Annotated in this window: 100 protein-coding genes and 1 pseudogene (2 of these 101 running past the window's edge); 41 read left to right on the forward strand and 60 right to left on the reverse strand. The window is 65.9% G+C overall.

Annotation, left to right across the window (positions count from 1 at the left end):
* Positions 1–22, reverse strand: the 5' end (the start) of a protein-coding gene (locus PKE80_RS13730) for a class I SAM-dependent methyltransferase (protein ID WP_271182955.1). It extends 1094 nt beyond the left edge of the window; 22 of the gene's 1116 nt are visible here — the first part of the coding sequence; it begins with the start codon at positions 20–22; the stop codon falls past the left edge of the window.
* A 233-nt stretch (positions 23–255) separates the two neighbouring features.
* Here PKE80_RS13730 and PKE80_RS13735 point away from each other — a divergent pair, with 233 nt between their 5' ends.
* Entirely contained in the window at positions 256–723 is a 468-nt protein-coding gene (locus PKE80_RS13735; RefSeq protein ID WP_271182956.1) for a nuclear transport factor 2 family protein, read from the forward strand.
* On the opposite strand, the gene PKE80_RS13740 is transcribed toward PKE80_RS13735, so the two are convergent.
* From PKE80_RS13740 to PKE80_RS13760, 5 genes are all read right to left on the reverse strand, one after another.
* Entirely contained in the window at positions 698–2302 is a 1605-nt protein-coding gene (locus PKE80_RS13740; protein ID WP_271182957.1) for a GMC family oxidoreductase, read from the reverse strand. The two genes, PKE80_RS13735 and PKE80_RS13740, sit on opposite strands and share 26 nt — an antisense overlap.
* Positions 2303–2363: 61 nt before the next feature.
* Entirely contained in the window at positions 2364–4892 is a 2529-nt protein-coding gene (locus tag PKE80_RS13745) for a TonB-dependent receptor (protein WP_271182958.1), read from the reverse strand.
* Positions 4893–5231: 339 nt separating this feature from the next.
* A complete protein-coding gene (locus PKE80_RS13750) occupies positions 5232–5717 on the reverse strand; it encodes a nuclear transport factor 2 family protein (RefSeq protein ID WP_271182959.1) in 486 nt (161 codons plus the stop codon).
* Positions 5701–7050, reverse strand: a complete 1350-nt coding sequence (locus PKE80_RS13755; RefSeq protein ID WP_271182960.1) for an MFS transporter — start codon at positions 7048–7050, stop codon at positions 5701–5703. The genes PKE80_RS13750 and PKE80_RS13755 overlap by 17 nt, the downstream gene beginning before the upstream one ends.
* Entirely contained in the window at positions 7047–8363 is a 1317-nt protein-coding gene (locus tag PKE80_RS13760) for a M24 family metallopeptidase (protein ID WP_271182961.1), read from the reverse strand. Before PKE80_RS13760 ends, PKE80_RS13755 begins: the two co-directional genes overlap by 4 nt.
* A gap of 354 nt (positions 8364–8717) precedes the next feature.
* Here PKE80_RS13760 and PKE80_RS13765 point away from each other — a divergent pair, with 354 nt between their 5' ends.
* Positions 8718–9473: an IclR family transcriptional regulator domain-containing protein gene (locus tag PKE80_RS13765; RefSeq protein ID WP_271183153.1), complete on the forward strand. Its 756-nt coding sequence runs from the start codon at positions 8718–8720 to the stop codon at positions 9471–9473.
* Positions 9474–9477: 4 nt separating this feature from the next.
* On the opposite strand, the gene PKE80_RS13770 is transcribed toward PKE80_RS13765, so the two are convergent.
* On the reverse strand, positions 9478–10242 hold the full coding sequence (locus tag PKE80_RS13770; RefSeq protein WP_271182962.1) for an IclR family transcriptional regulator domain-containing protein: 765 nt from the start codon (positions 10240–10242) through the stop codon (positions 9478–9480).
* A 131-nt stretch (positions 10243–10373) separates the two neighbouring features.
* On the opposite strand from PKE80_RS13770, the gene PKE80_RS13775 reads away from it, so the two are divergent.
* Genes PKE80_RS13775 through pcaF form a run of 3 tightly spaced genes read left to right on the forward strand, consistent with a single transcriptional unit; the run spans position 10374 to position 12988 of the window.
* On the forward strand, positions 10374–11060 hold the full coding sequence (locus tag PKE80_RS13775; RefSeq protein WP_271182963.1) for a 3-oxoacid CoA-transferase subunit A: 687 nt from the start codon (positions 10374–10376) through the stop codon (positions 11058–11060).
* 14 nt (positions 11061–11074) lie between these two features.
* Positions 11075–11731: a 3-oxoacid CoA-transferase subunit B gene (locus PKE80_RS13780; protein ID WP_271182964.1), complete on the forward strand. Its 657-nt coding sequence runs from the start codon at positions 11075–11077 to the stop codon at positions 11729–11731.
* Positions 11732–11779: 48 nt separating this feature from the next.
* Positions 11780–12988 carry a 3-oxoadipyl-CoA thiolase gene (gene pcaF / locus PKE80_RS13785; RefSeq protein ID WP_271182965.1) on the forward strand — a complete coding sequence of 403 codons (1209 nt, stop codon included), beginning with the start codon at positions 11780–11782 and terminating at the stop codon, positions 12986–12988.
* Between the two features lie 18 nt (positions 12989–13006).
* Here the strand turns inward: pcaF and PKE80_RS13790 are convergent, their stop codons facing one another.
* The 3 genes from PKE80_RS13790 to PKE80_RS13800 all read right to left on the reverse strand — a co-directional run bounded on the left by PKE80_RS13790 (position 13007) and on the right by PKE80_RS13800 (position 16497).
* Positions 13007–13306, reverse strand: a complete 300-nt coding sequence (locus tag PKE80_RS13790; protein WP_271182966.1) for a hypothetical protein — start codon at positions 13304–13306, stop codon at positions 13007–13009.
* Positions 13307–13465: 159 nt separating this feature from the next.
* Positions 13466–15544, reverse strand: coding sequence for an amidohydrolase family protein (locus PKE80_RS13795; RefSeq protein WP_271182967.1), 2079 nt, complete (start codon positions 15542–15544; stop codon positions 13466–13468).
* Positions 15544–16497 carry an ornithine cyclodeaminase family protein gene (locus PKE80_RS13800; protein WP_271182968.1) on the reverse strand — a complete coding sequence of 318 codons (954 nt, stop codon included), beginning with the start codon at positions 16495–16497 and terminating at the stop codon, positions 15544–15546. Before PKE80_RS13800 ends, PKE80_RS13795 begins: the two co-directional genes overlap by 1 nt.
* A gap of 130 nt (positions 16498–16627) precedes the next feature.
* On the opposite strand from PKE80_RS13800, the gene PKE80_RS13805 reads away from it, so the two are divergent.
* Positions 16628–17104, forward strand: a complete 477-nt coding sequence (locus tag PKE80_RS13805; protein ID WP_271182969.1) for an Lrp/AsnC family transcriptional regulator — start codon at positions 16628–16630, stop codon at positions 17102–17104.
* 217 nt (positions 17105–17321) lie between these two features.
* Complete coding sequence (locus tag PKE80_RS13810) at positions 17322–19016, forward strand: M61 family metallopeptidase (protein ID WP_271182970.1); 1695 nt, start codon at positions 17322–17324, stop codon at positions 19014–19016.
* Positions 19017–19065: 49 nt separating this feature from the next.
* Here PKE80_RS13810 and PKE80_RS13815 read toward each other — a convergent pair whose 3' ends face one another.
* On the reverse strand, positions 19066–20640 hold the full coding sequence (locus PKE80_RS13815) for an amidase (RefSeq protein ID WP_271182971.1): 1575 nt from the start codon (positions 20638–20640) through the stop codon (positions 19066–19068).
* A 135-nt stretch (positions 20641–20775) separates the two neighbouring features.
* A complete protein-coding gene (gene ocd, locus PKE80_RS13820) occupies positions 20776–21822 on the reverse strand; it encodes an ornithine cyclodeaminase (RefSeq protein WP_271182972.1) in 1047 nt (348 codons plus the stop codon).
* A gap of 148 nt (positions 21823–21970) precedes the next feature.
* On the opposite strand from ocd, the gene PKE80_RS13825 reads away from it, so the two are divergent.
* Both PKE80_RS13825 and PKE80_RS13830 read left to right on the forward strand, forming a co-directional pair.
* Positions 21971–22411 carry an Lrp/AsnC family transcriptional regulator gene (locus PKE80_RS13825; protein WP_271182973.1) on the forward strand — a complete coding sequence of 147 codons (441 nt, stop codon included), beginning with the start codon at positions 21971–21973 and terminating at the stop codon, positions 22409–22411.
* Positions 22412–22529: 118 nt separating this feature from the next.
* On the forward strand, positions 22530–25811 hold the full coding sequence (locus tag PKE80_RS13830) for an amidohydrolase family protein (RefSeq protein WP_271182974.1): 3282 nt from the start codon (positions 22530–22532) through the stop codon (positions 25809–25811).
* Between the two features lie 198 nt (positions 25812–26009).
* Here the strand turns inward: PKE80_RS13830 and PKE80_RS13835 are convergent, their stop codons facing one another.
* Positions 26010–28700 carry a TonB-dependent receptor domain-containing protein gene (locus PKE80_RS13835; RefSeq protein WP_271182975.1) on the reverse strand — a complete coding sequence of 897 codons (2691 nt, stop codon included), beginning with the start codon at positions 28698–28700 and terminating at the stop codon, positions 26010–26012.
* Between the two features lie 285 nt (positions 28701–28985).
* Between PKE80_RS13835 and PKE80_RS13840 the strand changes: the two genes are divergently transcribed.
* Together PKE80_RS13840 and PKE80_RS13845 are read left to right on the forward strand one after the other, a co-directional pair.
* Positions 28986–30677 carry an amidohydrolase gene (locus PKE80_RS13840; RefSeq protein ID WP_271182976.1) on the forward strand — a complete coding sequence of 564 codons (1692 nt, stop codon included), beginning with the start codon at positions 28986–28988 and terminating at the stop codon, positions 30675–30677.
* On the forward strand, positions 30674–31267 hold the full coding sequence (locus PKE80_RS13845) for an FMN-binding negative transcriptional regulator (protein ID WP_271182977.1): 594 nt from the start codon (positions 30674–30676) through the stop codon (positions 31265–31267). Before PKE80_RS13840 ends, PKE80_RS13845 begins: the two co-directional genes overlap by 4 nt.
* Positions 31268–31277: 10 nt before the next feature.
* Here the strand turns inward: PKE80_RS13845 and pdxR are convergent, their stop codons facing one another.
* The 13 genes from pdxR to PKE80_RS13910 all read right to left on the reverse strand — a co-directional run bounded on the left by pdxR (position 31278) and on the right by PKE80_RS13910 (position 44044).
* Positions 31278–32738, reverse strand: coding sequence for a MocR-like pyridoxine biosynthesis transcription factor PdxR (pdxR, locus tag PKE80_RS13850; RefSeq protein ID WP_271182978.1), 1461 nt, complete (start codon positions 32736–32738; stop codon positions 31278–31280).
* A gap of 211 nt (positions 32739–32949) precedes the next feature.
* Positions 32950–33132: a hypothetical protein gene (locus PKE80_RS13855; RefSeq protein ID WP_271182979.1), complete on the reverse strand. Its 183-nt coding sequence runs from the start codon at positions 33130–33132 to the stop codon at positions 32950–32952.
* Positions 33129–34295, reverse strand: a complete 1167-nt coding sequence (locus PKE80_RS13860) for a PepSY-associated TM helix domain-containing protein (protein ID WP_271182980.1) — start codon at positions 34293–34295, stop codon at positions 33129–33131. Before PKE80_RS13860 ends, PKE80_RS13855 begins: the two co-directional genes overlap by 4 nt.
* 94 nt (positions 34296–34389) lie before the next feature.
* Positions 34390–34782, reverse strand: coding sequence for a hypothetical protein (locus PKE80_RS13865; protein ID WP_271182981.1), 393 nt, complete (start codon positions 34780–34782; stop codon positions 34390–34392).
* 6 nt (positions 34783–34788) lie between these two features.
* Complete coding sequence (locus PKE80_RS13870) at positions 34789–36708, reverse strand: linalool dehydratase/isomerase domain-containing protein (protein WP_271182982.1); 1920 nt, start codon at positions 36706–36708, stop codon at positions 34789–34791.
* 97 nt (positions 36709–36805) lie between these two features.
* Positions 36806–37258: a TonB-dependent receptor domain-containing protein gene (locus tag PKE80_RS13875; protein WP_271182983.1), complete on the reverse strand. Its 453-nt coding sequence runs from the start codon at positions 37256–37258 to the stop codon at positions 36806–36808.
* Positions 37259–37319: 61 nt separating this feature from the next.
* Positions 37320–38093, reverse strand: a complete 774-nt coding sequence (locus tag PKE80_RS13880) for an enoyl-CoA hydratase-related protein (protein WP_271182984.1) — start codon at positions 38091–38093, stop codon at positions 37320–37322.
* The gene (locus PKE80_RS13885; RefSeq protein ID WP_271182985.1) at positions 38090–39082 is read right to left on the reverse strand and encodes an NAD(P)H-dependent flavin oxidoreductase; all 993 of its coding nucleotides are present in this window, start codon (positions 39080–39082) and stop codon (positions 38090–38092) included. Before PKE80_RS13885 ends, PKE80_RS13880 begins: the two co-directional genes overlap by 4 nt.
* Positions 39082–40242, reverse strand: a complete 1161-nt coding sequence (locus PKE80_RS13890) for an acetyl-CoA C-acetyltransferase (RefSeq protein ID WP_271182986.1) — start codon at positions 40240–40242, stop codon at positions 39082–39084. The genes PKE80_RS13885 and PKE80_RS13890 overlap by 1 nt, the downstream gene beginning before the upstream one ends.
* A gap of 2 nt (positions 40243–40244) precedes the next feature.
* Entirely contained in the window at positions 40245–41036 is a 792-nt protein-coding gene (locus PKE80_RS13895; RefSeq protein WP_271182987.1) for an enoyl-CoA hydratase/isomerase family protein, read from the reverse strand.
* Entirely contained in the window at positions 41033–42106 is a 1074-nt protein-coding gene (locus PKE80_RS13900) for a phosphotransferase (protein ID WP_271182988.1), read from the reverse strand. Before PKE80_RS13900 ends, PKE80_RS13895 begins: the two co-directional genes overlap by 4 nt.
* Positions 42093–43286, reverse strand: a complete 1194-nt coding sequence (locus tag PKE80_RS13905; protein WP_271182989.1) for an acyl-CoA dehydrogenase family protein — start codon at positions 43284–43286, stop codon at positions 42093–42095. The genes PKE80_RS13900 and PKE80_RS13905 overlap by 14 nt, the downstream gene beginning before the upstream one ends.
* Positions 43283–44044, reverse strand: coding sequence for an SDR family NAD(P)-dependent oxidoreductase (locus tag PKE80_RS13910; RefSeq protein WP_271182990.1), 762 nt, complete (start codon positions 44042–44044; stop codon positions 43283–43285). Before PKE80_RS13910 ends, PKE80_RS13905 begins: the two co-directional genes overlap by 4 nt.
* Positions 44045–44188: 144 nt before the next feature.
* On the opposite strand from PKE80_RS13910, the gene PKE80_RS13915 reads away from it, so the two are divergent.
* Positions 44189–44824 carry a TetR/AcrR family transcriptional regulator gene (locus PKE80_RS13915; protein ID WP_271182991.1) on the forward strand — a complete coding sequence of 212 codons (636 nt, stop codon included), beginning with the start codon at positions 44189–44191 and terminating at the stop codon, positions 44822–44824.
* Positions 44825–44948: 124 nt separating this feature from the next.
* Here the strand turns inward: PKE80_RS13915 and PKE80_RS13920 are convergent, their stop codons facing one another.
* From PKE80_RS13920 to PKE80_RS13945, 6 genes are read right to left on the reverse strand one after another with little or no spacing between them, the layout of a single operon-like run.
* Positions 44949–46052: an NAD(P)-dependent alcohol dehydrogenase gene (locus tag PKE80_RS13920; RefSeq protein ID WP_271182992.1), complete on the reverse strand. Its 1104-nt coding sequence runs from the start codon at positions 46050–46052 to the stop codon at positions 44949–44951.
* A gap of 11 nt (positions 46053–46063) precedes the next feature.
* Complete coding sequence (locus tag PKE80_RS13925) at positions 46064–46867, reverse strand: SDR family NAD(P)-dependent oxidoreductase (RefSeq protein ID WP_271182993.1); 804 nt, start codon at positions 46865–46867, stop codon at positions 46064–46066.
* On the reverse strand, positions 46864–47280 hold the full coding sequence (locus tag PKE80_RS13930) for a GFA family protein (protein ID WP_271182994.1): 417 nt from the start codon (positions 47278–47280) through the stop codon (positions 46864–46866). Before PKE80_RS13930 ends, PKE80_RS13925 begins: the two co-directional genes overlap by 4 nt.
* The gene (locus PKE80_RS13935; RefSeq protein WP_271182995.1) at positions 47277–48734 is read right to left on the reverse strand and encodes an aldehyde dehydrogenase family protein; all 1458 of its coding nucleotides are present in this window, start codon (positions 48732–48734) and stop codon (positions 47277–47279) included. Before PKE80_RS13935 ends, PKE80_RS13930 begins: the two co-directional genes overlap by 4 nt.
* Positions 48735–48748: 14 nt before the next feature.
* Complete coding sequence (locus tag PKE80_RS13940; RefSeq protein WP_271182996.1) at positions 48749–49981, reverse strand: cytochrome P450; 1233 nt, start codon at positions 49979–49981, stop codon at positions 48749–48751.
* 14 nt (positions 49982–49995) lie between these two features.
* Positions 49996–52239 carry a TonB-dependent receptor gene (locus PKE80_RS13945; RefSeq protein WP_271182997.1) on the reverse strand — a complete coding sequence of 748 codons (2244 nt, stop codon included), beginning with the start codon at positions 52237–52239 and terminating at the stop codon, positions 49996–49998.
* A 218-nt stretch (positions 52240–52457) separates the two neighbouring features.
* Here PKE80_RS13945 and PKE80_RS13950 point away from each other — a divergent pair, with 218 nt between their 5' ends.
* Both PKE80_RS13950 and PKE80_RS13955 read left to right on the forward strand, forming a co-directional pair.
* On the forward strand, positions 52458–53957 hold the full coding sequence (locus tag PKE80_RS13950; protein WP_271182998.1) for an acyl-CoA synthetase: 1500 nt from the start codon (positions 52458–52460) through the stop codon (positions 53955–53957).
* Positions 53958–53959: 2 nt separating this feature from the next.
* Entirely contained in the window at positions 53960–55108 is a 1149-nt protein-coding gene (locus tag PKE80_RS13955) for an acyl-CoA dehydrogenase family protein (RefSeq protein ID WP_271182999.1), read from the forward strand.
* Positions 55109–55117: 9 nt separating this feature from the next.
* Here PKE80_RS13955 and PKE80_RS13960 read toward each other — a convergent pair whose 3' ends face one another.
* A complete protein-coding gene (locus tag PKE80_RS13960; RefSeq protein WP_271183000.1) occupies positions 55118–55258 on the reverse strand; it encodes a hypothetical protein in 141 nt (46 codons plus the stop codon).
* A 36-nt stretch (positions 55259–55294) separates the two neighbouring features.
* On the opposite strand from PKE80_RS13960, the gene PKE80_RS13965 reads away from it, so the two are divergent.
* Entirely contained in the window at positions 55295–56197 is a 903-nt protein-coding gene (locus PKE80_RS13965) for a helix-turn-helix domain-containing protein (protein WP_271183001.1), read from the forward strand.
* 161 nt (positions 56198–56358) lie between these two features.
* Here the strand turns inward: PKE80_RS13965 and PKE80_RS13970 are convergent, their stop codons facing one another.
* Complete coding sequence (locus PKE80_RS13970) at positions 56359–57474, reverse strand: helix-turn-helix transcriptional regulator (protein WP_271183002.1); 1116 nt, start codon at positions 57472–57474, stop codon at positions 56359–56361.
* Positions 57475–57607: 133 nt separating this feature from the next.
* Between PKE80_RS13970 and PKE80_RS13975 the strand changes: the two genes are divergently transcribed.
* The 4 genes from PKE80_RS13975 (at position 57608) to PKE80_RS13990 (ending at position 61936) form a co-directional block, all read left to right on the forward strand.
* Positions 57608–58726 carry an LLM class flavin-dependent oxidoreductase gene (locus PKE80_RS13975; RefSeq protein ID WP_271183003.1) on the forward strand — a complete coding sequence of 373 codons (1119 nt, stop codon included), beginning with the start codon at positions 57608–57610 and terminating at the stop codon, positions 58724–58726.
* A 3-nt stretch (positions 58727–58729) separates the two neighbouring features.
* Complete coding sequence (locus PKE80_RS13980) at positions 58730–59896, forward strand: sulfotransferase family protein (protein ID WP_271183004.1); 1167 nt, start codon at positions 58730–58732, stop codon at positions 59894–59896.
* Positions 59897–60057: 161 nt separating this feature from the next.
* A complete protein-coding gene (locus tag PKE80_RS13985; RefSeq protein WP_271183005.1) occupies positions 60058–60699 on the forward strand; it encodes a sugar phosphate isomerase/epimerase family protein in 642 nt (213 codons plus the stop codon).
* Positions 60647–61936: a hypothetical protein gene (locus tag PKE80_RS13990; RefSeq protein WP_271183006.1), complete on the forward strand. Its 1290-nt coding sequence runs from the start codon at positions 60647–60649 to the stop codon at positions 61934–61936. Before PKE80_RS13985 ends, PKE80_RS13990 begins: the two co-directional genes overlap by 53 nt.
* A gap of 91 nt (positions 61937–62027) precedes the next feature.
* On the opposite strand, the gene PKE80_RS13995 is transcribed toward PKE80_RS13990, so the two are convergent.
* The 12 genes from PKE80_RS13995 to PKE80_RS14050 all read right to left on the reverse strand — a co-directional run bounded on the left by PKE80_RS13995 (position 62028) and on the right by PKE80_RS14050 (position 76586).
* Positions 62028–63158: an SMP-30/gluconolactonase/LRE family protein gene (locus tag PKE80_RS13995; protein WP_430099199.1), complete on the reverse strand. Its 1131-nt coding sequence runs from the start codon at positions 63156–63158 to the stop codon at positions 62028–62030.
* Between the two features lie 104 nt (positions 63159–63262).
* Positions 63263–64627, reverse strand: a complete 1365-nt coding sequence (locus PKE80_RS14000; RefSeq protein WP_271183008.1) for an LLM class flavin-dependent oxidoreductase — start codon at positions 64625–64627, stop codon at positions 63263–63265.
* A gap of 117 nt (positions 64628–64744) precedes the next feature.
* Positions 64745–65944 (reverse strand): thiolase family protein, encoded by a 1200-nt coding sequence (locus PKE80_RS14005; protein WP_271183009.1) that lies wholly within the window; start codon positions 65942–65944, stop codon positions 64745–64747.
* Positions 65945–65948: 4 nt separating this feature from the next.
* The gene (locus tag PKE80_RS14010; RefSeq protein WP_271183010.1) at positions 65949–66389 is read right to left on the reverse strand and encodes a Zn-ribbon domain-containing OB-fold protein; all 441 of its coding nucleotides are present in this window, start codon (positions 66387–66389) and stop codon (positions 65949–65951) included.
* Positions 66376–66804 carry a Zn-ribbon domain-containing OB-fold protein gene (locus PKE80_RS14015; RefSeq protein WP_271183011.1) on the reverse strand — a complete coding sequence of 143 codons (429 nt, stop codon included), beginning with the start codon at positions 66802–66804 and terminating at the stop codon, positions 66376–66378. Before PKE80_RS14015 ends, PKE80_RS14010 begins: the two co-directional genes overlap by 14 nt.
* On the reverse strand, positions 66801–67967 hold the full coding sequence (locus PKE80_RS14020; RefSeq protein ID WP_271183012.1) for a thiolase C-terminal domain-containing protein: 1167 nt from the start codon (positions 67965–67967) through the stop codon (positions 66801–66803). Before PKE80_RS14020 ends, PKE80_RS14015 begins: the two co-directional genes overlap by 4 nt.
* 1 nt (position 67968) lies before the next feature.
* Positions 67969–69243: an MFS transporter gene (locus PKE80_RS14025; RefSeq protein ID WP_271183013.1), complete on the reverse strand. Its 1275-nt coding sequence runs from the start codon at positions 69241–69243 to the stop codon at positions 67969–67971.
* The gene (locus tag PKE80_RS14030) at positions 69243–71612 is read right to left on the reverse strand and encodes a TonB-dependent receptor (protein ID WP_271183014.1); all 2370 of its coding nucleotides are present in this window, start codon (positions 71610–71612) and stop codon (positions 69243–69245) included. The genes PKE80_RS14025 and PKE80_RS14030 overlap by 1 nt, the downstream gene beginning before the upstream one ends.
* Before the next feature lie 34 nt (positions 71613–71646).
* Positions 71647–73305, reverse strand: coding sequence for a class I adenylate-forming enzyme family protein (locus PKE80_RS14035; protein ID WP_271183015.1), 1659 nt, complete (start codon positions 73303–73305; stop codon positions 71647–71649).
* 35 nt (positions 73306–73340) lie between these two features.
* Positions 73341–74459, reverse strand: a complete 1119-nt coding sequence (locus PKE80_RS14040) for an amidohydrolase family protein (protein WP_271183016.1) — start codon at positions 74457–74459, stop codon at positions 73341–73343.
* 228 nt (positions 74460–74687) lie between these two features.
* Positions 74688–75617 carry a LysR family transcriptional regulator gene (locus PKE80_RS14045; RefSeq protein ID WP_271183017.1) on the reverse strand — a complete coding sequence of 310 codons (930 nt, stop codon included), beginning with the start codon at positions 75615–75617 and terminating at the stop codon, positions 74688–74690.
* 87 nt (positions 75618–75704) lie between these two features.
* The gene (locus tag PKE80_RS14050) at positions 75705–76586 is read right to left on the reverse strand and encodes a helix-turn-helix domain-containing protein (protein ID WP_271183018.1); all 882 of its coding nucleotides are present in this window, start codon (positions 76584–76586) and stop codon (positions 75705–75707) included.
* Between the two features lie 123 nt (positions 76587–76709).
* On the opposite strand from PKE80_RS14050, the gene pobA reads away from it, so the two are divergent.
* Positions 76710–77879 (forward strand): 4-hydroxybenzoate 3-monooxygenase, encoded by a 1170-nt coding sequence (gene pobA, locus PKE80_RS14055; protein WP_271183019.1) that lies wholly within the window; start codon positions 76710–76712, stop codon positions 77877–77879.
* A gap of 50 nt (positions 77880–77929) precedes the next feature.
* Here the strand turns inward: pobA and aroD are convergent, their stop codons facing one another.
* Positions 77930–78679 (reverse strand): type I 3-dehydroquinate dehydratase, encoded by a 750-nt coding sequence (gene aroD, locus PKE80_RS14060; RefSeq protein ID WP_271183020.1) that lies wholly within the window; start codon positions 78677–78679, stop codon positions 77930–77932.
* Positions 78680–78999: 320 nt separating this feature from the next.
* Between aroD and PKE80_RS14065 the strand changes: the two genes are divergently transcribed.
* Together PKE80_RS14065 and PKE80_RS14070 are read left to right on the forward strand one after the other, a co-directional pair.
* Positions 79000–79914, forward strand: a complete 915-nt coding sequence (locus PKE80_RS14065; protein ID WP_271183021.1) for a LysR family transcriptional regulator — start codon at positions 79000–79002, stop codon at positions 79912–79914.
* Between the two features lie 153 nt (positions 79915–80067).
* Positions 80068–81432 carry an MFS transporter gene (locus PKE80_RS14070; RefSeq protein ID WP_271183022.1) on the forward strand — a complete coding sequence of 455 codons (1365 nt, stop codon included), beginning with the start codon at positions 80068–80070 and terminating at the stop codon, positions 81430–81432.
* 52 nt (positions 81433–81484) lie between these two features.
* Here PKE80_RS14070 and PKE80_RS14075 read toward each other — a convergent pair whose 3' ends face one another.
* The 4 genes from PKE80_RS14075 to ligK all read right to left on the reverse strand — a co-directional run bounded on the left by PKE80_RS14075 (position 81485) and on the right by ligK (position 86086).
* A complete protein-coding gene (locus PKE80_RS14075; protein ID WP_271183023.1) occupies positions 81485–83362 on the reverse strand; it encodes a bifunctional sugar phosphate isomerase/epimerase/4-hydroxyphenylpyruvate dioxygenase family protein in 1878 nt (625 codons plus the stop codon).
* 124 nt (positions 83363–83486) lie between these two features.
* The gene (locus tag PKE80_RS14080; protein ID WP_370424302.1) at positions 83487–84362 is read right to left on the reverse strand and encodes an amidohydrolase family protein; all 876 of its coding nucleotides are present in this window, start codon (positions 84360–84362) and stop codon (positions 83487–83489) included.
* Positions 84355–85419 (reverse strand): 4-oxalomesaconate tautomerase, encoded by a 1065-nt coding sequence (locus tag PKE80_RS14085; RefSeq protein ID WP_271183025.1) that lies wholly within the window; start codon positions 85417–85419, stop codon positions 84355–84357. The genes PKE80_RS14080 and PKE80_RS14085 overlap by 8 nt, the downstream gene beginning before the upstream one ends.
* A complete protein-coding gene (gene ligK, locus PKE80_RS14090) occupies positions 85412–86086 on the reverse strand; it encodes a 4-carboxy-4-hydroxy-2-oxoadipate aldolase/oxaloacetate decarboxylase (protein WP_271183026.1) in 675 nt (224 codons plus the stop codon). The genes PKE80_RS14085 and ligK overlap by 8 nt, the downstream gene beginning before the upstream one ends.
* Positions 86087–86184: 98 nt before the next feature.
* Here ligK and PKE80_RS14095 point away from each other — a divergent pair, with 98 nt between their 5' ends.
* The 6 genes from PKE80_RS14095 (at position 86185) to PKE80_RS14120 (ending at position 91648) form a co-directional block, all read left to right on the forward strand.
* Positions 86185–87348, forward strand: a complete 1164-nt coding sequence (locus PKE80_RS14095; RefSeq protein WP_271183027.1) for a LysR substrate-binding domain-containing protein — start codon at positions 86185–86187, stop codon at positions 87346–87348.
* Positions 87349–87416: 68 nt separating this feature from the next.
* Positions 87417–88286 (forward strand): NAD(P)-dependent oxidoreductase, encoded by an 870-nt coding sequence (locus PKE80_RS14100; RefSeq protein ID WP_271183028.1) that lies wholly within the window; start codon positions 87417–87419, stop codon positions 88284–88286.
* 3 nt (positions 88287–88289) lie between these two features.
* Positions 88290–89315, forward strand: coding sequence for an amidohydrolase family protein (locus tag PKE80_RS14105; protein ID WP_271183029.1), 1026 nt, complete (start codon positions 88290–88292; stop codon positions 89313–89315).
* 11 nt (positions 89316–89326) lie between these two features.
* The gene (gene ligA / locus PKE80_RS14110) at positions 89327–89737 is read left to right on the forward strand and encodes a protocatechuate 4,5-dioxygenase subunit alpha (RefSeq protein ID WP_271183154.1); all 411 of its coding nucleotides are present in this window, start codon (positions 89327–89329) and stop codon (positions 89735–89737) included.
* 1 nt (position 89738) lies between these two features.
* Positions 89739–90650 (forward strand): class III extradiol dioxygenase subunit beta, encoded by a 912-nt coding sequence (locus PKE80_RS14115; RefSeq protein WP_271183030.1) that lies wholly within the window; start codon positions 89739–89741, stop codon positions 90648–90650.
* A 41-nt stretch (positions 90651–90691) separates the two neighbouring features.
* The gene (locus tag PKE80_RS14120; protein WP_271183031.1) at positions 90692–91648 is read left to right on the forward strand and encodes a Gfo/Idh/MocA family oxidoreductase; all 957 of its coding nucleotides are present in this window, start codon (positions 90692–90694) and stop codon (positions 91646–91648) included.
* 191 nt (positions 91649–91839) lie between these two features.
* Here the strand turns inward: PKE80_RS14120 and PKE80_RS14125 are convergent.
* Positions 91840–92213: pseudogene (locus PKE80_RS14125) on the reverse strand (copper resistance protein CopC).
* 182 nt (positions 92214–92395) lie between these two features.
* On the opposite strand from PKE80_RS14125, the gene PKE80_RS14130 reads away from it, so the two are divergent.
* Genes PKE80_RS14130 through PKE80_RS14140 form a run of 3 tightly spaced genes read left to right on the forward strand, consistent with a single transcriptional unit; the run spans position 92396 to position 93722 of the window.
* Positions 92396–92680 (forward strand): BRCT domain-containing protein, encoded by a 285-nt coding sequence (locus PKE80_RS14130; RefSeq protein WP_271183032.1) that lies wholly within the window; start codon positions 92396–92398, stop codon positions 92678–92680.
* Between the two features lie 3 nt (positions 92681–92683).
* Positions 92684–93124, forward strand: coding sequence for a periplasmic heavy metal sensor (locus PKE80_RS14135; protein WP_271183033.1), 441 nt, complete (start codon positions 92684–92686; stop codon positions 93122–93124).
* Positions 93125–93131: 7 nt separating this feature from the next.
* Positions 93132–93722, forward strand: a complete 591-nt coding sequence (locus PKE80_RS14140; RefSeq protein WP_271183034.1) for an RNA polymerase sigma factor — start codon at positions 93132–93134, stop codon at positions 93720–93722.
* Positions 93723–93913: 191 nt separating this feature from the next.
* On the opposite strand, the gene PKE80_RS14145 is transcribed toward PKE80_RS14140, so the two are convergent.
* Together PKE80_RS14145 and PKE80_RS14150 are read right to left on the reverse strand one after the other, a co-directional pair.
* Positions 93914–95206, reverse strand: coding sequence for a sugar isomerase (locus PKE80_RS14145; RefSeq protein ID WP_008832079.1), 1293 nt, complete (start codon positions 95204–95206; stop codon positions 93914–93916).
* A gap of 26 nt (positions 95207–95232) precedes the next feature.
* Complete coding sequence (locus tag PKE80_RS14150; RefSeq protein ID WP_271183035.1) at positions 95233–97359, reverse strand: bifunctional rhamnulose-1-phosphate aldolase/short-chain dehydrogenase; 2127 nt, start codon at positions 97357–97359, stop codon at positions 95233–95235.
* A gap of 122 nt (positions 97360–97481) precedes the next feature.
* Here PKE80_RS14150 and PKE80_RS14155 point away from each other — a divergent pair, with 122 nt between their 5' ends.
* From PKE80_RS14155 to PKE80_RS14170, 4 genes are all read left to right on the forward strand, one after another.
* The gene (locus PKE80_RS14155) at positions 97482–98912 is read left to right on the forward strand and encodes an FGGY-family carbohydrate kinase (protein WP_271183036.1); all 1431 of its coding nucleotides are present in this window, start codon (positions 97482–97484) and stop codon (positions 98910–98912) included.
* Positions 98909–100057 carry an FMN-dependent L-lactate dehydrogenase LldD gene (gene lldD / locus PKE80_RS14160; protein WP_211150810.1) on the forward strand — a complete coding sequence of 383 codons (1149 nt, stop codon included), beginning with the start codon at positions 98909–98911 and terminating at the stop codon, positions 100055–100057. The genes PKE80_RS14155 and lldD overlap by 4 nt, the downstream gene beginning before the upstream one ends.
* Before the next feature lie 28 nt (positions 100058–100085).
* Complete coding sequence (rhaT, locus tag PKE80_RS14165; protein WP_271183037.1) at positions 100086–101153, forward strand: L-rhamnose/proton symporter RhaT; 1068 nt, start codon at positions 100086–100088, stop codon at positions 101151–101153.
* A 78-nt stretch (positions 101154–101231) separates the two neighbouring features.
* On the forward strand, positions 101232–102008 hold the full coding sequence (locus tag PKE80_RS14170) for a DeoR/GlpR family DNA-binding transcription regulator (protein WP_271183038.1): 777 nt from the start codon (positions 101232–101234) through the stop codon (positions 102006–102008).
* A gap of 144 nt (positions 102009–102152) precedes the next feature.
* Here PKE80_RS14170 and PKE80_RS14175 read toward each other — a convergent pair whose 3' ends face one another.
* From PKE80_RS14175 to PKE80_RS14195, 5 genes are all read right to left on the reverse strand, one after another.
* Positions 102153–102815: a DsbA family oxidoreductase gene (locus tag PKE80_RS14175; RefSeq protein WP_271183039.1), complete on the reverse strand. Its 663-nt coding sequence runs from the start codon at positions 102813–102815 to the stop codon at positions 102153–102155.
* A 93-nt stretch (positions 102816–102908) separates the two neighbouring features.
* Complete coding sequence (locus PKE80_RS14180) at positions 102909–104315, reverse strand: DUF1593 domain-containing protein (RefSeq protein WP_271183040.1); 1407 nt, start codon at positions 104313–104315, stop codon at positions 102909–102911.
* Positions 104316–104381: 66 nt separating this feature from the next.
* Positions 104382–107123, reverse strand: coding sequence for a TonB-dependent receptor (locus tag PKE80_RS14185; protein WP_271183041.1), 2742 nt, complete (start codon positions 107121–107123; stop codon positions 104382–104384).
* An 81-nt stretch (positions 107124–107204) separates the two neighbouring features.
* The gene (locus tag PKE80_RS14190; RefSeq protein ID WP_271183042.1) at positions 107205–108392 is read right to left on the reverse strand and encodes an MFS transporter; all 1188 of its coding nucleotides are present in this window, start codon (positions 108390–108392) and stop codon (positions 107205–107207) included.
* Positions 108393–108460: 68 nt separating this feature from the next.
* Entirely contained in the window at positions 108461–109615 is a 1155-nt protein-coding gene (locus PKE80_RS14195; protein WP_271183043.1) for a mandelate racemase/muconate lactonizing enzyme family protein, read from the reverse strand.
* A gap of 152 nt (positions 109616–109767) precedes the next feature.
* Here PKE80_RS14195 and PKE80_RS14200 point away from each other — a divergent pair, with 152 nt between their 5' ends.
* Positions 109768–110508 carry a FadR/GntR family transcriptional regulator gene (locus tag PKE80_RS14200; RefSeq protein ID WP_271183044.1) on the forward strand — a complete coding sequence of 247 codons (741 nt, stop codon included), beginning with the start codon at positions 109768–109770 and terminating at the stop codon, positions 110506–110508.
* A gap of 39 nt (positions 110509–110547) precedes the next feature.
* Here the strand turns inward: PKE80_RS14200 and PKE80_RS14205 are convergent, their stop codons facing one another.
* On the reverse strand, positions 110548–110907 hold the full coding sequence (locus PKE80_RS14205; RefSeq protein WP_271183045.1) for an L-rhamnose mutarotase: 360 nt from the start codon (positions 110905–110907) through the stop codon (positions 110548–110550).
* A 73-nt stretch (positions 110908–110980) separates the two neighbouring features.
* Here PKE80_RS14205 and PKE80_RS14210 point away from each other — a divergent pair, with 73 nt between their 5' ends.
* The 5 genes in view from PKE80_RS14210 to PKE80_RS14230 are tightly spaced (at most 14 nt apart) and all read left to right on the forward strand, a layout consistent with a single transcriptional unit that may run on beyond the window.
* Complete coding sequence (locus PKE80_RS14210) at positions 110981–112159, forward strand: aldose 1-epimerase family protein (RefSeq protein WP_271183046.1); 1179 nt, start codon at positions 110981–110983, stop codon at positions 112157–112159.
* Positions 112156–112902 carry an SDR family NAD(P)-dependent oxidoreductase gene (locus PKE80_RS14215; protein WP_271183047.1) on the forward strand — a complete coding sequence of 249 codons (747 nt, stop codon included), beginning with the start codon at positions 112156–112158 and terminating at the stop codon, positions 112900–112902. The genes PKE80_RS14210 and PKE80_RS14215 overlap by 4 nt, the downstream gene beginning before the upstream one ends.
* 14 nt (positions 112903–112916) lie before the next feature.
* Positions 112917–114107: a CaiB/BaiF CoA transferase family protein gene (locus PKE80_RS14220; protein WP_271183048.1), complete on the forward strand. Its 1191-nt coding sequence runs from the start codon at positions 112917–112919 to the stop codon at positions 114105–114107.
* Positions 114104–115225: an extracellular solute-binding protein gene (locus PKE80_RS14225; protein ID WP_271183049.1), complete on the forward strand. Its 1122-nt coding sequence runs from the start codon at positions 114104–114106 to the stop codon at positions 115223–115225. The genes PKE80_RS14220 and PKE80_RS14225 overlap by 4 nt, the downstream gene beginning before the upstream one ends.
* Positions 115222–115343, forward strand: partial view of an enoyl-CoA hydratase/isomerase family protein gene (locus PKE80_RS14230; protein ID WP_271183050.1) — the 5' portion only. The gene runs 649 nt beyond the window's last position; 122 of the gene's 771 nt are visible here — the first part of the coding sequence; its start codon is at positions 115222–115224; its stop codon lies off the right edge, out of view. The genes PKE80_RS14225 and PKE80_RS14230 overlap by 4 nt, the downstream gene beginning before the upstream one ends.

Raw genomic sequence — 115343 nt, forward strand, 5'->3', positions numbered from 1 at the left:
CGGTGTTCGTCGGCGTATTCATCGCCCCGGCTCCGTCATTGGTGAAACAGGATCGGCCGATACTATCCCCCCGCTCCAAACCCGTCGCTTGCGACCGTGTCCGGTTTTCGTCAGGCGAAAGTCCACCTCTGCAGTCTCGCCGCTCTTTCGGCTGGTGAAAAGGCCGCCAATACGGCGTTTCTCCGGGGCGGGCCGTGCACCATGTTCATGGCAAGGCCGACTGGCCCATTCCCATCAGAACGAGGTCCACCGTCCATGAAGCGTATGATGATCGCACTCACTTTTGCGGCCGCTTTTGCTCCCTGCGCCCTGCACGCCCAGAGCGTCGCCGAGATCGCTAAGGCCAAGGATGAGATCTGGGCATTGGAACGCTCGATCTATGCCGGTCGCGCAAAGGGCGACCTCAGCAGCTATGCCGACAATCTGGCGAAGGGCTACCTCGCATGGCCGCCGGTCTCCGCGAAGCCGCTGGGCACGACGACACTGAAGGCCAGCGCAGCGGCGACCCACACATCGCAGGAGAAGCTGGAAATGACATTCGTAGACTTCTCGATGAATGGGAACACGGCGGTCATCTACTACAACACCCACCGTACGCGCCGCGCGGACGGCACGCCGTGCGACGAACACTTCGACACGACGCACACCTGGCTGCGCGAGGACGGCAAGTGGCACGTCTTCGCCGGAATGGCGCGGATCACGCCGGGGTCGGCTGCCCCCTGAGGCCACGAATACTATCTGAGGCCCGCTCGGCCAGAGCCAGCACCGCCGCATTGGTCATGGCCTGCGGGATCGAGGGCATGATCGAGGCATCGACGATCCGCAGCCCCTCCATGCCACGTACCCGGCATTGCGGATCGGTAACCGCAAGGTCGTCGCGACCCATGCGGCAGGTCGAGACGGGATGGAAGAACGGCGACGCGGTGCGGCGAATGTGCTCCGCCAGCGCCTTGCGATCCCGTATGCCGGGGCCGGGATGGACTTCCGCCGCGACCCATTCGCGCAGCGCCGGTTGCGACAGGATCTCGCGGCTGATTTCGAAGGCATCGACCAGAGCCTCGACGTCCTGCGCCTCGGCCAGATAGTTTGGGTCGATCCGCAGCGCCTTTCCGTCTCCCAGCGTCAACGACCCGACCGAAATCGGCGCCATCAGCGCGGGCACGAAGGAAAAGCTGTCCGGTGGCGGTGCGCCCAGCTCAGGGCTGAGGAACGGCACCGTCAGCCCCATGATCTGCAGGTCGGGCACTTCGTCCATGAAGCGACTGCCTGCGATGATCAGCGACTCACAGTGGTTGAAGCGGGATGCCGGAACGGGGTGGCGCGCGCGCAAGAGCAGCCCGGGCACCAGCGGATGATCCTGCAGGTTACGGCCGACTTCGGGGCTGTCCAGCACCACCGGAATGTCCTGTGCCGCCAGCATCGAGGGATCACCCAGGCCCGAAAGCATCAGCAGGCGCGGCGTGTCGATCGCCCCTGCACTCAGGATCACTTCGGCGACCTTGCCGATCATAACGGGTCCGGCCGAAGTCAGCGCCTCTATTCCCGTACAGACCCTGCCATCGAACACGATCCGCCGCACGGCAATTCCGGTCGCGATGCACAGATTGGGGCGGTGCCTTACCGGGTCCACAAAGGCACTCACTGCGGTATCACGGCGACCATCGCGGACAGTAAGCTGGGTCCAGACCGTGCCGTCGCACCGCTCCGCGTTCCAATCGGGATTGGCACCATGACCGGCCGAGACGCCCGCCTCATGGATCGCAGTCGAGAGGGGGTTGCGCTCCGCCACGTCGCTTATGCGAAGCACGCTCAGCGGGCCGTCCTGCCCGCGGTATTCAGGATCGCCCGAGGACGCCGCTTCCAATCGGCGGAAGTAGGGCAACAGACCGTCTCCCCCCCACCCCGGATCGCCGGTCGCTTGCGCCCATCGGTCGTAGGCGCGCAAAGGCCCGCGCTGGAAACCCAGCGCATTGATCAGCGTCGAGCCGCCAAGCCCTTTGCCGCGCGGCTGCGCGACGCTTCTGCCCAGAAGACCGGGCTGCGGTGTCGAGGCGTAGTTCCAGTCGTTGGCCCCACCCGCAAGGCCGGGCCAGGCAGGCGGGGACCAGATCGCGGGATCCTCCGCCTCATTCCCTGCCTCCAGCAATAGTACCCGCCGGTCGCCATCCTCGGACAGCCGCCGGGCCAGAACGCAACCGGCCGAGCCGCCTCCAACGATGACATGGTCCCAACTCGCGGTCGCAAGGAAGCCGGGGTCGACCGGCCGGCCGCCGATGGTGACGTGAGTGCTGGAAAGCGCCATGATCTGTCTCGTTCAAGTGCGACACCGGCCCGAGGCAATTCCGGGCCGGTGTCGCCGATACTCAGAAGTTGAACCGGCCGCGCAGGCCGAACTGGCGCTTGTCGGCAGCGAATGCCGCCATCGACAGGCCACCCGACGGCAGCGCCTGCGTATCGCCGCCCGACTGCGCCGACTGGATGGAGCGATTGTCGAACAGGTTGGTCACGAAGAAGATGACCGAGTACCGATCGTTCTCCACGCCCGCCCGCAGATCGACATTGGCATAAGGCGCGTACCAGTAGCTATTGGTATTGTCCTGGTAACGACGGCTGCGATACTGGATGTCGCTCTCCAGCAGCAGGTCGAGATCGCCCGTCAGCGGCGCGCGATAGTTCAGGCTGCCCACGGCCGAGTGACGCGCCGATGCTTCCAGCCGCTTGCCGTCGAGGTTGACGAAGCAACCTTTCAGATTGCCCTCGGTGCGGATGGTGCAGCCGCCCGCCAGCGCGATCGTGATCGGGCTGGTCGAGGGCAGGTCGTAATCGGTGTAGCGCGCATCGAGATACGTATACCCGACAGAGAACGTCAGGCCCGGCGCGATGACGCCCGCCAGTTCCACTTCGGCGCCGTCGATCCGCGCGCCGCCGACGTTCTGCACGAGGCTGACGTTGCCCTGCGGGTTGACGCTGAAATCCACCGGCACCAGCGTCGATTCCTGCTTGTCCTTGTAGTCCATCCGGAAGATCGAGGCGTTGAAACGCAGCCGCCGGTTGAACAGGCTCGACTTGAAGCCGATCTCGTAGTTGTTGAGCTTTTCGGTGCCGAACGCCGCATCGTCCGGGTTCGGCGTCTGCACCTGCGACATGCCCGCCGGCTTGATCCCGCGCGAGAACGAACCGTAGAACATGAGGTCTGGATTGACCTTGTAGGTCAGTCCCACCTTGGGCGCGAAGTAGTTGGTCGAAGTGCTCGCCTCGAACACGCTGCCGGTCAGCGCGAAGGGATAGACCCCGTTCACCGCCGTCGTCGAGATGGCGATGCTGCGCGCGAAGAGATAGTCGTACTTCTCCTTGCCGTAACGGCCTTCGGCGGAGACCGTCAACTGGTCGGTCAGGTCGTATTCGGCGAGGGCGTAGGCGGAATAGTGCTCGGTCGTGCGGCCCTGATCCTGCGCCGGGCCATAGCCTCCCAGCAGCGCGAGGTTGGAATAGATGTTGACCGGCTGCCCGCCCGCACTGAACCCGGCGTTGGAGATGCTGCCCAGCTTCTGCTTCACGTCCTCCCACCAGTAGAGGCCGCCTACGGCCCAGCGGAAGCCGCTGCTGGTCTGGTCGCCGATGCGCACTTCCTGGCTGAACTGCTTGGTCAGTGTCGCGGCGTCGAAGAAGAAGAAGCCGGTCGCGATGCCGCCTTCGGGCACTTCGGCAAGCTGCGTCACGCCGGCCTGCGTATAGGACGTCAAGGGACGGCCGAAGAAGTCCGCATCCTGCCGCTGACGCGACCGCGAGCGGGTGAAACCGGTCCAGGTAGAGACCGTGATGTTGTCGCTTACGGCGAATTCGCCGCGCAGGCTGGAGAGGAACGTCTTGACGTGCGTGCCTGGGAAATCCTCCCCGGTCGCCGGATCGGCGGACAGCATCACCCGCCCGATGCCCTTGCCGATCTTGCCGCGCTGCGCGACATAGGCGGTGGAGCCGATCGTCGTCTGCGGCGCACCGATGATGCCGACCTGCTGCCCGGCCACGTCCGAGGGCAGCGCGATAGCCTCACGCATATTCACCTCGGGCGCACCGCCGATATAGTATTGCGGGCGCACTTCGTAGGTGTCGTCCGAATAGCTCGCGCGGGCGACGAGCTTCACGTCGCTGGACGGCTGAAACTTCGCGGCCACCGCGCCGCCCTTGGACTCGTAGCCGCCGATGCGCTTGCCGGTGACGTCGTTGTCGTAGAACCCGTCGAAGTAGGAATAGGCCCCGTTGAAGCGGAACGACAGTGTACCCGTGGCGGGCAGGTTGATCGCGCCGCGCAACTCGGCCTGACTGTAGGTCGCGACTTCGCCGCTCACGTAGCCTTCGACCCGGTCGCTGGTCGGCTCCTTGCTGATGTAGTTGATCGCGCCGCCGAAAGCCACGCGGCCATAGAGCGCCGACTGCGGCCCCTTCACCACCTCGATCCGCTCCAGATCGACCAGCTTCATGTTCGCGAGGTTGCCGCCACCGGCCGAGGCGATGGACTCCGAGGAAATGTCGATCCCGTCGAGCAGGATTCCCACCGGCGGACGACCGCGCGTGGCGGGAAGGCCGCGGATGTTCGGGCGCACGTCCTGCTGGACGAAACCCTTGTCCATGAAGATGCCGGGCGTCTGCTTCACGACGTCGGCCATGTCGCGGATGCCCTTGTTCTCGATCGCATCGGCGCCGAACGCCTGCACCGTCAGCGGCACCGACTGCAGCGTCTCCTCGCGGCGGCGTGCGGTGACGGTGATCTCGGTCAGCTGGCCGCCCTCCTCGGCTCTCGGCGCGGAACCGCCGTCCTCTGCGAATGCGGTTCCCGTATAGGCATGGGCGAGGGCGATGACGCTCGCCGCGCGCATGATGGCGTACTTCTTCATGGATTCAGCCCCCTTGTAGATATGATTGTTATGGACCGACGTGTCGGTCGTCCCCGGCCAGGGCGACGGCGCCTGCTGCGGGATACGGGAGAGAAGTTCACCCGAGGGGCGCGAACCGCCAACTCGTTCGCATCGAGATATTCTTATCGTGGATACTTGCCGCGCATATCTGCGTCCGCAGCCCGCGAATGCCGAATATGACAAGGCGCCGAGCCGCAGCGCGATGACTTTACCCTCAATCGTCATTGCGAGCGCAGCGAAGCAATGCAGGGCGGTTTACGCGGCCCTGCATTGCTTCGCTACGCTCGCAATGACGAAGGTTGTTCGGGATTGAAAGGATCAGCTCAGCGGGCAGCTGTGCATCGGGCGGGACATGCTCGCCAGCACTTTCCACTCGCCGTCGGTCTTCTGCCAGACGTGGATGTTGTCGTACGTCTGGTCGACCACGGTGCCATCGGGCATCCGCGTGCGGTGGTTCTGGTAATAGATCACCGCGGTGTCGCCCGAGAGGCTGAAATCGCGGAAGGTCGTCTCGATTACTTCCTTGTCGCGCCCGCGCATCGCCTGCTTGCCCGCGCGCAACTTGTCGATGCGGAACGGCGCGGGCGTACCGGCCGTCCAGGCGAGGAAATTGGGCGAGGCATTGTCAACGTAGAAGTCCACCATGCCTTTGCTGCGCCCCTGGTAAATGGCCATTTCCTTGGCCCAGATGATACGCTGGACTTCGGCGGCCTCACTGGCCTTGCTGTAGCCGTGAGCGGCGAACAGCCCGCCCGACGCCGCCAGCGCACCGATCGCGAGCGCCAGTTTACGATGGAAACGCATGGTCGATCCCCTGTCGAGATTGGATGTCGGGCAGCCGCGCACGATAGGCGAAGTAGCCCACGAGGTAGAGCAAGGCCGCGCAGGTCAGCGCGGGCAGGCAGATCTGCGTCAGAGCGAGGCCCAGCGCATGGCCGTCCTCCGCACCGCCCCCCCGTACCGCCGCGACGAGATAAGGCCCGAGCGTCTGCCCGGTGATGGTGTTGAACAGCCCGAACAGCGAGACGCAGATGCCGCGCATGTTGCCCGGCACCAGTTCCTGCACGCCGGTCACCATGCCGGTGCCGATCATCGGCATGAAGAAGCTGACCAGCCCCAGCGTCATGATCGCGGTCGCGGGCGTCGGCATGAACACCATCAGCGTTGCCGGGAACAGCATCGCCGAAACCGCGAAGAGGTAGAGGAACTTGCCGCCCGGGTGTCCGTGGCGCGAAACCCCGTCCACGATCACCCCCGCCAGCAGCGCGCCGAGCGTGCCCAGCACCATGCCGACCGAGCCCTGCCACTGCCCGACCTCGGCCGGGATCATCGCGAAGCGGCGCATAAGGTACGTCGCGCCCCATGCGTTGATGCTGTAGGTCATCATCACCAGCATCGCGAACCCGCCGTAGAACGGCACGAATACCGTCCAGTTGCGCCCGAGATAGGCCAGCACTTCGGGAAACGGCACGCGCGCGACGGCGCTGGCTGTCCCCCGGCGCACCGGCTCACGAAAGGTGAGCAGCAGCAGGATCACCGGAATACCCAGCAGCCCGGAGAACACGAAGGCGACGCGCCACGCACTCATCCCGTCGAGCAGCCCGATCCACGCGAAGCGGCCCGCCGGAACCGCGCTGACGATCGCGCCGGTCAGCATGATCGACAGCCCCCCAGCGAAGGATTGCCCGAGCAGATAGATGCTGATCGGCTTGCCGCGCTGATCCGGCGGAAACATGTCGCCGATCATCGAGACCGCGCAAGGGGCCAGCGCCGCCTCGCCTAGTCCGACGAGCAGGCGCGCCGTGAACAGTTCCCCGAACGAGCCCGCCAGACCGCCGAGGAACGTCGCCGCACTCCACACCGCGATGCCCACGATCAGCAGCCGCCGCCGCGAAAACCTGTCCGCCATCAGCCCTAGCGGAATGCCGGCCACGGCATAGAACAGCCCGAAAGCCAGCCCGAGCAGCAGGCTGATCTGCACGTCCGAGATGCCAAGGTCGCGCCGCACCGGATCGACCACCAAGGTCAGGATACCCCGGTCGATCACCGAGACGATCGACGCCGCGAACATCGCCGCGACGACCCACCAAGCCCTGAACCGGCTCGGATAGGCTTCTTCGGCAGCGTCGATACTCATGCCGGGAGGATGCGCAGCGAGGTGTCACCGGACGACAGCGCTTCCGCGCCGTCAGCGCGCACGACCATCATGTCCTCGACATGCGAAGTGCCGTAGCCGATCTCGTGATAAGGCATGTCCATGGTGAACACGGTGCCTTCCTCGAACACCATGACGTCCTCGAAGTACGCCGGATCGGGCTCGCCGCCGACCGGCCAGGGCTGGTCGGTGTGCTCCAGACCGACCGGGTGCGCCCCGCCCAGCCCGCGTTCGAAGCCGTGCTGCCGCAGTACGTCGCGGATGATCTCCGAGCCGCGCGCATAGGTCATCCCCGGCCGCACTTCCGCATAGAACACCGCAAGCGCGGCGCTGTTCGCCTCCGCCCGGCGCGCGACTTCGTCAGGCGGCGTACCGACCACGATGGTCCGGCCGACGTCGCCCTTGTAGCCCAGATATTCGCCGACGCTGTCGATCTTGGTCGGCTCGTCCTTCTCCACCATGCCCGAATTGAGACCGCGCTGGTTGACGATGAGCCACAGCGACTTGCCGCCAAGCTCGCCCCACTTGCGCTGGTGGCCGATGTCGATGTCCTGCAGCGGCTGGCCGATATGCATGGTCGCGATCGCCGCATCCAGCGCGGCTTCGTTGCGGATCGCCGCCTGACGCAGAATGGCGATCTCGGGCTCGGACTTCACCATGCGGATCTCGCGGAAGATGTTGAGCGCATCGACCGCCTTGCCATGGAAGTCCGCGCCCAGAACGCCGGGTACGCGCATATCGTCGAACCCGAGCGTTCCACGCGTCAACCCGGCCTTCGCCAGCGCATTCGCCAGCGATCCGCCTGCCGAGGCGCCGGTCTTGCCTTCATACTCGGCGTAAAGCGCCATCAGCAGCCGGTCGCGATCGGTCATGCTGTCCTCGCGGATGGCCCTGGCCCACGGGCTCGGCAACGGTTCGGGAATGGCCCGCCCTGCCGCGTCGGTGCCGATCGGGTAGCTGAAGACCTCCACGCTGGGCATCCACGTCGGGCGGTAGTCGAGATGATAGACCATCGACCCGTTGACGATCAGCGAGGCCGGAGCCTCCCGATTGCGCGGCAGCACGGCGAAGCTCGAATAATGGCGGCCCATCATCGCCGAAATGCCGAGATGGCTGGAGAGGTAGTAGATATTGCTGGGCAGCGCGGCGACGAGCCCGTCCAGCCCGTACTTGTCCATGATCCGGTCCGCCCGGTCCCGATGCACCAGCATCTCGCCTTGCCGGGTATGCTCGATCAGTTCGGGCGCCAGCCACTTCGCCAGCGTTCCTTCGCATACGTCCGCAGCATCGATCATCGCGTAAACTCCTGACGGGCGCGGCGCCGAGTGACCGGCAGTCGCCCATTTGTCTTCGCCGGAGATGATTGACGCAGGGTCAGCGCCGGTCACGAAGAACCGAACGAGTTATTCGTTAGCCGAAAACTTCAGAGCAAGTATCTGCATGAAAAGGGTTATCATGGTCGGCAATCGTCATGGCCAACCGCCCCATGCCGGGATCGGCCCTTAAATCTCCGACAGGCGGATAGATTTGAATTCGTCGTCAGTGATTTCAAAAAACTGTCGTGTCATCGCCCGCAGACAGTCACGCCATACCGCCGGCATGAGGGTTATAGCCGGTCGGATGAGCCTGATAAAGGGGCAAGGCAGATGATGGAAAGCGGCGTTCCCATTCGCTCCGTAAGCCGGACTTTGGGTGTACTTCGAACGATCAACGAGTTCGGCAGCGTCTCTATGTCGGAGATCGCGCGGCACGAGAATCTGCCCTATCCCACGGCGTTCCGCATCATGCAGACGCTGCTTCACGAAGGCATGATCGAGCGTGAGGACCGCAGCAAGCGCTACCGTCCGACCGCGCTCGTCCAGTCGCTCGCCAGCGGCTACGAGGGTCAGAAGCTGCGCACCGCCGCGCAGCCGCTGATGAGCGACCTGACGCGCGAAATCGGCTGGCCGGTGTTCCTGTCCGAGCGCGTCGGCCGCCGTTTCGTGATCCGTGCATCGACCCACCATGAAACCACGCTGACCTTCTTCAACTGGAAGCCCGGCAGCACGTTTCCGGTGCTCGGCAGCGTCACCGGCATGGCGTGGCTGGCCTATCAGTCCGAAAACTGCGCCCACGACCTGCTGCGCGGCGAGATGGACCCCGACACCCGCAACGACATGTTCGACGTGGAGGAACTGCTACGTTCGCTGGAACAAGTGCGCAGCAGGGGCTACGCGTGGCGCCCATCTGTCTACGAAAAGAACGGCAAGACCGCTTCGCTCGCGATCCCGATCATGCGCGATGGCGGGGTCGAGAACGTCCTGACGATGACCTATTTCGCCTCGGCCATGAAGGAGACCGTGGCGATCGACCGCTATCTCGATCGTCTGCGCAGTTCGGCGGAAACCATCGCGACCACGCACTGACCCGTCAGACCGGCCGCAAGGCCGCCAGATCGCGCGCCACTCGCCTGAGCGCAGGCAAGTAGCGTGAGTGCAGGTCGGCCATCGACACCCGGTCCGCCTGGGTGCCGATGTTGACGGCGGCGATCACGCGGCCATCGACGATCACCGGAACCGCCACCGAGCGCAGCCCGCGCTCCAGTTCCTGATCCATGATCGCGTAGCCTTCCTGCGCGACGTGATCGAGGATCTCCAGCAATGCCAGGGGTTCCGTCACCGTCCGGTCGGTGCGCGCGGTCAGTTCGGTACGCCGCAGGTACGCCTGCTGTGCGGCCCGGTCGAGACCGGCCAGCATCACCCGCCCCATCGAGGTGCAGTAAAGCGGCAGGCGGCTACCCACCCGCAGCGCGATCGACATGATCCGCGACACTTCCGCGCGCGCTACGTAATAGACCTCATCCTCCTCGATCACGCCGAGGGAGCAGGATTCGTGCAGATCGTCGCGCAACTGGTCGAGCAGGGGCTGCGCCCGCATCGCCAGGCTGCTTGACGAAAGATACGCGAAACCGAGCGCCAGAACCTTGGGGCGCAGCGCATAGAGCGTGCCGTCCTGCACCGCGTAGCCGAGCCTGACGAGCGTATGCAGGCAGCGCTTCACCGCCGGACGACTCAGCCCCGTCAAGCGGGCCGCCTGTGCGATCGTCATCGGCCGTTCGCTGTCCGCAAAACAGCGCAGAACCGCCAGTCCCCGTGCCAGCGAGGTCATGAATTCGGGATCGCCTTTCGCGTCCAATTGCCCGAAATCCTGCATGCGCACACCTAAACAACCGATTACCGGACAATATCACGTTTACCGATTGACGCAACCTACCCAGAGGCAGACACGCGAGGTCAGCATTCAACATAAAGCCTTTGGAGAGTCGGATGATCGACAAGGCCATCGACGGCGCCGCTGCGGCCGTCGCGGATATTCATGACGGCGCATCGGTGATGATCGGCGGTTTCGGCACCGCCGGCATGCCCGACGAACTGATCGACGCGCTGATCGCACGCGGGGTGGGCGACCTCACCATCATCAACAACAATGCCGGCAACGGCGAGCACGGTGTCGCCGCGCTGATCCGCGAAGGGCGGGTGCACAAGATCGTCTGCTCGTTCCCGCGCCAGTCGGATTCGCACCATTTCGACGCCGCCTACCGCGCCGGAAAGATCGAGCTGGAGCTGGTTCCGCAAGGCAATCTGGCCGCGCGTATCCAGGCTGCGGGCTCCGGCCTCGGCGCGATCTTCACGCCCACCGGCTACGGCACGCTGCTGGCCGAAGGCAAGGAAGTGCGCGAGATCGACGGCAAATACTACGTGCTCGAATACCCGATCCAGGCCGACTTCGCGCTGATCAAGGCGCACAAGGGCGACCGCTGGGGGAACCTCGTGTTCCGCAAGACCGCGCGCAATTTCGGGCCGATCATGGCGATGGCGGCGAAGACCACCATCGCGCAGGTCAGTGCGATCGTGCCGCTGGGCGAGATCGATCCCGAAGTGGTGGTGACGCCGGGCATCTTCGTCCAGCGCGTCGTCGCGATCGCGCCCGCGCAAATCGCCGTAGCGGCCTGAAAGGAGAGGATACCATGAACCGCCTCAACCGCGACCAGATGGCCGCCCGCGTCGCCCGCGACATTCCCGAAGGTGCCTACGTCAACCTCGGCATCGGCCTGCCCACCAAGGTCGCCAACTACCTTCCTGCGGAGCGCGAGATTTTCATGCAGAGCGAGAACGGCCTGCTCGGAATGGGGCCTGCGCCCGCTCCGGGGGAGGAAGACTGGGAGCTGATTAATGCTGGAAAACAGGCAGTTACCCTGCTGACCGGCGGCTGCTTCTTCCACCATGCCGACAGCTTCGCGATGATGCGCGGCGGCCATCTGGACATCTGCGTGCTCGGCGCTTTCCAGGTTTCGGTGCACGGCGACCTCGCCAACTGGCACACCGGCGAGCCTGACGCGATTCCCGCGGTCGGCGGTGCGATGGACCTTGCCATCGGTGCCAAGCAAACCTTTGTGATGATGGAACTTCTGACCAAGCAGGGCGAGAGCAAGCTGGTCGAAAACTGCACCTACCCCCTGACCGGCCTCGGCTGCGTGTCGCGGGTCTACACCGACCTTGCGGTGTTCGACCTCGGCCCCTCCGGCGCGCGCGTGGTGGAGATGGTCGAGGGCCTCGACATAGAGGAATTGCGCCGCATCACCGGCCTCGACCTGGCCTTCACGAAAGCCGCCGAGCCCGTCTGACCAAGCGGCACTTAAGACGCCCACAAGGGTGCAAAGGACGACCACACGATGACCGAAGCCTTCATCTGCGATACCATACGCACACCCATCGGCCGCTACGCGGGCGGCCTCTCGAAGATCCGCGCCGACGACCTCGGCGCCGTGCCGATGCGCGCGCTGATCGCGCGCAACCCCTCGCTCGACCCGGCCGCCATTGAGGAGGTCTTCTACGGTTGCGCCAACCAGTCCGGTGAAGACAACCGCAACGTCGCGCGCATGAGCCTGCTGCTGGCGGGCCTGCCGCACACCGTCCCCGGCGTCACCCTCAATCGCCTGTGCGCTTCGGGCCTCGAAGCGGTCGGCACTGCGGCGCGGGCGATCCGTAATGACGAGATGGCGCTCGCCATCGCGGGCGGCGTCGAGAGCATGACGCGCGCGCCCTTCGTCATGGGCAAGTCCGACAGCGCCTTCGGCCGCGCGCAGAAGCTGGAGGACACGACGATGGGCTGGCGCTTCGTCAACCCGGCGCTCGATGCGCTTTACGGCACCGAGACGATGCCGCGCACCGGCGAGAACGTTGCCGAGGACTTCGGCATCAGCCGCGCCGATCAAGACGCCTTCGCCCTGCGCAGCCAGCAGCGCGCCGCCGCTGCACAAGGCGCCGGCTTCTTCGCGGAGGAAATCGTCCCCGTCACCGTGCCGGGGAAGAAGCGCGGCGAGACGCTGGAGGTGTCGATCGACGAACACCCCCGCGCCGACACCACGATCGAGACGCTGACCAAGCTGAAGCCCTTGTTCGGTCCCGAAGGCACCGTCACGGCGGGCAATGCGTCCGGCATCAACGACGGCGCGGCGGCGATGTTCGTCGCAAGCGAGGCGGCGGCCAAGGCACATGGGCTGACGCCGCGCGCGCGCATCCTTGGCATGGCGTCGGTCGGCGTCGAGCCGCGCGTCATGGGGATCGGCCCCCTGCCCGCGACGCTCAAGCTGATGGAGCGGCTTGGCCTGACCATCAGCGACTTCGACGCGATCGAGCTGAACGAAGCCTTCGCCAGTCAGGGCCTTGCCGTCATGCGCGGCCTCGGCCTGCCGGACGATGCGCCGCATGTGAACCCCAACGGCGGCGCCATCGCGCTGGGCCATCCGCTCGGCATGTCGGGCGCGCGCATCGCCATGAGCCTCGTGCACCAGCTGGAGAAGACCGGCGGCAGGCGTGGCCTCGCCACGCTGTGCATCGGTGTCGGCATGGGGCTGGCGCTAGCGGTCGAGCGGGTCTGAGGGCCGCAGCGGCCGCCGTCAGACCGACAGGATCAGCACATCGTCGCTGCGCGGGGGCGAGCCGTCGTAGGACGCCAGCGGCTCGAAATGCTCGTCCATCAGTTCCAGCGCGGAGAGGCCCGCCAGCTTGAACTGGCCGAGGCCGGGCTCCTCGTCACTGCGGCGCGCCTTGCCGGGATTCATGGCGCTGACGACAAGGTCGCCATGCCGCTCGAACAGCAAGTGCGGCGCAAGCGTGATCGTATTGCCGTTGTAGCGCGCAGTGACGAACCGTCGCGTCGCGATCGCTTCCATCAGGGTGAGTCGTGAATCATTCATCCCGACCGCAGATCGCACGGGCTACGCGCAATGAAAAGCGAGGTTGCGTAGTAAAGACCGCGATTTCATTGCGCACTTTGGAGTGGGATGAGATCGGATTGACCCGCCCTTAGTCCCCTCTCCCCTCGCGATGACGATCCAAGGCAACGTCATCCGGCTCTAGAGAAACTCGTCGGCGGCGTCGTGGCTGTCGCCGCCGCTGGTCGTGGCGGGCGCCGGCTTGCCGCTGGGAAGCGCGATTGCGGGCGCTTCTGCGAAAGGCTTCACGCCGAACGCGGGGTAGATCTCGGACGGGAAATAGATCGTCCCGTCCTTCACCACCATGGCGATCCGGTGCAGTTCGCGCAGGTCCGCCAGCGGATTGCCGGGCAGCAGCAGGAAATCCGCCCGCTTGCCCCGCGCGATCGAGCCGAGTTCCTGATCGTTGCCCATGTAGCGCTCCGGCCCAAGCGTGCCGATGCGCAGCACGTCGGCGGCGGGTATGCCCGCCTCGCCGTAGATCTCCAGTTCGCGGTGCACCGACAGGCCGGTGCCGTCGTCGGTGCCGGGCAGCAGCGTGACGCCCCGGTCGTGCAGGCGCTTTACCACGCGCTTCACCGCATCGAAGGCGCCCAGATAGGCGGCATCGTCGCCCGGCTCGCTCAGCGGCGCGATGGCCTGGCGACGGCGGCGCTGGAGGCCGATCGGCAGGTGGTCGATATAGCTCGCTACCGCCGGAGACGGCTTGCCGTCGCGGCTGAGCATCAGCAGTTCCAGCGTCACCGCCGTCGGATCAAGCGCGATGTGCTTCGCGACCATCGTATCCAGCGTCGTCTTCACGCGCGGGGCATCGAGGTCCAGCCCCGCCGTGCGCCGCATTGCGGTGAGGCGCAGCGGGGTGCGGGTGTCCTCCTTGATGTCGAGCACCCAACCCAGCATCAGTTGGTTGACGTGGGTGATCTCGTCATAGCCCGCCGCGATCATCGCATCGGCATTGGTGAAGGCGGGAATGTGCCCGGTCAGCCCCATGCCCAGCCGCTTGGCCTCGCGTGCGATGGCGGGCACCCATGCCGGGTTCATGCTGTTGTAGATCTTGATCTGCCAGTAGCCGCGCGCGGCGTACCAGCGCACCGCATCGAGCGCCGCCGCCTCGCTGTCCACGACGATACCGTGGCGCGCCGAATACGGGCTGCGGCCTTCAAGGAAGCCGTTGGCGGTGATGCGCGGCCCGGCCACCTCGCCCTTGCCGATGCGGTCGATCAGGCCGGGCAGGAAGTCGTTGTGGTTGCCCATGTCGCGCACCGAGGTGACCCCGGCGGCGATGTAGAGCATCGCCGATTCCAGCCCGATATGCGCGTGCATGTCGTGCAGACCCGCCAGCAGCGTGCCGCCCTTGCCGTCGATCAACGCCTCGCCCGGCGTAGCGGGCTCGTCGAGCGGCTGGATGCCGGTGATGCGGCCGTGCGCGAAGACCACCGAGACCGGATCGCCCAGCGTGCCGCTGGCAGGATCGAACACCCGCACGTTGCGGATGCGCACCGGCGCGTCGATGGTATGGGCGAAGCGCTTCTGAAGCGCGGCATAGCGCGCGGCGGTCAGCCGGGTGCCGAGTTCGTTGAGGGCGGCCACTTCGCCCTCATGCCCCTCGCGCACGGTGCCGCCACCGCTGTCGAGCGTGGCGAAGAGTTCGCCCTTGCCGTCAAGCAGGATCATCTCGGGCGAAAGGTCGATGCCGCTGATCGAGTAGGCCTGATACCGGACCTTGCCGATGATGGCCGGGCCGAGCTTCTCGATGGCGAGTTCGCCGCCGGGGAACGCCGCCATGCGCCCGTCCGCATCCTTGAGCAGCGCGCGGGCGTAAAGCCCCAGCGCCCAGGGGCTGGCGTTCTGCCCGACGTAGAGCGCAGGGCCGCTGGCGACCGCCTGCTTCTCGCCCATCGAGTCTGTCCAGCGCACCGTGCTGCCTTCGCGCGCGAAGCGTTCGTGAACGTCGCCGCCGAACGTTGCCTTGCCGTCCAGTTCCCAGCGCGTGGGCAGTTCGTCGCGGCCGAGTTCGACGGTTTCTCGCATGGTCGGGCCGCGGCCGTTGTTCTTGACGTCGTACTCGATGGCGACGCGATTGCCCTGCACGTCGGCGTCTACGAAGCCGACCTTCTCGCCGTTGGAGACGACGCTGTAGCGCAGGTGCTCTGCGTGGGCGGGGACCGTTACCAGCAGGGTCGAGGCGAACAGCGCGGCGCGCAAGGGCATGCGGAACATCAGGCGATCGAACTCCGGTAGAGGTGAGCGGCGGCGGCAAGGTCCTGCACCGCATGGCCGAGCGACTTGTAGACGGTGATATCCCATTCGGAGCGGCGCCCCTCCACGCGGCCGAGCAGCACTTCGCCGATCTCCGCGACGATGTGGGCGTCGTCGATCAGGCCCTTCTCCCGCGCGACGATGAATTCGGCCGCCGCATCGAGCGCGGAAGCGCGGCTGTCGGCGATATAGCGGCTGTTGACGACGAGCGCGCTGTCGACCTCGACCGGGCCGGGACCGCTGGAGCCGACGAGGTTCACATGGACGCCGGGCTTCAGCCACTCGCCGTTCAGCACCGGCTCGGAAGCAGTGGTCAGGGTGCAGATGACGTCCGCCTCGCCCGCCGCCGTGGGCAGGTCGGTCACGGCCTCTGCCCTGAGGTGGGCGTACTGCGCCGCCAGAGCCTCGGCCTTGTCGGGTGTGCGGCCCCAGATCAGCACGCGCTCGAAATCGCGCACCAGCGGCAGGGCCTTGAGATGCGTATGCGCCTGCCCGCCGGTGCCGACGATCAGCAGCGTGCGCGCGTCCGGCCGCGCCAGCGCGTCGGTCGCCACGGCGGTGGCGGCGGCGGTGCGGATATGGGTGATCTCCTCGGCATCGGCCACGCAGACCGGGCGGCCTTCCTCGGGCTCGAACAGCACGACGAGACCCCGGTGACGCCGGAGGCCCGGCGAACGCGGATCGGCGAAGACGCTGATGGTCTTGGTGCCGAACATGTCGCGCTCGCCAAGCGCTCCGGGCATCTGGGCGAAGGTGCGACCCGGGCCCAGCGACAGCATCGTGCGCAGCAGCTGGCGCGTCTCGCCCGAAGACAGCGCCATCATCGCCTCGCGCACGACGCGGATGCAATCGGGATAGGACAGCTTCTCGCGCACCGCCTCGCTGTCGAAGATCGTCAGCTCGTCGCGTTTCATCGGTGCCGTCCTTTCAATTCCCTGTGCGCACACGCTAGCCGCCGTTCCAGCGTAATGCTTGCCCGACTTCGCGCATTTGCCTAGGCTCGATGGCAATTCAATGCACCAATGACAGGGATGGCGCATAATCATGGCGGAAGCACTCGACCGGCTCGACCTCAAGATCCTCGACCGGCTGCAGATCGACGCCTCGGAATCGTCGAGCGAGATCGCCGAGCGCGTCGGCCTGTCGCAATCGCCCTGCTGGCGGCGCATCCAGCGGCTGAAGGAGGAAGGCTACATCAAGGCGCAGGTCGCCGTGCTGGACCGCGAGAAGTTCGGCGAAAGCATGTACATCTTCGCCCAGCTCAAGATGGGCCGCCTCAGCGACGAGGCGCGCGAAAGCTTCATCCGCGCGGTCGAGGACATCCCCGAGATCACTGAGGCCTATACCCTGTTCGGCGAGATGGACGTGATGCTGAAGGTGCTGGCGCCGAGCATGGCGTGGTATCAGAACTTCACCTTTCGCCGCCTGCTGCGCCTGCCGGGGGTAGAGGACATCCGCTCCACCGCGACGCTGTCGGAGATGAAGTGCACCCACCGACTGCCGCTGCCGTCGGCGTCCTGAGATCCGCTCCCTGTCGTCATTGCGAGCGTAGCGAAGCAATCCAGGGCGGCTCAAGACTGCCTTGGATTGCTTCGCTACGCTCGCAATGACGAAGTGGTTTTCGACTTCATGCCCCGACCCTGTGCATAAATGATGTTTCGCGAGGCAATCGGGCGCCCATCTATGCGAAACTTTCGCTGCCGCGGGCCGATAGACTGACCGGCAGAAGGAGCACACCATGCCCGATCGCCGTATCGCCCTACCCCTGCTGGCCGCGCTGGCCTGTGCGCCTGCCGCCGGGGCCGCCGCCGAGCCTGCGCTGCGCGTCACGCTCGCGCCAGCAAAGCCCGACGCCGAGCAGCACGTGCCCTATGTTGACGTGACAGTGGTGGCAGACGGCATGTCCCGCGCCGAGGGTGCACCGTTGCTGCGCCTGCCGCTCGTCGCCAACACCGTGGTCACCAGCGGCGCTGCGATCACCGGCCTCACCGTCCGCGACCGGCGCGGCGCGCTTACCACGCGTGTCGAGGACGTCGAGGAGGACGGCTCCAACCGCACCCGCCTGTGGCGCGCGCCGCGTGCCGTCGAGGGCGCGCTGAAGGTGCATTACCGCGTGCCGATCGACGCCGCCGCGCCGCCGCTTGCCCTGCCGCAGTACGAGATGCGCACCGAACTGGGCGGCTTCTCGGCGGCGGGCAACGCCTTCCTGATCCTGCCCGATGACGAGACGCCGCGCCGTGCCAGTGTGACGTGGAACTTCGCCGCCTACGGCCCGAACGGCAAGGGCGTCTCCAGCCTCGGGGTCGGCAACGCGACGGCGCGCAAGGCGATGCCCGCTTCGGAACTGGCGCACATGTACTACATGGGCGGCCAGCCCGGCGTGTTTCCGCCCGCGAACGACGGCTTCTTCGCCGCATGGCAGGGCATTCCGCCCTTCCCGATGGCGCCGCTGATGACATGGGCCGGCGACCTGCACCGCCATTATGGCGCGTTCTTCGGCTATACCCCGCCCAGCTTCGGCGTGTTCGGCCGGACCAACCAGCGCAACCCGGGCAGCGGCATCGGCCTGAAGGACAGCTTCGCCTTTACCTTCAACCACACCTCCAAACCCGCCGACTTGCGCTCGCTGCTGGCGCACGAGATGCTCCATGCCTGGGTCAATTCGCTCGACGCCTCGATGGATGCGGCGGGCGGGCTCGACCGCTCGTGGTTCGGCGAGGGGCTGGCGGTTCACTACCAGCGCCTGCTGCCCTACCGCGCGGGCCTGATCTCGGCCGAGGATTTCCTCGCCGACCTCAACGAGACGGCGGCGCGCTACTACACCAACATCAAGATCGGTGTGCCCAACGCCGATATCCCGGCGGGCTTCTGGCGCGACACGCGGATCCGCGTGCTGCCCTACGATCGCGGCTCGCTCTACTTCGCCGCCACCGACGCGGCGATCCGCCAGGCGTCGGGGGGCAAACGCTCGCTCGACGATCTGGTGCGCACGATGCTGGCCGAGCGCCGCGCCGGGCGGCCTATGGACGAAGCGCTGTACCGCCGCCTGCTGAAAGCCGACCTCGGCGACACGGGCATCGCCGCGTTCGAGGCGATGCTCAAGGGCGGCGTCGTGCTGCCGCCGTCGGACACCTTCGGCCCGCAGTTCCGCCGCATCGAGAAGCCGCTGCGCCGCTTCGACCTCGGCTTCGACCCGGCCTCGCTGCTGGCACGCCCGAAGATCGTGAAGGGCATCATTCCCGGCTCGAATGCCGAAGCCGCCGGACTGCGCGAAGGCGACGAGATACTCAACACGTTCTCACAGGACGGCTTGCAGGGCGACCAGCAGGCTTTCCTCTCCCTCGACGTGAAGCGCGCCGGGGAGGAACTGCATCTGCGCTACCAACCTCGCGGAGAGACCGTGTCCGCCTACCAGTGGGAAGCGGCGCGCTGAAACGCGCCGCCGACCCGCATGGCGGCACGCGGATCGACGGAATTATCGTTCAGCGCAGTCCCTGCAGGGCGGATGGCAGGCTCGCGGCGATCCACGGCGATGCCTTCTCGTAAGCATGGCCGACTTGCAGCACCGCCAGATCCGCATGGCGCCTGCCGATGATCTGAAGACCGATGGGAAGCTTGCGCGCACCGCCGAAGCCGGCCGGAACCGCCAGAGCAGGCAGGCCCGCCATCGTCGCGGGAAGGGTAACTTCCATCCAGCGGTGATAGCTGTTCATGGCCTTTCCGGCGATCTCGGTCGGCCAGTGCTCGCTGGCATCGAACGGGAAGACCTGCGCGCTGGGCAGCACCAGGAAATCGAATTTCTCGAAGGCTGCGGCGAACGCATTGTAGATGCGGGTGCGGCCTTCCGACGCCTTGGCAAGCTGCGGCCCGGTCAGCTTCATGCCGCCCTCGACTTCCCAGATCGCTTCGGGCTTCATCAGCGCCCGCTTGGCGGGATCGTCGTAGAATCCCTGGAGATCGGCGCCGACCGACCAGTGCCGCAGCGCCACTGCCGTACGCCACATCTCGGAAGCAGGTTCGGCCAGGGTCGCTTCCTCGACGGTCATGCCGATCGCCTCGAATGCCTTGAGCGCTTTCGTGCAGGTTTCCATGATGCCGGCCTCCATCGGCAGCGCACCGCCGAGATCACCCAACCAGCCGACCCTGCCGCCCTTCCAGTCGCGATCGAGCGGACGCGCGAACATCGCCGGATCATCGCCGAGAGAGAACGGTGCGCGCGCATCGCCGCCCGCCTGCACCGAAAACAGCATCGCAAGATCACTCACGGTTCGGCCGAGCGGCCCCGACGTGGCGAAGTTCTGCCAGAACAGGTCGGTGTTGGGCACCGAAGGAACCCGGCCGAACGAGGGACGCAGTCCGAAGACGTTGTTCCAGCCGGGCGGGTTGCGGAGCGACCCGCCGAAGTCGCTGCCGTCCGCCACCGGCACCATCCGCAGCGCCAGCGCGACCGCGCCGCCGCCGGTGCTGCCGCCCGCTGCGCGGCCGTAGGCATAGGCGTTGTGCGTCGTTCCGAACACCGGATTGTAACTGTGCGATCCCAGCGCGAACTCGGGTACGTTGCTCTTGCCGAGGAAGATCGCACCGGCCTTGCGCATGCGCGACACCACGAGGCTGTCGGCTGCAGGAATGTTGTCCCGCAGGATCGGCGAACCCTGCGTGCTGGCAATGCCCTTGACCGGGGCAGTGTCCTTCACCGCATGGGGAAAGCCATGGAGCGGCCCGTGGAAACGGTTCGCCGCCGCGTCCTCGTCCATGGCGGCAGCCTGTCGCAGCAGCGCATCACCGTCCACGCGCGAAACGATGGCGTTGAAGCGGGGGTTCAGGCGGTCGATCTGCGCCAGATGGGCGGTCATCACCTCGCGGCTGGACAAGTCGCGGCGATGGATCGCGGCCGACAGGTCGGTCGCATTCATCATCACGATCTCGTTCGATCCCGTCCCACGCCGTTCGGCGACCCGTGCGAGCGCCGGTGCCGCCATGGTGCCCAGTGCCGTGGCTGCGCCGGTCAGCACGGTTCGGCGGGTCGCCGTCGTACCGTCAAGGGTCGCTTCGCCCATCGTCTTCATCTCCATTTGCCAATCTGCCCGCTTCTTCACGGCGACCACCCGATGGTAAAGGTCCAAGATGACTTGCGGCGCGGGACCACTCCCCCGCCGCAAGTCACGTAGTCCCGGGGTCGAGCCGAAGCCCGATCAGGCCGCCCGCTGCAGCATGCCGAACAGGTCGCGCGGATCGTCGGGATCGGCGATGATGTCGAGCTGCTGGAAGAACGCGGTGTCGTCCAGCTTGCCCAGCAGGTAGCGCAGCGCCGAGAAATCCTCGATCGCGAAGCCGACGCTGTCGAACAGCGTGATCTGGCGCGCGTCGGTGCGGCCTTCGGCCTCGCCGCTCAGAACCTTCCAGAATTCGGTCACCGGATAGGACGCCTCCATCTGCTGGATCTCGCCCTCGATGCGGGTCTGCGGCTCGAATTCGACGAAAGTGGCCGCGCGGTCGAGAATGTCGCGGTGCAGTTCCGTCTTGCCCGGGCAGTCGCCGCCGATCGCGTTGATATGGATGCCGGAGCCGACCATGTTGTCGGACAGGATGGTGGCATAGGCCTTGTCTGCCGTGCAGGTGGTGATGATCTGCGCGCCCTCGATCGCATCCTGCGAGGTTTCGCAGGCCACGACCCGGAGGCCGCTGCCCTGCAGATTGCGCGCGGCCTTGCGGATGGCCTCGGGATCGAGGTCGTAGAGGCGCACTTCCTCGATGCCGACGATGGCCTTCATCGCGATCGCCTGGAATTCCGCCTGCGCGCCGTTGCCTATCATCGCCATGACCCGCGCGTCCGCCGGGGCGAGGCGGCGCGCCACCATCGCGGACGTCGCCGCAGTACGCAGCGCCGTCAGCAGCGTCATCTCGGTCAGCAGCAGCGGATAGCCGGTATCCACGCGCGCCAGCAGCCCAAAGGCTGCAACCGTCTGCAAACCCTTCGCGGTGTTGCTGGGATGGCCGTTAACGTACTTGAAGGCATAGGCCTCGCCGTCGGACGTGGGCATCAGTTCGATCACGCCCTCTTGCGAGTGCGAGGCCAGCCGCGGCGCTTTCTCGAACAGGGACCAGCGCAAATAGTCGGCCTCTATCGCATCGGTCAGTTCATGCAGCACCGTCTCGATCCCGAAATGATGGACGAGGCGCATCATGTTTTCGACGCTGACGAAGGGGATGAAGGCAAGCGGGGAAGGCTGCGGCGCCATGGTTTCGTATCCTGATGGTGAATGGGCAGGACGATCGTAGAGCGAGGCCCTGCTGGTAAAAATTGCCATACCGCCTTGCAAACCGATGAACTTTGGACAATTTTATCAGCGCATTTATACAATATGCTCGATTTCAGGCCATCAACTCTTGTCATCTTCCGCCAAGTTCATCCCTGACGACCTCGACCGCCGTATCATCGGCCACCTTCGCGCAGACGGGCGCGCTTCGCTGTCGAAACTGGCCGACGCGCTGGGCGTGGCGCGCGGCACCGTGCAGAGCAGGCTGGACCGCCTGATCGATACCGGAACGCTGCTGGGCTTCACGATCCGGGTCCGCGACGACTACGAGGATCTTTCCGTGCGCGCGGTGATGATGATCGAGATCACCGGCAAGTCGACCACGCAGGTGATCCAGAAGCTGCGGGGCATGGTCGAGATCCATGCGCTGCACACCACCAACGGCAACTGGGACCTCGTCGCCGACATTCGTACCGGCAGCCTCTCGGAATTCGACCGGGTGCTGCGACAGGTGCGCATGATCGACGGGGTGCTGAACAGCGAAACCAGCCTGCTGCTGAGCACGGTCTGACGCGAGCGGCGCAAGCATCCGCCCGGTGGACCCGTCCCGCTGCGGAAACTGGATGTTTCGCGCAAGGCGACGAAAGGCGATGCAACCGTGTCATGGATAATCGCGGAAAGGTGACGCAGTGAACAAGTGGCTGGCAGGTTCGGCGGTTCTGGCATGCGCGGCAATGGCGGTGGCGCCTTCGGTCTGGGCGGATACGCTGCCGCCGCTCGCCGGGCGGATCATCGAGTACGACACCCGGGAAGTCACGTGGCCCGCGCTGGACCTCTCGCCGGACGGGAACACCATCCTGTTCGACCTGCTCGGCGACATCTACGCCCTGCCCTCCGCAGGCGGAAAAGCCAGTCCGGTGATGACGGGCGCGGCATTCGACACCCAGCCCGTATTCTCCCCCGACGGCCGCCACATCGCTTTCGTGAGCGACCGCGACGGGCGGGAGAACCTGTGGATCGCCGATGCGGACGGCAGCAACGCCCGCCGCGTTTCGCAGGAGAATAGCGGCGCGCCGCACTACGGTTCTCCCGCCTGGTCGCCCGATGGCCACACGCTCTACGTCTCGCGCATGATCTGGGGCCTGCTGGCGTTCGAACTGTGGTCCTTCGACGCCGCGAGCGGCAAGGCGGACGTGCTGGTGAAGGCCCAGCCCCATGGTGACGATCCGCATCCGCAGCGGCGCAACGCGATGGGCGTGGTCGCCTCCCCCGACGGCAAGAGCCTGTACTATGCGACCAAGGCGGGCACGACCTGGTCCAGTGGCCCCCTGCCGCACTGGACGATCGCGCGCTTCGACCTCGCCACCCGGACTCAGCACGAAGTCCTGACCACACCCGGCGGCGGGATGCGGCCGGTACTGTCGCACGACGGCCGCCTGCTCGCCTATGTGACGCGGGAAAACGAGCGGACAGTGCTGCGCCTGCACGACCTGACCGACGGGAGCGACCGGCCGATCCATGCCCCGCTCGATCCGGATGGGCAGTCCGGCGGCTATTACGTCGACGTGATGCCGCGCATGGTGTTTTCCGCCGATGACCGCAGCATCTATCTCGGGCTCGGCGGTGGTCTGAAGCGCATCGACCTTGCTGGAGGCGCACTCGTCGACATTCCGTTCGAGGCGCATGTGCGACACGAGATGCCGCCGCCGCTTCGCCGCCAGCACCGGGTCGATACCGGCCCCGTCCATGTTCGCGTGATCCAGACCCCGCGCCTGTCTCCGGACGGCAGGCAGGTGGTCTTCGGCGCCGTGGGCCGTATCTATATCACAGCCAACCGCAAAGGCGCGACGCCCCGCCGCCTCGACGTCCCGGGCGCCGCATGGCAGCCGAGCTGGTCGGACGACGGGCGCTTCGTCACTTACGTCACCTGGACCGCAAAGGAAGGCGGCCACGTCTGGATAGCGGCTGCGGACGGCAAGACCGCGCCGCGCCGGGTCACGACGCAGACAGCCTTCTATTCGGAACCACTGTTCCTTGCCGGCGGCAAGGACGTGGTCGCGTTCTCTGCCAGTCAGCATGACCGGCTCTACCGTTCGGCCGAAAGCCTTGGGCCGATGCCCTCGACGCTGGTGCGGATACCCGTGGACGGCGGGCCGATGCACTCGCTTGGCGAGGTAGGCGCGGCGATGGACTTGCGGCGCGATCCCGATCCGGCGCGCGTGCGCTATTACGCCGATGGCTGGATTTCCTCGCACGCGGTCGATGCCGAGGAACCGGCAAGGCATCTGGTCAAGCTGATCGCTCGCCCCGACAGCCAGTATTTCGACACGCCCGCCCCGCTCAAAAACGCGCAGCTGAGCGCCGATGGCCGCACCGCGCTGGTGAGGCTGGCCTCGCAGCTCTACCTCGTGCCGGTGCCGCAAGCGAAGGACGACGCGGCGCCGACCATCACCGTCACCGATGCGGCTGCGCAAGCGCGGCGTATCACTGCCATCGGCGCGGACTATATGGACTGGGCGCCCGACATGCGCTCGCTCGTGTGGTCGGTCGGCTCGACCTTGCGGCAATTGCCGGTAACCGCCGCGCAGGACGGTGCCCCTGCCGCGATCGAGAAGCGGGCGGGCGGCATCGCGATGGACGTCGTGCTCCCGCGCGACGTGCCCCGGGGCAAGCTGCTGCTGCGCGGGGCGAAGGTCATCACCATGAAGGCCGATCAGGTCATCGACGATGCCGACGTCCTGATCGTCGACAACCGCATCGCCGGGGTCGGGCCGCGCGGCACGCTGAAGATACCCGCAGGCACGCAAGTCCGCGACATGACGGGCAAGGTCATCCTGCCCGGCTTCATCGACGCCCATGCCCACTGGTTCGAGACGCGGCGCCGCATCCTCGACATCGGGCACTGGGATTTCTCCGCCAACCTAGCCTACGGGGTGACCGCCGGGCTGGACGTCCAGACGTTCGATCCGGACGTGTTCGGCTATGCCGACATGATCGACGCCGGTCTGATGGTGGGTGAGCGCGCGTTCTCCACCGGCGAGGGCGTGTTCCGCAACAGCCCGATGGCCAGTCGCGAAGAGGCGATCGCCACGCTGCGGCGCTATTCGGATTATTACCGCACCCCCAACATCAAGGAGTACATGGTCGGCGACCGGGCAGAGCGGCGGCACCTGATCGAAGGCGCGCAGGCGCTGGGATTGATGCCCACGACCGAAGGCGCCAGCGACTACCGGCTGGACCTGACGCAGATGCTCGACGGCTACGCGGGCAACGAACACAGCCTGCCGATCGCGCCGCTGCATGACGACGTGAAGCAGATGCTGGTGCGATCGCGCATCTCGACGGTGCCGACGATGCTGGTGCTCTACGGCGCGCCGGGGCCGCTGGGCGCGATGGCGGCGGGTCATCAGGAGGACTTCGACGGAAAGCTGAGCCGTTTCGTTCCCGAATTCGTCTTCGCGGGCAAGCGCGATTCGGCGCAGTGGAACCGCGCCGATGGGCAAGGCTTCGCTCTGTTCGCAAAGCAGGCGAGCGATGTCGGACAGGCGGGCGGCCTGCTGGGCGTCGGCTCGCACAGCGTCGTGCAGGGGTTGTCCTACCACTGGGAACTGGAGGCTATGGCATCGGGCGGGGCCAGCGCGGCGCAGATCCTGCGGGCGGCGACGATCGGCTCGGCCGAGGTGATCGGCCGAGCGCTCGATCTCGGCTCGATCGAGCCGGGCAAGCTGGCCGACCTGCTGGTGCTGGACCGCGATCCGCTGGCGGACATCCGCAACACCCGCTCGCTCTCGCTGGTGATGCAGAACGGCCGCCTCTACGAAGCCGCGACCCTCAACGAGCAGTGGCCGCGCGTGCAGAGCCGCGACGCCCAGTGGTTCGAGGGCATGTCGAAGCGCGAGGTCGCCCACGCGATCAGCACCGCGGCGGCCTTCGAGGAGAAGCAGGGCAACGCCGCGTCGTTCGAGTACTGACGCGGCGCGGGGCACGCAACCTCGTCATTGCGAGCGCAGCGAAGCAATCCAGGGCAGTCTTGAGCCGCCCTGGATTGCTTCGCTGCGCTCGCAATGACGAAAGGGGTGGGTGGTAAAGGCTCTTCGCGAACTGCGGGCATGAAAAAGGCGGCGGGTGCCAAACCCGCCGCCTTTTCCGTGCGCCCTCAGGCCCCCGCGTCAGAACTCCAGACGCGCGCCCACTGTCATGTAGCGACCGATGACGTCGTAGTACGGCGAGAAGTTCGAGTAGAGCGGCGGGTTCTTGTCGAACAGGTTCGACACATTGCCGTAAAGCTCGAAGTGCTGGCCGTCACCGAAGGGCACCTTCTGGCTGAGCTGCAGATCGATGTAGGTATAGGCCGGGATGCGCCCGTTGGTGATCGTCGGGCGCGTACCGTCCCACAGACCCGCAGAAGTGTAGCGTGCACGCACCAGACCGCTGAAGCCGTCGCTGGCATAGCCGACCGAGGCATTGGCGCGGATGCGCGGCACGCCGTTGACGAAGGCATAGCCTTGCGACTTCACGTAGTCGACCTTGGTGACGCCGTCGTCGGTGGTGAAGCGGTTCACCCAGGTGCCGACGAGGCGGAAGGTGACCCGCCCGTTGGCGTCGTTGTTCACCGGCATCGTATAGGCCACTTCGGCATCGATACCGTCGGACTTGAACTCCGACAGGTTGACCGAGGACGAGGCGACGCTGACGATCCTGCCGTCGCTGCCGCGCGTGATATAATCGCACAGGCTGGCGTTACCGCTGTTGCAGCGATCGACCAGAACCTGCGCGCCGATGCTGGTGATGACGTCCTTGATCGCGATATTGAAGTAGTCGATCGAGGCGGTCAGGCCGCGCAGCGGAGCGGCAGTGATGCCCGCCGTCCACGTATCCGCCTTTTCCGGGCGGAGCGAGGCATTGCCGCCGCCGTAGACCAGAATGCTGCGGCTGCCATCGCCGTTGTACTGCGGATCGATCACGCCGACATAGCTGACCGTGCGGTTGGAGTAGAGTTCGCTGATGTTGGGCGCGCGGATGTCGCGCGAACGGGTGACGCGGCCGATGACGCCGGGCAGGAACTCGTTCGTCGCGCCCAGCTTCCACGACCAGACGCTGCCGGTGGTGCTGTAGTCCGACACGCGCACGGCGCCGTTCAGCTCAAGCTTGCGCAGCAGCGGCACGTCGCGGATCACCGGCACGACCACTTCGCCGAACGCTTCCTTCACGTCGTACTTGCCCTGCAGCGACGTAAAGTAGAACGTCGAGAAAGCGCGGGCGGCATCCAGTTCGCCGATCGTCGAGCTGGTTTCCAGATTGCGCCCTTCCGCACCGATCGCAATCGACACGGGGCCTGCGGGCAACTCGAACGGCTCGCCGCGCAGCGAGACGCCGTAAGTGTCGAGCCGGTTCACGCTGTTGGAGCGCGGGGTGCCGGTGACGTAGTCGATCGCCTCTTGCGAGGGCGCGCCTTCGCCGAACAGGTTGAGCGGCACGCAGCCTGCCGCGCCCGAACGGCACACCGCCTGACCCGTCGCCGGATCGATCACCGCATCCACCGCATTGGCGAAGTTGCTCGCGATCAGGAAGCCGGGCGTGTCCATCTTGTTGCGGTACTGGCCGTGGCTGTAATAGGCCGTGTAGCGCCAGCGCCCGTCACCGAAGCTGCCGTCGAGGGCAAGCGTGCCCTGGATGCTGCGGCGGTCGAGGTTGATGGTGCTGTACGAAAGGTCCGCGTTATAGCGCGCCATCGTGAAGCTGCTGGCGTTCGCATCGGCAAGGATCTGCCTGACGTCGTCGTTCAGGAAGGCGTTGTCGGCCCGGATGGTCACGCTGCTGGTGTGATCGCCGAACCACGTATAGCTGTTGTAGTACCGCGAATAGCGCAGGTCAGCGCTCAGCTTGAGCGTATCGGTCAGCTCGTAAGACGCCTTGGCCATCGCCGTGTAGCGCTTCTGCGGCGTGATCAGCGGGCTGCGGTCGTCGTCGGAGGTGCTTTCGCCGCCGACCATGTTGGTGCCGACGATGGTGCCCATGTCGGGCGTGCGCAGGCTGCCATCGGGGTTGAAGCCCATGCCGCGAAGGCCTGCCGGACCCGAGGTGACATAGCCGCCGACAAGGCGCGTGGCCGAACCGACGTCCGAAGTCAGCGTGTTGTTGATGATGGCGAAGCGGCCGGTGTTCTCGCGGTCGGTCTTGCGCGGGATGCCCTTGTTGTCGAGGTATTCGCCCCCGATCACGAAGTGGCCCCGGCCTCCTGCGAAGCTGGTGCCGTACTTGCCCTCGAACTTGACTTGGCCCGCGTCACCGCGCGACGAGATGCCGCCTTCGGCACCGAGGCGCACGCCTTCGTATTCGCCGTCGACGATCATGTTGACAACGCCCGCGACCGCGTCCGAACCCCACGCCGCCGAAGCGCCGCCGGTGACGATGTCCACGCTCTTGACCATGATCGAGGGCACGGTGTTGAGATCGTTGTCGCTGACCAGACGACGTCCGTCGACGAGGACCAGCGAGCGCGTCTCGCCAAGGCCGCGGATGTTGACCGGGAAGCGGCCCGCCTGCGCATTGGTGCCCGAGGTCTGCGGCGACTGCGATGCCTTGAACTGCGGCAGGTCGGCCAGCGCCGCGCCGATGTTGGTGCGGCTCACGACCTGCAGGTCTTCCTGCGACATGTGCAGCAGCGGCGTCGGCGATTCGTAGCCGGGGCGGTCGATGCGCGATCCGGTGACGACGATGTCGCCCTGCGGAGATGCAGCGCTGTCGTCGCCTGACTGGGCAGCAGTCTGGGCGAGCGCCGGACCGGCCGAAATGCTCAGTGCGACAAGCGCGGTGCCCGCCAGAATCGACCGGCGGCGTGCGCGGAAAATCTGTTCCATCAATGTATCCCTGTTCGCGGTCGCCCTCGGGGACGATCTGACAATGCTACGAGGCTGGGCCTCGCGGCTGAAAATGGGTGAAGCGCATGCGCGGTCCGGGAGGAACATCCACTTTGAGGAAGTCGAGGGGACCAATGCCCGGCAGCGATGCGGGGACCAGTGGAAGGGGCCAGCCCGCGCATTGGTCCCTTGGTCGTGTGTGGTATTGGATGTTGGCGGGACCGGGCGTGCAGGCGAATGGGGCATCTGCACGCACAGGCAACACGCACAGGCAAGGGGAGCGTCATGTTCGATCGTCGTCGATTTCTGGGTTCGGGCGCGGCTCTGCTGGGGTCAGCCGCGTTCGCGCGCCATGCCTTCGCTGCCGGTGCCGCACGCAATGCCGGGCAGCTCGACGTCGCGCTGGTCGGCGGTTCGGTCTGGACCGGGGGCGCGGGCGGGCGCTCCGACGCCATCGGCATTGTCGGAGACCGCATCGTCGCGGTGGGAGCCGACGCGGTCAGGGCACGCATGGCGCGCTCGACGCGGGTGATCGACCTCAACGGCGCCTTCGCCCTGCCGGCGTTCACCGACAATCACACCCACTTCCTTATGGGCTCCAACGCCCTCACCCGGCCGGACCTGCTCAGCGTGAAGGATCGCGCCGAGTTCGTCGCCCGGATCGCTGCCGCCGTGAAGGCCGCGCCCGGCCAGTGGCTACTTGGCGGATCGTGGGACGAACAGCGCCTCGGCGGTCAGCTTCCCACGCGCGAATGGATCGATGCGGTCAGCCCGGATACGCCCATCGCGGTGCCCCGCACCGACCTGCACAGCTACTTGTGCAACTCGATGGCACTGAGGCTGGCAGGCATCACCCGTGACACGCCGGACCCGGAAGGCGGCGTGATCGTGCGCGACGCGAAGGGTGAGCCGACCGGCGTGGTCAAGGACAACGCCAAGGCGCTGGTGAACCGCGTGATCCCGCCGCTGACGCCCGAGCAGGTCGAAGCCTCGCTGCGCGGCGGCATCGCCCACGGCCTGAAGCACGGCTTCGCGCAGGTCCACGTACCCGATCCCTTCGACTGGGACTGTTTCGAGGGCCTGCGCCGCCTGCGCGCCAAGGGCGAGACGGACATGCGCTTCTACAGCTTCGTGCCGCTGCGTGACTGGGAGAAGATGGCGGCGCTGGTGAAGGACGAAGGGCGCGGCGACGACTGGCTGCGCTGGGGCGCCGTCAAGGCGCTGGTGGACGGCTCGCTCGGCGCGCGTACGGCGCTGTTCCACGATCCCTACACCGACGACCCGCACACCCGCGGCGTGCGCGCGATGCCGCTGGCCGAACTGCGCGAGAAGGTGATCGCAGCCGACCGCGCCGGCCTGCACGTTACCGTCCATGCCATCGGCGACGAGGCGAACGACGATATCCTCGACGTCTATGCCGAGACCGAGCGCCTGAACGGCAAGCGCGATCGCCGCTTCCGGGTGGAGCACGCCCAGCACATCGCGCCCACCACGATCCCGCGCTTCGCGAAGCAGAACGTGATCGCCTCGGTCCAGCCCTATCACGCGGTCGATGACGGCCGCTGGGCGGTCAAGCGTATCGGCGAGAAGCGGTTGAACGGCACCTACGCCTTCCGCTCTCTGATGCGCAGCGGCGCGACGGTGACGTTCGGCTCGGACTGGCCGGTAGCGCCGCTTAGCGCGATGGAGGGCATCTATGCCGCCGTCATGCGCGAGACCATCGACGGCGCGAACCCGCAAGGCTGGCTGCCCGATCAGAAAGTGACGGTGGAGCAGTCGCTGCACGCCTACACGGTGGCCAATGCTTATGCGGGCTTCCAGGAGGACCGGCTGGGCCGGATCGCGCCCGGTTTCCTCGCCGACATTGCCGTGCTCGACGCCGACCCGACTGCGATCGATCCGGAAAAGCTGCCCAAGGTCGAGGTGCTGCGCACCTTCGTGGGCGGCCGCGAGCGCTTCACGGCGGCTTCGGCATGACCGCCTGGTCCCCGCGAAACGCCGCCGAAGTGGCGGCCCTCGTCGCTCATCATCCCCTTGCATGGGTGGTTTCCGGAGCGCCCTCGTTCCATGCGACGCCGCTGCCGCTGGTCGCCGATCTCGACGACGAGGGCGGCGTCGCGGCCCTTGTCGGCCACTTCGCGCTGCGCAACCCGCAAGTCGAGGCGCTGAAGGCACACCCCCGCGCGCTGGTGCTGTTCCAGGGGGCGGAAGGCTACATCTCCCCCGAACTGGTCACCCAGCCGCAATGGGCACCGACATGGAACTATGCGGTCGCCCGGCTCGAGGTGGAAGTGGAATTCGCGGCCGACCAGAACGGCGAGGCGCTCGACCGCCTGATCGCGCACATGGAAGGTGATCGCCCGGACCGCTGGACCGTGGCCGCCATGGGCGAACGCTACGAGCCGATGAGCCGCCACATCATCGCCTTCAGGGCCAGGGTGTTGTCGTGCGACGCGACGTTCAAGCTGGGTCAGGACGAGCGGCCGGAGAGCCTGGCACAGATCCTCGCGGGGCATGCCGACCCGGAATTGACGGCAGCGATGCGCGAAGCCAACGAGCCTCGTTAATCCAGCAGGGTCAATCCAGTAACTGGCGCAGCGCTTCCAGCGCCCCGCGCGCTTCGCGTTCGTCGAGGCTGGCAAAGCCGATCCGTAATCCGCGCGGCGCGTCCGCGCGGGTCTGGAACGAGCGCGACGAAGCGAAGCGCAGGCCCGCGCCCGCCGCCCCGGCCTCGATCCGGTCGAGAATTTCGTCGGATGCAAAACGTAGCCAGAACGCGAGGCCGCCCGGCGGCATCTCGTACTTCACCCTGTCACCGAGCGTGTCGTCGAGCACCTGCGCGAAGGCGGTGCGGCGTCCGGCGTAGATCTGGCGCACCTTGCGGGCATGGCGGCTGAGTTCGCCGCTGTCGATCAGTTCGGCGGCGGCATGCTCGGTCAGCGTATTGCCCATGCCGTCGACCAGCGAGACGATGTGCGCCAGCGCCTCGATCACTTCGACCGGCGCGGCGATATAGCCGATGCGCAGGGCGGGCAGCAGCAGCTTGGATAGCGATCCGGCGTAGATCACCCGTCCGGGCGCATAAGCCGCCATCGGCAGCAGCGGCTGCGAGGCGAAATGGAACTCGTGATCGTAATCGTCCTCGATCACCGCGAAGCCGAACTGGCGCGCAAGGTCGAGCAGGCGCAGGCGTCGCTCGGGCCGCAGCGCGACCGTGGTAGGAAACTGGTGGTGCGGCGTCACGAACACCGCCGCCACCCGGTTGCGGCGGCAGGCGGCTTCCACGTCTTCAAGGCAAATGCCATCATGGTCGAGCCCGACGGGCACGATCTTCGCCCCGCGCGCAGCGAAGGCAGCGACGGCAGGTTCGTACGTCAGTTCCTCGACGATCACCGCGTCGCCGGGCCGGATGAGCAGGCTGGCGGCGAGGAAGATGCTGTTCTGGCTGCCGCGCGTAATGCAGATGTTGTCCGCCGTCACCGGCAGGCCGCGCTGGCTCTTGAGCATTGCCGCCACACTCTTACGCAGGGCCGGGGCGCCGCGCGGATCGCGGTACTGCAAGCCGTTGGCCCGCGTGAGCCGCTGGGCGGCGCCGCGATAGGCGCGGGACAGCAATTCCACCGGGAACAACCGCCCGTCCGGTGCCCCCTCGTCGAGCTTGACGCCCCGCCCCTCCGGCAGCGCCAGCGGGTGCTCGGGCCCGGGGATGAAGCGATACTCGGCCTGGCCGGATGCCTCGGACCCTTCCGGAGCCACGGTGCCCGCAGGATCGGGAAGCGCGGTCGAGACCATCGTGCCGCGCGTGCCTGCCGACGACAGCCACCCTTGTGCGATAAGATCCTCGTAGGCGAGAACCACCGTCTTGCGGTTGACGCCGAGCCCTGCCGCGAGTTCACGGCTGCTCGGCAGGTAGCTGCCGGAAGTCAGCCGCCCGCTTTCGATGTCGCGGATCACCGCCTGGATGATCTGCATGTAGACAGGCTCGGAACGCGCAGCGTCGATGCGCTGGCTGAGACTGATCTGCCAGGGACGCAACATGGCTCAGCGGCCTCCATGCGAACTGTCGTTCATCACGGCGGATTAGCCAGGCGGAAGGGGCCATGGCAACCATCCCGTCGCCCCTCCTCCCCAGCACAAACGTATGCATCGTTCGCTAGAGGCACATTTCGGCCCGGCATCGCTCCATAGCGGGCCATGGCGATGTTCCTTGCAGGGATCGAAGCCGACAGCTTGAACCTGCGCGGGACGTTCAGGAACGGCGGGCCTTCATTGCCCAGGCCACCGCAAGGACGGGCACGGCCAGCCCGGCCCATGACACCGTGTCCCGCCATCCGTCTCCTGTCAGGGCAAGGACGAGCGCGGCGCAACTCACAAAGCCGATCGCCAGAGGCACGGCGAAGATCACCCACAATGTCCGGCGCGCCCGTTTCATGCCGCAGGCACCGCGATGCCGCCTGACTCGACCTCGCGCACATGTGCGGATGCCGAGGCGCGGCGCTTGCCGAGCCAGAGGTAGATGCCGCTCGCCAGCGCCACGATCGTGAAGAGGTCCAGCACCGCCCACAGGATCTTGAGCGGAAGCCCCCCGTAGTCGCCGAAATGCAGCGGGCGCGAGAGCGAAAGCGACTTGTTGTACCACGGCATCGTGCGCGCGGCCGTGAAAGTGCCGGTCTCCGCATCAATGAGGGCCGGTGTCAGCAGGTGCTCGGTCAGCGGCGTGTCGCCCTGGAAGAAGACGGCATAGTGGTGCTTCGAACTGAAACTCCCGCCGGGAAAACCGATGAACTGCGGATTGTTGCCGGGCAATGCCTGCCGGGCCTCGGCCATCGCCTTGTCCAGCGAACCATAGCGAGATGGTGCAAGCGCGCCCTTGCCCGCGTATTCGCGGGTCATGGCCGCCAGTTCATTACGCTGCCATAGCTTGTTGATCGGATTTTCAAGCGTGTTGATGACGCCCGTGACGCCCACCACCGTCATCCATGCAAACGCCACGATTCCGATGAGATTATGATAATCGAGCCATTTCAGCCGCGAACTGCGCGACGTGCGCAAGGTTCCGAAGGCAAGCTTGCGCATGAACGGCGCATACAGCACCACTCCGGACACCAGCGACGCCGTGAACAGCAGCCCCATGGCGCCAAGGAAAAGCATGCCGGGCAGCCCGAGGAACATGTCGGTGTGCAACTGGAGCAGGAAGTGCATCACGCCGCTCTCGTCTTCCTGCCCGATCTTGCGGCCGGTGGAACGGTCAAAGACCTGCATGGTCATCTCCGCTCCGGGCGAGTCCGCCCTTGGGCCGGTGGTGATCGTCATCGCGGGCTGATCGTTATCGAACGCCATGAACAGCGGGACTTCTCCCGGACGCGCAGCCAGCGCCCGGCGCATCATCTCGTCGAGCGGAAGCAGGCCCGGCGCGTTCCCCGAGGAACCTACGCCCGGCTGCCCATAAGCGCTTGCATCCCCGGCCAGCCGGTCGATCTCGTCGTGAAAGATCAGCGGCAGCCCCGTGATACAGAGCATGAGAAGAAACATCGTGCAGACGAGGCTGGTCCACTTATGGATCAGATACCAGGCGCGGATCGTGGAACTCGTCATAAATTTCAAATTTTTTTGCGAACGATTATCAATCGCCATTATGGAGCGGCGAACCTGGTGTCAACTCAGGCCACGCGGCCAGCCAATTCCCCGGTCATGACTGCGCCGACACCCGCTCGTTCCGGATCACCCTGCCGCTTTCGTCGATTACCATGCGCAAGGCATAGCGCTCTCCGGGCTTGCCGCAGTCCTCGCTATAGATGACCCGCTCTCCGCGCATCGCCGAATAGGCCTGGTCGCCAAGGCGATAGAGGTGCGTGCCATGCTCCGCGTAGATCCAGGTGCCGCCCGCCAGAAGCTCCACGGCCACGAGCACGCCCAGTGTCGCCCGCACCTTGGGCCTTGCCGACCACGCCCGCATTCGGCCGGGCAGCGTGTCGGCATCGTCGTACTCACGGGGCGGGACCAGCCCCAGGAACACCGCCCAGCGCCGCAGCACCGCCATAATATGGGCGATCAGCAAAGCGGCGAGGATACAGCAGGACATGGCGCGTCAGCTTACCGAAACCAGATGCAGTTCGCTACGCATGTCGAGGTCGAACGCCAGCGCGGCCTTGCCGTCCGGCCCGGCCTGCAGCTCCTGCCCGGTCTGCACCACGCGGTAGCGCGTACCCGGCACCAGCCGCGCGAAGCCGAGGCTGACACGCGCCGGGCCTTCCCCCGCCCGCAGCACCAGCGACAAGTCGCGCCCGTCACTGACCGCGCGGGTGACGATGGTTTCGGGATAGCACGCCTCGACCAGCAGCGGGCCGGTCTTCCACGCTTCCGGCAGGCCCTTGTTGACCATGTCGCGCACGGTGTTGCGGCGGGTCCAGGTCAGCGCATCGGCCATGCCGGGACTGTACTGTGCGTCGATGCTCTCGCGGGTGGCGGCGATGATCTCCTCGTCGCCCATCTCCAGCGCGGCCCACAGCACCATCGTCAGCGGGTTCAGTTCGGGCCACTGCGCGAACGAGAAGTTGGCGGGCTTGCGCGTGTCCCAGCCCAGCGGCAGCAGCTTGAAATCGAGCGTACCGTCAGGGCGGCGGGCGATAAAGTCCTGCTTGAGCACCTGCCACAGCCGCTCCGCCTGATCGGGCGCGTGCGGGGTGAGGAAGCGGATGCCCCATGTCTCGCCGAACAGGCCCGAAAGACTGGGCACGGTGAAGCCGAAGGGCGACGAGGTGCAGACCTTCACCCGCCCGTCGGCCATCATCATTTCCTGCTCCATCGCCTGCTCGAAGCGGTCGCCGACCTTGCCGATCATGTCGGTGCCGTTGCGCGCATCGTGCAGCGCCAGCGCGGTGCGGCCCACGAGGTTGCACATCGAATAGATCCAGCGCGGCTCGCACGGGAACCAGCCGATGTCGTAGCGGCGGAAGTTCTTCACCACTTCGTCCATCAGCGTTTCGTGGCTGTAGGGGAACGCGGTCTTCTCGTCCCAGCGGAAGGTCAGCGCGTCCTTGCCCGCGAAGGGCGAGGTGCCGCTGGCCGTCTCGAACAGGCCGAGCGAGACGCCCATAAAACCCGACAGCATGATGTTGTCGGTGGCGACGGGGTTCTTCTCCAGCTTCAGGTTGCCCCACAGGCTTTCCCAGAACCAGTAGTTCCACGTCTTGCGGTCCACGTGCTTGCGGATCAGGTTTTCCTGCGCGGTGTTCAGGTAGCCGTGGAACGCGGGCAACTGCGTGTACTGCCCGAAGGCGAGATTCCACGACATCGTGCAGATCTGATAGCGCAGCGCGCCGTCCTGCCAGGTGTCGCCAGTCGAGAACCCGGTCCAGCTGTCCACCGGCTGCAGCGCGAGGTCGAGCATGCGGCGGTACTCGCCGATCTGGCCCTCGGGCATCTCCGGCCCGGCCTCTACCGGCGCATCGCGCAGGATCGGCTCGGCCCGGGCGATCACGCGGTTGAGTTCCTCCCCCCGCGCCTGCTGGCGGGCGAAGTGCGTGCGGCGCTTCAGCGCCATGATGCCGAACGCCGCCAGCACGCCCGCCGGCAGCGCATATTCGACGAAGGCGACGCCTTCGCGGCCCTCGATCCACGCGGCGGAGAGCAGCGCGGTGCCGATCAGCACGCCGGGCGGCGCGATGATCGGGCCGCGCGCCCACCAGATGAACAGGATCACCGCAAAGGCCGCGATCGAGGCCAGCGCGCCCAGCACGCCGATCACGCCGCCCGCATAGAGGAACCCGCCGCCGGGGAAGATCAGCCCCAGCCCGAAGGCCTTCCACTGCGCGCTCATGCCCAGCACAACCGGCAGCACCGCCAGCGCGAAGACCACCGCAAGGCCAAGGTAGAAACGCCGCAGCCGCCGCGTCGTCAGCGGGCCGTGCGCGCGCTCGCGCGGCGGGATCGGGGGTATGCTCGATACGATCCTGGGCCCTGCGGCGCGAAGATCACCGCTCGTGCCTTCAGTCAGTCGGGTGGCCATGCTGCTCTCCCATTACCGCCGTCTTTGCGGACGTATCCTGCCCTCAAACGAGCCCCGCCTTCGTGCCGGACGCAGGCGGGGCCAGTCGGAGAGTCACCTACATCCTGAACGACAGTGTCGCGCCGTACGTCGCGGGCATTCCGGTCAGCCGCCAGATCGTGTCGTAACCGACCTGCACGTTGTACCAGTAATACTTGTTGGACACGTTCTTGCCCCAAACGGTCGCCGTCCAGCTGCGATCGGGCGCGCCGACGCCCGCCCGTACGCCGTAGATCGTATAGGGATCGATCCGCAGCGAGGACGTCTGCGCAAGGTCGGCATATGTCGCGCCGTTGTACGACATGTCGCCGCCGACGAAGGCCTCCATGCTCCCGACCGGGAAACGATATTCGACATCCGCGTTGGCGGTCCACTTGGGCGAGAAGTTGAACGACTTGCCGCTGAGGTCCACGGGAGTGTTGAAGGCGTCGTACCCGGCGAAGTCCTTGATCTTCGAGTCCGCATACCCAACCGAGCCGCGCAGGGTGAGCCGGCGAGCGTAGCGAAGCAATCCAGGGCGGCGCTCAACTGCCCTGGATTGCTTCGCTACGCTCGCAATGACGAAGGGAAGATCAGCGTCCCTTCCACTCCGGCTTGCGCTTCTCGGCGAAGGCGCGCGGACCTTCGACGTAATCCTCGGACGACAGCATCGCCTGCATCGCAGGGTAGCTCCACTGCTCGGCGAAAGCCTGGTCGTAAGGCGTGGACAGGCCGAGCCCGACCGCTTCCTTGGTGGCGCGCACCGCCATCGGGCTGCCGCCGAGGATCTGCTCCGCCCAGCGCCGGGCCGCTTCCAGCACATCGCCTTCGGCCACCTCGTTGACGAAGCCGAGCGCGTGGCCCTCCTGCGCAGATACGCGCCGTCCGGTCAGCAGCATTCCCATCGCGTGCTTGGCCCCGACCACTTGCGGCAGGATCTGGATACCGCCGCCCAGCGCCGCCAGCCCGACGCGGACCTCGGGCAGCGCGAAAGCCGCGTGGGCCGCTGCAACCACGATGTCGCAGGCCAGCGCCAGTTCGAAGCCGCCACCCATCGCCACGCCGTTGACGGCGGCAATCACCGGCTTGGTCAGCCCCTTGCGCCCGGTCAGCCCGCCGAAGCCGTTGGGCGGCGACACCAGTTCCCCGCCCGCCGCCTGCTGCTTGAGATCGTGCCCGGCGCAGAACGCCTTCGGCCCCGCCCCGGTGACGATGGCGACCCACTGGTCGTCATCCGCCGCGAAGGCATCGAAGGCCGCGTCCATCGCGACTTGCGCGTCGGCATTCAGGGCATTGCTCGCCTCGGGCCGGTTGATGGTGATGATCGTCAGCGGCCCTTCGCGCGTGACGATGACGAGTTCGCTCATGCCGTCACCTGCTCCGCGACCATGCCCGCCAGCCGCGAGACGATGATGCTTTCCGCATCGTGCACGATCCGGCCGACCAGTTCGGCGCATGTCGGAATGTCGTGGATCAGCCCCTGCACTTGCCCGGCCCAGACGAGCCCGGCGTCGAGATCGCCCGTCTCCAGCGCCGTGCGCCCCTTCGCGCCCGAGACCAGCGGGCGGATGTCCTCGAACACCGCGCCGTCGCGGGCGGAAATCTCCACCACCTGATCGGACACGCTGTTCTTGGCGACGCGGCCGGTATTGTGGAACTTGCGGAAGATGAGGTTGGTGCCGCGCTCGTCGTTGTCGACGATGAACTGCTTCACCCGCTCGTGGATTGGCGCTTCCACCGTGGCGCAGAAGCGGGTGCCCATGTTGATGCCGTCCGCCCCCAGCGCCAGAGCGGCGGCGAGGCCGCGCCCGTCGCCGAAGCCGCCGCTGGCGATCATCGGGATCGTCAGCTTGTCCGCCGCCGCCGGGATCAGGATGAGGCCCGGAATATCGTCCTCGCCCGGATGGCCCGCGCACTCGAAGCCATCGATCGAGATCGCGTCCACGCCCATCCGCTCGGCCGACAGGGCGTGGCGGACGGCCGTGCACTTGTGGATCACGGTGACGCCGTGGGCCTTGAAATCCTCGACATGCTCCTGCGGGCGGTGGCCTGCGGTTTCGACGATGGTGACGCCGCTGTCGATGATGGCCTTGCGATACTCGGCATAAGGCGGCGGCGAAACCGAGGGCAGGATCGTCAGGTTCACGCCGAAGGGCTTGTCGGTCAGGGTCCGGCAGCGCTCGATCTCGCGGCGCAGGTCGTCGGGCGTGGGCTGGGTCAGCGCGGTCAGGATGCCGAGCCCGCCCGCGTTGGAGACCGCCGCCGCCAGTTCGGCGCGGCCCACCCACATCATCCCGCCCTGAACGATCGGATGCTCGATGCCGACGAGGTCGGTGAAGCGCGTGCGCAAGGTCATTACAGCGCCTCCAGAATGGTGACGTTGGCGATGCCGCCGCCTTCGCACATGGTCTGCAGGCCATAGCGCTTGCCGCGCGCCTTCAGGGCGTGGACGAGCGTGGCCATCAGCTTAGTGCCGCTGGCGCCCAGCGGATGGCCCAGCGCGATGGCGCCGCCGTTGACGTTGAGCTTTTCAGGATCGCCGCCCAGCGCCTGAAGCCAGGCCAGCGGCACCGGCGCGAAGGCCTCGTTCACTTCGTAGAGGTCGATATCCTCGATCCGCAGTCCGGCGCGCTTGAGCGCCTTTTGCGTCGCCGGGATCGGTTCCTCCAGCATGATGACCGGATCGCCCGCCGTCACCACCATGTCGACGATCCGCGCGATCGGGGTAAGGCCGTAGTCCTTGAGCGCCCGCTCCGACACCACCAGCGCGCCCGAGGCACCGTCGCAGATCTGGCTGGCGTTGGCGGCGGAAATCACCCCGCCCTCCTGCAGCAGCCTGACCGAGCCGATGCTTTCCAGCGTCGCGTCGTAGCGGATGCCCTCGTCGGTGACGTGGGGCACGCCGTCCACATCCAGCGGCACGATCTCGCGCTCGAACGCGCCGGCCTTCGTGGCGGCGGCGGCGCGGCGGTGGCTTTCCAGCGCGAAGCGGTCGAGCGTCTCGCGGTCGAAGCCGTACTTGGCGGCGATCATCTCCGCTCCGCCGAACTGGCTGAAGCCCTCCACCCCGAAGCGCTGCTGGATGCGCGGGCTGAACGGGCCGATGCCGACGCCTTCCTTGGCGTGATAGGCGGTGTTGGAGAACATCGGCACGCGCGTCATGCTCTCCGCGCCCGCCGCGATCACCACGTCCTGCATGCCGGACATGACCGCCTGCGCCGCGAACTGCACCGACTGCTGCGAGGAGCCGCACTGCCGGTCGATGGTGACGGCGGGCACGCTGACCGGCAGCTTCGAGGCCAGCACCGCATTGCGCGCGAAGGCGAAGGCCTGTTCGCCCGCCTGCGTCACGCAGCCGAGGATGACGTCCTCGACCACCGCCGGGTCCAGCCCGGCGCGGTCCACCAGCGCGTTGAGCACCTCGCCCGCCATGTCGGCAGGGTGCCATCCCGCGAGCTTGCCGTTGCGGCGCCCACCTGCGGTGCGGACGGCTTCGACGATATAGGCTTCGGCCATGGTCACAGATCCTTGAAGTTGGGAGAGCGCTTTTCGAAGTAGGCGGCAAGGCCCTCGCGGCATTCGGGTGAGGCGCCCGATCGGGTGATCGCCGCGACTTCGCGTTCCAGCTGCGCGTCGAGGCTGGTTTCGAGACTCTGCCGCAGCAGTCCCCGCGCCGCGCCGAGCGCACCCACGGCGGCATCGGCAAGGCGGGCGGCGAGCGCATCGCCTTCGGCCGCCAGCGCCTCGTCATCGACGGTGCGGGTGACCATGCCGATCGCCTCGGCTTCGTCGGCCTTGATGCGGCGGTTGGTGAGGATGATCTCCTGCGCCTTGCGGAGGCCCACGAGGCGCGGCAGCCACCAGCTCATGCCGCCGTCGGGCGTCAGGCCGAGCGTGCCGTAAGCGGCGGTGAAGTGCGCGGATCGCGCGCAGAGCACCACGTCACCGCCGATCGCGAGGCTTAGGCCCGCCCCCGCCGCCGGGCCGTTGACCAGCACCAAGAGCGGCTTGGCCATGCGCGCGAAGCGGGTGAGCGCCATGTGCAGCGTGCCCGCCAGTTCGCTCAGCAGTGCATCGACATGATCGCCCGAGGACTTGAACAGCCCCACGTCGCCGCCCGCGCAGAACAGCCGCCCCGCGCCGGTGAGGACCACGCAGCGGATCGTGGTGTCCGTCTCGCAGCGGATGGCGATCTCGGCCAGCGCGCGGGCCATGGCGAGGTCGATGGCATTGCCCGCCTCGGGCCGGTTGAGGGTGACGCGGGCCACGCCCTCGGTCACCTCGAACAGGACGACAGGTGCTTCACTCACAGGCAGGCCTCCATGCTTTCCACCGCCAGCGCGACGATGCGCGGCAGGCTGGCAGCGCGTTCACGGGCGTGTTCGGACGCCGCCGTGCCCCGGATCACGCGCCCCTTGATGCCATGGAAGATCGCCGCCAGCCGGAAGTAGTTGAACGCGATGCAGAACGCATAGTCCTGCTCCGAGATCGGCGGGCGGCCGACGTTGCGACAATAGGCGGCAAGGTATTCGGCCTCGCTCGGGATGCCGAGCGCCGTGATGTCGGCCCCGCCCAGCCCCGCCACGATATCGGGCGGCATGCGGAACATCATCGCGTGATACGCAAAGTCGGCCAAGGGGTGCCCCAGCGTCGAAAGCTCCCAGTCCAGAACCGCCAGCACGCGCGGCTCGGTGGGGTGGAATATCATGTTGTCGCAGCGGAAGTCGCCGTGCACGATGCGCGTCTCGTCGCCCGCCGGGATCGCCGTGGGGAGCCATTCGATCAGCCGGTCCATGCCCGGATCGCGGCCCGCCTCGGTGTCCTCCAGATACTGGCGCGACCAGCGGGCGATCTGGCGCTCGAAGTAATTGCCCGGCTTGCCGTAGTCGCCCAGCCCCACCGCGTCCGGCTCGATCCGGTGCAGCGCGGCGATCGTCTCGTTCATCGCGGCGAAGTAGGCGGCGCGCTCCTCACGCGGGACATCAGGGAACGTCGCGTCCCAGAAGATGCGCCCCTCGACCATCTCCATCACGTAGAACCAACTGCCGATGACGCTCTCGTCCAGACACAGGCCATGGACATGCGCCACCGGGAAACCCGTCGCCCCTAGCGCCGACAGCACCCGCGCCTCGCGCTCGACCGCGTGGGCGCCTTTCAGCACCTGCCCCGGCGGCTTGCGGCGCAGGACGTAGGCGCGGCCTGGCGTCACCAGCTTGTAGGTCGGATTGGACTGCCCGCCCTTGAACTGCTCGACCGTGAGCGGCCCGGCGAAGCCCTCGACATGCGCGTCCATCCACGCCTCCAGCCGGGCCTCGTCGAAGCGATAGCCCTCGCGCACCGCGCCGGTGCCGGCATTGGCGGCGGCGTCAGTGCTGCTCATGAGCCGCCTTCCAGTCGCGCTTGATCTTCTTGGCGAGGCTCCACTTGTGGACTTCGGTGGGACCGTCGTAGATGCGGAAGGCGCGGATCTCGCGGAACACCTGCTCGACGATGGTGTTGGCGGTCACGCCCTGCCCGCCCATCATCTGCACGCAGCGATCCGCCACCCGCATCAGCGCCTCGGACACCGCGACCTTGGCCATCGAGCTTTCGGTGCCGCCCGCTTCGCCCGCGTCGAGCACGTCCGCGCACCAGTCGATGATCAGTTCGCTCTGCTTCAGGTCGATCAGGTTTTCGGCCAGCATGAAGCCGACGCCTTCATGGTCGATCAGCGCCTTGCCGAAGGCCATGCGGCGGTTTGCGTAGTCGGTGGCGATCTCGTTGGCGCGGATGCAGGCGCCCAGCCAGCGCATGCAGTGCGACAGCCGCGCGGGCGCGAGCCGCACTTGCGCATAACGGAACCCCTCGCCCGACTGCCCCAGCATCTGGTCGGCAGGCACGCGCAAGTTCTCGATGGCGACGACGGCATGGCCGCCGGGCATCGAGGAATCGATGGTGTTGGGCACATGCTCAATGCGGATCGCCGGATCGGGCAGATCGACCAGGAACATGCAGGCCCCGTCCTCGGACTTCGCCATGACGATGCCCACTTGCGCGCCTTCCGCCCCGGTGATGAACGCCTTGCGCCCGTTGATGACCCAGTGATTGCCGTCGAGATGGCAGGTCGTCAGCATCATCGAAGGGTCGGAACCGGCGCCGTTCTCGTCCGCCGGTTCGGTCATGAAGAAGGCCGAGCGCGCGCGCCCTTCCACCAGCGGCTTCAGGAACCGCTCCTTGATCGCCGCACTTCCCACCTTGCCGAGCAGGTACATATTGCCCTCGTCCGGCGCAGCGGTGTTGAGCGCCAGCGGCCCGAGCGGCGACAGGCCCGAGGCGCGCAGCACCACCGCCGTCTCGCGCTGGGTCAGGTGGCGGCCGTCGGGCAGGATATGCGGCGTCAGCACCCCGGCGGCGCGCGCCTTGTCCTTCAGTTCGGCGACCAGTTCCTCGCTCGGGCAATCGTGGTGATCGCGGCGCGGGTCCTTCTCGTAAGGCGCGACGACATCGCGCACGAAGGCTTCGACTTTCGCGGCGATCTCAGCGGTCAGTTCGGGACCGGCACCTTCCCCCGAGCCGCTCACTTCGGCGCCATCCGAATGGCGCCGTCAAGACGGATCGTCTCACCATTGAGCATCGGGTTGGTGACGATGCTCTCGACCAGCTGCGCATATTCGTCGGGCTGGCCCAGACGGCTGGGGAACGGCACCTGCTTGCCCAGCGAATCCTGCGCCTCCTGCGGCAGCGTCGCCAGCAGCGGGGTCCAGAAGATGCCCGGCGCGATCGTCATCACGCGGATGCCGTAGCGGGCGAATTCACGCGCCACCGGCAACGTCAGGCCGACGATGCCGCCCTTCGACGCCGCATAGGCCGCCTGCCCGATCTGCCCGTCATAGGCCGCGACCGAGGCGGTGTTGACGATCACCCCGCGCTCCTCGCCGATGGGATCGGCATCGTGCAGGCGGGCGGCGAACTTCGACAGGACGTTGAAGCTGCCGATCAGGTTGATCGTCACGATCTTCGAGAAATCCGCCAGCGGGATCGCCTTGCCGTCGCGCCCGATCACTTTGGCGGGAGGGCCGATCCCGGCGCAGTTGACGAGGATTCGCGCCTTGCCGTTCAGCGCCTCAGCCTCTTCCAGCGCGGTCTCGACGGCGGCCTCGTCGGTCACGTTGACCGATACGAAGTGCCCGCCGATCTCGCGTGCTGTCGCCGCGCCCAGTTCGGCGTTGAGGTCGAACAGGGTCACCTTGGCCCCCGCGGCCGCCAGCCGCCGCGCGGTGCCCGCGCCAAGGCCGGATGCGCCGCCGGTCACGATTGCCGCCATGCCTTCGATCTTCATCAGGAATCCCTTTCCAAACCGCCCGCCGGACCAGCGCGAATCGCGTCTCCGGTGGGCTCATGAAACTCATTGGTTTCTTATGTACTCGTGAGTACGTTGCATAACGACGCGTTTCTTGTCAATGTCGCCCAACAAGGAAAAGCCGTGACGACACCTGAGCAAGACTTCATCGATTCCCCGTTCCGTTCGCCCGAGGACCGCCTTCGCGAGAAGGACCAGAAGCGCGAGGCCGTGCTGCTTGCGGCCGTGCGCGCCTTCAACGCGCGCGGCTTTCAGGCCGCCTCGCTGGACGAGGTCGCCGCCAGCCTGCGCATCAGCAAGCCGACGATCTACCGCTACCTCGGCAACAAGGAGCAGGTGCTGCTGGAGTGCATCAGCCGCGGCCTCGACCTGCTGCGCGAGGCGGCGGCGGAGGCCGAGCGCGAACCGGGCAACGGGCTGACGCGCCTCACGCATTTCCTGCGCCGCTATGCCGAGATCAACATGGACGATTTCGGCCGCTGCGTGGTGCGCACCGACGACAACGTGCTGTCCGAAGAAGGCCGCGCGCATTTCCGGGCGCTCAAGCGGCGGATCGACCAGGCGATGCGCGATCTGGTGGCGGCGGGCGTCGAGGACGGCTCGATCGCACCGCTCGATGTGCGGATGACCGCGTTCACGCTGGCGGGCGCGCTCAACTGGCCAGGACAATGGTACGCGGCCCAAGGCGGACAGAGCGCCGAGGAACTGGCCGCCACGATGGTCGACGTGCTGGTCCGGGGCCTCGCGCCGCGGGGGTGACGCCCTGCGCATTACCCCACCCTCGTCATTGCGAGCGCAGCGAAGCAATCCAGGGCGGTTTGCGCGGCCCTGGGTTGCTTCGCTACGCTCGCAATGACGAAAGGGTGCAGAGACATCGTGCTCTCTAGGGGACCAGCACTGCCTTGATGCACTCACCGCTCAGTTGCGCGGCGACCGCCTCGTTGATCTGCGCGAGGGGGTAAGTGCGGATCAGCTTGTCGAACGGGAAGCGGCCTTCGCGGTAAAGCTCGACCAACTGCGGGATGAAAGTCTGGAGGTCGCTGTCGCCCTCGACGATGCCGTGGATGCGGTGGCCGTAAGTGATGAGCGAGGCGAGGTTGATCGACAGGCTGCTCTCGGGCCGAGGGGGCACGCCGACAAGGCCCAGCAGGCCGTGGCTGGACAACGATGCCAGCGCGGTTTCGACGACAGCCTCGCGCCCGCTCGTCTCGAAGGCGAACTCCACGCCATCGGGGAGGATCGCCCGGATCGCGGCGCCGACATCGCCCTCAGCCGGATCGATGACGTGGGTTGCGCCAAGGTCCAGCGCCATGGCGCGGCGGGTGGCGAAGGGTTCGACGAGGATGATCGTCGCGCATTCCTGCACCACCGCGCCCATGACCGCCGCCAGCCCCACCGGGCCGCCGCCGAAGATCGCGATGCTCGATCCCGCCGGGCACGCCAGCGAGCGTATCACGCCGCCCGCGCCAGTCTGGAATCCGCAGCCCAAGGGCCCCAGCAGTTCGAGCGGCACGTCCTCGGCCTCGATCCTCACGAGGTTGCGTTCGTGCGTCACGGCATGGGCGGCGAAGGAGGACTGGCCGAAGAAGTTGGCCGAGACCGGCACGCCGTCGATGCTGATCGCGGTGCTGCCGTCGCCCCGCGCGCCTGCGTAGTTCAGCACCGGGAATTCGCGGCAGTAGGAGGGCAGGTGTTCTTCGCAGCGGGGGCAGTGGCCGCAACTGGAGAATCCCAGCACCACCCGGTCGCCGACCGCGACCTTGGTCACGCCTTCGCCCACGGCCTCGACGAACCCGGCGCCTTCGTGGCCGAGCACGGCGGGCAGCGGGATCGGGATGAACTGGTCGCGCGCGATGAGGTCGGTGTGGCACAGGCCGACGCCCGCGATCCGCACCCGCACCTCACCCGCGCGGGGCTCGGCAAGGTCGACCGGCTCGACGGTGAAGTCACCGTGGGCCTCGCGCGCGATGGCGGCGGTGGTGTGCATGGGGGCTCTCCTCAGGCTGCGGTGTAGCCGCCGTCGGCGGTGAATTCGGCGCCGGTCACGAAAGCGGCAGCGTCGCTGGCAAGGTATGCGATCATCGGCGCGATGTCGCTCGCCACGCCGAGGCGCTTCATCGGGATCAGCGACGCCCAGGCCGCCAGCGCGACTTCGGGCGGGATCGGATTGCCCTGTGCATCCACCGGCGGCTCCCAGTCGGCGCCGAGGTTGGTCTGGACCGGACCGGGCAGCACGCAGTTCACGCGGATGCCCGCGCTCGCCCACTCGTAGGCGACCGCCTTGCTGAGCGCCCGCACCGCGCCCTTGGTGGCGCTGTAGGCGGCGAACTGCGCACCCGCGACCTTGCCGTAAATCGAGGCCAGGTTGATGATCGAGGCCCCTGCGGCGCCCCCTGCGATGGCGGCCTTCATCAGCGGCTCGGCGGTCTGCATGCCGATGTAGACGCTTTCGACGTTGATGCGGCTCTGGCGGCGCAGAATCTCCACCGGGGCCTCGGAGAATGGGCGCGAGATCATGATGCCGGCGTTGTTCACCAGCACGTCGAGCTTGCCGAAGCGCTCCTTAACGGCGGCGGCGCAGGTCGCCCAGGCGGCCTCGTCGCTGACGTCGTGCGCCAATGCCAGCGCATCGCCGCAGGCTGCCGCCGTGTCGCGCGCACCGTCGAGGTTGAGGTCGCTGGCGATTACGCTAGCACCCTGGCGGGCGAGCGTCAGCGCCGTCTCCCGGCCGATGCCCGAGGCGGCGCCGGTGATCCAGCAGGTCTTGCCGGTCAGGTCGAACAGGGCACTCGGCATGGTCATTCTCCGATATTGGAACGGGCGTGGCGCTCGGCGGCCACGGGAGGGAGCCATGGCAGGCTGCCATCGCAGTAGGCTTCGAGGGCGGGCGTCCAGCGCCCCGGTTCGTCGAGGGTGCCGCCCTTGATGAGCGTCAGCCCCGGCAGCGCGCCCGCGATCGAGACGATGGGCGAGCCGCAAGTGCGGCAGAAGTGGCGCGAAACGGGCTGGCCGCTGTCGCCCACATCCTCGAACACCCGCGTCTCGCCCTGCCGGGAGAAGGCCGCGTCGGTCACCGCGATGACCAGCGAAAAGGCGCTGCCGGACTGTCGCTGGCAATGGCGGCAGTGGCATACTGCGGCGAGCAGCGGCTCGCCCTCGAAAGCATAGCGGAGCTGCCCGCAGAGGCAGCCGCCGGAATGGGTTTCCTGCGTCATAGGGCCATCACCACCGACTTGGGTTCCAGATAGGCGTCGAGCACTTCGCTGCCGCTTTCGCGCCCGATGCCGGACATCTTCATGCCGCCGAAGGGGAAGGCCGGGTCGGCCAGCATCACGCAGTTGACGAAAACGGTGCCCGCCTCCAGCGCGGCGGAGGCCCGGTGCGCGGTGGCCAGATCGCGGGTGAAGACATGCGCGGCAAGGCCGAAGGCGCTGTCGTTGGCGAGCGCGATGGCTTCCTCGATATCGTCGAACGGCGCGGTGGCGAGGACCGGGCCGAACACCTCGTCGCGCATCACTTCGGCGGCGGCGGGGACGTTTCGCAGCACCGTGGGAGCGTGGTAGAAGCCGCGCTCGGGCAACGCGGCGGCGGACGGCATGACCTCGATCCCGGCTGCCCTTGCCCGCTCGACGAAGCCCGTGACGCGCGCGTGCTGGCGGGCGCTGATGAGCGGGCCGAGCTGGCTGGCGCGGTCTGCACTTGGCCCCAGCTTCTGCGCACTGCCGACGGCGGCGATGCCTTCGAGCACTTCGTCGTAGACCGAGCTGTGCACGTAGAGCCGCGTGCCCGCGTAGCAGACCTGGCCTGAGTTGAAGAAGCACCCCATCGCCGCCTGCGGGATGGCGGAAGCAAGATCGGCATCGGCGCAGATGATCGAGGGCGACTTGCCGCCCAGTTCCAGCGTCACGCGCTTGAGGTCCGGCACCGAGGCGGCGAGGATCGCCTGCCCGGTCGCGGTGGAGCCGGTGAAGGCCACCTTGACGATGCGCGGGTGCGCGGCCAGCGCCGCGCCGGTCGCGCCGTCTCCGGTGACAACGCCGAGCACGCCTTCGGGAAGCCCCGCGATGCGCGCCAGTTCGACCAGCCGCAGCGCGCTGAGCGGGGTCTCCGGCGCGGGCTTCAGGACGACGGTGCAGCCCGCCGCCAGCGCCGGTGCGACCTTCCACATCGCCAGCACCAGCGGGAAATTCCACGGCGTGATCGCCGCGACGACGCCGATCGGCTCACGCCGCGAATAGACGTGATAGTCGCCCGGCGTCGCGGAAAGCGTCCCCGCCCGGCCCGCCAGCTTCGAAGGCCAGCCCGCATAGGCGCGCAGCCAGGAAATCGCGGCGGGAATGTCCACTGCCTCGACAATGCTGACGGGCTTGCCGGTATCGAGCGCCTCCAGCGCGGCGAGGCGCGGCAGGTCAGCTTCCATCGCATCGGCCAGCTTGTGCAGCAGCCGCTCGCGCGCCAGCAGGGCAAGGCCGCGCCATTGAGGCGCGCGGAAAGCCTGCCATGCCGCCTCCACCACCTGATCGACGTCGGAGGCGGAGGCCACCGGGATTTCCGCGAAAGTGGTTTCCGAGCACGGGTCCACATCGGGCAGCGTCGCCGCCGTGGCCAGCCGGTCCCCGCCCGCCGTCAGCGCCAGATAGGGAAGTTCCAGACCGTCGAAACCAAGCAAAGTCGTGTCTCCTGTCACGCCGGGGCCAGCACTACGTCGAGGTTCTTGAGGCCGTTGATGAAATTGGACCGGAACCGGCGCGGAGGCGACTGGACCGTAAAGCCCGCCACCCGCTCGGCCAGGATGCCGAAAGCGACGCGCAGTTGCATCTCCGCCAGCCGCGAGCCGACGCAGACATGCTGCCCGGTGCCGAAGCCCAAGTGCTGGATATTGCCGCGCCCTACGTCGAAGCGGTGCGGATCGGGGAACACGCTTTCGTCGCGGTTGGCGGCGATATACCACATCACGACCTTGTCGCCCTTGCGGATCGCCTGCCCGCCGATCTCGGTATCCGCCATGGCGGTGCGGCGCATATGCATGACCGGGCTGGCGTACCGTACCATCTCGCGCACGGCGTTCTTCAGAAGGTCAGGCTCGGCGCGGATGCGGTCCCACTGATCGGGGTTCTCGGCGAAGGCGACTATGCTGTGGCTCAGCGAATTGCGTGTCGTCTCATTGGCGCCGACCAGCGCGAGGATCATGTTGCCGGTGAATTCGCGCAAGGTGACAGGGCTACCGTTCACCTCCATCGTCGCCAGCAAGGTGGCAAGATCCTGCCCCGGCGCGGCGCGGCGTTCCTCGAACAGCTGACCGCAGAAGGCCATGAATTCGCCGAGGATCGTCGCCATCGCCTCGGGGCTCTGGCGGAAGTCCGGGTCGTCCTCGCCGACGAAGGCGTTGGTCCAGTCGTAGAGCTTCACCCACATGTCCGCGGGCAGGTCGAACAGCTCGCACAAGGTCAGCAGCGGCAGCGGCGCGGACAGCAGCGGCACGATGTTCACAGGCTCGCCGAGCGGGATCTTGTCCACCAGCGCAAGGCAGCGTTCGCGGATGCGCTCCTCGATCCCGGCAAGGCGACCCGGGGCTACGGCAGGCATGATGAACTTGCGGTACTGGGTATGCGTGGGCGGGTCGATCGAGATGAACGGCACCCCGATCGCCGATTCCCCCGCGCCCGTCAGTCCCACCTCATTCTCGTTGAAGATGCGGTGGCCGCCGTTTTCGCTGGCCGAGGAGAACAGCGCCGGATTGCGCGATACCTCGACGATATCGGCATAGCGGGTGAGCGACCAGAAGCCCGCCCCGTCGCTTTCCGGGTTCCAGTAGACCGGCTCCATGCTGCGCAGCATTTCGAACACGTCATGCGGCGCGCGGTCGAGGTAGAGGTCGGGATCTTTGAGGTCCGGTCGAGTCAGGGTCGGGCTCATGGCGTTCCCTCCGCTCAAAAGCTGACGCGCGCGGTCACGCCGTAGGTACGCGGCGCGGCGGGGACGAGCAGGTTGTAGTTGAAGCCCGCACCGCGCAGGTCGAGGCCGTAGGCCAGCACCTTGCGGTTGAATGCGTTGTTGATCCAGCCGCGCAGCTCGATGTTGTCATGCTGCCAGGCGAGCGCCGCATCGACCTTGGCATAGGCACCCTGCTGCAGTTCGGAATTGACTTGTCCGGTGCCCGCCACGTCGGTCGTGTTGAAGGGCGAGAAGTACTGGCGGCTGAAGTAGTTGACCGAGGGCGAGAAAGTCACGCTGTCGCGCCCGGTGTCGAACACCTTCCAGTCCACTCCGAACTGCGCGGTCCAGCGCGGAGCGAAGGGCAGCGCGTTGCCGGACAGGTCGACGCCCTGCAGCGACAGTTCCTTGTAGGTCGCGTGGAGATAGCCGCCCGAGGCGTTGATCGTGAAGCCGGGCGCGGGGCGCAAGGTGGCCTCGATCTCGCCGCCGTAGACTTCGGCCTTGGGTGCGTTGACGAGGAAGTTGACCGGACCGGCGCGCAAGTCCTGCACCTGCTGGTTGGTGTAGTCGTAGTAGAACCCCGCCGCCGACAGCGTCAACATGTTGCCCAGCAGGCGGCCCTTCACGCCCGCCTCGTAGGCATTGACGCGCTCGGGCTCGACGTAGTTGACGCCTGCCGAGGAGGTGTAGCTGCCGCCGTTGAACGCGCCCGAACGATAGCCGCGGCTGTAGCTGGCGTAGACCAGCAACCCGTTGTCGAAGGTATAGCTCAGCGCAGCGCGGCCGGTGAGCGCGTTGTTCTTGCCGTCGAGGTTGAAACGCGCGTTGGGGTCGTAGGCGCAAGTGCCCGGCGCGCCGCTGCACGGCACGGTGGAGGCGATCGGCGTCATCGCATCGTCCACGCCGCCCGCGAACAGGAAGGCATAGCCGTCGCGGTACTGGCCGCGATCCCAGGTGTAGCGCGCGCCCAGCGTCAGGACGAGCTTGTCGGTCAGGTCGTAGTCGCCCTGAAGGAACGCGGCGTAGGAGCGGCGGCTCTGGCGGTAGTGCTGGAAGAACCCGCCGTCGACGCCCGCGCCCAGCGCGCTGCCGATGTTGAAGCGGTTGTCGGTGACGGTGCGGTCCCAGCCATAGAACAGGCCGCCGACGAGTTTCAGCGCATCGCCTTCGTAATTGATCCGCGCTTCCTCGCTGAACTGGCGGAATCCGGACTGCCACGTGATGTCGAGCACGTCGTTGGGCGATCCATCAGCCGCCTGATCGAGATCGAGCTTGCCGCCGTCATACGATGTGATCGAGGTGAAGGTGACGGTGGGGCTCAACTCCACCGAGACGTTGCCCGCGATGCCCCATGCGTCGGTGCGGCTGAGGCCGACGCGGTTCTCGTTGATCTCGAAGAAGCCGAGGTTCGATGCGGCGCGTTCGCTCGGGATGCCGAGCGGGGTCGCCTGCGTGCCGCGATCGCGTCCGGCATAGGCGCGGATCTTGATGTCGACGGCGCCGTTGCCGGGCTTGGCGCGCAGGGCGACGCGGCCCTGCAGCGAGTCCACGCTGTTGGCATCGCGGCCGCCGGGGTAGACGTTGCGGATCTGTCCGTCGCCCTTTTCGTAGTTCGCGGCGATGCGCAGGCCGAGTTCATCCTCGACCATGGTTGTCTCTACCGCGCCCTGCGCCTTGAACGTGTTGTAGTTGCCGTAGCCCGCCTGAAGGTAGCCTTGAGTGCCGTTGAGTGCCGGTTGCCGCGTGATGAAATTGATGGCGCCGCCGGTCGTATTCCGGCCGAAAAGCGTGCCTTGCGGGCCGCGCAGCACTTCCACGCGGTCGAGGTCGAACAGGCCCATGCCATGGCTGGTGCGCGCGGCGATGTAGACGTCGTCGATGTAGACGCCGACCGGCGATGCCTGGTTGGAGTTGAACTCGTTCGCCACGCTGATGCCGCGCAGCGAGAAGTTGGGCTGGGTGCGCCCGAACGAGCTGCTGACCTGCAGGTTCGGCACCGCCGTCGCGAGTGAGGCGGAGTTGGTAATTCCCTTTGATTCCAGTGCGTCACCGCCCAATGCAGAGATCGCCAGCGGCACGTCGAGCAGCGACTGCGAACGGCGCTGCGCGGTGACGATGATGTCTCCGGCAACGGCGTCGCTGCCCTGCGGAGCCTGCGTCGCCTCTTGCGCGAGCGCGATGTTGGAAACGCCGCAGCTCAGGATGACGGACGCGATTCCAGCCTTGGTGATGTTCATGTGCACCTCTCCTCCCTCGCCCCGTTTTTCATCTCAGGGGCTTCGTCGGGTTGCCCCATGACTAGCCGCTGCGGGCCTCCATGGCTTTAACCGGGCTTGATCCCGTTTTTGTCATTTCTTGCGCTCGCCTTGAGCCCTCGCCCTCTTGCGCCCCAATGTCGCGGAGACGGCGGATCGACAGAGTCCGCGCCCGAACTTGCCCGAGAGAGGTTTCATCGATGCACCCCAGGCCCTTCGCCTTCAGCGATGCGCAGCGCCCCGCCCTCGTCATTCCGGCGACGGGAGAGACGGTCAGCTACGGCGAACTGGAAGCCGCCGCCAATCGCGGCGCCCACCTGCTGCGCCACCTCGGCGCGCGGCGCGGCGACGTCGTGGCCCTGCTGATGGACAACGAAAGCGCGATCTTCGACGTCGCCTGGGCCGCGCAGCGCACCGGGCTCTACCTCACCAGCATCTCGACCAAGCTGGGCGCGGCGGACATCGCCTATATCCTGCGCGATTCCGGAGCACGGCTGCTGGTCCACTCCGACCGCCTCGCCCCCCTCGCCGCCGAGGCCCTGCGCGATGCGCCCGGGGTGGAAAGCTACGATGCCGGCCGCTGGCGCAGCGCGATCGCGCACTATCCCGAAACCCCAGTGGCGGACGAAAGCGCGGGCACCGACATGCTCTATTCCTCGGGCACCACGGGCCGTCCCAAGGGCGTGCAGCCGCCGCTGCCGCAAGGCCCGCTGGACGAGACGACGCCGCTGGAAACGATGGGCACCGCGCTCTACGGCATGGGCGAGGACACCGTGTACCTCTCCACCTCGCCGCTCTACCACGCAGCGCCGCTGCGCTGGGCGATGACGATCCATCGGCTCGGCGGCACCGTGGTCATCATGGAGCGCTTCGATGCCGAGGAAGCGCTCGCGCTCATCGAGAGCCACAGCATCACCCACGCGACATGGGTGCCCACGCACTTCGTGCGGTTACTGAAACTCCCGCCCGAAGCGCGCGCGCGGCGCGATCATTCCTCGCTGCGAGCGGTGATCCACGCCGCCGCGCCCTGCCCGGTGCCGGTCAAGCAGGCGATGATCGACTGGTGGGGGCCGATCGTCCACGAGTACTACTCGGGCACCGAATGCTGCGGGATTACCGCGCTGTCCTCGGCCGAGTGGCTGGAGCGGCCCGGCTCGGTCGGCAAGGCGGTGCTGGGCAAAGTGAAGGTGCTGGACCCCGAAGGCCGCGAACTGCCCCCCGGGGAGACCGGCGACGTCTATTTCGCCGATGGGCCATCGTTCGTCTACCACAACGATCCACACAAGACCGCTACAGCCCACAACGACCGGGGCTGGGCGACGCTGGGCGACGTCGGCCACGTCGATGCGGATGGCTATCTGTTCCTCACCGACCGGCGCAGTTTCATGATCATCTCGGGCGGGGTGAACATCTACCCGCAAGAGATCGAAAACCACCTCATCACCCACCCCAAGGTCGCCGACGTGGCGGTGATCGGCGTCCCGCACGAGGAGATGGGCGAATGCGTGCTCGCCGTCGTTCGCGCCGCCGAGGGGGCAACCGCCGGCCCTGCGCTTGCGGAGGAACTTGGCGCCTTCGTCCGCGCCGCGCTGGGCAGCGTGAAGACGCCGAAGACGTTCGAATTCCGCGACGAACTTCCGCGCGAACCCACCGGAAAGCTCATGAAGCGCAAGCTGATCGACGAATTCAAGGCCCGCTGACCGTGCAACGCCTGATCTTCGAAGAGGAGCACGACCTGTTCCGCGCCTCGGCCGCGCGGTTCATGGCCGCCGAAGTCGCTCCCCACGCCGAGCGCTGGCGGCGCGAAGGCATCGTCGAGCGCGAGGTGTACCGCAAGGCGGGGGCCGTCGGACTGCTGTGTCTCTGGGCCGACCCCGCCCACGGCGGCGCGGGCGTGGCGGACCTGCGCTTCGACCAGATCGTCATTGAGGAGAACGTGCGCGGCGGCGAGCCGGGGTTCTACCTGCACCTGCACAGCAATCTCGTCGCCCCCTACATCGCCGCGCTGGGCACGCCGGCCCTGCAGGGCCGGCTGATGCCGCGCGTAGTCTCGGGCGAGACGATCCTGGCCATCGCGATGACCGAGGCAGGCGGCGGCAGCGACCTGCGGGCGATCCGCACCCGCGCCGTCCGGGAGGGCGACGGCTGGCGGCTGACCGGCGCCAAGACCTACATCTCCAACGGCATCCTTGCCGACGCGGTGGTCGTCGCCGCGCGCACGGGAGAGAAGACGCTGGGCCTCTTCATCGTCGAACGCGGCATGGAGGGCTTCGAGCGGGGCGGGAAGCTGGGCAAGATGGGCCTCGCAGCGCAGGATACCGCCGAGCTGTTCTTCAACGACGTACAAGTGCCCGGTGACAACGTGCTCGGCGACCCCGAGGCGGGCCTGCCCGCGCTGATGCGCTTCCTTGCCACCGAGCGGCTGATCGCAGCCATCGCCAGCATCGCGGCGGCACAGACCGCGCTGGCGCTGACGCTGGACTTCGCGGCGACGCGCACCGCTTTCGGACGCCCCGTCGGCCTGTTCCAGCACAACCGTTTCCGCCTTGCCGCGCTGCGCAGCCGGATCGACGCGGCGCAGGCGTGGATCGACCAGCTGGTGCTCCTCGCCAATGCCGCGCGCCTGACGCCCGAGGACGCGGCGGCGGCCAAGCTGGTGGCCAGCGAACTGGAGGGCGAGGCCGCCGACCTGGGGGTCCAGCTCCACGGCGGCGCGGGCTACATGGACGAGTACCGCATCAGCCGCATGTACACCGACGCGCGCATCAGCCGCATCTTCGCCGGATCGAACGAGATCATGCTTGAGATCATCGCACGCGGCATGGGGCTGGACGAACGGGGAGTGCCGTAGTCCGGCAGATCAAGAAACGTCAAAATCGATGCGCATTTTCGACAAGGCATTGCGCGGATTTTGCGTTACCCTGTCCCGATCGAAGAGCAGCACAGCCTGCCGGACCGGGAAAAGGATGACAATGGACGCAATCGCCACGATCGTCTCCATGCAGCGATCGCGAGCCACCGCCCAGGGTGCGCCGCGATGATCGCCGCATGCGACATCGCCTCGCCCAGCACATGGCACGGCGAGGCAATCATTGCCGACACCTTGCGGCGCGGCCCCGAGGTCAGCCTGGAATCAAGCGACGGACGCTGGCGTTTCAGCCGCTGGCGCCAGTTCGTGGGCAGCTATGCCCTGCCCGGTCTGCCCGATCCGCTGTTCGTGGTGCAGCTTGCGGGCAAGGCCAACGTGCGCACCTGGGACCGCGACGGCTGGAGCGACGATGCCGCCTATCCCGGCGCGGCGACCATCGTGCCCGCGACGATGCAGACGCGCTGGCTGGTCGACGGCGAACTGGACGTCATCACGCTCAGCATCGATTCCGACGAACTGCGCTCGGCCTCGGTGCTCGACCAGTTCTCGCGCATGCGCTTCGCCTTCAACGATCCGCTCGGCTCCGCCCTCTCGCGACAGATCCTGGCCGAGCTTTACGAACCAAAATCGGGCGCCCGTGACATCTACGTCGCCTCGCTGATCGACGCGCTGAAGGCGCACATGCTGCGCGGCCCGGCGCGCACGACGGCGGCCGATTTCCCGGTTTCGGCGTTCTCCTCCTACCGCATCCACCACATGATGGATACCATCCGCCGCCATCCCGAGGCGGAGCACAGCCTGGAGAAGATGGCCGCCGACGCCGGAATCACGCCTTCCCACTTGTGCCGCGTATTCCGCAAGGCGACCAACATGACGCCGCACCAGTTCGTGCTCAAGACCCGGCTGGAGCGCGCGCAGCAGATGCTGGCACAGTCCGATGCGCCGATGAACGTGATCGCGGAACTGCTGGGCTTCGGCAGCCAGAGCAGCTTCAACAGGGCATTCCTAAAGTTCTGCGGGGAAACGCCGTCGCGCTATCGTAGCGGAAGAACATCAATTGAGTTGTCATGATGTCATATCAAGCCATCGAGATCCTCGATCGAGGATCTCGATGGTTCGACGCCTTCGCATTGAGATAATAAGATGTATTTAAGCAGAAAAATCAATTTTTTGATAAAAGATTTTATCTGAAAAATGATCGGTGAAATTTAGCTGCACGGTTCCATGCCGTTTCACGCGATGACCAGTACCGAGCGATGAATGAACCGCACGAGGTCTGCATGACTTCGCGCGCCGGTCTTGGCGTAAATCCGCTTGGAATAGGTGCGCGCCGATTCAACCGTCAGGCCCACTTGTCCGGCGGCCTCTGCAATCGACATGCCGCGACTCAACGCCAACGCCAGCCGCGCCTCACTCGGGGTGAGGTCGAACAGTTGGGCTAGTTGATTGCAGCAGTCGGTCGAGGACCAGTTGTCGGCATGGAGGTAGCACACGATCGCCGGCGCCGCCTGTGTCGTTCCCGTCCGCTGCCCGGACGGAAGCATAAGCAGGTCGAGCCACGGTTCACGCGCAAGCACGATCGCCTGTGGCGGCGCTTGTGGGTCAACCGCCAGTTCGCGCACCGCGGCAAGTAGTTGGCGACGCAGCGCCGTGTCATGGGCCGTCAGCTTGCCGTCCCTGCCCCGCGCTATGCGATTACCCGCGTCCAGCATGCGCGAACCATGCGCATCGGCATCGAGAACGCGCCCTTCTCCGTCAAGGGTGAGCCACCCAAAACTCATCCGACGAACCGCTTCTTGCGTGACGGTCGCGGTCATCCGCTCACGCTCCAACGCCACGAAGCTGCCAAGCGCGGCACGCATATACGGCGCCATCGCTTCGAGCAGACGATCGACTTCTGCTTCGAACTCCCTATTGCGCCGGGTCACCGTGATCCAGCTGCTAGTGCCCTCACGTGCGGCAAAGCGGATCATGCGCATATGATTCATGCCGGAAGGTACCAGCAACTGGGTGAGATAGGCGTCATGCGCCGGCTCCCCGAAATGCAACAATTGATCGAGCCGGTACGTGCGCCCCTCCACCATCTCGTGATAAGGCATCGGATCGCGCAGATAGAGGTCCTCGCGATACAGACGCGAAACCGGCGCTGGCGATGGCGCGCCGGAATAGAGGTGGATCACCCGCGCCTCAGGCGTCCCCAGCGGCAGCGGACGGAATACGAGGCTGGCATAATCACCCGCAACCTCCGCCCGCAAGACGTCGAGGAACGCGCGCCAGGGCGGATATTCCACCAGCCCGCCGATCAGCGGGGCGATCAGATGTTCGATCGTCAGGCTCTCTCCGGGCATCGCCTCATCCCCAAATGGGAATTTGCTTCACCCGGTGCCTAGACCACCCATGGTCATCGAACAAAGGGCCGAAAGGCACGCATCGTACCCACGATGCACCGCAAGAGGATGAGCCGATGAATGTGACTATCCGATGAAAGTCCGGCCCGCCGCCTTCCTGCGCACGACCCTGCCGCTCGGCATCGACATGGCGGGCGAGTACGATTCGGGTCGCTACCATTCGATCTGGCTGCCCGATCACATGGTCAGCTTCTGGCCAGATTCGATCTGGACGCCGGAGTTCACCGATCTCGCGATCTCCTCGCCCAGCCCGCACCGACATCTGGACGGTATCGCGGTCAGTGCGGCCACCGCCGTGCTGACGCGGAACACCCCGATCGCGACTACGGTGGTCGATACGGTACGCAGACATCCTTCGCTCCTGGCGCAATCTGCCCTGACCGTAAGCCATCTGTCGAAAGGCCGGTTTATCCTTGGGCTCGGCTCGGGCGAGTTGGAAAACATCGTGCCCTATGGTTTCGATTTCGCGAAGCCGGTCGGCAGGCTGGAAGAGGCTATCAAGGTCATCAAGCTGCTGTGGCACTCGGATGGACCAGTCGATTTCGAAGGCGACTTCTTCCACCTCCACCACGCGCGGATGGACACCGAGCTTTACGAAGGTAAGCCGCCGCCGATCTGGCTGGGAGCCGCAGGGCCGAGAATGCTTGGCATCACCGGGCGCGAGGCGGACGGCTGGTGGCCAGCAGGCTCCTGGACGCCCGAGGACTATGCGGCCAAGCTCAAGCTAATCCTTGACGCAGGCGAGGCGGCAGGGCGGGACATGAGCCAGTTCACCCCGGCGATCACCCAGATGGCGCTAATCGGCGAGCCCGATGAGATCGACGAAATGTTGCGCGCGCCGATGGTCAAATCGATCGTGCTCATGATTACCGCAAAGGATCTGGCGCAGTTTGGCCACGATCACCCGATGGGGCCGGACTGGCGCGGCATCATGGATTTCGACCCCGTAAAGCTCAGCCGCAAAGCCATGTTGAAATTCTGCGACGAGATGAACCCGCAGGCCATCCGCGACATCCTGCCTGTCGGTACACCGAAGGAAGTCGCATTGAGGGTCAAGGGCTTCGCCGATGCCGGGATGCGCGTCTACAAATTGATGGAGTACGGCGCGATGGGCGGCATGAAATTCGCCGCGAGTTCCGCCGCCAAAGTCCGTGAGACCGAGGACGAGATCGCCCGACTGGTGGAAGGCTGAACGGTGGCCCGGCTCGACGCGCAGCAATTGCTGGAAAATGCGATGGCTGAAACTGGCCTGTCCGACTGGGCAGACGACAGCTTCCAGGAGCGCTTCACGCTTGCCGTTGCGCATATACAATCCATTCCGATGGACGAGCCCGGACGGCAGGCGGCGGCAGAAAATATCCGCTGGCTGCTTACCGACCGCCTGCGCTTCTTCGATGACCGCAACAGGTTTCCGCTGGCCGCCGAAGTGATCGAGCGCCCGATGTTCACCAGTGGCGAGCCGCGATCGGGGACCACGCTTATGCACGCGCTCATGTCGGTCGACCCCGATGCCCGGGCATTGCGCTTCGCCGAAGTCATGCACCCCTCGCCACCACCGGGAACAATAGAGGGAGCAGATGCGCGCTATCTCCTTGCCGACGCCGAATGGCGGGAGATCAATGCCAAGATGGCCAAGTGGCTACACTGCCACCCTTATAACGACATGCTCGGCAACGGCCTGCCTGAGGACGAGCGGACCTGGGCCTTCGATTTTCGCGTCATGACGCCGACCGCCTGGTGGCGTGTGCCGATGCAAAACTTGGCCATGGGTCTCCCGACCGATGCACCGGCGCAGTACCGCATCCACAAGGCCATGTTGCAGGCTTTCCAGTACCGTCGCCAGCCGAAATACTGGGTGCTCAAGGGTTTTCACACCACCCGCCTCAAGGCATTTTTCGACACTTATCCCGATGCCACGCTGGTCTGGCTGCACCGCGACCCGGTGATGGTTGCCGCCAGTTCGACGATGATGATGGCGGACATCATGGAAGGCATCGTCGGCCAGATTGATTTGGTAAAGGAAGCTCAGGCACACCTCGAACGTGTGCGCTGGTCAATCGGCCATACCATGAGTGATCCGCTGGTAAACGACCCCCGCATCCATCACGTCCGTTACACCGATTTCGTCGCAGACCCCATCGGCACCTTGCGTGGGTACTACGGCTTCGCGAAACGCGAATTCGGCGCGCGGCAAGAACAGGCCATGCGCGCCTACCTTGCCGATAACCGTGGCGATCGCCACGGCAAGTTCCACTACTCTACACAGGTTCTTGTCGATGCCGGCTATGCGATCGGCGATCTCAATGCCGAGTTCGCCCCGTTCCGCGAGCGATTCGGCGTTCCCGTCGAAGTGCGCGGATAAGGCCGGTGCATCCCCGCATCAGTCTGCATCAGGTGGCTTTCATCGCCGACCCCACGGCGGTATTCCTTGATTTCTGCTGCAGCATCGGCGTGCAGCACTGCACTCTGGCCGCGCCTTGCATGCAGACGAAGGAAAGCCGATCGAGCATCAAACAGAGCCCAGTGAAAGTCGGCTGCATCAACCATCTCTTCGCGGTACACCCGAACCTCGAAAGCGATGACGGCACCGCCGCCGAAAAGCTCCTCGACAGCATCGAGATCGCAAGCGAACTTGGCGCGCCTGCGATCTATCTTCTTACCGGAGGACGCGGCACATTGTCCTGGGACGAGGGCGCAATGCGCTTCGCCGACCTGCTGGCGCCCTGCCGCGATGCTGCGAGAAATGCCGGCATTCGCCTGCTGGTTGAGAATAGCTCCGCGCTCAATGCGGACATTCACATGGCCCATACCCTGCCCGATGCGACCCGCCTTGCCCAAATCGCGGGTATCGGCATCTGCGCGGAACTGCATGCATGTTGGACCGAAGCCGACTTGCACGGCAACCTTGCCCGGGCCATGCCTCTGACTGCGCTCGTCCAGGTCAGCGACTACGTTCTCGGCGATCGTAGCACGCCCTGCCGCGCGGTGCCGGGAGACGGCTCAATCCCGCTCGAGGCCATTCTGCGCGATGTGCTGGATCTCGGATACTCCGGCCTGTTCGACCTCGAACTGGTCGGTCCACGCATCGCGGCCGAGGGTGCGCGCGAAGCCTGTGCGCGTGCCGCCCACTATCTTTCTGACCTGCTCGATAAACTTGGAGCCTGAAATGGCCTGTGGCGATGGACCGGACGACACATCATTGCGTGTGGCATGGGAGAAGTTCTGCAACGACCTCAAGGACGCGGGGCTCGCGACATTCAAGAATGCCAATCCCGCCGATCCGCTGCAGCGGGCCGATGCCTTCCGTTTCCTGACACAGAACCTGGGCCAGGCCTTCGATCTTGCGCTGGAAACCCGCGACCCCGCATTCCCTCAGATTCACCCCTTCGTCACGCCGACCCGAAAGCTTGGCGGCGACCTTGCCGACTTCACCTATCGTCAGGCATGGATCGACGGAAGCCGGACCTATCGCATCACCGGCCGCAAGGGCAGCGCACGCTGGCTCAACGTGACCGTCCAAGGCCCTCGCCCGGCCACGATCCCCGATACTGACTGGCCATCACTTCACGAGCCCTTCGGCGACATTCCCCAATGCAACATCCTTGGGTCACAGATCAAAGGCGATGCCCAGGGCGACTTCGAACTGTTCGTTGGCGGTGCTCCACGGCCATGCAATTGGCTCCCCACCACTGCCGGCAGTCGCAAGTTGTTCATTCGCGAGGCTTTCGACGACTGGGACGAAACGCCCACAACCCTCACCATCGAAGCCCTCGACATGGCAGGGGCAAGGCCGCTCCCCACGCCGGGGCGTATGATCGAGGCGATGGAATGGGCTGGAACGTTCATCAATGGCGTGATGCGCGACTGGCCCGAACATGCATGGCAAACATCGCACGGGGTATGCGATCCAAACGCGCTCAATGCGTTTCCTTCAGGCCGGATCGCCAACGATGCTACTGACGTGAAGCGCGGGCGCATGGCCGCGCACATGGTCTGGAAACTGGAACCGGACGAAGCGCTTATCGTCGAGATGGACATGCACCCCGGCTTCTGGATTTTCGGCATGGGGGGCGCCTTCATGGGCTCGATGGATTTCCTGTACCGGCCGGTCAGCTACACGCCCGGCCGCACGCACATCGATACCGACGGAGTTGTGCGCCTGGTGCTCGCTCACGACGATCCGGGCGTCCATAACTGGCTGGACACCCAGGGCTTCCGCGAGGGCAACCTGACGTACCGCAACCTGCTTACGCAGGACGCTGCGCAGTTTCGTACAAAGCTCGTCGCACGCGAAAACCTGTTGGACCACCTTCCCGGCGATACAGCACACGTCACTCCCGCCGAGCGCGAGAAGATGCGGCGTGATCGCTACCGTGCAATCAAACGTCGCTACGGTATCTGACGGTCTCGCATCAGTCGCTGCACGGTACGCAATCCGGAGGGTTTCAAGTGCAATCTTGATTTGGTCAGGTTTGTTCTCCTGAACCCTAGCATCATTCATCGGCCCGGAAGACGCCTTTGACTGCGACAAAACTGTCCCCGAAGCAGCTGCCGATCAGCAGGTCGTCGTCAGCCTGCACCGCCACCGTAGCAGCATTGAGCGGCGCGCCGGTGTGAGCAAAGATGCGTTGCGCCGTCATCGCCTTTACATCGATCTCGTAGACTTCCGAGGGCACCGGGCAGGGCGCTGCAGGATCAACGAAGCACGCCATCGGCTTCGGTCCGGCCGCAACACCTCCCACAAGCAAGCGCCCGGCCATCGTCCATGATGCGTTATCGGGGTTCGGCACCGCCACAGTCGCGACCACCTGTCCGCTGGCGAGGTCGAGTTTGCGCACGTCACCGCCCTGGCTTGCCGTATTGATATAGGCGTATCGGCCGGCATGATCGACCTGCACTCCGTTAGGCATCGGAGTATCGCTTCCAGGCTGGCGCGCGATCATGCTGCCCGGTGACCAACGCCACAGAAAACCTGTGTTCTCGCCTTTGGCGGCACGACTGGCGGCCTCGCGCGTCGCCGCGCTGTTGCCCATGTGCATCGTCGATACGAGAAACCCTCCGCCCGGCAGGGCCGCAACGTCATTCAGATGGCTGGAAGCGGGCGCGACGACGCAGCCACGCCACCGCGCGAACCATCGCTTGCCCCTCGGCAGAAGTTCCAGGAACTCCACCGACTCCCGGCTTCCGTGATTGACGACGAGAAGCTGCCACGCGCCGTCCTGCCGACGCGAGAGGTGGATACCGTGGGGCAGCAACGCCTTCCCGATTTCCTGCGTACACGCCGGATCACCCCAGCCCAGCCGCCCTCGAGCCGTCGAGGCAGCAGGATAGAGCGGCGTGACCATACCGTTCTCAAGATCGACCAGCTTCAATACACCCGGCTGCGGCTCTATGCCCGTGGGCCCAGCCTTCAGGTGCATGTCGCTGGCAATTACACTGTGCGTCCCGGGGATAGGCTCAAGATCCTCGGGGAAAGGAACGCCGCAATAAGGCCTCAGTTCGCCCGTGAGTTTACATGGCTCAGGGGATGCGGAAGCGGCATGCCCGGGCGTAGCTGATGACACGTTAGAAAACAGGGCGGTAAGGATGCCCGCCGCAAGGACTAAACATCTGATATAGTCCATGAAATCTCCAGTTTCATAGGAAAAGACGGCTCGCCGATCAGCGATGCGACGAGCCGATTCCTCCCCAGGAATGCCATTAATGTGAAAGCAAAAGGCGCGACCTCTCAGCCCGCCAGCGATGTTGCTTCGTGCACGTCATCATCCAGCAAAGGCAGTAGATCGGCCGGCACCTGCAAGTTTTCACGCAACGTGCGCCCTTCGTATTCGGTACGAAACAACCCTCGTCGCTGGAGTTCGGGAACGACCCTTTCAATAAATTCCTCGAAAGACACCGGATTGACCGCCGGCATGATGTTGAAGCCATCGCACGCGCCACCCTCGAACCAGTGCTGCAGTTCGTCGGTGACATCCTTGACCGTTCCGATCACCGCAAAATGCGCGTTGGAGGCGGAAGAGCGGATAAGCACCTCCCGCAAGGTCAGGCCCTCCCGCTTTGCGGCCTCGACGTGATGCCGTCCCCGGCTGATGACCGATTCCGGCGGAACATCGGGGAACGGTGCATCGAGATCGTGGCCGCTCAGATCATAGGCCTTCAGGGCCAGCTGGAGTCTTGCTCGTGCCGCACGCAGATCGATGCGGGTGTCGAGTTCCGCCCACTTGTCCTGCGCTTCCTCGCGCGTTTCGCCGACCACGACGAGCGCACCGGGCATGACCTTGACGTGGTCCGGGTTGCGGCCCCAGGCAGCCGCGCGGCGGCGGATGTCGTCGCGAAACGCTTGCGCCTGCTCGAACGTCGATTGCGCGGTGAAGATAGCTTCCGCCACGCGCGAGGCCATCGCCCGCCCTTCCTCGGACTGACCCGCCTGGATCAGCAGCGGTCGGCCCTGCGCCGAGGCGACGCCCTTGAGCGGCCCCCGCACCCGATAATGCCGGCCGACGTGGTTGATCAGGTGGATGCGGTCGAGGTCCTTGTAGGCACCGCCCTCCTTGTCGCGCGGATAGGCGCCCGGCTCCACGCTGTCCCAGAGCTTGAGCACGACGTCGACGAATTCCTCGCCCCGAGCGTAGCGCTGCTCCTGCGGCACGAAAGTTTGGTCGGCATATTGCGCGGCATCGTCGGGAGAAATGCCGGTAACGATGTTCCAGCCCACGCGGCCGCCGCTGATCCGGTCGAGCGAAAGGATTTCGCGCGCCGCATCGTAAGGCGGACGATAGGACGTGGCGATCGTCGCTGCGAGGCCCAGGTGCGTGGTGTGCGCAGACAGCGCCGCCAGCAAGGTCATCGGCTCGAAATTGTCGCCGCCGCTGATGTACCGGAAGACATCCGGGTTTTCCGCGTCGCTGGGCGAGGCGGTGTCGGCGATGAACATCATGTCGAATTTCGCCGCCTCCAGCTTGCGCGCAAGCTCGACCCAGCGGGAGAAGTCATGGCCGAACGCATTGTCGGCATCCGGATGGCGCCATCCCGCCTGATGGTAGCTGCCCCCGCAGAAGGCGCCCAGCTTCATGTGTCCTTTGTTGGTCTTCATGTCGAAACACCGCTCCCGATCGTTAAGGCCGGACTAGGCCACTTCAGTCCGGACGGTCCAACAAACCCGCCGTGCCGGACGTCCAACCACACCTGCAATTCGTCTGCCGCCCCATCGTCAGGCGCGCAGGACGACGGCGGAGGGGTCATGGAAGAAGCTGCCGATGGAGATCAGCGCTGCGCTTGCCCCGGGCACCTGCCTTTCGCCCAGATCGCCGCGCAGTTGCCGTGCAGCCTCCGCATAGAGATTGGCGCCGCCCGCCCGGCCATGCGAAAGTCCGCCACCGCCGGTCATGACCGGCACGCGGCCGTCCAGCATCAGCAGGTTGCGCGAGGCATCCCACGAGGACCGGAAAAGGTCTGTCGCCTCTCCGATGCCGCAATATCCCGCCGCCTCGGTGATCGCGACCGCGTCCATCGTGTACCCGTCGTAGGGGTAGAACAGGTCGATGTCGGCGAGCGAGAGTTCGCTGCGCTCCCACAGTCCGCGATGGGCGACCTGAAACGAATTGTCGCGCCAGCCCGCGAAATTCTCGTAATATTCACCGATCCGGGTGCCACCAAGCGACATGGCGTGGACATAAACCGGCTTCCTGCGCAAGTCGCGGGCACGCTCCGCAGTGGTTATGACCAGCGCCTCGGCGCAGTCGCACGGCACGTCCATGTCGGCGATCTGCATCGGATCCCAGATCGTGCGGCTCGCCTCGTAGTCGGCCAGCGACAGCGGATGTCTCAGTATCGCCTCGGGGTTGGCCGTCCCTTGAGTGCGGCAGTTCACCGCCATCATCGCGAATGCGTTCTTGCCCACGCCAAAATCGTGCATGTACCGGCGCATGATCGCGGCATAGGGCTCGCCCGAATGAATCCAGCGCTTGGCGAAGTCGCCGAGCCCGACATCGCCGCCGACGTCGGCATACCGCGCCGCCCTTGCCCGGTACGGGTCGCGCGCGGCGGAGCGGGACATGTTCGCGCCGCGCACGTTCGCCTGGACCAGCAGCGCCATGTCGCAAAGGCCGGAAAACACGGCCTCCACGGTGAAGACCAGCGCCGATCCGAGCCAGCCGTTCTTGCCCCATGTGCAGCGTTCGATCCCCAACGCGCCCTGCAGGCTGAGGAAGCCCGCGCCTCCCATCGCCAGCGGAGTCATGCCGGTGCCGCAAATGCCGTCGACCTCCCCGGGGCTTATTCCAGCGTCGCGGATGGCGGCGACGGCCGCCTCCAGCCCCAGCGCCAGTTCGCTGCGTCCGAGGTCGCGCCCGTACCGGGTCGAGCCGATGCCGACGATCGCCACTTTGTCCCTGAGCGGATTACGCGCCATCGCGTCAGCCCATGTCCAGCGGCGTGAAGGCGGGCCAGCGACGGCCCTCCTCCTCGATCCAGGTGAGCTGCACCGGCATGTCGTGCCGCAGCCGTTCGGGCGGGCACCCGACCACGCGCGAAAGATAGCGCAGGCCGGGTTGCTCTACGAGTTCGATCGCCGCGGCCAGCAACGGGGTCGCCAACGGCTTGTCTGGATCACGCGACTGGTGGATCAGCGTCCACATGTAGAGCCTGCCGAGCCCGCTCACCTCCGCAGGCTCCACCGAGAAGCTGAGGCATTCCGGACAGAGGGGGCGGTGAGGGTAGATCCAGTGGCCGCACTCGTTGCAGCGATTGACCAGCAACCGGCTGCGCATCAGCCCGCGATAATGCGCGATGTTGTCCCGGTCGACATGGCCGTCGTGGAAATACGCAAAGACCGCAGGGTCGTCAGGCTCGGTCACCGGTAGCCTCCGTGCGAAAGACCGCCACTTTGCCATTGCTCGCGGCGATCCAGTCGATGGCGACCGGCATGCCGATTGCGACCGTATCCGGATCGGCATCGACGAGGACGGAAACGAGACGCACACCGGGCGCGTCGTCGAACTCCACGAGCGTCGGCATCCGCACCTTCGTCGCCTCCCCGGAGATCGGCAGAATAGTGAAGGTATGGATCCGCGCCTGTCCGGTCGGCCTCCATTCGACCTCTTGTGTGCGACAGCTCGGGCAGAAAGGCCCGGCGGGCCAACGGAAGGCGCCGCAATGGAGGCAAGCGGGCATCCGCACCTCGCCCTGCTCCCCCCACTGCCAGAACGGTTCTGACCAGGCATCGCGAGCAATCTCCAGCGCCGCGAAATCGGGCGTGATGCTGAGCCTCATGGTTCGCTCCTCAGGATCGCGGCGGTCATCGGCGTCGGCGCGGGACCACCGGTGACGAGCGCCGTGCGCGCACCCTGCACCTGGTTCACCGCCGTGCCGCGCAACTGCTCCACCGCCTCGCGGATATGCGTCATGCCCACGACGTAGGCTTCCGACAGGTGGCCGCCGTGCGGGTTCACCGGGATCGCCCCGTCAAGCCGGATCGCGCCGCTTTCGACGAACGGCCCGCCCTCGCCTCTGGCGCAGAACCCGAAATCCTCAAGCTGCATAATCACCAGCGGCGAGAAATGGTCGTAGAGGCAGGCCACGTCGATGTCCGCAGGCGTCATGCCGGTAAGCTGGTAGAGCCGCTCGGCCACCTTCACGCCGCCCGCCGAGACGAAAGCCTCAGGCGTCTGTCCCAGCCAGAAGAAGGCCCTGCCCCAGTCGCAGCTGCCATGCTGCGCGGCCCCGGCGATGTAGACCGGCGGTTGCGGCCGGTCGCGTGCCCGATCGGCTGCGGTGACGACGAAGGCCAGCGCGCCATCGGTCTCGAGGCAGAAGTCGAACTTGCACATCGGATCGGCCAGCATCGGCGCTGCCATGTACTCGTCCATCGAGAGCGGCTTGCGGCGGAACGCGGTCTCGCGGGTCGCGGCCGCCGCGCGGGACGCCATGACGACTTCAGCGAAAGCCTCGCGCCGGGTGCCGAACTCGTGCATGTGCCGCCTTGCCGACAGCGCGAGCGCCTGACCGGGGCCGTTCAGACCGGCGATACGGTGGAAGATGTTGTCCGGGCTCGCCGCGAAGTTGCCGAGCGCCTGGCCGACCCGCCGCCCGACCTGCTGCGTCGCCCCGATGCACACCACGTTGCGCGCCCGGCCCGTCGAGACGGCCATGTCGGCAAGGTCGAGCATCCCCGCCATGCCGCCGCCGAACGCGGAGACGCAATGCGCGAAGGTCACGTTCTTCAGGCCCAGTTGCTCGATGATCATGCCGGTGTCGAAACCGAAAGCGAAGAAAGCCAGACCGTCGACATCGTCGATGTGCAGCCCGGCATCGGCTACGGCGGCCAGCACCGCCTTGTCGATCAGTTCCAGCACCGCCTGCGGCGCGCTCTCGCCGCGGAAATAGTAGGGCGTCGCCCCGCTGCCGACGATCGCGGATTGCGCTTTCCTGCCCATGTCACTGCATCTCCAGAGCAGGCACCGTGCGGGACGAGGGATCGTCCCCGGCATGACTGCCGGGCGCCGTCCTCCCGCGCGGCAGCATCAGGAACACGAGGCTGCCCAGAGCGATCGCGCAGGCCACGACCATCAGGAACGGCGCGAAGCTGTCACTGGTGCGCAGCAGCACGCTCAACAGCAAGGCCCCGAGCGCGGAGGCCGCGAAAACCCCGCAGTAGACGAGGCTGAGCGTCGTGCTGAATATCCTTAGCGGGAAATACCGCGCGACGAGGAACGACTGGAGATCGCCTTCGGCGCCGACCGCGAAGCCCACCATGAACATCGCCGCTCCGATCACGACGGTGGTGTCCACAGAACTGGCCAACAACGCATATCCCAGCGCCGGCGGCAGCATCGAGATCGCCGCGACGACCGGGGCCGAGAACCGGTCCAGCGCCAGTCCGCAGCCGACCCGCCCGATCACGGTGCCAAGCCCGTAGATCGAGATCATCCCCGCCACCACTCCGCTGCCGAGATGATTGTCGTGCAGCATCAGCGCCATCTGCGAACTGTGCAGCGGCGTCTGCAGGGTACACAGCAGCATCGCGACGAAGATCATCCAGAACGGACCACTGCGCAGGATCGCCCCGTAGTCCGCCCGCACCGTGGCGACGTGGACACGCGCACCTGCAACACCGTCCCGGTCGTGAGGCGGCACGAGCGCCAGCGCCGTCAGTCCGCAGACCAGTACGAACACCGCCAGCGTGCGATAGCCGACCCGCCACCCCCAGGCGTCGATCACCGCCGTCAGCAAGGGGGCGGCGATCGCCCCAAGCAAGGCGGGCGCGATCGTCACGAACGTCAGCGCGAGGCCGCGCGCCTTGTCGAAATCGGCCGCGATCAGGCGGGTGTAGACCACCGGGCTGGTAAAGCTGCCCAGCGCCAGGATCATGCAGGATATTGCGAAGTAGGTGGGGAAGCTGCCGCTCATGAAGCTGTAGGCGCTCAGGCAGGCAGGGATGCCCAGCACGCCCACCAGCGCGGTGCGCCGCACGCCGAAGCGGTCGGTCAGGCGGCCGATGAACGGCAACGCGATCAGCGTCGAGAACATCGCCAGCCCGATCAGCGCGAACTGTGATCGCGACCAGCCGAACGTGCGGACCAGATATGGCCCGAAGATCGTCGTGGTATAGCTCATCAGCATGAGCCCGCCGCCCGACCCCAGGGCGGCGGCCGCCAGCGATCGGGCATTGCGCCGGATCTCGCCGAAGTAGCTTGCGGGCACCGCCTCCATCAGCGGCTGCCGATGGCGAAGCGGGCGGTCAGGCCGATCTCGCGCTGCGGAGTCAGGGAGATGATGCGGTAGCGGCTTGCCGGAGTGACACCGCCTACCACCGACGCTCCGCTCACCGGAGCCGTGGCCCCTCGCGAAAGCACCTTGTCGGTATCGAACAGGTTCTTGGCGTAGAAGCCTACGTCCCATGCACCATCGTCCGCGCGTACACCGGCGTAGAAATTGACGAGCGCGTAGGCCGAAATGTCGTCGATCGGGTTCACCGGATCGTTGCGCGACTTGCCGTAGAAGCTGGCAAGGCCACGGAGATAACCATCGATTCCGGAACCGATCGGCGCGATATACTCGGACTGCACGGTGGCCGTGAACGGCGCGTTCGGCCCGGCTCGCAGCCCGTCGACCTGACAGACGGAGACCTGCTCACCACCCGAAGCATCGAGAATCTGCGCCGCCGTGGGGACGCCCGCATAGGGATTGCAGGGGATCGTCGCGTTGTCGATCGTGCCCTTGGCGTAGCTCATCGTCGCGCCGATGTCCCAGCCGCGCATGGGGGTGCCGGACACTTCCAGTTCGGCGCCGTTGACCTTGGCCGGAACGCCCACCGTCAGCGCGGTGATCTGGCGTACACCGACGGAACCGCCGACATCGGCGATGTAGAAGATGCTCGGCGCCGCATAGGCGAAGTTGTCGAAGGTCTGGTGGAACACCGTTGCATTGATCCGCAGACGACCGCCCAGCCACTGCGATTTCACGCCCAGTTCGTAGGACTTGGACTTCTCCGGATCCGGATAATACAGGCTGGCGAGCAGCCCGTAAGGTTGCGACTGATCGCGCAATTGCACGGGATTGGACCCGGAGCCCGGCCGCCAGGATGTGCCGAAGCTGGCATAGGCCATCAGGTCACGGGTGAAGTTGTGCTTGATCGATGCCGAATAGATCGTCGCGTGCAGAGTGCGGTCTTCGTCAGCCGCGGGAACCGGCACGCCCCGGGTCACGAGGCTTCCCTCGGAATGATAGCGGATGCGGCGGATGCCCCCTGAAACCTCGGTGCCCTCGCCCAGATGCGCAGTCACGTTGCCGAAGAAGGATCGCTCGAACGAACTGCCGACGCGCTCGACCGGAGTGCGGTTCAGCAGAAGAGGCCGCGCCGTGCTCCCGGCGAAAACAGGCGTCTGAACCTCGAGGTTCGTCGGATTGTAGAGCTTGTTCCACAAGGCCCCGACGACGTAGTCGAAGATGCCGAGAACGCGCTGGTCCGACGACAGCCGCAGTTCATGGTTGGTCTGCTTCGCATTGGTGCTGGAATTCTGACCGGCGCCGAGAAAATCCTCCGGTGCCGTCGCAGGCAGCGCGGCGCCGAGGTCGTTGGGCTGCAGCGATCGGTACTTCTGCTTGTTGTGCGAGCCGAGATAGTTCAGCGACTGCCCGAATATCTGCCAGTGGGCGGCCCAGTTCCAGACCGTGAAGCTCTGACGATAGGTGTAGGGCGTATACATGACCGAGGTGCGATCGTCCGGCGTCAGCGCAACCGGCGCCGCAGGTGCGGCCGGGTCGATGTAGTCGAGCGATTCCGCCGGCAGGAAAGAGACGGCCTTGCGGATGGTCTGGGTGTAGCTGCCGTCAAGCGTCAGCCCGTCGATCGGCTCCGCGCGGACGGACAGGCGCCCTCCCTGCGTGCGGCGGCTGGGCTTCGCATCGTCGTTGATGCTGTGGATGCGGTTGTCGTCGGTCTCGTCCATGACCCCCGCAAGGCGGATCGCCAGACGGTCCTGAACCAGCGGGATGTTGAGCGCCGCCTGCCCGTTGACGTCGCCCCATGTGTTCACCGTGGCGATCATCGTCGCACCGACTTCGGACAATTCGGGCTTGTGGGTGGTCACGGTGATCGATCCCGATGGCGAGGCGCGGCCGCGCAACGTCCCCTGCGGGCCGCGCAGCACCTCGATCTGGCCGACGTCGAACATCGACTGGAACAGGATCGCCGCCGTGATCGGCGCATCGTTCATGTAGAATTCGATGGTGCCGTTGTTGCCGCTAGCGTTCACGTCAAAGGCAACGCCGCGCAGCGTAGCGCGGGTGGCGACGCCATTGGGCTCCTGCCCCAGAGACAGCCCGGGCACGAGCGCTTGGATCTCACGGAATTCACGCAGGTTGAGTTTCTGGATCTCCTGCCCGGTCACCGCCTGCACGGTCAGCGGCACGTCCTGCAGCGACTCTTCGCGGCGGCGGGCCGTGACGATGATGTCCGCGCTGATGTCGGTCGCCTGCTGCGACTGGGCTTCCTGCGCGGCGGCTTGCTGCACCTGCGACGCCGCACACAGGGCAAGCAAGCTTGCTCCCGCGATGGCCGTTTCCTTCAAGCTCGTCATCCGTTCCTCCCTCGTTATTTTTGATTTTTCGTGTTCAGATTGCGACGGCCGCCCTCGCCCATGCCGCCAGCGCGATCCTGTCGAGCTTGCCGCTGCCCAGCCGCGGCAGGTCATCGACGAAGACGATGTCGCGAGGCAGCTTGAAATGCGCGAGGCGCGGCTTCAGCCAGGCGTGCAGATCCTCGGGGCTGACCGCGCTTGCCGGACGCCGCACGACGTAGACCCGCAGCACTTCGACCTTGCGCGGATCCGCAACACTTACGGCGGCGCAGTGCGTCACGTCCTCGTGGCCGACAAGGCAGCGCTCGACCTCCTCGAGGCTGACGTTCTCGCCACCGACCTTGGCCATCAGCTTGATGCGGCCGCGATACGTGACGTAGCCGTCCTCATCGATGCTCACGAGGTCTTCGCTGTGCACCCAGCCCTCGGCATCGATCGCCCTCGCCGTCTCCTCGGGCTGGTTCCAGTAGCCGATCATGGTGTTGCCGCGGATCCACGCCTCGCCGGTCTGGCCGGGGCCGAGATCGCGTCCGGTTTCGGGATCAACCACCCTTATCTCGTTGCCGGGCAGCGGCCTTCCGCCGGTCGACAGCATCTTTGCGGGATCATCGTTGGGGCCGGTGATAGCGCAAGGGCCATAAGTCTCGGTCAGCCCGTAGGGAGAGAACGCGAAGGTGACGTTGGGCATCACCGCACGCGCCGCATCGTTGTGGAGCGGCGCCATGCGCAGCCTCGGGAACGTGATCGCGCGCGCCTGCGCCTCCATCACCGCTTCCTTGCCGAGCACGCTGACGAAGATCGTCGCCTGTTCCTCGACGATAAGCCGCACGGCCAGATCGACGCTGAAAGCCTCGGTGAAGACCAGCGTGCCGCCCTGCGGCAGCATGCTCATCAGGCCATAGATGCTGCCGCCTGCATGAAACAGCGGCATCATCGAGAAATAAACGTCGTCCCGCCGCATGCCCGTGCGACCGGCATGTAGGATACCATTCGCCGCGAAACCGCCTTGCTGCAGCATCACGCCCTTGGGAAAGCCGGTGCTGCCCGAGGTATACTTGACCACGAAGACGTCCTGCGGCGTCACCGCCTCGGCCATCCGGTCGGCAACGGCCAGCCAGTCGCCATGGCCTTCGCGGCCGACCGCCTCAAGCACCGTCCAGTCGAAAGCGGCGCGGTGGGACGTGCCTTCGCGGGCGAACAGGACCACGTTGCGCAAGTCCGGCATCGCGCGCGAGCACAATGCGCCGGGCACCTGCGCCTCGGCGAATTCGGGACAGATTTCAGCAAGGATCGCTGGCATGTCGAGCTTGCGGAAGCGATCGAGCATGATCAGGTGGCGCGCCCCCGACTGCCGTATGCAATAGGCGATTTCCGGCGCTTTCAGGAACGTGTTGATCGGCACCACCGCGGCCCCGATCCGGGCCGCCGCGAAGAACGAGACGATCCATTCCAGCCGGTTGGTCATCCACAGCACGATCCGGTCGCCGCGCGTGACGCCGATGCTGGCGAGGCCCGCCGACAGATCGCGCACCCTATCCAGAAGTTGGGCATACGTCAGTCGCGTAACCGCGCCCGCATCGTCGGCCGCAACCAGCGCGTCACGGTCGGGGTCGCGTGCGGCGGCGTCGCTCAAGACCTGCCACATCGTGCGCGATCGGGCCGCCTCCAGCGCTTCCCGATCTTTCCGGGTCACCGGCCGCCACGCGATCTTTGCTTGCGGATCCGCGATCATCCGGCCGCGAACTCCGGGCGGTCGAGCCGGAATAGCCGCGCCGCATTGCCGCCGACGATGGCCGCCTTGTCCGCCTCGGAGATGTCGATGCCCTCGAACAGTTCGGCGATGACCTGCCGGGACCGGGGGAACGTGCCTTCGTGGTGCGGATAGTCCGCGCCCCACAGCAAGGCCGCCGTCCCGGTGACAGAACGCGACATGATCCCGGCACGATCCGTCTGGAACGAGCAGGCGACCTGCCGGGCGATGATCTCGCGCGGGGTCAGCGACAGCTTGGGCCGCACGAAGGACTGGTGCGCGTCGTAGACCTCGTCCATCCGCTCCGCGAGGGCCGCCAGCCAGCTCGCGCCGCCCTCGATCACGCAGACCTTGGCGCCGGGGAAGCGATCGAGCAGCCCGCCCGCGACCATGGCGCCGATTGTGATCATGCCGTCCGTCGCCTGGATCATGTAGTTCATCACCGCGCCGCCCGCGCCGCGAAAACTGCGCACGTCGTTGCGGCCGGTCCCGGTGTGCAGCGCGAAGACGATGCCAAGGCGCTGCGCGGCATCGAAGACCGGATCCCATGCCTCGCTGGTATATTGCGGAATGCCGGAATCGCGCTCGATCAGGCTGGGCAGCATGGCGGACGTGAAGCCGAGCGCGGCAAGGCGCTCCATCTCAGCGATCGTATTGCGAAAGTCGCGCACCGGCAGGATGCCGCAGCGCACGAACGAGCGCGTATGGTCCTTGAGCAGACCGTGCAGCCAGTCGTTGTAGACTTGCGCCGTGGCCAGTTCCGCCTCCGCGTTCTCGATCATGTAGGCGGTCAGGCCGAGGCTGGGGAACACGATCTCGGCATCGACACCGTCGAGGGCCATGTCCTGCAGACGGAACTCGACTTCCCGGTTGCCGCGCCGGTCCGGGCGGCCGAACGGTTCCCCGTCAGCCCCCAGGCGTGGCGGCCCACGCTCGATGGGGGTTTTCTGCAGGACCTTGTCACCCGCCATCGACAGGATGAAATCATCCTGCTTCACCGCATGAAGACCGAAAGTGCGCAACGAGGGCGGCAGCCCTTCGCTGAACAGATCCGATGGCTCGACGAAATGTCCGTCGGCGCTGAATACGAAAGTCATCCCGCCCTCTCCCGAAAGCGGCCGCGCTGGCTATTCCCTTTTCCGAAAACCCGCTGATGATGCAGGCGCGACTGCACGCACCGGGTAATCCCCGGCAAATGCACCTCTCCCTGCCCTATCTGCTTGCTCCGCGCGGCCTGCTGCCTTGTATACGCCGAGAATTAGACCGGGAGCGGTCACCGGGATAGCTGCGAAATTCGGAACACCCCTATCGACGTAACCGATGGGTCAGGCATTTTCGATAAGGTATCGGTCGAAAGCGGCGACCAAACGCCCCCGAGATATGTTCCGCGGCCGGGCGAGGCTGAGCGCGCGAGTATAGGAAAAGCCGGATACAGCCAGTTGCACGAGCCGCCCTTGCTCCAGGTCGGTCCTCACCACTTCGTGTGACAGGCAACCGATACCACCACCGGCGACCACTGCATCACGAATGCCCCAGTTGCTGGTGGATTCGAAAGCGACACGCAGTTGACCGATCTGCTCGTGCATCAGGTAGCGCAGGCGCGCGCATTCAGACGAGGCCGCTTCGCGCAAGCACCATCGCTCTCCCGCCAGATCACCGATCGCCAGACCCTGCCTTCTCGCCAGCCGATGGTCAGGGGCGACGATGAGCACCATCTCGTCGGTGCGCCAGGGAGTCAACTCGACACCGGGAACATCGGGGAAGTTCTCGATCACCGCAGTCTCGAGCTCGAACCGGCTGAGCCGCTCGAAGAGGTCCATGGTGGACTGGGATTCGACGCGGATCTGCACCTCGGGATGGTTGCGCATGAAGCCGACGCAAAGTTGAGGCAGAATCGTCTCCGCCACCATTGGAGTCGCGCCCAGTACGAGTTGCCCGTTCAACGGGGCATCGTCCCGATCTCCTTCGATATCCTCGATCGTGCAAAGGACCGAACGAATGGTGGAACGCAGCCGTTTTCCTTCGTCGGTGATCTGAAGCGGCCGCCCCTTGGCATGAGCAAAGAGTTGCCGGCCAAGGATGATCTGCAGATCGGTCAAGGCGCTGCTTGCCGCGCTCTGGCTCATGTTCAGGCGGTTTGCCGCAGCGGTCACGCTGCCGGTTGCCGCAACCGCATCAAAAACCTGAAGTTGCCGGATCGATACCTTCATGTTGATGGAGTGCCGTTCGGCGCCCGCGCCGGCAAGGGATTTCACAAAGGCGAAGGCAGCTACTGGTTATGCGATGGCAAAGTCATCGGCGATGCGAATGCTCGTGGCAATGTCCCTCCGCCAGAGCGGCGATCATGGCCTGGGCATGGCCCATGCACGCAAGGAGTGTCCGTCGTTGGGCATACGATCACATCGCGGCCGGTTTCCAGTGAGCCTGGCGTAAAATCTGGAAAAATATGATGCGTCCGAAAAACCAAGATCTTCGGATACCTGCGCAATAGTCGCATTTGTGAACGCCAGAAGCCGCCGAGCCTCCAGAATCAGGCGGGCATGGATAAGCTCCGTCGGCGTACAACCCAAGCTGCGCTGACATGTCCGATTAAGGGTCTTCGCGGTGATACCCAGTCGCCGTGCATACCAGGAAACGCTGCAATGCTCTCGCAGGTGAGTTTCAATTAGCCGACGGAACGCCACAAGGCGTTCTTCGTCGAGCGTCTCGTCTTGAATGGGTAAAGGCAGAGACCTGACGAGCGCTTCGGCCAGAGCCATGAACATCGGTTGCGGTGCGCGCCAGTCTGCCTGACAATTGAGCAGTTCGTCACACAACCAGGACACCCGCGCGACGTTAGCCTCCGGTACGGTTCCGCAGGCACCTTGGGTAAGCAAGCGCAGCAGAGGATCGTTGCTACCTGTCGCGCGCGAGGTAAATCCCGCCGAGAGCGTCATCACATGCCCGGATGTCTCCGGCGTAAAGCGGAATCCGTGCACGCTGCCGATCGGCACGATCATGTAACAGGGGGCGCAAAGATGGCGCACCAGATCATCGCAGCGGAACTCAACCTGTCCGTTGGATAACAGCAGGGCCTGCACGCTGCGCAGATGGCGATGCGGCGAAATCTCCCAATCGTACAAGGCGCTGCGCGTCGCTATCGTTTCTATATGCGCGAATTCCGGGACATTATCGCCCGACTTCTCGCCATACAGGACGAAGCTGGGAATAGAACTATGCTGCATCGCCCTGTCCCAAAAGTACCTGTCATATGACCTTGCCGTCTCTTCCAGCAGAGGTCCGCCGCTGTCAATCCATGGCTATGCGAACGCGCCGAACCAGAGCGCGCCGCCCGTGGAGATTGCGCGATGAAGACACAGGTTGCAATTATTGGGGCAGGACCTGCGGGTCTATTGCTGGCACACCTTCTAAAAGCCGAAGGCGTGGATTGCATCGTGCTTGAACGCCAGACCGGGCCTTACATCCTGTCGCGCATCCGCGCCGGTGTGCTGGAACGGGTCACCGTCGGCCTTATGGAACGCCTTGGCCTCGATGCGCGCATGAAAGCGGAAGGCCTGCCGCATGACGGCTTCAACCTGGCCGACGGCGAACGGCTGATCCGCATCGACATCAAGGCCCTGACAGGCAAGCAGGTCATGGTCTATGGCCAGACCGAGCTGACCCGCGACCTGATGGAAGCCGCCGAACCGCGCGGCCTGGAGATAATCTACGAGGCCGCCGACGTCGCCCTGCATCATATCGAAAGCGACGCCCCTTTCGTGACCTACACCAAGAATGGCGCCGAGCACCGGGTCGATGCCCGCTTCATCATTGGATGCGACGGCTTCCACGGCCCATCACGTCAGACGATTCCCGCGTCTGTGGGCCGGACTTTCGAACGGGTCTATCCTTTCGGCTGGCTTGGTATTCTGGCCGACGTGCCTCCGTGTAACCATGAACTGATTTACGCGAACCATGATCGAGGTTTTGCACTCGCCTCCCAGCGCAGCAACGTGCGCAGCCGTTATTACATCGACGTTCCGGTAACCGAGAGGGTCGAGGACTGGAGCGACGAACGCATCTGGGATGAACTCAGCATCCGCCTGGGGCCCGAAGCGGCCGCACACATCACGCGCGGCGCCTCCATCGAGAAATCGATCGCGCCGCTACGGTCCTTCGTGTTCGAACCGATGCGCCATGGCAGCCTGCTCCTGTGCGGCGACGCTGCACATATCGTGCCGCCCACCGGCGCCAAGGGACTAAACCTTGCAGCCAGCGACGTTCACTATGCATCAGAGGCGCTGCTGGCGTTCTTCAAGAGCAACGATGGCGATGCGATCACCGGATATTCCGAGAAAGCCCTCGCCCGCGTCTGGAAGGCAGAGCGTTTCAGCTGGTCGCTGACCAAGCTGATGCATCGCTTCCCCGATGACGGCGCCTTCGAACGCCGCATCCAGCTTGCGGAGCTGGACTATATCGCATCGAGCGATGCAGCGCAGCGCGTCATCGCGGAAAACTACGTTGGCCTCCCGGTCTGACGCGCCAAGAAAAAGCCCCGCCCGATCGATCCGGCGGGATCAAACTCGATTTACCCCGCTATGGCGTCGTGCACGATGGCCAGGGTATCCCGCAGTTGGGCAACCTTCACCTGCCCCGGCGCGGACGGATCACCCAGGGCGCCGAAGCTCAGCGCGGAACCGAACGCTTCCCCCGCCAGTCGCGACACGGCGCCGATACCACCCATCGCCATCGTTACCAGCGGCCGATCGCCGTGGTCGCGACGCATGATCCAGGTCGCTTCCAGCAGCCGCAGCAGGTCGCCGGCATCATGCGGCATTACCGCCAGCTTGCAGATATCCGCCCCGAGCGCCTGCTGCCGGCGCAGCAGCGTAACCATGACCTCAACCGAAGGCGTGACCGCAAAATCGTGGTGCGACAGGATCACATGGCGTCCCATCGCCTGCACATCGGACTTGAGCCTGGCCACTGCCGGATCGGACAACAAGGCGGCTTCGATGTCGATCAGGTCGCCTGCACCGCTTTTCAGAACCGCCTGATAGATGGCCGCGTACTCGGCCGGAGTGATGGCCTTCTGCCCGCCTTCGGCCTTGGTTCTGAACGTCACCACCAGCGGCTTGCCCTTGATGGCATCGGCCACCGGGCGCATCGTTGCCGCGACCGCCTGCGGATCGAGGGTGGCATCCAGAAAGTCGACCCGGTATTCCACGACGTCGACCTCGCTCATGCTGCCCAGCAGGCGCGCCCGCGACAGCACCGCATCGGGTGTAGTTTCGATCAGCGACACAATGGTCTTGGTACGACCGGCTCCGATCTCCACGTCACGAATCCGTATCGGCCGGAGCTGATTCGGTGCTTTCGGAGCAGGAGCCGCGGCCATCGCCGTAGCGCCGATAGTGGGCAGGATTCCTGCCGCTGCACCAAGGGCAAGAGCCTGGCGGCGCCGCATCAAAGGCATATTCAATCTCCGCAAGTGTCATGAACCGATCTTGTGGTCGGCATTCGTGTGTACTAAATGGTACATAACCTGATGGGAAGTCTCCTCGTTCCACTTTTTCACGTGCGGTCCGACGCGGGCCGGTGCATTGCGCCGAGCGGATCGCTATTGTCCCCTGGCGCGGCAATCGGATATGCAGGCCTATGCTGACGATCCGGCAGATAGAAATCTTCCACGCCGTGATGATCACCAAGACGGTGAGCGGCGCAGCGCGAATGCTGGGCACGTCGCAGCCAGGGCTGAGCCGCATGATCGGGCACATGGAAGACAAGCTGCGCTTCCGCCTGTTCGACCGTACGCGCGGCCGCCTGCTGCCCACCCCCGAAGCGCAGGCGCTGTTCCGGGAAGTGGAGCAGGTCTTCAAGGGCTTCAGCGACCTCGAACACGTGGTGCAGCGGCTGGCCAAGGGTGTCGACCGGACGTTCCGGGTCGGTGCATCGCCCTCGCTTGGGCATTCGGTGGTGCCGCAGATGCTTTCGCGGCTGACGGGCAACTACCCCGACGTCACCATCCAGTTCGACGTGCTTTCGGTGGAGCAGGCGGTCGACTGGCTGGCCCTGCAGCGCGGCGACTATGCCTTGAGCGTCTTTCCCATCGACCATCCCAACGTGCTGTCCAGCCGCATCGGCAGCGGCCGCATGGTCTGCGCCGTCCCGGCGGGGCACCGGCTTGCGGACCGGAGCCATATCGCCCTTGCCGATATGCACGGCGAACGAATCCAGTCCTTCCGCAAGGAAACGCCGCACGGCCAGATCATCGCTCGAATGTACGAAGAAGCGGGCGAGGTATTGGACGTGGCGACTTACGTGCGCTTCGCCGAGACGGCCGTAGCCTTCGTCGCCAACGGCATGGGGGTAGCGCTGGTTGACAGCTTCACCGCGATGCAGCCCCATGCCGACACCGTACGCTTCCTGGAATTCGAGCATCCCGGCACCCTGCCCGTCTACATAAGCCGAAATCTGGAAACGGCACGGACGCTGGTTGGCGAAACGTTCGAAGAGATCGCGCGCAACATTCTCCTGGCTTTGCCGCGATCTGCGACGCATTCCCACCCATAACATAAGGGCATGCCGAACATCGTTGCGTGGTGTGCGAGAATTACGCTGTTGCCGTTACGACATGATCGGTAAGGCCCGACTGACGCTGTTCAATGACCGGGCGAGCACAGGCGCAAAGCAAGCGCCGTGAAGAGGATGGAAAAGAGCGTTACCATGGCAAGTTATTCCGCCTCGGGGTCGGTTTCCGTCCGCCCCTACGTCACCGTGCAGGGCCAGTCCTCAAGCGTGAAGGAACTGTCCGGCGACGACCGATGGTCTGCCCGGCAGGTGCTCATCGTGGCGATCTGCTTCATGCTCAACATGCTGGACGGCATGGACGTGCTGATCCTGTCGTACATCGCACCCGCATTGTCTGTGGACTGGCGGATCAGCCCCGAGAGCCTCGGCGTCGTCTTCAGCGCAAGCCTCGCAGGCATGGCCGCCGGCGGCCTGCTGGTGGCTCCGCTGGCCGACAGGTTCGGGCGGCGCAAGCTTATCCTTGCCTCGCTGGTCATGATGGCCGCCGCCATGTTCGGCTCGGGGTTGGCAAGCTCGATCACCGAACTGCTGATTAGCCGCTTCATCGTCGGCATCGGCATCGGCACCGTCCTCGCCAGCATGGCGGCCCTGACGGCCGAATATGCTCCCGCCCGTCACCGCACCTTCGCCGTGGGCTTCCTGCAGGCCGGATACCCCGTCGGCGCGACCCTGACGGGCTTTCTCGTCGCCCAGCACATCGAGGCGCACGGGTGGCAGGCCATGCTGCTGGGCGCGGCGACGCTGTGCCTGCTGTCGATCCCGCTCGTCTTTGCCTTCCTGCCGGAATCGGTGGAGTTCCTGCTCTCCCGGCAGCCTGCGAACGCACTGCAGCGGGCCAATCGCCTGCTCGTCGTCATCGGCCGCGCTCCGCTTGAAGCCCTGCCGGAGCGCAAGAGCGCCCAGGCCGAGCACGTCGGGCTGCGCGGCCTCCTCAGCGAGGGGCGCGCGGCGAGCACCATGCTGTTGTGGCTGGCGATCACGTTCAGCTTCATGACGCTCTATTTCGTCATCAGCTGGATCCCCAAGCTCGCCGTCGAAGCGGGCCTCCCGGCCAAGGACGCGATCTATGCCGGGGCCATCTTCAACATCGGCGCCTTCGTCGGCATTTCGCTGCTGAGCTACGTAGCCATGCGCTTCGACCTGCGCCGCCTCATCCTGGGTTACATGTTGCTGGCGGCGGTTGCCCTGGTAGTGTTCGGCGCCGTGTCGATGCCGCTGGCCGCGACGCTGCTGACCGCATTCCTCATCGGCGTCTTCGTGCAGGGAGGGTTCAACGGCTGCTATCCGCTGGCGACCAGCCTCTATCCAGCCGAGGCACGCAGCACCGGCATCGGCTGGGCCATGGGCATAGGCCGCATCGGCGCCGTGATCGGCCCGATGCTGGGAGGGTTTCTGCTGGCAGAGAAGGTCTCCCTTCCCGTCATCTTCACGGTGTTTGCAGTACCGGTCGTGCTGGCGGGCTTCTGCGCCTCGCTGATCCGCCTGCCCGGCCAGCGCTGAACTGAAAAACAAGAGCCCCATCTGCCAAACGGCGGACGGGGCTCTTGCCTATTTACTCCGCCCCTGCTGTCGCCGCGCGATAGCGGTTTTGCGCGGCAAGCCGGACACCGGCATTGGGCGCTCCGTACCCGACATAGGCAGGTGCCCGTTCGACGAACTCGAAGAAGAACAGCTTGTCAAAAGCCCGGCTGTACAACTGCCGGTATGCATTGCCTTCCAGATCCTCGTCGTAAAGCATCCCGGCCTGCACCATCCCTGCCAGCACTTCGTCCGTCAGTCCGAAGCGGGCGGCCAGATCGTCATAATAGTTCGCCGGAATATCAAGCATCGCAGCGCCGCGTGCCTGAAGCGCCTGGGCGGTGGCGCACAGATCGTCGCTGGTCAGGGCAACGTGCTGGAAGCCGCCGCCTAGCCCCTGCGCCAGGAAACGCGACGAGAGCGTCTCGCGCGCATCGGAGGCATTGAGGGTCAGGCGGAAGGCGCCGTCGGGCGACTGCAGGGCCTGACTGTGGACCAGTCCGGCCGGATCGATGACGTCCTGCGCATCACGGCCTTCCAGCCCGAACAGGGCGCGCCAATAGAGCTGCCAGGACAGGAACTCGTCATTGTGGACGACCGCTGCGAGGTGATCGATGTCCCGCACCGCCGTGTCACCCTGCGCGGCGGAGACATCCGCCGACTCGAACTCCCGCGCCCACAGCGCCTCAGCGCCGGCGTCCTCGACAAGGTAGACAAGGCTGCCGCCGACGCCTCGCAAGGCGGGCATCGCCATGCGCCCCGGACGGCCTTCCGGTTTATAGGCGCGAATGCCCAGAGCGGCGGCGCGATCCATCACCGCCTGCGCGTCGTTCACCCGCACGCCGATCGCGCAGATCGAGGTGCCGTGCACGATTCGATAGGACTGTGCGAAGCCCTTCGGCTCGGCATTGACGACCAGATTGACCTCACCCTGACGCCATCGCGTCACCTTCTTGGTGCGGTGCGTGCCCCTCCTTGCGAAGCCCAGTTCGGCGAAGGTTTCGCCCAGCCGTGCCACGTCTTCCGACCCGACGGTGAATTCCACGAACTCGGCCCGCATCGGTGCCTGGGCGGCGGGCATCGCCGTCGGACGGCCCAATACGCGAAGGGCGGCGTCGCGGACATATTCGAGCGAGCGATGCCCGTCTTGCGCGATCAGCCTGGTGGAGATCGAACGGAAGCGGTCGTTGAATATCTCCAGCGACAGCGGCCCTTCATAGCCGGTGCGCAGAATCTCCGCGACGTAGTTGGTCAGGTCGAAACCGCCCTGCCCCGGAAGATTGCGGAAATGGCGGCTCCAGTAGAGCAGGTCCATGTCCAGCAGCGGCGCGTCGGCCAACTGGACATAGACGATCTTGTCGCCCGCGATGTCGCGGATGCTGTCATTGGGAATGCCGCGCGACAGCGAGTGGAAGCTGTCAAGAATGATGCCGATCGAGGGGTGATCCACCTCCTTCACGATCGACCATACATCGCGATGATCGTTGACGTGCCGCCCCCAGGCCAGCGCTTCGTAGCCGACGAGGATGCCGCGCCGGGCGGCCCGCTCGCCCAGTTCGCGGAAATCATCGACGATGCGCTGCCGATCGCCGAGCGAGGCGGGCGAGCAGTTCGAGCACACCAGGATGCGATCCGTGCCCAGTGCCTCCATCACGTCGAACTTGCGTTCCGCACGGTCCAGCGCCCGCTGCCGCAGGGCACCGGGCATGCCTTCGAAATCCCGGAACGGCTGATAGAGCGAACAGGACAGCCCGGCATCCTCCATCAGCCTGCGGACCTGCTGCGGACGCAGCGCAGAACCTATCAGGTCGTTCTCGAATATCTCGACGCTCTGGAAACCCGCTTGCGCGGCAGCGGCCAGCTTTTCTTCAAGGGTGCCGCGCAGCGACACGGTGGCAATGGCATTGTGCATCGGATGCTCCGCTGGACATGGTGTACTCCATATCTGCGCAGCAGGGCATGACTTTAAGCGGTTGCGGAGCCGTCTTTCATAGCATTTGGTTATACCCGCCGGATCACTCCGGCGGGCGATACCGTCAAAGTTCTCCGGGCCAGTAAAGCCGCATGGGATTGGTCACCAGCAGCTTGTGCTGCAATTCCAGTGTCGGGGCGATGCGCGGGATCATGTCGACCAGATTCCCGTCGTCCGGGATAGCATCCTGCATGTTGGGGTGGGGCCAGTCGGTGCCCCAGAGCACGCGATCCTGATAATCCGAGACCAGCGGCGCCACGGCATCCGCAAAGGCGTTCCACGGATCGCCGGCCGGGTCGAGGCGGTCCGGACAGGTCGCCTTGAACCAGATATCGTCACGGCTATCGAGCAAGGCGCGAAAGGCTTTCATGTCAGCACCGTGCGGCCCTTGCCGGACATCAGGACGGCCCATGTGATCGATCACCAGCGGCACCGGAAGCGCATCCATGAAGGGGCGCAGTTCCTCAAGAATGTCGGCCTCGAAGTAGATTACGACATGCCAGCCTTCGGGAAGGCGCCCGGCCACTTCGAGGAACTTGTCCTTGGGCGCGTCATCGACAAGACGCTTGAGGAAGTTGAACCGAATGCCGCGAATGCCACCTTCGTGCAGCGCGGCAAGGTCTGCCTCAGAAATCGCCGGATCGACCACCGCGACCCCGCGGGCCTTGCCATTGCTCTTCACGATGGCGTCGAGCGTGGCTGCATTGTCCGTGCCGTGGCAGCTTGCCTGAACGATCACGTTGCGCGCAAAACCCAGATGATCGCGCAAGGCGAACAGCATATCCGGCCCGGCGTCCTCGGGCAGATACTTCGCCTTGGCGCTGAACGGGAACTGCGCCATCGGTCCGAAGACATGGCAATGCGCGTCGATCGCGCCTGCGGGCGGAGTGTAGAGCGGCTTCGAGGGCGCGCCGTGCCAGGAAACGATACGATCAGACATAGACAATCCCATCCATCAGCTTGCGCGCAGTGCGCAGCAGGGCCGCACTGACGACGGCGCCGCTTTCGTCGGTTTCAAGTACGCAGGTCATCTCGCCGGTGGGGTGCTCGACCGAGAGGGTCTTGCGTGCGCCTGCCGGCGTCGCCGCGACCTCGGCGGCGGGCGAGCCTTCAAGCAGGCACGCGGTCGCCACCGACACCGCCCCCAGCACGCCGATCGTGGCATGGGCACGGTGCGGGATGAAGCTGCGGACGGTGACCGCCCCGCCGTTCCTTGGCGGCGCGACGAGCATCATCTTGGGTACGGACTTGTCGGTTACGTCGCCCAGATTCATCCGCTCGCCCACGGCAAGCCGGATCGCCTCGATCCGCGCCTTGAGCTGCGTGTCGGCATCCAGCGTGTCGCGATCCTCATAACCGGTGATCCCCACGTCCTTCGCCTTGAGCACCACGCAGGGCATGCCGTTGTCGATCAGGGTTACCGGCACGCCGTTCACCACGTCGACCGCATTGCCGGTAGGCAACAGCGCGCCGCACGATGAACCGGCGGTGTCGCGAAACTCCAGCGGCACCGGAGCATGCGTGCCGGGCACCCCGTCGATCGCGGCTTCGCCCTTGTAGGTGACCTTGCCCCCCGGCGTTTGTACGGTAGCGACGGCGACCTGCCCGGTGTTCTCCATATAGATCGCCACCGGCGTCTCATCGCCAGTGGCGGCCACCAGCCCGCGTTCGATCGCGAAAGGGCCGATCCCGGCCAGAATGTTGCCGCAGTTCTGCGCGTCGGTCACGACCGCCTTGTCGACGAAGACCTGCAGGAACAGGTAATCGACGTCGATCCCGTCCCGTGCGGATTTCGCGACGACCGCCACCTTGCTGGTCAGCGGATCGGCACCGCCCATGCCGTCGATCTGGCGCGGATCGGGCGAGCCCATCACGCCCAGCAGGAAGGCATCGCGCGCGGACGGTTCGGCGGGCAGGTCGTCCTTCAGGAAGTACCCGCCCTTGGACGTGCCCCCGCGCATCCACATGCAGGGAGCGCTGACGGAAGGGTCAGACATACTTCAGACCTTCCTTCTCCAGACGCTCCCGCATCTTGTACATGTCGAGGCCAAGGACGCCGCTGGCCAGCTTCTCGCGCTTTTCGCCTTCATTGGCTTCGCGGGCCTGCGCGGCGGCCAGAACTTCGGCTGCCTTTTCACGCGGGACGACGCAGACGCCGTCGTCGTCGGCCACGATCACGTCACCCGGCTGCACGGCGGCATTGGCGCAGACCACGGGCACGTTGACCGAGCCCAGCGTGTTCTTGACGGTGCCCTGCGCATAGACCGCCTTGGACCAGACGGGGAAGTTCATCTCCGTCAGGTCGCGCACATCGCGCACGCCGGCGTCGATGATCAGGCCACGGCAGCCGCGCGCCTGCGCGCTGGTGGCGAGAAGGTCGCCGAAATAGCCGTCCTCGCAAGGGCTGGTCGGGGCGAGGAGCAGAATGTCGCCGTCCTTGAGCTGCTCGATGGCGACATGGACCATCCAGTTGTCGCCCGGTGCCGCACTGATAGTCACCGCCGAGCCGGCGATGCGCGCGCCATTGTAGATCGGCCGCATATAGCTGGCGAGCAGACCCGTGCGGCCCTGCGCTTCGTGAACGGTTGCCACGCCGCACCTGGCGAGACCGTCGATCACGGCCGGGTCAGCGCGCTCGATGTTCTGGACGACGATACCACTCATGACATGCACTCCTAGTTTTGCACCGAGATGGCGAAGCCGCCGTCGCAACGGAAAGAGAACTTTGGAAAGTGCGATTGGATTTGGCTAAGAGTGACCGCATGGACATCTGGACGCTGAACCTTCGGCACCTTCATGCGGTGGAGCGAATTGCCCGGTTGGGAACGGTCAATGCCGCCGCCAGCGCGGTCAACCTAAGCCAGCCCGCAATAACACAGGCGCTGGGCCGGCTGGAGGACACGCTGGGCCTGCCACTGTTCGAGCGTCGCCATGACGGCATGATCCCGACCCGCGCGGGCGAGATCCTTGCCCCCCGCATCGCCGCCGCGCTGGCTCATATACGGAGCCCGCACGTCACCATGTCGCGGATGCGCGCGATGCTGGCAGTGGCGGAGACGGGCAGCTACACCGGCGCCAGCCAGGCGACCGGGCTATCGATCCCATCGATCCACCGCGCCGTCAGCGATCTGTCGCTGGCGCTGCGCCGCACGCTGGTGAGCCGCCGGGGCAAGTTCGCGATCACGACCGATGCAGGCAATCAACTGGCGCGCGAGTTTCGCCTGGCTCAGGTCGAACTGGAAGCGGGACTGTCCGAAGTCATGGCCCTGCGCGGGCACGAAACACGGCGCATCGCCATCGGCGCCATGCCGCTGTCCCGCGCGCGCATCCTGCCTGCCGCCGTCGCCCGCTTTCTTGCGCGAAGGCCACAGGTTCGCCTCACCATCGTCGAAGGATCGCGCGCCGAACTGGTCGAACCGCTGCGCAGCGGCGTGATCGACCTCATGGTGGGCGCCCTGCGCGAACCGCTGACCGAGCCTGACCTCGCCCAGCATCGCCTGTTCGACGACGTTCCGGCCTTCTACGCAAGGCACGGCCATCCCCTGGCGGACACCGACCCGACCGGCGCGGACATGGCGCGGTTCCCCTTCACACTGGCCCCGCGCGGAACCCCGCTGCGCGACAGTTTCGAAGGCTATTTCACGGACCTCGGCCTGCCCCTGCCGCCGGTTCCGATCGAATCGGGATCGGTGATGATGATCCGGCAGGTCCTGATGGGCACCGACTTCATCACCCTGCTTTCCCCCGATCAGGTATCCGTGGAAGTCGAGGCCGGATGGCTGCGCCCGCTGGCGCGCCTGCCCGAACGATTCGCCCGTACAATCGGCATGACGACCCGCGCCTCCCTCCTTCCCACCGAGGTCCAGTCGGAGTTTTTTGCCGATCTCGAAGCCGCCGCACGCGATTGCGGACTTACACAGACTTAGCGCAGTGTTATAACTCTTCGCGAGTTCCGATTTGCGACCGAACGGCACTCAACGGCACTTAAGCCGCCATGAGAGGCACCATAGGCATCATCGGGTTTGGCGAAGCCGGGGCGACGTTCGCCAAAGCAGCGTCATGGCAGGAACGCGCGCGCGTATTCGATATTGCTAAGTCCCGATTGGCCACCATGACCGGGCTTGGCGTCATGCCGTGCCGGGACATGGGCGAGGCCGTGACGGGGGCAGCCATCGTCCTTTCACTCGTCACCGCCGACCAGGCGCTGCAAGTCGCGCGGGAATGCGCCGGGCTCATCGCGCCAGAAGCTCTCTTCTGCGACATGAACTCCATCGCTCCCGGCACCAAGCGGGAAGCCGCGCGCGCTTTCGCGGACGCGGGCAGGCGCTATGTCGATGTCGCAGTGATGGCCCCGGTCGACCCGGCCCGCATGGCCGTGCCGCTGAACATCTCCGGCCCCGATGCGCAGGAGGCTGAAAGCCGCTTGCGCGACGCGGGCTTTACCAGAACCACTGTCGTCGGCGATGCCATCGGCCGGGCCTCCGCGATCAAGCTGGTGCGCTCGGTCATGGTCAAGGGGCTGGAAGCGCTCACCGCCGAGATGATGCTGGCCGCCCATGCCGAGGATGTGGCCGAGGCCGTGCTCGCCTCGCTCGACGCCAGCGAGAAGACGATTTCCTGGGCGACACGCGCCGACTACAATCTCGACCGCATGCTCGTCCACGGCCGCCGCCGCGCCGCAGAGATGGCCGAGGCCGCGCAGATGCTGCGCGATCTGGGCATCGATCCGCTCATGACCCAGGGCACCGTCACCCGCCAGCAGGCGCTGGGAGACGTCGGGGCTGAATTCACCATCGAATCGCTGCCGGAAGGCTTCACCGCGAAGCTTGCGGCCATTACCGCCACACCTAAGGGAGAGAACTGAGCCATGTCGCTCGTCATCGACTGTCACGGTCACTACACCGTCCTGCCCAAAGCGCACGACGCCTGGCGCGAGGCCCAGATCGCCGCGTTCAAGGCCGGCGAGCCGATCCCGCCCTACCCCGAGATTTCCGACGAGGAAATCCGCGAGACGATCGAGCAGAACCAGCTGAAGCTGATCAAGGAACGCGGTGCGGATCTGACGATCTTCTCCCCCCGCGCATCGGCCATGGCGCACCATGTCGGCGATCAGGCGATTTCCGAGGAGTGGGCCTTCCACTGCAACAACCTGATCGCCCGCGTGGTCGCGATGTTCCCCGAGACGTTCGTGGGCGTCTGCATGCTGCCTCAGTCGCCCAAGGCGGACCTCACCGCCTCGATCAAGGAACTGCGCCGCTGCGTGGAGGAACTGGGCTTCATCGGCTGCAATCTCAACCCCGATCCGGGCGGCGGCCATTTCGAGCACCCGCCGCTGACCGACGAATACTGGTTCCCGATCTACGAGGTCATGTCGGAACTGGATGTACCGGCGATGATCCACGTTTCGGGTTCGTGCAACCCGGCGATGCACGCGACCGGCGGCTTCTACATCGCGGCGGACACCGTAGCCTTCATGCAGCTGATGCAGGGCGACCTCTTCGCGAAGTTCCCGAAGCTGCGCTTCATCATCCCGCACGGCGGCGGCGCGGTGCCCTACCACTGGGGCCGCTATCGCGGACTGGCCGACATGCTGAAGAAGCCCAGCCTTGACGAGTACATCATGAACAACGTGTTCTTCGACACGTGCGTCTACCACCAGCCCGGCATCGACCTGCTGGCCGACGTGATCGCCAACAAGAACATCCTGTTCGGCTCGGAGATGGTCGGCGCGGTGCGCGGCATCGATCCGCAGACGGGCCACTATTTCGACGACACCAAGCGCTATGTCGATGCGCTCGACATCAGCGACGAGGAGCGTCACGCGATCTTCGAAGGCAACACCCGCAAGGTCTTCCCGCGCCTCGACGCGAAGCTGAAGGAACGCGGCCTGTGACCGAAAAGGCTGTGATCGGCCCACGGGACATTCACGAATATCTTAGCGAGTTCGACGATATCCCCGGTACGCGCGTCTACACTGCCGCGCGCGCCCGGCAGGGCTACCATCTGAACCAGTTCGCGATGAGCCTGATGAAAGCAGAGAACCGCACCCGCTGGCTGGCGGACGAGCGCGCCTACCTGAACGAATGGCCGATGACCGACGACCAGAAGGAAGCCGTGCTCGCCCGCGACTACAACCGGTTGCTCGATCTTGGCGGCAACATCTACTTCCTGTCCAAGGTCTTCTCGACCGACGGCCTCAGCTTCCTGCAGGCGGTCTCGACGATGACCGGTATGAGCGTCGATGAATACAAAGCCATGATGGATGCCGGCGGCCGTTCGCCCGAAGGCGTACGCTCGATCAAAGGAAACTGTTGAAATGGCCCGCATAACCGCAGGCATCGCCTCCAGCCATGTGCCGCTTCTGGGTGTCGCCGCCGATACCGGCAAGGACCGGGACGCCTATTTCGGCCCGATCTTCGCAGGCTACGACTGGACGCGAGAGTGGATCGCGAAGCCCGAGAACAAGCCCGACGTCGTGATCCTGGTCTACAACGACCACGCATCGGCGTTCGACATGAAGATCATCCCGACTTTCGCGATCGGCTGCGGCGAACGCTACAAGCCCGCCGACGAAGGCTGGGGACCGCGCAAGGTGCCGGACGTCGAAGGCCACCCGGACCTCGCCTGGCACATCGCGCAGAGCCTGATCCTCGACGAATTCGACATGACGATCATCAACGAGATGGACGTCGATCATGGCCTGACCGTGCCCCTGACGATGATGTACGGCGCGCCCGAGAACTGGCCCGCCAAGGTCATCCCGCTGGCCGTCAACGTGGTTACGTATCCGCCGCCCTCGGGCAACCGCTGCTGGGCACTGGGCGAGGCGATCGCCCGCGCGGTGCAGTCTTTCGAGGGTGAGGATCTCAACGTCCAGATCTGGGGCACCGGCGGCATGAGCCACCAGCTTCAGGGGCCGCGCGCCGGGCTGATCAATGCCGAATGGGACAACATGTTCCTCGACGGCATGGTGGGCTCCACGCAGAAGCTGCGCACGATCCCGCACATCGAATACCTGCGTGAAACCGGCTCCGAAGGTATCGAGATGGTGATGTGGCTGATCATGCGCGGCGCGCTGGGCCGCGAAACCAGGGCGCTGCACCGCCATTACCACGTACCGTGCTCCAATACCGCGATCGGGCACCTCGTGCTCGAACCGGTGGATGGCACGGTGCCGCCCAGCCCGACGCTGGAAGGCAACAACGCGGCAGCCCAATCCGCGATCTGAATTTCGTTCGTTACATTTCATCCATTCCTTGGGAGAATACCATGCGCATAGCCCTCGTGGGCGCCGGTGCTTTCGGTGAAAAGCACCTCGACGGCCTCAAGAACATCGACGGCGTGGAAATCGCCTCGGTCATCAGCCGCTCCGCCGAGCAGGCCGCCGAAGTCGCCGCCAAGTACGGCGCGCCGCATTCCGGCACCGATCTGGCCGAAGCACTGGACCTGCCCGATGTGGACGCGGTGATCCTGTGCACTCCCACCCAGATGCACGCCGAACAGGCGATTGCCTGCATGAACGCGGGCAAGCACGTTCAGGTGGAAATCCCGCTGTCGGACAGCTGGGCCGATGCCGAAGCGGTCGTCGCCAAGCAGCAGGAAACCGGCCTAGTCTGCATGGTCGGCCATACCCGCCGCTTCAACCCTTCGCACCAGTACGTGCACAACAAGATCGCCGCCGGCGAACTGACGCTGCAGCAGCTTGACGTGCAGACCTACTTCTTCCGCCGCAAGAACATCAACGCCAAGGGCCAGCCGCGTTCCTGGACCGACCACCTGCTGTGGCACCACGCCGCGCACACGATCGACCTGTTCGCCTACCAGTCGGGCAAGATCGTCGCCGCCAACGTGCTGCAGGGGCCGAAGCACCCCGAACTGGGCATCGCTCTGGACATGTCGATCCAGCTCAAGGCGGAAACCGGTGCGATCTGCACCCTTTCGCTGTCGTTCAACAACGACGGCCCGCTGGGCACCTTCTTCCGCTACATCGGCGATAACGGCACGTATATCGCGCGCTACGACGATCTCGTGAACGGCAAGGAAGAACCGATCGACCTGACCGGCGTCACCGTTTCGAACAACGGCATCGAACTGCAGGACCGCGAATTCATCGCCGCGATCCGCGAAGGGCGCGAGCCGAACTCGTCGGTCGGCAAGGTGCTCGACTGCTACCGCGTGATCGGCGAACTGGCCGCCAGCCTCGAAGCGCAGGACGGCTGGTCCTGACGGCACGACGCATCCGCATGGGACGTAGCCCGATGATCGCAGCCGGCATCCGTTCCTGAGCCATGCAAGCACCGTGACCACTTATGGTCGCGGTGCTTCAGGCACGCAGCGAGGCCACACGGCGCGCCATAAAGCGATCATCCAGGCACAGGCGCCATGGAAATGAAGCGGAAATCGCTCTCATTCATGCATCAGCGGACGGTGAAGCCGTAGCTGCCCTCGATGCGGTGCTGGTCGGCGCCGGCCGCGTGCCAGGTCAGGATGTGCCGGTCGGAAGGGGGCGCGGCAGTGCCGCCGTCACGGCCCTGCCCTTGGCCCTGGCGACGATGCCTTTGATCGGCATCGGTTTATGATCGGCCATTCCGGGCATACCGGTCATGACAAGATCGAACCCTGACAGCGGCGCAACGAGGTCTTCGGAGAAGTTGAGGACGATCGAGGTCGGCCTGGTCACGGCGGATTTCGCCGCCGGGGTCGCGCTCAACAGCTCGGGATGGGCGAACGCCGCGGCGGGCAGGACTGCCATGGACAGGCCGATGGCGGCCGCAGGGACAGCAAGGCGCATCGCAAGGTTTCCTCATTCGATCCGGACGAACCAGCTTGTCCGGATTTACATGAGGTCATACGCAAGGTCCGGCGCGATCCCTCTCATGCGTCGCGAAATTTTTACGGGGCGAGGGATGCGGCGATTTGCCGCGTATGAGCAGTGAGCCCGACGGCGTGTGGACGTGTGAAAGGAGCGAAGGCTTGGACGATCTGGATCGCATGTTTGCACAACTGCGCGACGAACCCGTGCCAATGGCCCTTGGCACGCTCGATGGCAAAGTCATGGCCGGGCTGGCGGCAGGGCGCGAGCGATGGGCGCTTCACAGATCCCTCCTGCTTGCCTGCGTTGTCGCCGGCGGAGTCGGTTTGTGGGGCGGCCTTTCGGGCAGTGCCGGACCGGATGGTGCGCGTGAGCATGCCTACGTCCACGAGGACACACTGCTTGGCCTGCCCGCTGCGGCGCCTTCGCACTTGCTGGTGTCCTGAGGGATGGGAAACGTCTCCCGCTATTGTCTGGTCGCGTTGCTGGCATTCCTTGTCGCACTCGGTGCGCTCTGGCTGGGGCAGCGGCTGCGGGAACCGGAACCGCAAGAGAGCCGGATTCATGTGGTTCTTCATCGCGAACTGAATCTCGATCCAGCTCAGATGGAGCGTATCGAACTGCTGGAGAAGGGCTTCGCCTCCCGGCGGGCGCGCCTCGAAACGGAATTGCTGGCGGCCAATTCCGATCTCGCGGCCGCTATCGCACACGAACACGCCTATGGTCCGGATGTCGAGAAAGCGGTTGATCACTCTCACGTGGCGATGGGCGAACTTCAGAAGGCAACATTGCAGCACATCTTCGCGATGCGCGCCGTCCTGCGCGCCGACCAGACCGGCCGTTTCGATACGGCAGTGGCAGAGGCGCTGACGTCCCCGCCGCAGGACTGATCTGCCAGTGACCGGCGCACGACAGAGCCGCATTGATGCACGCGGCGACGCGAAGGGAGACGAGTCCCGCGCCGTCGCGCTCGCGCTTGCCGGTGGGCAGGCCGGGTTCGATACGCTGATGGCTGCGCACCGCAGCGCCGTGTTCCGCGTGGTGCGTGGCCATGTGGGCAATGATGCCGATGCCCTCGACGTCACGCAGGAGAGCTTCGTCGCAGCCTTCCTCGCGCTGCGCCGCTATGATCCGGCGCGGTCGTTCCGGGCATGGGTACTGCGGATCGCCCTCAACAAGTGCCGCGACTGGGCACGGCGGCGAGCGGTACGGCGGTTCCTGTCCCTCGCCCTGCCGATGGAGCATGCCCTGGCAGTCGCCGATACCGCACAAGAACCTGAAGCAGCGCTGGCGTCGCGCCGCGAGGTCGATCGCATTCATGCCGCCCTGGCCGCGCTCCCCGATACCCTGAAAGAGCCGATGCTGCTCTGCGCGATCGAGGGTCTGGCTCAGGACGAAGCGGCTGCGATACTCGGCATCAGCCGCAAGGCCGTCGAGACACGCATCTACCGTGCCCGGCAGAAATTGTCATATTTGATAGAGGGATAGCGGCGGGATTTGGTGAGGGGCATCGAAGCGTCCATCTTTCGGAAACCGGCAGGTCCGGCAGATCGACAGACCCCGATCACCACGAACCCCGCCGGAGCCCTGCTTCATAATCAACGTCTTTGCGCGTCTGAGGAGCAGGATGCCTTTCCCACCGCGCGGCCGACGATTTGCTCGGAATTCATTGCGAATTCTCAGACAATTCCGGCCCCCAGCCCTACCGCCGCGCGTTCCTGCGCCTTGCGGTCGCGCCAGCGGCTTTCGCGATAGACGCCCAGCACGTCCGCCGCGCCGCCCGCATCGATGCGTGCCTTCGCGAGAATCGGAGAAACGTCCACGTTGTAGGCCCGACGCAGGGCCTGGAAGGCCATCATCGTGTCGTTCGCTTCCTGCGCCAGATGCAACGCCTCTCGGTCGACCAGCAGTGCCTTGGCGTAGCACGATCCGATCGCCTCGGCCGAAGACAGCATGGATTCGATCGGGTCGGTGACGTTGTGCGACTGGTCGATCATGTAGCTGGGGTTGAAGCCATCACGCGGGGCCAGTTCGGCCTCGACCAGTTCGTTGAACACCAGGAACAGCTGGTGCGGATTGATCGAGCCGGAATCGAGGTCGTCGTCGCCGTACTTGCTGTCGTTGAAGTGGAAGCCGCCGAGCTTGCCGAACCGGTGCAGGCGCGCCACGATCTGCTCGATGTTGACGTTGGGCGCATGGTGGCCAAGATCGACGAGGCACTTGGCCTTGGGGCCAAGCTCCTGCGCGGCAAGGATCGAGGAACCCCAGTCGCTGATGACGGTGGAGTAGAACGCGGGCTCGAACATCTTGTGCTCCAGCAACATCCGCCAGTCGTCCGGCAGCGCGGCGTAGACCTCGCTCGCAGCGTCGAGATAGCGGTCGAGGCTGCGGCCGAGGTCCTGCTGGCCGGGAAAGTTGGTGCCGTCGCCCACCCAGACCGTCAGGTCGGTGGAGCCGAGCTGGCGGCCGATCTCGATGCACTCGATGTTGTGCTCCACCGCCTGCGCCCGCGTCGCCTCGATGGTCGAGGAGAGCGAGCCGGTGGCATACGTCTGCGCCTGCCCCTTCTGGTCCTGGAACGTGTTCGAGTTCACCGCATCGAAGCCCAGGCCGAGGCTCGCCGCCTCCTCGCGCAGCCCCTTGTAGTCGCTGACCTTGTCCCACGGGAAATGCGGGCTGACGCGCGGGGTCAGGCGCGAGAGCTGGTTGATGACCGCGCAGTCCTCCAGCTTCTCGTGGATATTGGTGGGCTCGCCGGGGATGGGGAACTTGGCGAAACGGGTGCCGCCGCGCCCCGCGCCCCATGTCGGCACCGCCACGGAGAAGCCCGCAACCTTGTCCCTGATCGCATCGATGGCGATGCCCGAACGCTCCAGCTTGCGGCCCAGCGAGGCGTAGTCGTCTTCCAGCGCCTCGGCGGCGCGGGCATTGGCTTCCGCGATCAGTTCGGCGGAAATCGGCAGGTTCGTCATTGTCTCTTATCCTCTTCCCGTCGTGATCAGCGCGTGAACGCCTGGGCATTGCCCGCATCGACGTTGATCATGTTGCCGGTGGACTTGGCGGACTGGTCGCCCGCCAGGAAGTACACCGCCTCGGCAATGTCACCGGGCAGCACGTCGCGCTTGAGCATGGAGCGCTGGCGGTAATGTTCCTCCAGTTCCTTGCCGGTGTCGATACCGTGGGCGCCCGCGCGCTCCTTGCGCCAGTCGCCGTCCCAGATGCGGCTGCCCTTGATGACGGCATCGGGGTTGACGACGTTGACGCGGATGCCGTGCGGCGCCCCCTCCAGCGCCAGACAGCGCGCAAGGTGGTTGGCCGCCGCCTTGGCCGAGGCATAGGCGCTGGCATTGGTAGCAGCGGCGACGCCGTTCTTCGAGCCGATGAACACGACGCTGGTGCCGCCCTGTTCCTTCATCGCCTTCAGTAGCGGCCACGCGGCCCGGCTGGTCAGGAAATAGCCCTGCGCCAGAACGTCGTAGTTGCGGTTCCATAGCGCGATGGTGGTCTCCTCGATCGGCGCCGAGGAGGCGATGCCCGCATTGGCGACGAGGATGTCGAGGCCGCCGAACTCGCGCGCGGCGACGGCGAAGGCCTCGGCGACTTGCGCTTCATCCGTCACGTCGCACACCACCGAACGCACCACGTCCTTGCCGAACTGCCTGGCGAAACCGGCGCGCACGTCCTCGACGACGGCGCCGTCGCGGTCGGCGAGAACCACGCAGGCGCCCTCGGCCATCAGCCGCGCCGCGCTAGCCGCGCCGATGCCGCCCGCCCCGCCGGTCACCAGCACGACGCGGCCGACCAGGGGCTTGAGCGCGGGCATGCGCTGCAGCTTGGCTTCCTCGAGCAACCAGTACTCGATGTCGAAGGCTTCCTGTTCATCGAGCGCGATATAGTCGCCGATCGCCTCGGCCCCGCGCATGACATTGATGGCGTTGCCGTAGAACTCGCCGGCGAGGCGCGCGGTGGTCTTGTCGGTGGCGAACGTGATGCGCCCGACGCCCGGCACCAGCACCACGACCGGATTGGCATCGCGCATCGCGGGCGAGTTCGGACGCTTGCAGCGCTCGTAATAGGCAGCATAGAGGTCGCGGTAATCGGCGATCTTCTGCGCCAGGTAGGCGTCATCCTGCAACCGCGCCGGGTCGAGCGTCAATGGCGCGATCTTGGTACGCAGGAAGTGATCGGGGCACGAGGTCCCGAGGTCAGCGAGACGCTGGAAGTCGGCCGAATTCACGAACTCGAGCGCTTCGGCATCGTCGGAATAGTGGCCGACCTTGCGCCGCGCTCCGGTCATCAGGCCACGTAGGCGGGGCATGAGATCGGCCGCGATTGCCGCGCGGTCCCCGGCGGTTTCATAAGCCGCGCCGCCGAACGCGGGCTTACCGGCAAGGCCCGCATTGAGGTAGGCGGCAGCGTCGGCGATCAGTTCGACGGTGTGTTCGTAGCAGGCCTTCGCGCTGTCCGCCCAGCAGATGATGCCGTGGCCCGCGAGCATTACGCCTTCGACGCCGGGGTTGGCCGCCACGAAGTCACGCAGTTGCACGCCCAGCGTATAGCCGGGGCGCTTCCACGCCAGCCAGCCGATCCGGCCGCCCCAGATCGCCTGCGTCGCCGCCTCCCCGCCGGAGCTGGCGGCAAGCGCGATGATCGCGTCCGGGTGGACGTGATCGACATGCGCGAAAGGCAGCAGCGAATGGAGCGGCGTGTCGATCGACGCCGCGCGGCCGTTCAGGTTGAAAGTGCAGTGCGGCAGGTAGCCGACCATCTTGTCGTCGTCGTCCGGGCCGCCGTAGTGCTGTTCGAGGCCAAGCAGCTTGTCCTGATAGAGCGTCGCGAATCCATCGAGCTTCATCGAGCCGATGTCGCCGCCCGAGCCCTTCACCCACAGCACTTCCACCGTCTCTCCGGTCAGCGGATCGACCTCCTGCAGCTTGGCGGAGGTGTTGCCGCCGCCGAAGTTGGTGACAGTCAGGTCGGAACCCAGCAGGTTGGAGCGGTAGAGCAGCAGTTGGGCAGGAGAAAGAGACGCCGCGACCGAGTCGTCCCACCGGCTGGTCGGCACGGCGAAAGTGAGCGCGGGGGCGGATTTCAACGGGGCGGCGGGGGCAGTGATCGTATCCATGGGCACCCTCTGACATTACCTCTTTTTATGTTCAATCTGACTCGATACTAATCGCTCATAAGCAATCAATCAACACCATGTTCAGGCAGATCGCTGCCTGGTTGAAAATGGCGGCGGAGAGAATGGCAGGAACAGGCGCTTACATCGTCGTCGATATTGGCAAGACCCTCAGCAAGGTGTCGCTGTGGTGCCGTTATGGTACCCTTGTGTGCCGCCAGGTGCGCCCCAACCCGACCCATGAAATCGACGGGATTCGCCGCCTCGACGCCGAGGGAATCGGCGAATGGCTGCGCGCCACCTTGCGTGAATGGGCAGGCCATCCGGTCGAGGCGATCATCCCCGTGGCCCATGGCGCCGCCTTCGCCGCGATCGGAGAAGACGGGCTGCTATTCGCCCCGCTCGACTACGAACAGCCGATCCCGGGCGACGTCATGGCCGCCTACCGGGCCGAGCGCGACGCGCTGGCCGTGACGGGCTCCCCCGCCCTGCCCGACGGCCTCAACATGGGCGCGCAGATCTGGTGGATGGCGCAGCGCCACCCCGAGGCGATGGCGCGGGCGACGCTGGTGCCCTGGGCGCAGTACTGGGCCTGGTTCCTCGCCGGCCGGGCGGTCAGCGAAGTGACCAGCCTCGGCTGCCACTCGGACCTCTGGGCACCCGGCGAAGCGCGCTTCTCCCCGATGGCCGAGCGCCTCGGCTGGGCCGAGCGCTTTGCCCCCGTGGTCGGCGCAGGCGAGGTCGTGGGCACCCTGCGCCCCGAACTCGCGGCCGAGACGGGCTTGCCCGCGAGTGCGCAAGTGCTTGCCGGACTTCACGATTCCAACGCCGCGCTGCTCGCCGCGCGCGGCTTCGCGCAGATCGCGCGGCAGGAGGCGACGATCCTTTCCACCGGCACATGGTTCATCGCCATGCGCCTTGCCGCCGGACCTTTCGCCATCGCCTCGCTGCCCGAAGGGCGCGACACGCTGGTCAACGTCGATGCCTATGGCGCGCCCGTGCCCTCGGCCCGTTTCATGGGCGGGCGCGAGATCGAGACGGTCATCCAGCTCGACACCCGCCGCATCGACATCAAGCCCGACCAGCCCCGCCTGATGGCCGAAGTCCCGGCGCTGCTGCGCCGCCGCACGATGATGATGCCCACGCTCGCGCCCGGCTTCGGCCCCTATCCCGACGGCGAGGCGCGCTGGGTCAACGCGCCGGTCGAGTGGCAGGGAACCTGGTACGCCCGACGCGCGGCAATCTGCCTTTATGCCGCGCTGGTGGCGGATACCGCGCTCGACCTGATCGGTTCGAAGGACCGGCTGCTGATCGAGGGGCGCTTTTCCGAGGCCGAGGTCTTCGTGCGCGCGCTCGCCGCGCTGCGGCCGGACACCCGGGTCTTCCTCGCCAATGCCCATAACGACGTCTCGTTCGGCGCGCTGCGCCTGATCGACCCGTCGCTCGAAGCGGGCGGCGAACTTATCTGCGTCGAACCGCTGGAAGGCGACCTCTTCGGCTATCGCGACGCCTGGCGCGAAGCCGTGGCGAAGGCTCCCGCAGGACTGACCGCATGATCACCGCCTCGATCCCCGACTTTCGCGAAGCCGCACGCCGCACGCTGCCACGCTTCCTGTTCGAATACATCGACGGCGGCTCCTATGCCGAGGCGACGCTGCGTCGCAACGTCTCCGACCTTGCCGAACTCGCCCTGCGCCAGCGCGTGCTGCGCGACGTCTCGGCGCTGGACCTGTCGACGCAGCTGTTCGGCCAGAAGCTGGCCCTGCCCCTTGCATTGGCGCCGATCGGGCTGGCCGGCCTCTACGCCCGGCGCGGCGAGACGCAGGCGGTGCGGGCGGCGCAGAACGCCGGCGTTCCCTTCACGCTCTCCACGGTGGGCGCCTGCACCATCGGCGAAGTCGCCAGGGCTGCGGACCGGCCGTTCTGGTTCCAGCTCTACATGATCCGCGACCGCGCCTTCATGAAGGACCTGCTGGCGCAGGCGGTCGAGGCGGGCTGCTCCACCCTCGTCTTCACCGTCGACATGCCGGTCCCCGGCAGCCGCTATCGCGATTACCACACCGGCCTTGCCGGATCCGGCGGCATCAAGGGCGCGCTCTGGCGCTTCGCGCAGGCGGCCGCCCGGCCCGGCTGGGCATGGGATGTCGGCATCAACGGACGCCCGCACACGCTCGGCAACGTCGCCCCGGTGCTACAGGGCAGGACCGGGATCGAGGACTTCTTCGCCTGGATGCGAAACAACTTCGACCCCTCGATCAACTGGCGCGATCTCGATTTCATTCGCTCCGAATGGAAGGGGCCGCTGATCATCAAGGGTATTCTCGACCCGGATGACGCGCGCGAAGCCGCAGAGCTGGGCGCGGACGGCATCGTCGTCTCCAACCACGGCGGGCGGCAGCTCGACGGCGTGCTTTCCAGCGCCCGCGCCCTGCCTCCGATCGTCGATGCAGTGGGAGACCGCCTGACCGTGCTGGCCGACGGCGGCATCCGCTCCGGCCTCGACGTGGTGCGGATGCTGGCGCTGGGCGCCAAGGGCGTGCTGCTGGGCCGCGCCTGGGCCTGGGCGCTCGCAGCCGGCGGCGAGGCAGGCGTCACGAAGATGCTCAAGCTGATCGAGGCCGAAATGCGCGTTGCCATGGCGCTCACCGGCACCACCCGCATCGACCAGATCGACCGCAACTGCCTGGCGGCCACCCGATAACATACATCAAGAGAGGATCACGAAAATCATGGGAGGCAATCCGCCGCTGGGCGTCCTGTTTCACTGGCTTGGCGGCTTCGCCTCCGCCAGCTTCTACGTCCCCTACAAGCGCATCCAGCTGTGGTCGTGGGAGATATTCTGGCTTGCGGGCGGCATCTTCTCCTGGGCCATCGCGCCCTGGCTCTTCGCCTCGCTGCGCACCGAGGACCTGCTCGGCGTATTGGCCGCCACGCCTTCGCGGACCCTGCTGTGGTGTTGGTTCTGGGGTGCGATGTGGGGCTTCGGCGGGCTGACCTTCGGGCTGACGATGCGCTATCTCGGGCTCTCTCTGGGCATGGCCGTGGCGCTAGGACTGACCACGGTGATCGGCACGATGGGACCGCCGATCTTCCACGGCACCATCGGCGAGATCGCCTCACGCCCCAGCGGACAACTGACGCTGCTGGGCATTCTGGTGACGCTGGCGGGGATCGTCGTCGTCGCGCGGGCGGGCAGCGCCAAGGACAAGGACCTGGGCGGCAAGATTTCCGAGGGCGTGGCCGAGTTCGACCTTCGCAAAGGCCTGTTGATCGCGGTGTTCTCGGGCGTCATGTCGGGCTGTTTCGCCTGGGGCCTCGATGCCGGACAGCCGATCCGCGACCTGACGCTGGCGGCCGGGACCGATCCGTTGAGCCAGGGGCTTCCGGTGCTGTGCGTGGTGCTTGCGGGCGGCCTCACCACCAATGCGATCTGGTGCGCGATCCTCATCCGCCGCAACCGCAGCTTCGGCCAGTTTCTCGGCCGAGTGCCGACCGGGGAAAAGCCCAGGCTTCTGGTCAATTACCTGCTGGCGGCGCTGGGCGGCACCTTGTGGTACTTCCAGTTCTTCTTCTACACGATGGGCGAGAGCCAGATGGGACGCTACGGCTTCTCCTCGTGGACGCTGCACATGGCTTCCATCATCCTGTTCTCGACGCTCTGGGGCTTTGCGCTGAAGGAGTGGAAGGGCGCCAGCCTTCGTACGCGCACGCTGGTCTGGACCGGGATAAGCCTGCTCGTCGGCTCGACGGTGATCATCGGGGCGGGCAACATGATCGAGGCGGGGATGACCCCGTGAGCAGAAATGATGGCTCATGATCGAAAAGTCCGTCATAAGCCCGCGCATGGACCGACATAAAGCGACATAAGGTAGCCAATGCACTCTACGCAGCGTGAAAGCCTGATCCTCGAAGCGGTGGCGGCCACCGGGTTCGTGACGTATCGCGCACTCGAGGCACTTCTCGAAGCCTCGCCGGCGACGATCCGGCGTGACCTCACCCGTTTGGAGGAAGAGGGCCTGATCGTGCGCGTACACGGCGGCGCAAAAGCGCCGCAAGATCAGAAGGAGGAACGCGAAAGCGGGCTTTCAGGTACGCCGTTCGCCCAGTCGATCTTGCAAAACCTGCCTGCCAAGCAGGCGATTGGTCGTGCTGCGGCAGCGCTGTGCCTCCCCGGCGAAGGCATCATGATCGACGGGGGAACCACGACCTTGCAAATGTGCCCGCATCTGGCTGGGCTCGATTGCCAAGTGCTTACCAACTCGCTGCATATCGTCGATGCGCTCTTGCCGCAGGAGGGTACGCGGGTATTGCTTCCTTCAGGCACCGTATTTCGCGAACAGAACATTGTCCTGGCGCCGGCAGGAGAAGAATCGATGCCGCGCTTTCACGCTCCCAAGCTATTCATGGGAGCGGCCGCGATTGGCCCGCAAGGCGTGATGCAGCAGGATATTATCCTTGTCGCCGCCGAACGCAGCTTCATCAAGCGCGCGGAGACACTCATCCTGTTGATCGACAGCAGCAAATTTGTTTCGATCTCGGGTTCCATCGTCTGCGATCTTAGCGAAGTCGACGTGGTGATTACTGACAAGGGCGTTGATCGACAGGCTTTGGAAATGTTGGAGGATGCTGGGATCGAGGTAGTGGTTGCCTGAAAACGAGGATTGGTCCGTTCAACGCATCCGCTGATCGAAGGGAGCAACCTTCTGCAGCAAGCGTTGGCAAGGCTTTGTACGACGAGCGCATTTTGCCTTACTTCATCAGAGGTCTCATGCGCCCGTCGCGGGACGCAGTCAGAACTATTGAGCCAATGCCGCCCGCTCGGCGGCAATTTTCTTCAGCACGTCCTCGAACACCTCGACCGGCTGGCCACCGGACACAAGGTACTTCTCGTCGATGATGATCGCCGGGACGCTCGAGATCCCTCGCGAACGCCAGATTTCCTCGTCATCACGGACTGTCGCAGCGTACTCATCTCCGGCAAGGACTTCCGCCGCACGCGACATATCGAGGCCCGCAGCTGCCACCACATCCAGCAGAACCTCATGGAGCGAGACATTGACGCCTTGCGTGAAATACGCCTCGAACAGCGCGTGCTTGAGTTCGGATTGGCGGCCCTGTTCTCCCGCCCAATGCAACAGCCTATGTGCGTCGAACGTATTGTAGATACGGCTCTCGTCGTTCATCGCAATCGTGAAGCCGACACCTGCGGCCCGCTCCTGGATCGCCGCCCTGCTCGCGGCCGACTGTTCCGGCGTGGTGCCGTACTTCCGCGCAATGTGCTCGCGCAGGTTTTGCCCTTCGTTCTGCATGTTCGGGTTCAGTTCGAACGGCTGGAAATGAATGTCTGCCGAGACATCTCCCTCAAGCCGTTCAAGCGCTGCTTCCAAGCTCTTCAGACCGATGACGCACCAGGGGCAGGCGACATCGGACACGAAATCGATCTTGAGGTGCTGCGGCATGTTCAGGCGTTCCTTCAATCGGCTGCATCGGCGTACCGTCGGACAGATAGGAACGATCGGGCGCATGACGAGAGGTACCCGCCATTTCCCCGATTAGCGCCGCGGCTCCACCGAGACGATCGCACGGCGATAGCTGATCAGCGCCGGCGTGCCCCGGTCGCGCGCTTCCAGAATGATGTGGAAGCGGGTCGGCTCGGTCACCTCGGGCACCACGAAACGGGTCTCCAGAGGGTCGCCGCGCTGGAGTTCGACGCGCGGGCTGCGGTTGACCGCCTCGGCCTCGCGATACTGCCACCAGGTGTAGTCCACCAGGTCCCCGTCCGGATCGTGCGAACTGGCTGCGGAAAGGCGCACGGTTTCGCCCGGAAGGGCAGTCATTGTCACTGCTGTGACACCCTGAGTGCCGTTGAGTGCCAGTCTTGGTGTGTGATTTGCGCCCTTGAACGCGCCCTGCAGCGTCCACTGGATGCGCGCCGCAAAGTCGTTCTGGAACGCCTCGCGCCAGCGCCAGATCGTCGCCTTATTGGTCTGGTGGACTTTGCCGTCGGCCCCGGTGACGAGGTCGCTCGTGTCGGTCCAGATGCCGTCCCATTCGGACACCTTGCCGTAACGCCCGCCCCAGTTCCCGTAGTCGGGATGCTCGGGATCGCCGAGGCCGTTGGGAACCAGGTAGAGGAAGCTGGGCGTGTCCCCCTCCATGATGAACTCGTAGTTCGGATATAGCGAGCCGAGCGGGCCGATCTGCACATTCTCGCGCAGCCACTCCTTCGAGACGGTGGTGAAGTCCGGTCCGTCGAAATAGTACATCCGGTCGCCCGAGATGCCGCCCCAGGTCGACAGGTTGTAGTGCCGGTGCGCCGTGAGACTGACGATCCAGAACACGTCCGGGAACTGCCGCCGGACCCATGGCCCCGCGTTGTCCTGATCGGAGATCGAGTAGACGCGCAGCTTCGCCGCAAGGCGCGCCACGTCCTCTGCCGGGCGTGTCTCGCGCAGCGACCACAGCGCCTGCGCCAGATCGACCGCCCCGCCCCAGACGCAGATCCACACCGGGCGCGGGTCCGCCTTGTCGAGCGCGGCGACGATGGCGCGCGATCCCTCGGTATCCTTCCCCGCGCCGACGCCGAGCATCCCGTATTCGGGCCGCCCCGGCCTCACCCGCGCGCGCAATTGCGCGGCCGAGGGCCAACCCTGCGCATGGGCACGCAAGTTGGGCAGCACCTGTTCGTAAGCGTCGATGCGCTTCAGGATCTGCTCGGGATGAACCGAATCCTGCAGATGCCGCGAGGTCGATGGCACCAGCGCCTCGACCTCGAATTCGTTGGTGTACAGCAGGAACCGCACCATCGATTCCATGTCGTCCGGGTCCGAGCCGATGTCCGTCAGGACGATCACGCGCGGCTTTCCGGCTTCCGCGACGCGGGACACCGGAGCGGCTTTTGCCAGCCCCGGCAACCCGAGCGCTGCGGCTGCGAGCAGAACCGGAGCAAGGCGCTTCATCACCATATGTCATCCCGAATGCCGGGAAGGGACCGGGTATCGCGACCCGGTCCCTTCCATCGATGGTCAGAAGCGGACGCGCACACCGCCGGAGAAGCGGCGGCCAGTCCTGCGATACTCCTTGGTGCGGTCCTCGCTGACGGAGTAGATGAACTCCTTGGCGTCATTGAGGTTGAGCGCGTCCGCGAAGATCGTGAACTGCGGCGTCACTTCATAGGACAGCCCGGCATCGAGCTGGCCATAGGCGGCGAAGTATTCCGGCTCGCCGTTGCGGCCGGAGGCCACCTGCAGGAAGTTGTCGCGCCAGGTATAGGCCACGCGCGCCTGCAGGCCGTACTTCTCGTAGAACCCGACGAGGCTGTAGGAGGTCTTCGACAGGCCCTCCAGCCCGTAGGACACGCCCGCGACCTGGTTGGTGTAGTTAGCATTCGACTTGGTGTAGTTGAAGCTGGTCTGCACACCCAGACCGTCGAACGGCGCGGGAAGGCCGGTGAAGGCCTGACGATAGCCAAGCTCGAAGCCCTTCACCGTCGCACCCTTGCCGTTGTCGGGCACGGTGACCTGGAACGTCACCTGATCGACCAGTTGCGGCGTCGTCACCAGGGTCACGAAGGAGTCGATCTTCTTGTAGAACGCGGCCGCCGACAGCAGCGAACTCGCGTTGAAGTACCACTCCACGCCGGCCTCGATCTGCTTGGCGCGGAACGGCTGCAGGTCGGGGTTGCCGCGGCTGATCGTCTCGTTGCCGGGGTTGGTCTGGATCGACTGGCGCGGCGACAGGTCCGTCAGCGTCGGGCGCGTCATCACCTTCGAGGCGGCGAGGCGCAGGATGAGGTCGTTGGTCGCCTCCAGCTTGATGTTCACCGAGGGCAGCCAGTCGTTGTACTTGCCCTTGAAGCCCACCGGAACGACCGGCGAGACGACGATGATGTTCTGCCCCTGCCCGTTCGGCTGCGCGCTGAGGACCGTGCGCGATGCGCCGGTCGAGGTATACGTCGTCCCCTCATAGCGAAGACCCGCGTTGATCGTCAGCGGCATCGAGCCCAGCGAGGTGCGGAAGTTGGCCATGACGTAGCCGATCTTCACCTTCTCATCGACCACCGAAGAGGCTGAAGGCGAGAAGACCGCCGGGTTGAACGCAATGCCGTCCTCCGCCGCGAACTGGTCGATCACGCTCACCAGCTGCTGCGGGCTGTAGATCACCCAGTCGCGAATGATGTTCGAAGGGCCGCCACCCTGGAAGAAGTTGCGGTTGGTGGGCTGGAACAGATAGCCCGGAAGCACACGGTCAGAGCCGCAGTAGGCGCACTGCTCACCGAAGGGCATCTCGTCCCCGGTCAGCGTCTTGGTGCGGCGCGAGTACATGCCGCCGGCGAAGAGCGTCAGGTTGGACGTCGCCTCCCATTCGTTGTCGAAGCGGTATTCCTCGATCTTGTCGTCGACATCGGTGCCGCCGCCCCAGATGTAATAGTGCGCGGTGATGCCGTCGGGGCTGGTCGCGGCGTTGGGGTAGTTCGGACTCGAGAAGCCATATTCGTAGATCGGGCTGCCGGAGCGGCGATCGAACCAGAGGTCGATGTTCTTGCGCCGGATCGTGGTGAAGAGGTTGTCTTCCTTGCCGCGCCGTTCCGCCTTCGAGCGCGAGGCGTCGAAGCGCATCTTGAGCGTCTCGGTCGGCTTCCATTCGACGTTGGCACCGAACTGGTTGGTCATGACCTTGCGGTGGTCGTACTGCAGGATCTGGTCGACGAAGCCGCCCTGATAGCGCTGATAGACCGCCTCCTGGCCTTCGACCACCTGCTCCACCAGAGTACCGCCGGAGAAGTCGTAGGCGAGACCGGTCTGCTGCTCCTTAAAGTCAGCCTTCGAATAGAGCCCGTCGAGCGAGACGGTCAGCGTCTCGGTCGGGCGGAACTGCAGCGAACCAGAGAAGCCGTAGCGCTTAAGGTTGCGCTCGAAGAAGAACGGCGACAAGTTCGAAGGCATCGAGACCCGCGTGAACGGTGCCACGTCCGGGCCGATGCGCGCGCCGGGAACGCCGCCTGCATTGTAGTAGGAATCGGTGCTGGAACGATAGACGTGGCCCGCGCCGATGGTGAATTCGTCGTTGCGGGTCTGGCGCTCGGTGTAGACCGCCGAGAGCGAGATGCCGAGCGTCTTCTCCGCATTGCGCCAGGAGGCGACGCCCGAGATTTCCGGATTGAACTTGTCGGCCAGCTCCGCCCACATCTGCCCCGCCGATCCGGCGAACGAGAATTCGTCCTTCTGGTCGATCGCGCGCAGGGTCTTGACGTCCACCGTCGCGCCGATCGAGGCGCCGTTGATGTTGGCCTGCGGTGATTTGTAGACGTCGGCCCCGGCGATGATCTCGGACGGCATGACGTCGAACGAGAACTCGCGGCCATTGTTGTCGGTCGCCAGCGTGCGGCCGTTGACGGTCACCGCGTTGAACTTCGGCCCGAAGCCGCGAACGGTGATGTAGCGTCCCTCGCCCCGGTTGCGCTCGATGGTGACGCCGGCGATGCGCTGAAGCGATTCCGCGACGTTCTGGTCCGGCAGCTTGCCCAGGTCCTCGGCGACGATCGAGTCCACCACCGCAATGGAATCGCGCTTGATGTCGATCGAAGCCTTCTGGCTGGCGCGGATGCCCGCGACGATGATGACGTTCTCCGCATCGACTGCCTCCGATGCCCCGGTATCAGCCGCAGCTTCTTGAGCCTGCGCGCTGGTTGCCAGCGCTAGCACCGATGCAGCTGAAAAAAGCAGCGCCGTCGTGGCCGCGCTGCGAAGCCTTCCCTCCTTGGACATTTCGACTCTCCCTCGAAATTCTTTGCAGGCGTTATGACCTGCCAAAGATCATGTGTCAAACTACATCATACGTATTATGAATTATCGCACCGAGCGGATCGGCAGTACGCAGAGCGCCGAGGCGAACACGAAGACGACGGCGGCGATGAAGATCGCGCGGTAGTCCCCGCCGAACACGCCGAGCAGCGCCGCCGCCATGACCGGGCTGATGATCTGGGGTATGTTGACGGCAGTGGTGAGCACGCCGAGGTCCTTGCCCTCGTCACCCAGCGCCGCCTTGGGCAACACTTGCGTCATCAGGGCCATGTCGATCGACATGAACATGCCGTAGCCCACGCCGATGACGGCCGCGTATACCCACATCCCCGCCATCGAGGGCGCGACCAGCGGCGCCACCATTGCCGCGCCCATGATGAGGCTGCCGCCGATGACGAAGGGCTTGCGCCGCTGCCAGCGGTCCGAAAGCCAGCCCGATACGAGCGAGGACACCACCAGGCACAACAGCGTCACCATCGCCATATTGGCGATCGCGAGGTTGGAGGCGCCATCTGCCAGCCCGATGTAATCGCGCAGGATGTAGAGCAGGTAGGCGGCGACGGCCTGATAGCCCATGTAGATCGTGAAGCGGCTGGCGAAGGCCCAGGCGAAGTCGGGATGTTCGCGCGGACTGATCCAGAAGCTCTTCAGGAACGCGCCCCAGTGCACCGGACGGTGCGGCTGGGTGTCGCTGGGCGGCTCGCGGTTGAGCGCCACGAAAGCCACGCACGAGGCGGCGATGGCGCCTGCGAACAGGCCATAGGCCAGCAGCCGCTCCGACGCGAGGTAGCCCGCGACGACAGTGCCCGCAGTCAGCCCGGCGGTCATCCCCGCGCCGACGATGCCGGAGACACCGCCGCGCGTCTCGGGCGCGAAGCGGTCGGCGATCAGCGTCGTCATCGCAGGCTGCATCGAATTGTAGGCAACCGCCGCCATGACCCACAGGACCATCAGCGACCAGAACCCGGTCGTCCACGACACCCCGAACAGGCACGCCGATCCGACCAGCGAACCGATCGCGATCCACGGCGAGCGCCGTCCCCAGCGGCTGCGCGTACGGTCCGACAGGGCTCCCGCGATGGGCGTTGCCAGAGTCGAGAAGATGGAAGTGATCGCAAAGAGCAGCGCCAGGTTGTTCTCCTTCGAGCCCGGCGAAAGCTCGGCAATCTGGTTGGGCAGCAAGACCCCCAGAACGCCGCTGTAGAGCGCCATCAGCAGGAAGAAGTTGACCATCAGAGAGAGTTGCAAGCGCCAGCGCGCGCGACCCTCAACCCAGGCAGGATCGGAAACGTCGCCGTGCATCACTCTGCAGCCCGCCGCATTTCCGGCACCAGCCGCAGCCCCGCGTCCGCCGGGCGGCGATGCGGCCCGCCGCGCTCACCCCAGCCGATGGCGGCGACTGCACTGGCGACCGCGGCCTCGTCGATCTCTATGCCAAGACCCGGACGGTCGCCCAGCACGATGCCGCCCTCGGCGATCTGCTGGTCCACGTCGAACCCGGCGGGAAAGGCGAAGTCCTGCACCTCGATCCCGATCATGTTCGGCACCGCCGCCGCCGCGTGCGCCACCGGGTTGGCGTTGTAGGCGACCGGCGAGACCGGCAGCCCCCGCGAATGCGCGGCCATGGCCACGCGCAGGAAATGGGTGATCCCCCAGACGCTACCCGCCTGCACGATATCGACCGCGCCCGCATCGAACAACGGCGCGTACTGCTCCAGCCCGGTCAGGTTCTCGCCGGTCGCCACCGCTGTCTTCGCGGCGCGGGCGATGCGGGCATGGCCCGCCGAATCCCACCGACGGACCGGTTCCTCGATCCAGGTCAGGTCCACGTGCTTCGCGATCTCGGCAAGGTGGCGGATCGCCTGCTTGGTGTTCCACGCCTCGTTGACGTCGAGCATCAGTGCGGGCCGGCTGGTATTGCGCGAGAGAATCTCGCGCGCCGTTTCCAGCCGCGCGATGTCGCGGTCGAGATCGCGCCCGCCCTTGATCTTGGCGGCGGTAAAGCCGCGCTCCGCCCACTGTCCGTAGTGCGCAGCGAAGGCGGCATCGTCGAGACCGTAGCACAGGCCCGAGGCATAGCCCGATACGAACCGGTCGCCCGCGCCCAGCGTACGCCACAGCGGTTCCTCGGCCATCTTCGCTTTCAGATCCCACAGCGCCATGTCGACCGCCGCGATCGTGCCGAAGGTTGCCCCGGCATGGCCGCTCTTGAACACATGCGAGAGCATCGCGTCATAGAGCGTCGCAACGCCGCGCGGGTCCGCGCCCTCGACGGCGGGGAACAACCGGTCGATCTCGCGGTGCAAGCCCAGGCCGATGCCGGTGAGCCCGCCGTCCGTCTCCAGCAGCAACACCGGCACTTCGGTAATGCCCGATTCGACGATCCCATTGACGTCGCCGACAGGCCGCTGCCAGTCGTGAAAGGCGGTAAGGCTGCGGTAGCCTGTGATCTTCATCCGGGTTTCCTCTGCCCCAAGCCCTGTTTGTAATTCGTATTATGTATGATCTATGTCGTTTGACAAGCCTTGACGTGCTCCGTCAAGTCGGTTCAGCGTGAATCAGGCGCGAACGATGCGCGTCACCATGATTTCACAAGGCGTCAAAAAGCATGCAGGACAAGGTAGTCGGCCTCGGAGCGCCCGCTAAGACACGGCGGCGTCCGCGCCTGGCCGAAGCGGTGGTGGAGGAACTGGTCAACGCCATCGTCACCGAAGTCTATCCGGCCGGCAGCGCACTTCCTCCCGAGAACATGCTGTGCGACCACTTCGGCGTCAGCCGCACCGTCGTGCGCGAGGCGACTACCGCACTCACCGAAAAGGGCCTCGTCGTCTCGCTGCAGGGGCGCGGCACCATCGTGCGCGAGCAGGGTGACTGGAACCTTCTCGACCCTATGATTCTGGCGGCGCTGTTCCGGCGCGAGGACGGGCTGGCCTATCTCGACAACCTGCTGGAAATCCGCTCCTCGCTGGAGGCCTCGATGGCCGCCAAGGCCGCCCGGCGCGCGACGCCGGAAACCCGCGCGGAACTGAAGACCCAGATCGACAAGCTGGAGGCGCTGGTCGAGATGCCTGCCGCTTACGTGCATGAGGACGTGAACTTCCACGACGTCATCATGCGCATGTCGGGCGCACGGCTGAGCAAGGCGATCATCGACAGCATCCAGTCGCGCGCGCTCAACACCCACGGCTATTCGGGCACGCTCAACGTCGAGCACGTGCGCGAGACTCACGCCGCGCATCGCAAGGTCTATCAGGCCATCGTCGACGGCGATGCCGAAGCCGCGGCCAAGGCAATGCGCGACCATATCGAGTCGTCGTGGGCCCGGCGCAGGGCGAACGGGGCGCAGTGACGCCATCCCGGACTTGATCCGGGACGACGGGCGTATCTCCTAGTCCTGCTCCGACAGCGCATAGATCCGTTCCATCTCTACCCACGTGGTATCCGGCGCGAAGGGTAGCGGGCGCTGGAACGTGCGCATCAGCGCGTCCCACGCCTGCACGTCCGGGTTGGCCGCATCGCGCGCCGCCTTGCCTTGCGGATCGGCGGCCAGCGCGGCGTCCTGCTCCATCACCATGAACATCCGGTCGCCCACCAGCCAGATCTGCAGATCGCGCACACCATCGGCGCGAATCGCCTCGGTCACCGCCGCCGGAGGGCCGCCCGGCGCGTGCCATTCCCGGTAGCGCGCGATCATCTCCGGCTCATCGACAAGGTCCACCGCGAAGCATCTGCGCACGATTTCAGTCATTCCACTCTCCCGGTTGACGCCCATCCTCTCCTTACGTATTCATCATACGTCTTACAAGATGGAGAGGGCAGGCATGGCCTTGCTGTATGGCGCCGAGCGGTCGAAAAGACACATCGCCGAGCGCACCGGATCATTGTCGCAGTTCGCCGGGGTCCGGCTGATGACGCTGGGCGACGGAGTCGAGCGCGGCGTGCGCCTGCTGGAATTCCGCACCGGCTCGGGCCTGCGCTTTACCGTGCTGGTGGACCGCGCCATGGACATCGCCGAGTGCGACCACGCCGGGCGTGCGGTGGGCTGGCACTCGCCGTCCGGCTTCCGCAACCCGGCGCTGCACGACTACGAGGGCGAAGGCGGGCTCGGCTGGTTCCGCTCGATGTCGGGGCTGAACATCACCTGCGGCCTCGACCACATCCTGTTCATGCATGACGACCCGGCGGGCCACTACAACTACGGCCCGCGCGAAGTCGTCTCCTCCTCGCTCCACGGGCGCGTCGGCACGATCCCGGCGCAACTGACCGGCTACGGCGAGCGCTGGGAGGGCGATGCCTGCATCTTCTGGGCCGAGGGCATCGTGCGCCAGTCCACCGTCTTCGGGGAAGACCTGCACCTCATCCGCCGCATCGAGGCGGACCTCGGCGGCAACGAAATCCGCATGACCGACCGGGTGGTGAACCACGGCTTCTACACGACGCCGCACATGTACTGCTACCACATCAACGTTGGGCATCCGGTGGTGGCGGAAGGCGCGCGCTACGTCGCCCCGGTGCGCGAGGTGCTCTGGGCCGCCCACGCGGACGACTATCAGAAACAGGGCGTCGGTTATCGCACCCTGCCCGCGCCGATCGTCAACTTCCACGAACAGGTCTGGCAGCACGACATGGCCCCCGATGCGAAGGGCCGCGTCGAGGTCGCGCTGGTGAACGAGGCGCTGGGCTTCGGCTTCTCCGTAACGACCCGCAAGGACCAGTTCCCCTGCATGTTCGAGTGGCAGAACCTCCACGCGGGCCACTATGCGGTGGGGATCGAGCCCTCGACCAACCACGTCCTCGGCAAGGATTTCGCCCGCGAACGCGGCGAGCTGATCCTGCTCGAACACGGCGAGGAGCGCCGCTACGACACGGTGCTGCAGGTCTTGCCGGACAGCGCCGCCGTCTCCGCCGCCGTGGCGCGGATCGAGGGCGTCATGCTGCAGCCGCAGGAAGAATATCCCGCGCCCACCGGCAATTACCCCGTGATCGGAGGCCGCGCATGAAAGGCCGCACCGTCCTCTACACCGGCGCGGCGGGCGGGCTCGGGCTCGATACCACGCTGCTGCTGATCGAGCGCGGCGCGCATGTCATCGCGCTCGACAACGACGATGCGAAGATCGCCCGCCTCTCCGCCGCCGCTGCCGGCAAGGGGCCGGGACAGCTCACGGTCTCGCGCACCGATCTGTCCGATCTCGCCGCGCTGCGCACCATCCTGGACGCTCTGGCGCGGGAGCACGGAGGCATCGACGTCGTCATCAACAACGCCGCGATCTACCCCTCCAAACCCTTCGAGGACTATACCATCGAGGAGCACCAGCGGGTCCAGCGCATCAACGTCGACGCCGGGATCGTCGCGGTGCAGGCGGCGCTGCCTGGGATGCGCGCGAAGGGCTTCGGCCGGATCGTCAACGTATCGAGCATCACGATCTCGGGCGGGTGGGCGAACCTGTCTCCCTACGTCGCCTCCAAGGCCGCGCTGGTCGGCCTGACGCGGGCATGGGCGCGCGAGTTCGGCGAATGGGGCGTCACCGTCAACGCCATCGCCCCCGGCGCCTTCCCCACCGACGCCGAGACGATCCACCCCGATCCCGAGGGCTACAACCGCATGGTGCTGGACGCCCAGGCGATCAAGCGGCGCGGCACCGCGTCCGACATCGCCCACGCCATCGCCTTCTTCGCCGCCGACGAGGCGGGCTTCATCACCGGACAGACGCTGCACGTCAACGGCGGCTGGACCATGTCCTGAAGGACACGATCGACATGACAATCCTCAAAGGTATCCGCGTTCTCGACTGCTCGATCGCCATGGCCGGTCCCTTCGCCGCCCAGCGCCTCGGCGACATGGGCGCCGACGTGGTCAAGGTGGAGCCCACCAGCGGCGAATGGCAGCGCCATGCCTCCGCGGGCGGGGCGACGGGCAACAAGATCAACGTCTCGTTCCTCTCGCTCAACCGCAACAAGCGCTCGCTGGCGATCGACCTCAAGGCGCCCGAGGGGAAGGCGGTGCTGCTCGATCTGGTGAAGGACGCGGACGTCTTCCTCCAGAACTACCGCCCGGGCGTGGCCGAGCGCCTCGGCGTGGACTACGCGACGCTTTCCGCCATCAACCCGCGCCTCGTCTACATCTCGATGTCGGGCTACGGAGAGGACGGGCCGTACCGCATGCTGCCGGGGCAGGATCTGCTGCTGCAGGGCATGTCGGGCGCAATGCTCTCGGCCGGAAGCGAAGGCACGCCGCCCTCGCCCGCTGGGCAATACCTCGTCGATGCGATCGCCGCCTACAGCGCCTTCGAGGGCGCACTGGCCGCGCTGTTCCACCGCGAGCGCACCGGTGAGGGGCAGCTGGTGCAAGTCAACATGCTCGACGCGATAACCACCATCCAGATGCAGGAACTGTCGGTCTTCACCGTGGGCAACAAGCCGCAGGCCCGCTCGGCCGAGCCTCACGCGCACAGCTACATCCGCTCGCCCTACGGCGTGTTCCAGACGGCGGACGGCTACATGACGCTGGCGATGGCCCGCTTCGACACGCTGGCGCGCGAACTCGACGACCCGTTCTTTGCCGACATGGAGGAGGAACGCGAAGGCTGGACCCGGCGCGACGAGATCTTCGCCCGCCTGCGCGAACACCTGATCCGCCAGCCCACCGCGCACTGGCTGGGCAAGTTCCGCGCCGCCGACATCTGGTGCGGGCCGGTCTATGGCTACGCCGACCTCGTCGACGACCCGCAGATCAAGCATAACGGCACCTTCGTCGAGTACGACCACCCCACCGAAGGCCGCGTTAAAGTGCCCGGCTTCCCGATCCGCTTCTCCCGCACGCCCAGCGCCATCACGCGCGGCGCACCGCTGGTTGGCGAGCACAGCGAGGCCATCCTGCGCGAAGCCGGCCTCGGGGCAGAGGACATCGCCCGGCTCATCGAATCCGGCGTAGTGCGCCAGCACGCATGAGCACGCCCGCCTATCGCGGCCTCACCTGGGACCACCCGCGCGGCTACCGCGCGTTGGAGGCCGCTGCCGCTATCGTCGCGCCCACGCATGGCCTGTCGATCGCGTGGGATCGCCATCCGCTGGAAGGCTTCGAGTCCCACCCGATCGCTGATCTTGCGCAGCGCTACGACCTCATCGTCCTAGACCATCCCCACGTCGGCGAGGCAGTGGCGCACGATTGCCTGCTTCCGATGGAACAGGTGATCGGCACCGATGCCGTGGCGGCGCTGGAACCGGCAGCCATCGGCCCATCATTGGTCAGCTATCGCTATGGAGGCCAGCACTGGGCCTTGCCGCTCGACGCGGCCAGCCAGGTCATGGCCTATGCCCCGGCGCGCGTGGGAACCCCGCCCCAGACCTGGGAGGAAGTGACCGCCCTCGCCCCCCGCGAGCCGGTGGCGCTTTCGCTCTCCGGCCCGCATGCGGCGCTGACCTTCCAGTCCATCGTCGCCTCGCTGCACGCGGGAGGCAGGCCGGAGGGACGCTTCGTCGATCCCCACACGGGCCGCGAGGCTTATGAACTCATGGCCCGGCTGACCGGCGATGCCACGCGCGCCCGCATCGACCAGAACCCCATCGCGCTGCTCGAAGCACTGTCGAACGGGGAAGACATTGCGCTGGTGCCGCTGGTCTACGGCTATGTGAACTATGCGAGGTCCGGCGTCGCCTTCGCCGATGCGCCGCGCGGAGCGGCAGCGATCGGCTCGATCCTCGGCGGCACCGGCATCGCCGTCTCGCGCCGCTGCGCGGTGACCGACGAACTGCGCGCGCATCTGCTTTGGCTCATGAGCGAGGAGGCCCAGACGGCGTTCATCCCCGCTCACGAAGGCCAGCCCGCACTGCGCGCAGCCTGGGCCGACAGGCAAGTCGATGCCGCATGGAACGGGTTCTACTCCAGCACCCGCGCCACGCTGGAAGCGGCCTCGCTGCGTCCGCGCCACGACGGCGCCATCGCCTTCCAGACCGAGGCTTCCGCCCGTCTGCGCGAAAGTCTCCTGGCCCAAGAGGCCGCCGCCACCGTCCTCGCCGGGATCGAAGCCGCCTATACCCGCCATCACACCCGAGGAACCGAGACATGAGCGCCAACTTGCGCTTCGACATCGCCGCCCACGTCGCCACCATCGTGCTGGACCGCCCGGAAAAGCTCAACGCCATGACCCCGGACATGGCCGAGGCGCTGGTCGCCGCCGTTGCCAC

Origin of the sequence: Novosphingobium resinovorum (genome assembly GCF_027922145.1) — a bacterium.
GTDB classification, from domain to species: domain Bacteria; phylum Pseudomonadota; class Alphaproteobacteria; order Sphingomonadales; family Sphingomonadaceae; genus Novosphingobium; species Novosphingobium resinovorum.

Excerpts from the sequence above, each read along its gene's own strand:
- PKE80_RS13735 (WP_271182956.1), top strand. The coding sequence starts at position 256 with ATGAAGCGTATGATGATCGCACTCACTTTTGCGGCCGCTTTTGCTCCC.
- PKE80_RS13740 (WP_271182957.1), bottom strand. The coding sequence starts at position 2,302 with ATGGCGCTTTCCAGCACTCACGTCACCATCGGCGGCCGGCCGGTCGAC.
- PKE80_RS13745 (WP_271182958.1), bottom strand. The coding sequence starts at position 4,892 with ATGAAGAAGTACGCCATCATGCGCGCGGCGAGCGTCATCGCCCTCGCC.
- PKE80_RS13750 (WP_271182959.1), bottom strand. The coding sequence starts at position 5,717 with ATGCGTTTCCATCGTAAACTGGCGCTCGCGATCGGTGCGCTGGCGGCG.
- PKE80_RS13755 (WP_271182960.1), bottom strand. The coding sequence starts at position 7,050 with ATGAGTATCGACGCTGCCGAAGAAGCCTATCCGAGCCGGTTCAGGGCT.
- PKE80_RS13760 (WP_271182961.1), bottom strand. The coding sequence starts at position 8,363 with ATGATCGATGCTGCGGACGTATGCGAAGGAACGCTGGCGAAGTGGCTG.
- PKE80_RS13765 (WP_271183153.1), top strand. The coding sequence starts at position 8,718 with ATGGAAAGCGGCGTTCCCATTCGCTCCGTAAGCCGGACTTTGGGTGTA.
- PKE80_RS13775 (WP_271182963.1), top strand. The coding sequence starts at position 10,374 with ATGATCGACAAGGCCATCGACGGCGCCGCTGCGGCCGTCGCGGATATT.
- PKE80_RS13780 (WP_271182964.1), top strand. The coding sequence starts at position 11,075 with ATGAACCGCCTCAACCGCGACCAGATGGCCGCCCGCGTCGCCCGCGAC.
- pcaF (WP_271182965.1), top strand. The coding sequence starts at position 11,780 with ATGACCGAAGCCTTCATCTGCGATACCATACGCACACCCATCGGCCGC.
- PKE80_RS13790 (WP_271182966.1), bottom strand. The coding sequence starts at position 13,306 with ATGAATGATTCACGACTCACCCTGATGGAAGCGATCGCGACGCGACGG.
- PKE80_RS13795 (WP_271182967.1), bottom strand. The coding sequence starts at position 15,544 with ATGTTCCGCATGCCCTTGCGCGCCGCGCTGTTCGCCTCGACCCTGCTG.
- PKE80_RS13800 (WP_271182968.1), bottom strand. The coding sequence starts at position 16,497 with ATGAAACGCGACGAGCTGACGATCTTCGACAGCGAGGCGGTGCGCGAG.
- PKE80_RS13805 (WP_271182969.1), top strand. The coding sequence starts at position 16,628 with ATGGCGGAAGCACTCGACCGGCTCGACCTCAAGATCCTCGACCGGCTG.
- PKE80_RS13810 (WP_271182970.1), top strand. The coding sequence starts at position 17,322 with ATGCCCGATCGCCGTATCGCCCTACCCCTGCTGGCCGCGCTGGCCTGT.
- PKE80_RS13815 (WP_271182971.1), bottom strand. The coding sequence starts at position 20,640 with ATGGGCGAAGCGACCCTTGACGGTACGACGGCGACCCGCCGAACCGTG.
- ocd (WP_271182972.1), bottom strand. The coding sequence starts at position 21,822 with ATGGCGCCGCAGCCTTCCCCGCTTGCCTTCATCCCCTTCGTCAGCGTC.
- PKE80_RS13835 (WP_271182975.1), bottom strand. The coding sequence starts at position 28,700 with ATGGAACAGATTTTCCGCGCACGCCGCCGGTCGATTCTGGCGGGCACC.
- PKE80_RS13840 (WP_271182976.1), top strand. The coding sequence starts at position 28,986 with ATGTTCGATCGTCGTCGATTTCTGGGTTCGGGCGCGGCTCTGCTGGGG.
- PKE80_RS13845 (WP_271182977.1), top strand. The coding sequence starts at position 30,674 with ATGACCGCCTGGTCCCCGCGAAACGCCGCCGAAGTGGCGGCCCTCGTC.
- pdxR (WP_271182978.1), bottom strand. The coding sequence starts at position 32,738 with ATGTTGCGTCCCTGGCAGATCAGTCTCAGCCAGCGCATCGACGCTGCG.
- PKE80_RS13855 (WP_271182979.1), bottom strand. The coding sequence starts at position 33,132 with ATGAAACGGGCGCGCCGGACATTGTGGGTGATCTTCGCCGTGCCTCTG.
- PKE80_RS13860 (WP_271182980.1), bottom strand. The coding sequence starts at position 34,295 with ATGACGAGTTCCACGATCCGCGCCTGGTATCTGATCCATAAGTGGACC.
- PKE80_RS13865 (WP_271182981.1), bottom strand. The coding sequence starts at position 34,782 with ATGTCCTGCTGTATCCTCGCCGCTTTGCTGATCGCCCATATTATGGCG.
- PKE80_RS13870 (WP_271182982.1), bottom strand. The coding sequence starts at position 36,708 with ATGGCCACCCGACTGACTGAAGGCACGAGCGGTGATCTTCGCGCCGCA.
- PKE80_RS13880 (WP_271182984.1), bottom strand. The coding sequence starts at position 38,093 with ATGAGCGAACTCGTCATCGTCACGCGCGAAGGGCCGCTGACGATCATC.
- PKE80_RS13885 (WP_271182985.1), bottom strand. The coding sequence starts at position 39,082 with ATGACCTTGCGCACGCGCTTCACCGACCTCGTCGGCATCGAGCATCCG.
- PKE80_RS13890 (WP_271182986.1), bottom strand. The coding sequence starts at position 40,242 with ATGGCCGAAGCCTATATCGTCGAAGCCGTCCGCACCGCAGGTGGGCGC.
- PKE80_RS13900 (WP_271182988.1), bottom strand. The coding sequence starts at position 42,106 with ATGAGCAGCACTGACGCCGCCGCCAATGCCGGCACCGGCGCGGTGCGC.
- PKE80_RS13910 (WP_271182990.1), bottom strand. The coding sequence starts at position 44,044 with ATGAAGATCGAAGGCATGGCGGCAATCGTGACCGGCGGCGCATCCGGC.
- PKE80_RS13920 (WP_271182992.1), bottom strand. The coding sequence starts at position 46,052 with ATGCACACCACCGCCGCCATCGCGCGCGAGGCCCACGGTGACTTCACC.
- PKE80_RS13925 (WP_271182993.1), bottom strand. The coding sequence starts at position 46,867 with ATGACCATGCCGAGTGCCCTGTTCGACCTGACCGGCAAGACCTGCTGG.
- PKE80_RS13930 (WP_271182994.1), bottom strand. The coding sequence starts at position 47,280 with ATGACGCAGGAAACCCATTCCGGCGGCTGCCTCTGCGGGCAGCTCCGC.
- PKE80_RS13940 (WP_271182996.1), bottom strand. The coding sequence starts at position 49,981 with ATGAGCCCGACCCTGACTCGACCGGACCTCAAAGATCCCGACCTCTAC.
- PKE80_RS13945 (WP_271182997.1), bottom strand. The coding sequence starts at position 52,239 with ATGAACATCACCAAGGCTGGAATCGCGTCCGTCATCCTGAGCTGCGGC.
- PKE80_RS13950 (WP_271182998.1), top strand. The coding sequence starts at position 52,458 with ATGCACCCCAGGCCCTTCGCCTTCAGCGATGCGCAGCGCCCCGCCCTC.
- PKE80_RS13960 (WP_271183000.1), bottom strand. The coding sequence starts at position 55,258 with ATGGAGACGATCGTGGCGATTGCGTCCATTGTCATCCTTTTCCCGGTC.
- PKE80_RS13965 (WP_271183001.1), top strand. The coding sequence starts at position 55,295 with ATGATCGCCGCATGCGACATCGCCTCGCCCAGCACATGGCACGGCGAG.
- PKE80_RS13970 (WP_271183002.1), bottom strand. The coding sequence starts at position 57,474 with ATGCCCGGAGAGAGCCTGACGATCGAACATCTGATCGCCCCGCTGATC.
- PKE80_RS13975 (WP_271183003.1), top strand. The coding sequence starts at position 57,608 with ATGAAAGTCCGGCCCGCCGCCTTCCTGCGCACGACCCTGCCGCTCGGC.
- PKE80_RS13995 (WP_430099199.1), bottom strand. The coding sequence starts at position 63,158 with ATGGACTATATCAGATGTTTAGTCCTTGCGGCGGGCATCCTTACCGCC.
- PKE80_RS14000 (WP_271183008.1), bottom strand. The coding sequence starts at position 64,627 with ATGAAGACCAACAAAGGACACATGAAGCTGGGCGCCTTCTGCGGGGGC.
- PKE80_RS14005 (WP_271183009.1), bottom strand. The coding sequence starts at position 65,944 with ATGGCGCGTAATCCGCTCAGGGACAAAGTGGCGATCGTCGGCATCGGC.
- PKE80_RS14015 (WP_271183011.1), bottom strand. The coding sequence starts at position 66,804 with ATGAGGCTCAGCATCACGCCCGATTTCGCGGCGCTGGAGATTGCTCGC.
- PKE80_RS14020 (WP_271183012.1), bottom strand. The coding sequence starts at position 67,967 with ATGGGCAGGAAAGCGCAATCCGCGATCGTCGGCAGCGGGGCGACGCCC.
- PKE80_RS14025 (WP_271183013.1), bottom strand. The coding sequence starts at position 69,243 with ATGGAGGCGGTGCCCGCAAGCTACTTCGGCGAGATCCGGCGCAATGCC.
- PKE80_RS14030 (WP_271183014.1), bottom strand. The coding sequence starts at position 71,612 with ATGACGAGCTTGAAGGAAACGGCCATCGCGGGAGCAAGCTTGCTTGCC.
- PKE80_RS14040 (WP_271183016.1), bottom strand. The coding sequence starts at position 74,459 with ATGACTTTCGTATTCAGCGCCGACGGACATTTCGTCGAGCCATCGGAT.
- PKE80_RS14050 (WP_271183018.1), bottom strand. The coding sequence starts at position 76,586 with ATGCAGCATAGTTCTATTCCCAGCTTCGTCCTGTATGGCGAGAAGTCG.
- pobA (WP_271183019.1), top strand. The coding sequence starts at position 76,710 with ATGAAGACACAGGTTGCAATTATTGGGGCAGGACCTGCGGGTCTATTG.
- PKE80_RS14065 (WP_271183021.1), top strand. The coding sequence starts at position 79,000 with ATGCTGACGATCCGGCAGATAGAAATCTTCCACGCCGTGATGATCACC.
- PKE80_RS14070 (WP_271183022.1), top strand. The coding sequence starts at position 80,068 with ATGGCAAGTTATTCCGCCTCGGGGTCGGTTTCCGTCCGCCCCTACGTC.
- PKE80_RS14075 (WP_271183023.1), bottom strand. The coding sequence starts at position 83,362 with ATGCACAATGCCATTGCCACCGTGTCGCTGCGCGGCACCCTTGAAGAA.
- PKE80_RS14080 (WP_370424302.1), bottom strand. The coding sequence starts at position 84,362 with ATGTCTGATCGTATCGTTTCCTGGCACGGCGCGCCCTCGAAGCCGCTC.
- PKE80_RS14085 (WP_271183025.1), bottom strand. The coding sequence starts at position 85,419 with ATGTCTGACCCTTCCGTCAGCGCTCCCTGCATGTGGATGCGCGGGGGC.
- ligK (WP_271183026.1), bottom strand. The coding sequence starts at position 86,086 with ATGAGTGGTATCGTCGTCCAGAACATCGAGCGCGCTGACCCGGCCGTG.
- PKE80_RS14095 (WP_271183027.1), top strand. The coding sequence starts at position 86,185 with ATGGACATCTGGACGCTGAACCTTCGGCACCTTCATGCGGTGGAGCGA.
- PKE80_RS14100 (WP_271183028.1), top strand. The coding sequence starts at position 87,417 with ATGAGAGGCACCATAGGCATCATCGGGTTTGGCGAAGCCGGGGCGACG.
- PKE80_RS14105 (WP_271183029.1), top strand. The coding sequence starts at position 88,290 with ATGTCGCTCGTCATCGACTGTCACGGTCACTACACCGTCCTGCCCAAA.
- PKE80_RS14115 (WP_271183030.1), top strand. The coding sequence starts at position 89,739 with ATGGCCCGCATAACCGCAGGCATCGCCTCCAGCCATGTGCCGCTTCTG.
- PKE80_RS14120 (WP_271183031.1), top strand. The coding sequence starts at position 90,692 with ATGCGCATAGCCCTCGTGGGCGCCGGTGCTTTCGGTGAAAAGCACCTC.
- PKE80_RS14135 (WP_271183033.1), top strand. The coding sequence starts at position 92,684 with ATGGGAAACGTCTCCCGCTATTGTCTGGTCGCGTTGCTGGCATTCCTT.
- PKE80_RS14145 (WP_008832079.1), bottom strand. The coding sequence starts at position 95,206 with ATGACGAACCTGCCGATTTCCGCCGAACTGATCGCGGAAGCCAATGCC.
- PKE80_RS14150 (WP_271183035.1), bottom strand. The coding sequence starts at position 97,359 with ATGGATACGATCACTGCCCCCGCCGCCCCGTTGAAATCCGCCCCCGCG.
- PKE80_RS14155 (WP_271183036.1), top strand. The coding sequence starts at position 97,482 with ATGGCAGGAACAGGCGCTTACATCGTCGTCGATATTGGCAAGACCCTC.
- lldD (WP_211150810.1), top strand. The coding sequence starts at position 98,909 with ATGATCACCGCCTCGATCCCCGACTTTCGCGAAGCCGCACGCCGCACG.
- rhaT (WP_271183037.1), top strand. The coding sequence starts at position 100,086 with ATGGGAGGCAATCCGCCGCTGGGCGTCCTGTTTCACTGGCTTGGCGGC.
- PKE80_RS14170 (WP_271183038.1), top strand. The coding sequence starts at position 101,232 with ATGCACTCTACGCAGCGTGAAAGCCTGATCCTCGAAGCGGTGGCGGCC.
- PKE80_RS14175 (WP_271183039.1), bottom strand. The coding sequence starts at position 102,815 with ATGCCGCAGCACCTCAAGATCGATTTCGTGTCCGATGTCGCCTGCCCC.
- PKE80_RS14180 (WP_271183040.1), bottom strand. The coding sequence starts at position 104,315 with ATGAAGCGCCTTGCTCCGGTTCTGCTCGCAGCCGCAGCGCTCGGGTTG.
- PKE80_RS14185 (WP_271183041.1), bottom strand. The coding sequence starts at position 107,123 with ATGTCCAAGGAGGGAAGGCTTCGCAGCGCGGCCACGACGGCGCTGCTT.
- PKE80_RS14190 (WP_271183042.1), bottom strand. The coding sequence starts at position 108,392 with ATGGTCAACTTCTTCCTGCTGATGGCGCTCTACAGCGGCGTTCTGGGG.
- PKE80_RS14195 (WP_271183043.1), bottom strand. The coding sequence starts at position 109,615 with ATGAAGATCACAGGCTACCGCAGCCTTACCGCCTTTCACGACTGGCAG.
- PKE80_RS14200 (WP_271183044.1), top strand. The coding sequence starts at position 109,768 with ATGCAGGACAAGGTAGTCGGCCTCGGAGCGCCCGCTAAGACACGGCGG.
- PKE80_RS14205 (WP_271183045.1), bottom strand. The coding sequence starts at position 110,907 with ATGACTGAAATCGTGCGCAGATGCTTCGCGGTGGACCTTGTCGATGAG.
- PKE80_RS14210 (WP_271183046.1), top strand. The coding sequence starts at position 110,981 with ATGGCCTTGCTGTATGGCGCCGAGCGGTCGAAAAGACACATCGCCGAG.
- PKE80_RS14215 (WP_271183047.1), top strand. The coding sequence starts at position 112,156 with ATGAAAGGCCGCACCGTCCTCTACACCGGCGCGGCGGGCGGGCTCGGG.
- PKE80_RS14220 (WP_271183048.1), top strand. The coding sequence starts at position 112,917 with ATGACAATCCTCAAAGGTATCCGCGTTCTCGACTGCTCGATCGCCATG.
- PKE80_RS14225 (WP_271183049.1), top strand. The coding sequence starts at position 114,104 with ATGAGCACGCCCGCCTATCGCGGCCTCACCTGGGACCACCCGCGCGGC.